Origin of the sequence: Lysinibacillus sp. NPDC056220 (assembly GCF_049315265.1) — a bacterium.
GTDB lineage: Bacteria > Bacillota > Bacilli > Bacillales_A > Planococcaceae > Lysinibacillus > Lysinibacillus pinottii.
In genome coordinates, this window is record NZ_JBMOXD010000007.1 from 57,672 (window position 1) to 150,065 (window position 92,394).

The 92,394-nt window shown below is 37.0% G+C and carries 85 protein-coding genes, 1 tRNA gene, 1 other RNA gene, 5 pseudogenes and 1 other annotated feature (1 of these 93 cut by a window edge); of the genes and pseudogenes, 19 read left to right on the top strand and 73 right to left on the bottom strand.

The window, feature by feature from the left end:
* A protein-coding gene (gene deoC, locus ACOZBY_RS18360) for a deoxyribose-phosphate aldolase (protein ID WP_031417744.1) crosses the window boundary here: on the top strand, window positions 1–481 show its 3' portion. The gene continues 164 nt to the left of window position 1, outside the view; only the last 481 of its 645 coding nucleotides appear in the window; its start codon lies off the left edge, out of view; its stop codon occupies window positions 479–481.
* Window positions 482–635: 154 nt separating this feature from the next.
* Here the strand turns inward: deoC and ACOZBY_RS18365 are convergent, their stop codons facing one another.
* From ACOZBY_RS18365 to ACOZBY_RS18375, 3 genes are all read right to left on the bottom strand, one after another.
* Complete coding sequence (locus ACOZBY_RS18365) at window positions 636–1,577, bottom strand: alpha/beta fold hydrolase (RefSeq protein ID WP_422762604.1); 942 nt, start codon at window positions 1,575–1,577, stop codon at window positions 636–638.
* A gap of 333 nt (window positions 1,578–1,910) precedes the next feature.
* Window positions 1,911–2,060: a hypothetical protein gene (locus ACOZBY_RS18370; protein ID WP_012292280.1), complete on the bottom strand. Its 150-nt coding sequence runs from the start codon at window positions 2,058–2,060 to the stop codon at window positions 1,911–1,913.
* A 141-nt stretch (window positions 2,061–2,201) separates the two neighbouring features.
* Window positions 2,202–3,563, bottom strand: a complete 1,362-nt coding sequence (locus ACOZBY_RS18375; protein ID WP_036164297.1) for an amino acid permease — start codon at window positions 3,561–3,563, stop codon at window positions 2,202–2,204.
* Window positions 3,564–3,645: 82 nt separating this feature from the next.
* Window positions 3,646–3,897 (bottom strand) — a binding site (T-box leader).
* A 402-nt stretch (window positions 3,898–4,299) separates the two neighbouring features.
* Between ACOZBY_RS18375 and ACOZBY_RS18380 the strand changes: the two genes are divergently transcribed.
* Window positions 4,300–6,048: a methyl-accepting chemotaxis protein gene (locus tag ACOZBY_RS18380; protein ID WP_036217833.1), complete on the top strand. Its 1,749-nt coding sequence runs from the start codon at window positions 4,300–4,302 to the stop codon at window positions 6,046–6,048.
* A 645-nt stretch (window positions 6,049–6,693) separates the two neighbouring features.
* On the opposite strand, the pseudogene ACOZBY_RS18385 reads toward ACOZBY_RS18380, so the two are convergent.
* Window positions 6,694–7,229 (bottom strand): annotated as a pseudogene (locus ACOZBY_RS18385) (IS3 family transposase); the annotation flags it as partial.
* A gap of 26 nt (window positions 7,230–7,255) precedes the next feature.
* Here ACOZBY_RS18385 and ACOZBY_RS18390 point away from each other — a divergent pair.
* A pseudogene (locus tag ACOZBY_RS18390) lies at window positions 7,256–7,422 on the top strand (IS3 family transposase); the annotation flags it as partial.
* Here ACOZBY_RS18390 and ACOZBY_RS18395 read toward each other — a convergent pair.
* From ACOZBY_RS18395 to ACOZBY_RS18450, 12 genes and pseudogenes are all read right to left on the bottom strand, one after another.
* A pseudogene (locus tag ACOZBY_RS18395) lies at window positions 7,419–8,011 on the bottom strand (helix-turn-helix domain-containing protein); the annotation flags it as partial. The pseudogenes ACOZBY_RS18390 and ACOZBY_RS18395 overlap by 4 nt on opposite strands.
* A 245-nt stretch (window positions 8,012–8,256) precedes the next feature.
* A complete protein-coding gene (locus ACOZBY_RS18400) occupies window positions 8,257–9,396 on the bottom strand; it encodes a hypothetical protein (RefSeq protein WP_197150272.1) in 1,140 nt (379 codons plus the stop codon).
* A gap of 212 nt (window positions 9,397–9,608) precedes the next feature.
* The gene (locus ACOZBY_RS18405) at window positions 9,609–9,773 is read right to left on the bottom strand and encodes a hypothetical protein (protein WP_197150274.1); all 165 of its coding nucleotides are present in this window, start codon (window positions 9,771–9,773) and stop codon (window positions 9,609–9,611) included.
* Window positions 9,774–10,344: 571 nt separating this feature from the next.
* Window positions 10,345–10,827 carry a hypothetical protein gene (locus ACOZBY_RS18410; protein ID WP_197150279.1) on the bottom strand — a complete coding sequence of 161 codons (483 nt, stop codon included), beginning with the start codon at window positions 10,825–10,827 and terminating at the stop codon, window positions 10,345–10,347.
* A 23-nt stretch (window positions 10,828–10,850) separates the two neighbouring features.
* Window positions 10,851–11,315, bottom strand: coding sequence for a hypothetical protein (locus ACOZBY_RS18415; protein WP_197150281.1), 465 nt, complete (start codon window positions 11,313–11,315; stop codon window positions 10,851–10,853).
* Window positions 11,308–11,661: pseudogene (locus ACOZBY_RS18420) on the bottom strand (SAM-dependent methyltransferase); the annotation flags it as partial. The pseudogene ACOZBY_RS18420 and the gene ACOZBY_RS18415, both read right to left, overlap by 8 nt.
* Window positions 11,662–12,162: 501 nt before the next feature.
* On the bottom strand, window positions 12,163–12,513 hold the full coding sequence (locus ACOZBY_RS18425; RefSeq protein WP_197150282.1) for a hypothetical protein: 351 nt from the start codon (window positions 12,511–12,513) through the stop codon (window positions 12,163–12,165).
* 292 nt (window positions 12,514–12,805) lie between these two features.
* Window positions 12,806–14,032, bottom strand: a complete 1,227-nt coding sequence (locus ACOZBY_RS18430) for a Swt1 family HEPN domain-containing protein (RefSeq protein WP_197150283.1) — start codon at window positions 14,030–14,032, stop codon at window positions 12,806–12,808.
* 98 nt (window positions 14,033–14,130) lie between these two features.
* Window positions 14,131–14,835, bottom strand: coding sequence for a RusA family crossover junction endodeoxyribonuclease (locus ACOZBY_RS18435; protein WP_197150284.1), 705 nt, complete (start codon window positions 14,833–14,835; stop codon window positions 14,131–14,133).
* A 111-nt stretch (window positions 14,836–14,946) separates the two neighbouring features.
* On the bottom strand, window positions 14,947–17,937 hold the full coding sequence (locus tag ACOZBY_RS18440; protein WP_422762596.1) for a type I restriction endonuclease subunit R: 2,991 nt from the start codon (window positions 17,935–17,937) through the stop codon (window positions 14,947–14,949).
* Between the two features lie 15 nt (window positions 17,938–17,952).
* Complete coding sequence (locus ACOZBY_RS18445) at window positions 17,953–19,263, bottom strand: restriction endonuclease subunit S (RefSeq protein WP_197150286.1); 1,311 nt, start codon at window positions 19,261–19,263, stop codon at window positions 17,953–17,955.
* Window positions 19,260–21,272: a type I restriction-modification system subunit M gene (locus ACOZBY_RS18450; RefSeq protein WP_197150288.1), complete on the bottom strand. Its 2,013-nt coding sequence runs from the start codon at window positions 21,270–21,272 to the stop codon at window positions 19,260–19,262. The genes ACOZBY_RS18445 and ACOZBY_RS18450 overlap by 4 nt, the downstream gene beginning before the upstream one ends.
* 331 nt (window positions 21,273–21,603) lie before the next feature.
* Between ACOZBY_RS18450 and ACOZBY_RS18455 the strand changes: the two genes are divergently transcribed.
* The 4 genes from ACOZBY_RS18455 to ACOZBY_RS18470 all read left to right on the top strand — a co-directional run bounded on the left by ACOZBY_RS18455 (window position 21,604) and on the right by ACOZBY_RS18470 (window position 24,244).
* Window positions 21,604–22,446, top strand: coding sequence for a rolling circle replication-associated protein (locus tag ACOZBY_RS18455; RefSeq protein WP_197150289.1), 843 nt, complete (start codon window positions 21,604–21,606; stop codon window positions 22,444–22,446).
* 1 nt (window position 22,447) lies between these two features.
* Window positions 22,448–23,065, top strand: a complete 618-nt coding sequence (locus ACOZBY_RS18460) for a hypothetical protein (RefSeq protein ID WP_197150291.1) — start codon at window positions 22,448–22,450, stop codon at window positions 23,063–23,065.
* Window positions 23,066–23,165: 100 nt separating this feature from the next.
* Window positions 23,166–23,849 (top strand): site-specific integrase, encoded by a 684-nt coding sequence (locus ACOZBY_RS18465; RefSeq protein ID WP_241740699.1) that lies wholly within the window; start codon window positions 23,166–23,168, stop codon window positions 23,847–23,849.
* Between the two features lie 137 nt (window positions 23,850–23,986).
* Window positions 23,987–24,244 (top strand): hypothetical protein, encoded by a 258-nt coding sequence (locus ACOZBY_RS18470; RefSeq protein ID WP_197150292.1) that lies wholly within the window; start codon window positions 23,987–23,989, stop codon window positions 24,242–24,244.
* A gap of 156 nt (window positions 24,245–24,400) precedes the next feature.
* Here ACOZBY_RS18470 and ssrA read toward each other — a convergent pair.
* From ssrA to secG, 5 genes are all read right to left on the bottom strand, one after another.
* Window positions 24,401–24,756, bottom strand: a transfer-messenger RNA (tmRNA) gene (gene ssrA, locus ACOZBY_RS18475).
* 527 nt (window positions 24,757–25,283) lie between these two features.
* The gene (gene smpB / locus ACOZBY_RS18480; RefSeq protein WP_012292260.1) at window positions 25,284–25,751 is read right to left on the bottom strand and encodes an SsrA-binding protein SmpB; all 468 of its coding nucleotides are present in this window, start codon (window positions 25,749–25,751) and stop codon (window positions 25,284–25,286) included.
* Between the two features lie 71 nt (window positions 25,752–25,822).
* Window positions 25,823–28,294 (bottom strand): ribonuclease R, encoded by a 2,472-nt coding sequence (gene rnr, locus ACOZBY_RS18485; RefSeq protein WP_031417774.1) that lies wholly within the window; start codon window positions 28,292–28,294, stop codon window positions 25,823–25,825.
* 39 nt (window positions 28,295–28,333) lie between these two features.
* Complete coding sequence (locus tag ACOZBY_RS18490; RefSeq protein WP_012292258.1) at window positions 28,334–29,080, bottom strand: alpha/beta hydrolase; 747 nt, start codon at window positions 29,078–29,080, stop codon at window positions 28,334–28,336.
* Window positions 29,081–29,268: 188 nt separating this feature from the next.
* Window positions 29,269–29,496, bottom strand: coding sequence for a preprotein translocase subunit SecG (gene secG / locus ACOZBY_RS18495; protein WP_008173196.1), 228 nt, complete (start codon window positions 29,494–29,496; stop codon window positions 29,269–29,271).
* 208 nt (window positions 29,497–29,704) lie between these two features.
* Here secG and ACOZBY_RS18500 point away from each other — a divergent pair, with 208 nt between their 5' ends.
* The 7 genes from ACOZBY_RS18500 (at window position 29,705) to dltD (ending at window position 37,320) form a co-directional block, all read left to right on the top strand.
* Window positions 29,705–30,970 carry a DUF5050 domain-containing protein gene (locus tag ACOZBY_RS18500; RefSeq protein WP_197224388.1) on the top strand — a complete coding sequence of 422 codons (1,266 nt, stop codon included), beginning with the start codon at window positions 29,705–29,707 and terminating at the stop codon, window positions 30,968–30,970.
* Between the two features lie 178 nt (window positions 30,971–31,148).
* Window positions 31,149–32,795, top strand: a complete 1,647-nt coding sequence (locus ACOZBY_RS18505) for an alkaline phosphatase (protein ID WP_422762597.1) — start codon at window positions 31,149–31,151, stop codon at window positions 32,793–32,795.
* A 280-nt stretch (window positions 32,796–33,075) separates the two neighbouring features.
* Window positions 33,076–33,213, top strand: a complete 138-nt coding sequence (locus ACOZBY_RS18510; protein WP_004228095.1) for a teichoic acid D-Ala incorporation-associated protein DltX — start codon at window positions 33,076–33,078, stop codon at window positions 33,211–33,213.
* Window positions 33,214–33,230: 17 nt separating this feature from the next.
* A complete protein-coding gene (gene dltA, locus ACOZBY_RS18515) occupies window positions 33,231–34,706 on the top strand; it encodes a D-alanine--poly(phosphoribitol) ligase subunit DltA (RefSeq protein WP_012292254.1) in 1,476 nt (491 codons plus the stop codon).
* The gene (gene dltB, locus ACOZBY_RS18520) at window positions 34,703–35,866 is read left to right on the top strand and encodes a D-alanyl-lipoteichoic acid biosynthesis protein DltB (RefSeq protein ID WP_031417780.1); all 1,164 of its coding nucleotides are present in this window, start codon (window positions 34,703–34,705) and stop codon (window positions 35,864–35,866) included. The genes dltA and dltB overlap by 4 nt, the downstream gene beginning before the upstream one ends.
* 48 nt (window positions 35,867–35,914) lie before the next feature.
* Window positions 35,915–36,148, top strand: coding sequence for a D-alanine--poly(phosphoribitol) ligase subunit 2 (gene dltC, locus ACOZBY_RS18525; RefSeq protein ID WP_012292252.1), 234 nt, complete (start codon window positions 35,915–35,917; stop codon window positions 36,146–36,148).
* Complete coding sequence (dltD, locus tag ACOZBY_RS18530) at window positions 36,145–37,320, top strand: D-alanyl-lipoteichoic acid biosynthesis protein DltD (RefSeq protein WP_031417781.1); 1,176 nt, start codon at window positions 36,145–36,147, stop codon at window positions 37,318–37,320. The genes dltC and dltD overlap by 4 nt, the downstream gene beginning before the upstream one ends.
* Before the next feature lie 64 nt (window positions 37,321–37,384).
* Here dltD and ACOZBY_RS18535 read toward each other — a convergent pair whose 3' ends face one another.
* The 13 genes from ACOZBY_RS18535 to ACOZBY_RS18595 form a co-directional block, all read right to left on the bottom strand.
* The gene (locus tag ACOZBY_RS18535) at window positions 37,385–37,906 is read right to left on the bottom strand and encodes a GNAT family N-acetyltransferase (protein WP_422762598.1); all 522 of its coding nucleotides are present in this window, start codon (window positions 37,904–37,906) and stop codon (window positions 37,385–37,387) included.
* A 117-nt stretch (window positions 37,907–38,023) separates the two neighbouring features.
* Entirely contained in the window at window positions 38,024–38,560 is a 537-nt protein-coding gene (locus ACOZBY_RS18540; RefSeq protein WP_422762599.1) for a DUF6241 domain-containing protein, read from the bottom strand.
* 665 nt (window positions 38,561–39,225) lie between these two features.
* Window positions 39,226–40,518 (bottom strand): phosphopyruvate hydratase, encoded by a 1,293-nt coding sequence (gene eno, locus ACOZBY_RS18545; RefSeq protein ID WP_012292248.1) that lies wholly within the window; start codon window positions 40,516–40,518, stop codon window positions 39,226–39,228.
* A 2-nt stretch (window positions 40,519–40,520) separates the two neighbouring features.
* On the bottom strand, window positions 40,521–42,062 hold the full coding sequence (gene gpmI / locus ACOZBY_RS18550; RefSeq protein ID WP_207889404.1) for a 2,3-bisphosphoglycerate-independent phosphoglycerate mutase: 1,542 nt from the start codon (window positions 42,060–42,062) through the stop codon (window positions 40,521–40,523).
* Window positions 42,055–42,816, bottom strand: a complete 762-nt coding sequence (tpiA, locus tag ACOZBY_RS18555; RefSeq protein ID WP_012292246.1) for a triose-phosphate isomerase — start codon at window positions 42,814–42,816, stop codon at window positions 42,055–42,057. Before tpiA ends, gpmI begins: the two co-directional genes overlap by 8 nt.
* A gap of 27 nt (window positions 42,817–42,843) precedes the next feature.
* Window positions 42,844–44,028 (bottom strand): phosphoglycerate kinase, encoded by a 1,185-nt coding sequence (locus tag ACOZBY_RS18560; protein WP_012292245.1) that lies wholly within the window; start codon window positions 44,026–44,028, stop codon window positions 42,844–42,846.
* A 548-nt stretch (window positions 44,029–44,576) separates the two neighbouring features.
* Window positions 44,577–45,593, bottom strand: a complete 1,017-nt coding sequence (gene gap / locus ACOZBY_RS18565) for a type I glyceraldehyde-3-phosphate dehydrogenase (RefSeq protein ID WP_031417788.1) — start codon at window positions 45,591–45,593, stop codon at window positions 44,577–44,579.
* A gap of 129 nt (window positions 45,594–45,722) precedes the next feature.
* A complete protein-coding gene (locus tag ACOZBY_RS18570; protein ID WP_031417789.1) occupies window positions 45,723–46,772 on the bottom strand; it encodes a sugar-binding transcriptional regulator in 1,050 nt (349 codons plus the stop codon).
* A 174-nt stretch (window positions 46,773–46,946) separates the two neighbouring features.
* Entirely contained in the window at window positions 46,947–47,069 is a 123-nt protein-coding gene (locus ACOZBY_RS18575) for a hypothetical protein (protein ID WP_255250346.1), read from the bottom strand.
* Window positions 47,070–47,325: 256 nt separating this feature from the next.
* Complete coding sequence (locus tag ACOZBY_RS18580; protein WP_012292241.1) at window positions 47,326–47,559, bottom strand: glutaredoxin family protein; 234 nt, start codon at window positions 47,557–47,559, stop codon at window positions 47,326–47,328.
* Window positions 47,560–47,761: 202 nt separating this feature from the next.
* Window positions 47,762–50,032, bottom strand: a complete 2,271-nt coding sequence (locus ACOZBY_RS18585; protein WP_099806105.1) for a S9 family peptidase — start codon at window positions 50,030–50,032, stop codon at window positions 47,762–47,764.
* A 133-nt stretch (window positions 50,033–50,165) separates the two neighbouring features.
* Window positions 50,166–50,840 (bottom strand): TPM domain-containing protein, encoded by a 675-nt coding sequence (locus tag ACOZBY_RS18590; protein WP_227256889.1) that lies wholly within the window; start codon window positions 50,838–50,840, stop codon window positions 50,166–50,168.
* A gap of 74 nt (window positions 50,841–50,914) precedes the next feature.
* Window positions 50,915–51,496 (bottom strand): LemA family protein, encoded by a 582-nt coding sequence (locus tag ACOZBY_RS18595; protein ID WP_036160514.1) that lies wholly within the window; start codon window positions 51,494–51,496, stop codon window positions 50,915–50,917.
* 138 nt (window positions 51,497–51,634) lie between these two features.
* Here ACOZBY_RS18595 and ACOZBY_RS18600 point away from each other — a divergent pair, with 138 nt between their 5' ends.
* Window positions 51,635–52,249 carry a spore coat protein gene (locus ACOZBY_RS18600; protein ID WP_012292238.1) on the top strand — a complete coding sequence of 205 codons (615 nt, stop codon included), beginning with the start codon at window positions 51,635–51,637 and terminating at the stop codon, window positions 52,247–52,249.
* Window positions 52,250–52,303: 54 nt separating this feature from the next.
* Here the strand turns inward: ACOZBY_RS18600 and ACOZBY_RS18605 are convergent, their stop codons facing one another.
* The 4 genes from ACOZBY_RS18605 to ACOZBY_RS18620 all read right to left on the bottom strand — a co-directional run bounded on the left by ACOZBY_RS18605 (window position 52,304) and on the right by ACOZBY_RS18620 (window position 55,180).
* Window positions 52,304–53,026, bottom strand: a complete 723-nt coding sequence (locus ACOZBY_RS18605) for an amino acid ABC transporter ATP-binding protein (RefSeq protein WP_012292237.1) — start codon at window positions 53,024–53,026, stop codon at window positions 52,304–52,306.
* Window positions 53,023–53,727: an amino acid ABC transporter permease gene (locus tag ACOZBY_RS18610; protein ID WP_031417795.1), complete on the bottom strand. Its 705-nt coding sequence runs from the start codon at window positions 53,725–53,727 to the stop codon at window positions 53,023–53,025. Before ACOZBY_RS18610 ends, ACOZBY_RS18605 begins: the two co-directional genes overlap by 4 nt.
* Window positions 53,728–53,810: 83 nt before the next feature.
* The gene (locus ACOZBY_RS18615; RefSeq protein WP_012292235.1) at window positions 53,811–54,605 is read right to left on the bottom strand and encodes a basic amino acid ABC transporter substrate-binding protein; all 795 of its coding nucleotides are present in this window, start codon (window positions 54,603–54,605) and stop codon (window positions 53,811–53,813) included.
* A 500-nt stretch (window positions 54,606–55,105) separates the two neighbouring features.
* A tRNA-Arg gene (locus tag ACOZBY_RS18620) sits at window positions 55,106–55,180 on the bottom strand.
* Between the two features lie 316 nt (window positions 55,181–55,496).
* Between ACOZBY_RS18620 and clpP the strand changes: the two genes are divergently transcribed.
* Window positions 55,497–56,090: an ATP-dependent Clp endopeptidase proteolytic subunit ClpP gene (gene clpP / locus ACOZBY_RS18625; protein ID WP_008173241.1), complete on the top strand. Its 594-nt coding sequence runs from the start codon at window positions 55,497–55,499 to the stop codon at window positions 56,088–56,090.
* Between the two features lie 50 nt (window positions 56,091–56,140).
* Here clpP and ACOZBY_RS18630 read toward each other — a convergent pair whose 3' ends face one another.
* From ACOZBY_RS18630 to ACOZBY_RS18770, 29 genes are all read right to left on the bottom strand, one after another.
* Window positions 56,141–56,398, bottom strand: coding sequence for an HPr family phosphocarrier protein (locus ACOZBY_RS18630; RefSeq protein WP_004228023.1), 258 nt, complete (start codon window positions 56,396–56,398; stop codon window positions 56,141–56,143).
* A 113-nt stretch (window positions 56,399–56,511) separates the two neighbouring features.
* Window positions 56,512–57,459, bottom strand: coding sequence for a DNA-binding protein WhiA (gene whiA / locus ACOZBY_RS18635; protein WP_008173244.1), 948 nt, complete (start codon window positions 57,457–57,459; stop codon window positions 56,512–56,514).
* 93 nt (window positions 57,460–57,552) lie between these two features.
* Window positions 57,553–58,521, bottom strand: a complete 969-nt coding sequence (locus tag ACOZBY_RS18640) for a gluconeogenesis factor YvcK family protein (RefSeq protein ID WP_012292233.1) — start codon at window positions 58,519–58,521, stop codon at window positions 57,553–57,555.
* Between the two features lie 4 nt (window positions 58,522–58,525).
* Window positions 58,526–59,419 (bottom strand): RNase adapter RapZ, encoded by an 894-nt coding sequence (rapZ, locus tag ACOZBY_RS18645; RefSeq protein ID WP_012292232.1) that lies wholly within the window; start codon window positions 59,417–59,419, stop codon window positions 58,526–58,528.
* A 9-nt stretch (window positions 59,420–59,428) separates the two neighbouring features.
* The gene (locus ACOZBY_RS18650; protein WP_281486900.1) at window positions 59,429–59,896 is read right to left on the bottom strand and encodes an 8-oxo-dGTP diphosphatase; all 468 of its coding nucleotides are present in this window, start codon (window positions 59,894–59,896) and stop codon (window positions 59,429–59,431) included.
* A 328-nt stretch (window positions 59,897–60,224) separates the two neighbouring features.
* Window positions 60,225–61,169, bottom strand: coding sequence for a thioredoxin-disulfide reductase (gene trxB, locus ACOZBY_RS18655; RefSeq protein WP_012292230.1), 945 nt, complete (start codon window positions 61,167–61,169; stop codon window positions 60,225–60,227).
* 231 nt (window positions 61,170–61,400) lie between these two features.
* On the bottom strand, window positions 61,401–62,924 hold the full coding sequence (locus ACOZBY_RS18660; protein WP_422762600.1) for a tetratricopeptide repeat protein: 1,524 nt from the start codon (window positions 62,922–62,924) through the stop codon (window positions 61,401–61,403).
* 90 nt (window positions 62,925–63,014) lie between these two features.
* Window positions 63,015–63,632 carry a bifunctional phosphoribosyl-AMP cyclohydrolase/phosphoribosyl-ATP diphosphatase HisIE gene (gene hisIE / locus ACOZBY_RS18665; RefSeq protein ID WP_031417799.1) on the bottom strand — a complete coding sequence of 206 codons (618 nt, stop codon included), beginning with the start codon at window positions 63,630–63,632 and terminating at the stop codon, window positions 63,015–63,017.
* Window positions 63,629–64,390, bottom strand: coding sequence for an imidazole glycerol phosphate synthase subunit HisF (gene hisF, locus ACOZBY_RS18670; RefSeq protein ID WP_012292227.1), 762 nt, complete (start codon window positions 64,388–64,390; stop codon window positions 63,629–63,631). The genes hisIE and hisF overlap by 4 nt, the downstream gene beginning before the upstream one ends.
* Window positions 64,384–65,016 (bottom strand): imidazole glycerol phosphate synthase subunit HisH, encoded by a 633-nt coding sequence (gene hisH / locus ACOZBY_RS18675; protein ID WP_422762601.1) that lies wholly within the window; start codon window positions 65,014–65,016, stop codon window positions 64,384–64,386. Before hisH ends, hisF begins: the two co-directional genes overlap by 7 nt.
* The gene (gene hisB / locus ACOZBY_RS18680) at window positions 65,013–65,612 is read right to left on the bottom strand and encodes an imidazoleglycerol-phosphate dehydratase HisB (RefSeq protein WP_422762602.1); all 600 of its coding nucleotides are present in this window, start codon (window positions 65,610–65,612) and stop codon (window positions 65,013–65,015) included. Before hisB ends, hisH begins: the two co-directional genes overlap by 4 nt.
* Window positions 65,613–65,616: 4 nt before the next feature.
* The gene (gene hisD / locus ACOZBY_RS18685; RefSeq protein ID WP_422762603.1) at window positions 65,617–66,891 is read right to left on the bottom strand and encodes a histidinol dehydrogenase; all 1,275 of its coding nucleotides are present in this window, start codon (window positions 66,889–66,891) and stop codon (window positions 65,617–65,619) included.
* A gap of 32 nt (window positions 66,892–66,923) precedes the next feature.
* A complete protein-coding gene (gene hisG / locus ACOZBY_RS18690) occupies window positions 66,924–67,568 on the bottom strand; it encodes an ATP phosphoribosyltransferase (RefSeq protein WP_012292223.1) in 645 nt (214 codons plus the stop codon).
* On the bottom strand, window positions 67,561–68,733 hold the full coding sequence (locus ACOZBY_RS18695; RefSeq protein WP_031417804.1) for an ATP phosphoribosyltransferase regulatory subunit: 1,173 nt from the start codon (window positions 68,731–68,733) through the stop codon (window positions 67,561–67,563). Before ACOZBY_RS18695 ends, hisG begins: the two co-directional genes overlap by 8 nt.
* A 250-nt stretch (window positions 68,734–68,983) precedes the next feature.
* Window positions 68,984–69,526, bottom strand: a complete 543-nt coding sequence (locus ACOZBY_RS18700; protein ID WP_012292221.1) for an acyltransferase — start codon at window positions 69,524–69,526, stop codon at window positions 68,984–68,986.
* Window positions 69,527–69,531: 5 nt separating this feature from the next.
* Window positions 69,532–70,173 carry a pyrophosphatase PpaX gene (ppaX, locus tag ACOZBY_RS18705; protein WP_012292220.1) on the bottom strand — a complete coding sequence of 214 codons (642 nt, stop codon included), beginning with the start codon at window positions 70,171–70,173 and terminating at the stop codon, window positions 69,532–69,534.
* A 13-nt stretch (window positions 70,174–70,186) separates the two neighbouring features.
* A complete protein-coding gene (gene lgt / locus ACOZBY_RS18710; protein ID WP_012292219.1) occupies window positions 70,187–71,008 on the bottom strand; it encodes a prolipoprotein diacylglyceryl transferase in 822 nt (273 codons plus the stop codon).
* Window positions 71,009–71,053: 45 nt separating this feature from the next.
* Complete coding sequence (gene hprK, locus ACOZBY_RS18715) at window positions 71,054–71,989, bottom strand: HPr(Ser) kinase/phosphatase (RefSeq protein ID WP_031417807.1); 936 nt, start codon at window positions 71,987–71,989, stop codon at window positions 71,054–71,056.
* A gap of 122 nt (window positions 71,990–72,111) precedes the next feature.
* Window positions 72,112–72,429: a cytochrome c551 gene (gene cccB / locus ACOZBY_RS18720; RefSeq protein WP_031417808.1), complete on the bottom strand. Its 318-nt coding sequence runs from the start codon at window positions 72,427–72,429 to the stop codon at window positions 72,112–72,114.
* 52 nt (window positions 72,430–72,481) lie between these two features.
* On the bottom strand, window positions 72,482–73,324 hold the full coding sequence (locus ACOZBY_RS18725) for a YitT family protein (protein ID WP_031417809.1): 843 nt from the start codon (window positions 73,322–73,324) through the stop codon (window positions 72,482–72,484).
* A gap of 173 nt (window positions 73,325–73,497) precedes the next feature.
* Window positions 73,498–74,727 carry an EAL and HDOD domain-containing protein gene (locus ACOZBY_RS18730; protein ID WP_031417810.1) on the bottom strand — a complete coding sequence of 410 codons (1,230 nt, stop codon included), beginning with the start codon at window positions 74,725–74,727 and terminating at the stop codon, window positions 73,498–73,500.
* Window positions 74,728–74,898: 171 nt separating this feature from the next.
* Window positions 74,899–75,543 carry a VTT domain-containing protein gene (locus ACOZBY_RS18735; protein WP_031417811.1) on the bottom strand — a complete coding sequence of 215 codons (645 nt, stop codon included), beginning with the start codon at window positions 75,541–75,543 and terminating at the stop codon, window positions 74,899–74,901.
* Window positions 75,544–75,798: 255 nt separating this feature from the next.
* Complete coding sequence (locus ACOZBY_RS18740) at window positions 75,799–77,346, bottom strand: fatty acid--CoA ligase family protein (protein WP_012292212.1); 1,548 nt, start codon at window positions 77,344–77,346, stop codon at window positions 75,799–75,801.
* Between the two features lie 142 nt (window positions 77,347–77,488).
* On the bottom strand, window positions 77,489–79,423 hold the full coding sequence (locus ACOZBY_RS18745; protein WP_036160509.1) for an FtsX-like permease family protein: 1,935 nt from the start codon (window positions 79,421–79,423) through the stop codon (window positions 77,489–77,491).
* The gene (locus ACOZBY_RS18750; RefSeq protein ID WP_012292210.1) at window positions 79,395–80,171 is read right to left on the bottom strand and encodes an ABC transporter ATP-binding protein; all 777 of its coding nucleotides are present in this window, start codon (window positions 80,169–80,171) and stop codon (window positions 79,395–79,397) included. The genes ACOZBY_RS18745 and ACOZBY_RS18750 overlap by 29 nt, the downstream gene beginning before the upstream one ends.
* Before the next feature lie 12 nt (window positions 80,172–80,183).
* Window positions 80,184–80,609 (bottom strand): hypothetical protein, encoded by a 426-nt coding sequence (locus tag ACOZBY_RS18755; RefSeq protein WP_012292209.1) that lies wholly within the window; start codon window positions 80,607–80,609, stop codon window positions 80,184–80,186.
* 11 nt (window positions 80,610–80,620) lie between these two features.
* Window positions 80,621–81,604, bottom strand: a complete 984-nt coding sequence (locus ACOZBY_RS18760) for a sensor histidine kinase (protein ID WP_031417815.1) — start codon at window positions 81,602–81,604, stop codon at window positions 80,621–80,623.
* A complete protein-coding gene (locus tag ACOZBY_RS18765; protein WP_012292206.1) occupies window positions 81,604–82,308 on the bottom strand; it encodes a response regulator transcription factor in 705 nt (234 codons plus the stop codon). The genes ACOZBY_RS18760 and ACOZBY_RS18765 overlap by 1 nt, the downstream gene beginning before the upstream one ends.
* A 100-nt stretch (window positions 82,309–82,408) precedes the next feature.
* Entirely contained in the window at window positions 82,409–83,401 is a 993-nt protein-coding gene (locus tag ACOZBY_RS18770) for a lipoate--protein ligase (RefSeq protein WP_036164281.1), read from the bottom strand.
* Between the two features lie 144 nt (window positions 83,402–83,545).
* On the opposite strand from ACOZBY_RS18770, the gene yhfH reads away from it, so the two are divergent.
* Window positions 83,546–83,671: a protein YhfH gene (gene yhfH, locus ACOZBY_RS18775; RefSeq protein ID WP_012292204.1), complete on the top strand. Its 126-nt coding sequence runs from the start codon at window positions 83,546–83,548 to the stop codon at window positions 83,669–83,671.
* A gap of 198 nt (window positions 83,672–83,869) precedes the next feature.
* Here the strand turns inward: yhfH and ACOZBY_RS18780 are convergent, their stop codons facing one another.
* From ACOZBY_RS18780 to ACOZBY_RS18805, 6 genes are all read right to left on the bottom strand, one after another.
* Window positions 83,870–86,059, bottom strand: coding sequence for a YhgE/Pip domain-containing protein (locus ACOZBY_RS18780; protein WP_031417816.1), 2,190 nt, complete (start codon window positions 86,057–86,059; stop codon window positions 83,870–83,872).
* A gap of 129 nt (window positions 86,060–86,188) precedes the next feature.
* On the bottom strand, window positions 86,189–86,761 hold the full coding sequence (locus tag ACOZBY_RS18785) for a TetR/AcrR family transcriptional regulator (RefSeq protein WP_012292202.1): 573 nt from the start codon (window positions 86,759–86,761) through the stop codon (window positions 86,189–86,191).
* 121 nt (window positions 86,762–86,882) lie between these two features.
* The gene (locus ACOZBY_RS18790; RefSeq protein ID WP_012292201.1) at window positions 86,883–87,410 is read right to left on the bottom strand and encodes a FixH family protein; all 528 of its coding nucleotides are present in this window, start codon (window positions 87,408–87,410) and stop codon (window positions 86,883–86,885) included.
* 3 nt (window positions 87,411–87,413) lie between these two features.
* Window positions 87,414–88,802: a sensor histidine kinase gene (locus tag ACOZBY_RS18795; RefSeq protein WP_012292200.1), complete on the bottom strand. Its 1,389-nt coding sequence runs from the start codon at window positions 88,800–88,802 to the stop codon at window positions 87,414–87,416.
* A complete protein-coding gene (locus tag ACOZBY_RS18800) occupies window positions 88,799–89,482 on the bottom strand; it encodes a response regulator transcription factor (RefSeq protein WP_031417817.1) in 684 nt (227 codons plus the stop codon). Before ACOZBY_RS18800 ends, ACOZBY_RS18795 begins: the two co-directional genes overlap by 4 nt.
* Entirely contained in the window at window positions 89,482–90,450 is a 969-nt protein-coding gene (locus tag ACOZBY_RS18805) for a YncE family protein (RefSeq protein ID WP_230586073.1), read from the bottom strand. Before ACOZBY_RS18805 ends, ACOZBY_RS18800 begins: the two co-directional genes overlap by 1 nt.
* A 178-nt stretch (window positions 90,451–90,628) precedes the next feature.
* On the opposite strand from ACOZBY_RS18805, the gene ACOZBY_RS18810 reads away from it, so the two are divergent.
* Entirely contained in the window at window positions 90,629–91,714 is a 1,086-nt protein-coding gene (locus tag ACOZBY_RS18810; protein ID WP_031417821.1) for a glycosyltransferase, read from the top strand.
* Window positions 91,715–91,885: 171 nt separating this feature from the next.
* Window positions 91,886–92,394, top strand: a pseudogene (locus tag ACOZBY_RS18815) (collagen-like protein); the annotation flags it as partial.

Below are 92,394 nucleotides of genomic sequence, written 5' to 3' on the forward strand. Positions count from 1 at the left end.
GAATATATGCACAGTAATAGGATTTCCTTTAGGTGCAAACACAACTGAAACGAAAGTATTCGAGACTTTAAATGCCATTGGTAACGGAGCCACCGAAATAGATGTAGTGATGAATATAGCAGAATTAAAAAATAACAAAAACAACATGCTAGTGGAAAAAGAAATTTCAATGATTGTCAACGCTGTACAAGGAAAAGCGCTAGTAAAAGTGATTATAGAAGCATGTCTCTTAACAGATGAAGAAAAAATTCGTGCATGCCAAATAGCCGTAAAAGCTGGCGCCGATTTTCTTAAAACCTCCACAGGTTTTTCACTGCATGGAGCAACTGCTAAAGACGTTGCGATAATGAGACAAGCAGTCGGACCAAATGTTGGGGTAAAAGCTTCAGGCGGAGTAAGTACCATGGAAGATATAAAATTTATGATAGATGCAGGTGCCTCAAGAATAGGCACTAGCTCTGCTGTAAAAATACTTCGTTAAAAGTGAAAAAAACCGTCCAAATGGGCGGTTTTAAATCACTTAGCCATATGCATAAAGGGAAATTTAAATGAGCGTTTATTTGTAGAACCCATGAGGCTTTTACGCTTAATTGATGACTCACCTAGTTGACTCGACTAGGTTACAGATTAGCTCACTACCTTACCACTTTCATAAATTCTCTTAAGCTATCCACAATTTCTTTTGCTTGTGCACGATACAAATAATGATCCCCGTCAAATGTCACGACCTGACCATACACTGAATTTTTTATTTGCCTTTGATGCTCTGGTACCCATCTATCAGTGACTGGATGATTCGCTTGGATAAAGAAAATAACAGGAAGATCTTTTGGAAATGATAAATTTTCAGCTGCTTTAAAATTTTCATACATAATTTCAGCTTCATTTAACTGAGTGGAATTATACAGGTTTTTATGCTGTAGCATTCTTAATTGTTCTTTTGTTTTTTCATCATATGATAGCTCGGCGTATGGGTCATCACCCAGCTTCACCTGCAATCTTGCTAAACCCGATTGTTTAAGGAATTTTATAGTGGTAATGATGGAAGCACCAATCTTTTTCTCGCTAATCGTCGGTACACTACTATCGAGCCCCACAAATCCACTCACTTCATTAGGATATTTATTCACATAATCCAGTCCATAAAGGCCCGAAATCGAATGACCCATTAGAATATACCGCTCAATATGAAGCTGCTGTAAAGCTTCATGTACTTCACTAACAATATTTTCTGAACTCCGCTCCTTCTCAGTTAAATCACTCAATCCATAACCAAATGGCTCAACGACAACAACCTTGTAAAATGGAGACAATTCATCTACCAATGGTTGAAAATCAAGTCCCGGTGCTGCCGTTCCATAACCAGGTAAAAGTACGACAATTTCCTCGCCCTCTCCCTGAATGAAAACATTCATATTTTTTCCGTCTACTCTTACAGACTGACCATACCTTTCTATTTTCCCCTGCTCCATTTTGCTGCAAATTGTATTGACTAAGAAAACAATCAATAAAAAAAGTAATATAGCTATAACTAAACCCGCTAGTATTTTACCTATAATGGTTATCTTTTTTTTCATTCTCTTTGCACGACGATATAAAACAGCCAGTGAAAGCCTTTTACTATTTTGATCTCGTGCCACTCCTCCCTTTCGTTATCAACTTCGCATCTTCAATCCCGGCCACTTTCGCAAGCCGTTAAGAATACCCTATACAATGAAGATGTCCCCCTCATGACAACCATATGAACAGAGTATGAACAAATAAAAAAATGCTAGGGCGGTTCACGTAATGTCAAAATCTATTAACAAAGAATGGATACCTGATGACGAGTTTTTGTCAAGAATCAAAAACGCTATTATCAAATTGAAAAAACATAGGGAGATATTCATCTTCCTATGTTTTCATTCATATTATTGATCTGTTTGTTCTTGCTTCTTTTTCAAATACTCCGCACGTATTTTCTCAAGTTGCTGCTTTTTATCAAATTTGGCAGGCTTGTGTTTTTCATGATACTTTGCCACAGCAACCTTACCTTTAGTATCTAATTGATATTTCCCCATGTTGGTTCACCTACTTTTCCTGTCTTACAAATATTCTATTCAACAAATATAATATACCTTAATTTGCTGATGTATACATTATAGGCATAGCCAACCGAGTTAACCAAAAGGACTTTTTTGATGTTAAATGAAATGTTGTAACTATTTTTTAATATTGATACCTTTGTATCCAACAAATAAGATTAAAAACCAAATTGGTGCGACATATAGGGCAACACGCATGTCCGGAATAAACGCCATTAACACAATAACCATTAATAAGAAGGCAATGGCAATATACGTAGATAGAGGATAAAGCGGAATTTTAAATTTTAGTTCAGCTACTTCTTCTTTCGTTTTTGCCCTTCTAAATTTCAATTGTGCAAATAAAATAATCATCCAGCTTGTAATGACTGCAACAGTCGCAACAGCAGAAATATAGATGAACACTTTTTCAGGTACTACATAGTTTAAGACAACTGCCATTAATAACACCGCTGAAGAAAATAAAATCCCTCTACGCGGACTACCGTTTTTGCTTACCGTTTTAAAATATTTTGGACCATTTTTTTGTACCGATAAGTTGTGAAGCATGCGTCCTGAGCCATATAAACCACTATTAAATGCAGACATTGCTGCTGTAATGACAACAAAGTTAATAATGTGAGCTGCAGCAGGGATGCCGACGTAATCGAAAATTTGAACGAACGGGCTACCTTCTGAACCAACTTCGTTCCAAGGATAAATAACCATCATAACGCCCAATGCACCAATGTAGAAAATTAAAATACGCCAAACGATGTTGTTAATAGCAGAAGGAATGGACTTGCTAGGATTTTTTGCTTCTCCTGCAGAAATACCAACTAATTCAACCCCACCGAATGAGAACATAACTAATACAAGTGACATTAAAATACCATGGAAACCGTTTGGCATGAAGCCACCGTGTGCCCATAAATTTTCGAAGCCAATTGCTTCACCGTGGTTACCAACACCGAAGAAAATAATGGCTAATCCAAGAACGATCATCCCGATAATCGCAACAACTTTAATCATTGCAAACCAGAATTCAAATTCTCCGTAGGCTTTTACATTTGCTAAGTTTACAAGCGTCATCATAACAAGTACTACAAGAGCAGTTACCCATTGTGGAATATCAGGAAACCAATAGTTAATGTATACACCGACTACTGTTAATTCTGCCATACCAACGACAATCCACATAAACCAATACGTCCAGCCAGATAAGAACCCCGCAAAGCGTCCTAAATATTTATTCGCGTACGTACTGAACGAGCCTGATACAGGTTCCGCTACTGCCATTTCACCTAATGCACGCATAATGGTGAAAATAACTAATCCTCCAATTAAATAAGCTAGTAAAATAGATGGTCCAGCCATTTGAATGGTTGAACTAGAGCCATAAAATAAACCGACCCCAATGGACCCGCCAAGTGCAATTAATTGCATGTGACGAGTACTTAATCCGCGCTTTAGCTGTGAATCTTGATGATTGTCATTCATAATGTCTAACTCCTAATACGTATAGATTTTCAAATACTTTGCTCAAAAAAGGAATAAAAAAAAAACGCCCTTTTGGATTAACCAAAAGGACGATTCAACTCGTGTTACCACCTTTAATTTATAAGCAATTCACATTACTTACCTTAAGAAGTACGGTCATTTGACGATACTCTCGCACATGATTACGGATGCTTACCGGTGTAGCCTACTCAGAATGATCCTTTCGGTACACAGCTCCAAGATGAATTCTCAATCGTTTTACATGCACCTCTCATCAACCGGTAACTTTCTGTTCGTAAAAATAACTGATACTATTTCTTTTCATAGCCTTTGTTCTATACAAATATTTTTGAATTGTTTTTCATTTTACAGAAAAAAAATATTTTGTCAATACCATTTTCTTCATAACCCGCTTAACTTATATATGACATTTTACTAAATACATACAACTCACCAAATTTTATTCAGTAATTTAGCCCTTTTATAAAGAAAGACGTTTTACTTGTTATATTATTTGATTCAAATATTGCCAAATTTTAATGATAGTCTTTAACCAGTTTTTAACTTTCCTTCAGCATACTGGCCAATAATAGAATTAAATTCATCCTTTTAATCATAAGAATTTGCTTCTAGTTTATGATAGAACCTTTAGCCTACTATAAAAATAATTTCCATACTATTGAATTATGTAGATTACTGTCGAAATATACCTATATATAGTTGCGGGAGGAAGCGAATGATGAAGAAAAATTTACGGTTACGAAGCATCTCTGGGAAGTTAATGCTACTAATCACAATTATTATACTTGTAACAGTTGTGATTATCGGCTCAACAAGCTATTGGGTTGCCAAAGATCAGCTCTTAGAATCAGGTCAAAGAGAACTCCAAAGCATTGTCAAAGGGGCCTATACTTCAATAGAATTGATTAATGAAGAAGTGGAAAGTGGCAAAATAACATTAGAAGAAGGAAAAGAACAAGCCAGAATTATTCTAAATGGACCCGTCAATGAAATGGGAGAGTACGATTATCAAAAATCCAATTTTACTTACAAAGAAAATGGATATATATTAGCTTTTGACGAGGATTTAGTGTTACAACTCCATCCTTCTAAAATAGGGGGAGCTCCTGCCGATGACCTGAACAGAAGTAATCGCGAAAAAATCATTGCAGGCGGCAAGTCCAAAAATGAATCAGATCGCTTTGTCATTTATTCTGATAAACAGCCAGATGGTTCTTTTAAAGATAAAACAGCCTATACAGAATATTTTGAGCCTTGGGGCTGGACTATTGGAATTGCTGTCTTTCAAGATGAATTTTATGAAGGATTAAACATTTTACAATATATTATCTTTGGTGCAACAGTCGTACTTATTACTTTAAGCTCACTGGTATTTTATTTAGGTATTCGGAAGAAATTAAACACGTTAAAAGAAGTAGCTGAAGCCGCAACGAAAATTTCTGATGGTCATATAATGGTTACCCATCTACCTGAATCAAATGACGAAATTGGACAACTTGCGACCGCTTTCAATAAAATGTCACAGCAATTATGCACGCTCGTCGAAAAGACTAAAAATACAAGTGAACATTTATTGGATTCAGCAACTAACTTATCTGCCGTTTCAGAAGAAACATCTGCTAGTAGTGACGAAGTTGGTAGAGCCATTACTGAAATTGCTACTGGTACACAGGAACAAGCCCACGATTTGGATACCATAAACCAAACAGTAGAGCTATTATCCAATTCTATAGAAACCACAGAAAAACAAAGTAAAGTTATGTACGACATTACAAAACATGCAGAAAAAATATCATCCGAGGGAATTGAAATAGTACAACAATTACAACAGTCCAATACTATTTCACTAGCAGCCTCACAAGAAGTCAGTGATGAAATTAAAAAATTACATGATCAAATAAATCAAATCACACAGGTGATGGAAACCATTGAAACAATCGCAGAACAAACCAATTTACTAGCTTTAAATGCAAGTATTGAAGCTGCAAGAGCAGGTGAGTATGGTAGAGGATTCTCAGTGGTTGCCGATGAAATAAGAAAACTAGCAGAACAATCGAAAATGGCCACCCACCAAGTACAAGGCGTAGTTTCATCCATTGTTTCAGAAACTACTAAAACAGTTGAAACTGTAGAAGGAACAATGGAAACTGCTAAAAAGTTAAATGATGATGTAGCCCTAACACAAAGCAAATTCAATCAGATGTCTGATTCTGTTAAACAAATTGTAGAATCCATATTAGCCGTTAATAAAGAAATGGACGTGATGACATCCTATAATAAGTTGATGAGTGAAGGAATCGAAAGTGCGTCCAGCGTATCAGAGCAGACGGCCGCTTCAGTACAGGAAATTGCGTCTTCCATTGACGAGCACATTAAAGCAATTACAGATGTAGCTCATGCTGCTGAAAAACTAACGGAACTAAATCGTGAATTAAATACTTTAATGGAGCGATATACTATATAAAAGCTAGCAAACATTTTCGTTATTGCCCTTGATGATTAACATTGATTTTCTAAAAAAAGAGAGAAAGACCTTAACGTCTTTCCCTCTAGGGCATGAGGATATTTAAAGTGAGTTGAAATACCATATATGAATAGCTCACAAATAGGATAGTTAATACATTTTTTTAGCAAAGAAAAAGATTTAAGTAGGAGCGAAATTGGATAATATCTGGCTTTGTTAACAGTAAATGCGCTTCATCAACGAATATGATATCGGCCTTTTTTTCTCTTTTTAACACGTATTAATTGAGAAGTAGGCTTTGCAAAGTTTTTTCCTTTTAAATGTTTCACCTGTTTAGCTATATTTTTATACGTTTTAAATATTTCCTCATGGTTCATAGCTAAATAATTTTTTGTACGATATAAATTTGAAGATCTTCTTATACTCTTTCTTGAACTTACTTGCTTAATATTTTTACGTCCCTTTAAATGAGCTTTCATCCGATTTTTATAAAATAAACAGTTTCACCAATATAAGCTTCTTTATTGCTACTATGATAGCTACCATTTCTTTACTCCTTATCACTTTGTCAACTTTGAAAAACTAATAATTTCGTTATAGCTTTTATCATTTATTCCTGCTTTTGGCATCCACCAATATAGAACCTTAGTTTCCGTATTGGTATTGCACCGGACTGCTTTTTTAATTTTGCCTTAATCCGTTTAGTGTGATAGTAATTTATATATTTTTCTAATTCTATTTTAAAATGCTCTATACTTTCAAATTCCCTCATGTAAAGGAATTCAGATTTCATAATTCCAAAGAAATTCTCCATGACAGATTTGTCGTAACAGTTTCCTTTACGAGACATACTTTGAACAACCCCTCTTGATTCTAAGGCGTGACGATATTGATTCATTTGATAATGCCAGCCTTGATCGGAATGCATGAGTAACTGGTGGTGCTCAGGTAAACGTTCGAGTGCTTTGTCCAACATGTCTGAAACAAGTGAATAGGTTGGTCTAGAGCCAATTGTATACGTGATAATTTCTCCGTTAAATAAATCTAAAACTGGCGATAAATAAAGTTTCTCACCGAATAATTTAAATTCCGTAATATCTGTTACCCATTTTTCATTTGGGGCATCTGCTTTAAAATTGCGGTCTAAAATATTTGGCGCAATTTTGCCAACGTTTCCGGTAATACGTATGAATCGACCAGATCCAGAGAAATAAAGGCGATTTATGAAGAACATGAAGGGCGTTATGGTTATCGCCGTATTCGTGATGAGCTAGCGAATCGTGGGCAAAAAGTGAATCATAAAAAGTGCAACGTATCATGAAAGAACTGGGTTTAATTTGTGTTGTACGTATGGAAAAATATAAATCCTATAAGTACGTACTTCGTGGAATGCCAGCGAGTTTTACAAGTGCTTTCACCGAATATTTATGCCTTAACTCAAAGAATACTTGTGCTTTGTCCTGTTTGGTGATTTTTCCTTGTTTTGAACTAAGGCATTCAACTTTTTTAAATACTCGTTTTCCATTTCCAGTTGTTTAATACGTGCTTCAAGTGCTCCGGTAGAGCCTTTAACTGGTGCTTGTTTCGATTGTTTATTGAATTCTTTTTTCATGAATGGACGCCCCTTTTTCTTTGATTGAAGGGCATCTAATCCTTGAGTTTCATATTGCTTTCTCCAAGCACTAATTGTTGAAGGGGCAGGGATCTTAAAAATCGCTGCCGTTTCGTTTAAGGACATACCATTTTCAATCATAAAAGTTAGTACATCCATTTTAAACTCTAGTGTGTAATTTGTATACGGCTGAATAAAAGCTTCAACTCCATTGTATTCATATTGCTTAACCCATTTAAGGATTGCTTTATTATCAGTCCCCATAGATTTAGCTATATCATAGGAGCTTTCCGTTCCACTTAAGTAGCGCTCGATAGCTTGTAATTTATCTTCGGCAGTATATTTGACCATAAAAAAACTGCACCTCCAATTGTTAGTTGTGTCTAACAATTGGGGAGCAGTTTAGTTAACTACGGTTTTAACTACGATTAAAATATTATTTTATAATTTATTGTAATTAAACAAAAATTTCTAAACCTATACTCAATTTTTAATTTATGTAAAACTTGTTTCAATAATTACTTTCCTCATTACCTAAAAAGACTATTAAGCAAGATATGATTAATTCTACGATATCTCAATCTGTTTCAACTATTTCATCCAATTGAATCATTTCTATCTGATAAATCTGCCTGGTTTAGTTTAAGGCATTCAATTAGTTTTAAATTATGTTTTTCTCCCCCATTATAAATGAACTTCTTTTTTAAGAATTCATCTATATCCCTAATATTTGCAGATTCAATTATAGATTCCAAAGCTTTAGTTGCTTTTCTCTTATATTTCCTTTTTAAAATATCAATAACTAAGTTTGCAATAGTAATACTTAAAATATACGGCAATAGTAAAACATAACCCAAGTTAATTACGTTATTTTTGGAAAATTTCTCAACATAATTTAAAAATTTTTGTTCTTCCTCTTCTATACTTGTATATTCAGAAATATCTATACTCTGAATAACTGTAGATATTTTTTCCCCAGATACATTAGCATAAAAGAAAATACATACACTAATCAATATTATAACTAAATTAGCAATTTTCAATGATTCGCCCAAATCCTCTAATTGATACGGTGGGGTATAGAATATAAATATTAAAAGTAACACAATAGACCCTATAATAAAGAGTATGATTTGTAGAATATATTCCTCTACAATAAAACCTAATAATATTATATCTTCAGTGTTTAAAATACTAAACAAATTTTGTAGATCAGTGTATTTATTTCCATTTAGAAAGCCAGTAATTATTATCAGCACAGTTGTAAGAGTCACTAAAAATACAAACAAGCCATAAAATGTAGTTAATAGTATCGTAATAACCTTTAAAATTTTATTATTTTTAGATATAGATATACTCGCTATTGGTAAAAATACTAATACACAAAACCCCACAAAACTAATAGCACTATTTCCAAACTTAGTTAAAATTTGCGCATTTACATCTAATGCAATAATTATGAACAATACAATTGCAAATATATCACCTATTTGTTCTCCTCTTTGTAGAGAATCGTTTTTATAATTTTTTTCATTTAAATAAAAAAAATCTAACTTATTCAACTTTAATCTTCTATTTAGAACTCTAGTAAAAAACAATAGGCAAATCAAAATTATAGTACCATTAAACATCACCATATTCATTTTAGTAAAAACCATAATAATTAATAAGAAAAAGAACAATACATAAAACAAAATAAAAGCTCTAACACTTAGTATAAATTTCCAATTAATCATAATTTCCCCCTAGCCTAAATGTTAAAAATGTCTACTATTATTTTTACATTCCTCGCAGTGCCGTCTAATCAATACTTTTGTGAATTAAATATCAATGATACTTGTTTTCAAGTACAGTCTCAAATATTTTTATCACTTGTCGAATATAAGGGTCGTTTGCGTCAAAATAATAGTTAATTGACTTTGATAGTACTCTTAAATTTGCAGTAGACTTATTGAACATAGACGATGGTAAGATTCCTACCTTTAGCTAAGCAAAAATCTTCAAAACGTTTATAGTCCCCAGCATACGTTTTTAACTTTTTTTCAATTTGCTTTTGAATAGCAGCTTCTACATTTTTATCTGTCTGTATCTCAAGATTTAACAGCTCACCCATTGTTTCAAAACACCTATTTTGGATTTTTAAGGTAATTAAATTCTATCATTCTCAAGTTATGAAAAGCAATCTTTTCGTAATTTGAATCTATCAAAAAGTCCACTCGACAATTTATCAAGTGGACAATTTTGTTGTCTGACTATATTAATAGAAACAACAATTATAACTTTTCTTTAAGAATTGATTTTAATAATTCAATAGCTGGTTCATCTCTTGGACCATCTGTACCTAATTCACCTTTGAAAGCTTTTGAAAGAATAGATTGTTTAACCGATTCTACTTCTTTATTTGTCGGAATCAATTTAAAAATTAAATTTTTTATCTATTAACGCTTCTAATTTGAAGATAATTTGTTCTTGTTCTTCAAGCGAAGGAATTGGCATAACCAGGTTTCTGCTTTGAGTAATATAAATATTACTTTGACCTACTACACCTCTAGTTGCCTCAATTACCTCTGCTAAGCTTGATTCATATTCATTGCCTCATATCACTCTGGAATAATTGCAAACTTCTTCAATGGAGGACCTACAATATTCATAATTACATCATTTGGCTGTAAACGAGATTTCTTTTATTTCCCTTGATGAACCTCTTTAGGAATATATTGTGGCTGATATTTAAAATCAATTTCGTTATTTACAATATTATAAACTTTTAAAAATAGAATTTCTCCCTCATCACTTAAATCCTTACTTGGTGTTGAACCACAAGTAATATTATGACAAAAAGTGCTTGTTTTTAAATATAGCCAACCATTACTGTCAACTTTAATCTCTTCCTGAAATAAGCTGTCTAACTCACTAAGTTCTTTCTTACTTTCTACCACTTTATATCTTTCTTCTCGAATTTTCATTAATCTTTGTTGTGAGCTATCAAAAGAATTATTATTTCTAAAATCGACTGTTAATTCTTCTGTAAAAACTAATTTCAATATAGCTTCACGTCGAATCTTAAATGTCTCTTTGGCTTCATCTATTTTAGCAAATAAAATTGAAATTTTATTTACTATTTTCTTTTGTTCATTTATAGGTGCTAAAGGAAAAGCATATTGCATTACTTCTTTGGGTCTCGCACGTGTTAAGAGCCACCTACACCACTGACATTAGAACATAACTTACTTCTAAATTCTGGTGACTTAAAATAATATGCTAGGAATTCTGAAGAAATACTTTGATTTTTGATAATTATCCATTCTGTCGATGCTATGATTCTAGAGTTAATATATTTTCCTACAACCCATACTCGATTTATTTTAGGGTTGATTTTACTAATTAATACATCTCCTGTTTCAACGATTTGCTTATTAGATTTTATTTCCCACCCATTAACGACTTCTGGTGAACCACTCTCAAAGCTTGACACACTATATAAAATAAATTTTTCATCTGGAAAATTACTAGGTTCTATATTAGGGTTTATCGCTTCATTAACACTATTTAATACAGTCCAAACCCTCTCATGCGGAATCTCATTTGGCTGGTCATCCTCTGGTACTAATGCTTCTTCCAATAAGTCATCCAACGTCTTTTTCTTCTTACTCACGATCCTTCACCTCAATCGCTTTCAGGTCAGTTACAACTTCACCTAACAATTCCATTGCTTGTTGCAACTTGTTAATTGCTTCTTCTGCTGATTCAATCGGGTCTGGTAAATTGTCATAGGCTGATAATGATTCATCTGCAATTAAGCCAATATCTAAGATATCACCTTTAGCTGCAATCGCTTCACGCGTAAATAGATTCCATCGTTCATCTTGTACTTTTGTGCTGTCTTCTGAATCGTATGCTTCGACAAATCCATTGAAATATTTCTCTGTTAAAGGTGTACGAACTCCGAATGACGGCATATTTGTACGTAAATCATATATCCAAACATCTTTTGTATTATCTGGCTGTTAAACTAGATTGTGACATACTGTGAGAGTAATTCAAATACCTAATTATATAAAAAGAAGGACGAAAATATGGTTAGCGTATATATACAGAGACAACAAAAATGTCCATTCAATAAAAATTCTTAGAGCATATCCAGATAGAAGGGTATGCTTTTTCTGATGCATAAACATAGGACTGTTCATCAATGCGATGCGACGGTGCAATTTATTATATAGTAAGCAAAAATACTTTATGGAAAGCGAATTAATAGGGAGAAATCAATCATTTGGCTTTCTATACTAAAAAGAGCTTAATTTCTTTGTAAATAAAAGCACGTTTAACATTAGGGTGTTATCGCTAAATGTAGGGGGGAGGGTTAAAACCACACAAAATTTGCTATTCAACATAAGCAAGTCCAGCCCGAAACACACACCACGACTAAATTTTCGATACGATAGGCTTCTATGAAATATTTGTTCGTCTATTCTAATAATTTCCATTGTAGTACAATTAGATCAAATACTTAGATGGAACTTGCTTAATACGGCTTTTATTGATTTCAAACGAATTAACTTAGTACGTTGGCTTACATCTAATGCACCCAAGTAATTATAAATACTGTCAATGTTAATCTGCTCTACAAACTCAATACCGTTTATTTGTACAAACTGCTTAAATATATACTCATAACTCTCAATCGTGCGTGGTCTATTCCCCGCTACCTTCATTTGATTAAACACTGTAGCAAGTGCTTCTTCTATCGGTTTACCTGTTAGCTTCTGTTGTTGCATTTCTTCTGTTTGAATCATCTCTACCGCTTCACTAGAAACTGCAAAAATGCCATGCTTACGTTTCCTATTAGACATAGAAAAAACCTCCTAAAATGTATTTAGAAGGTCTTTGAGTCAGTTCAAATATGTCAATTTTTCATAAGAATAAGAAAAGGGATATTGCACAAGAGTTCAACTCCCATTCAATATCCCTAATCTCGAAAAACGTTGATATGACTACGTTTGTAGCCACTTTATGTATGGAGACGGCGGGGCTTCTGGGAGCACAACCACCGTTTGTTGTAATAGCAGTGCATATAATAGCTTTTATGTCTCTACCTAAAAGATTAACTACGAATTTAACTACGATTCATTAAAGGCCATTTTTTTAGACATCCTCTTGATGAGGTACATATTTCCATGTAGCTAATGTTGTCATCGTACCACTTTCATCGACATAGGTTATACGTTGTGCACCTTTTTCTAAAAACAGCTCATCTTTTGAATTACCTAAAATATATCCTAAGTAGGAATTTATCGGTTCTTTGACAGAATAATTTTTATCTGTTAGCTTCTCTACTAATTCTACTAAGGTAAAATATTCTTCTTGCTTTTCTTCTCCAGGCTGTGAAATCGTTTGAATTGCTTCTTTTATTTGATCCATATCTATATTATATTCACTCTTCAACTTAAGTAAATTAGATACTACAATGGTATTTCTCTCCTGTTGTATAGTGCCACGGTAAGCTTCACTTTCTTCTTCTGATACTTCATAGCTTTGAAGTTCAGCAATAGCACTATTTAATACACTTTCTAATTCTCCGCTTAACTCTATAACTTTATCAAGTTGCTTTTTCTCAAACAGCTTATTATGTGCAATTAAATTCCTAATTTCAGCTAGTTCTTCCCACTTATTCTTAAAATTCCCATCGAAAATTCCATCAAAGAATTTTTCTTTATTAGACATTACGGATCTCTTTAAATTATTAAACTCTTCAAGACTCGAACATTCTTTTAAGCGATTTAGGACCTCATTCTTATTTTTAAATGCGGAGAAATTATCATAAATAAATGATAGTAAATCCTTGAAATCAATATGATAAATATCTTGATTAATCAGATTTCCAAAAGCTGCTTTTTCACTCCGCTTTCCTGATTTTTCCTTTTCGGAATCATTTACATTCAACTCCCACCACTCATCACCAACTTTTAAAATCATAAAGTTCATGATATATTGTCGGAGTAAATTTTCCACCTTATTTATATATGGATACCCCTGTTCACAGAGCTTAAGAGAAATTTCATCTTTTATCACATATCGTTTAGTAGCACATTGCTTCATCAGGTTAAAATATGTTCCTCGAAAAGATTCAACAGCATCAAAACTTCCTTCTAATGTTAACTTAACAACATTGTTACCAAAAGTATCATTATTAATATTTACAGTTTGCTTTAACTCTTGATCTAAATATTTAAAACTCAAACATTTCCCATTCAAACTCAACTCTTGAATATCACCATGAGATAATACCAGATGATGAATCTGTTTTTCTTTAATATTTTTGTATAGTGATGTTAGTGATGCTAAAATCATTTCTAAAGAATATATACTCATATTTTCAAACAACCTCTTTTCATCAATACGTCGTTTTTTATTTTTACAACATAACTTTTTATGCGTTGGATTCTAAACTCTAAATTCAAAATCACATATCACTTTAATATTTTAACATTAAATCCAGAATCAAGAATGCGATTTTTATTATACCCTCTCAAAACAGGATGGTATTTCATATATTCATAATAGGCTTCTTGACCTTGCTTTCCTTTTTGATGTAAGTCATGTCTCATGCTACGAACATCTTTTAATAGTACAGTGAGAACTTTTTTAATATCCTCTCTTTCAGTACTTGTAACTACTCTAATGCCATTTAAAGTCCATTGCTTATTACTAATCGGATAATATAATCTATTGGGCATTTCATAAAATTCAATATCCTTCAAGATAAAAGCATCTGGATGTGAAAAAATTCGCACCTCAAAATATTCGTCATTCATTGTGTCAATCCAAGCTATGCTCAAACGTTGAATTTGTATGTCGTCAATTAAAATGCCGTTCTTCCCTTTTAACGCATCACAAATAAGCTTTGCATAATTATCTAAATCACCTGAATCAGGTGTCTCATATCTTCTTTGCTCATTTAGATACAAATTGATTTCCACTCTTACTTCGTCGTAAAAATAATAATGCAGTTTTTTGAAATACTCCTGAACAGTTGCTTTAAAATGCTGGCTATTTTTGTTCCCATAAGGTATTGGTTGAATATAAAACTTTTGATGATATTGACCTAAGAACGGGTTGAAACCTTTTTCATGCTGCTTTTGTTCGTATTCATATGGCATTAATTCATCTTTCAAATAAGATCCCCCTTTGTGTAGAATTGAAGTAATCACCTAATTACCCCTCTTTATTTTACTAAATAAATTCCAAAAATTTTATATTTAAATAGTAAGAAGACAGATTTCAATTTATTGATTCACTTCCCCATAAACCTCATTCATCATATCTTCCATAATGTATGACTTAAACTCGTCGTTCTCTAAAATCTTCATAAAGAACTCCTGATTGCTGCTCATACGGTCGATAACGAAATCCATGAATGTTTTTTCGAAAGCAAATTTGAAATTTTCTTTTGTATTGTTTAATGCTTTTTGGCGGATGTCTTCACTGTTCAACATATCTTCCTTCACTTGCTCACGTGATAAGTAGTCTGTTTCTGTGAAGTTCGTACCAAAGCGGTCATTTAACTTATCAAGTACGCTGGATAATCGCACCTTTTCATCTTCAGCTGCACCACCAGCACCATGTTTTTGCGGATCAAGTTCGTGACCACCTGTTTTCTCAAGCTCGATGCTGCCTTCAAATACTTTTTGATTGCGGTAGTATTCAAGTGCGACATCATCAGCTAAATAAACGTCTTTATCCTCTTTCCCACGTGGTAACTTACGCAACAAGTACGTTAAATAAATATATTGCTTGTGTAAGCCTAAGTCGATGAACGTTACGACTTGTAGTACAAAGCTATACGTACGTGTGAATTTTGTTGCGGCCTGTTTAAAAGCAATTTGCTCTTCTTCTGACAGTTTTTTATAGCGTTCGACACCTTTATCAAGAATCGCATTTAACTCTGTTTGCGCCTTCGTAGACTTTTTCACACCACCTGTTACTTCAAGCTCATTGACCTTTTGTACTTCCTCTTCTGTAAACACCTGATATGGCTCAATTTCAGCTTGCATATCATATAAGATGTTTGGGTCTGTAACTTCAGATAAACTTGTTGATTCATAGTACGGCTGGAAGGAATTTTTGATGTCTTCTGGGTCGTTGATGAAATCGAGTACGAATGTATCTTCTTTACCAGGACACGTACGGTTTAAACGAGATAATGTTTGTACCGCTTTAATGCCACTTAATGGTTTGTCTACATACATTGTGTGTAGCAACGGCTCATCAAAGCCTGTTTGATATTTCTCAGCTACAAGTAACACTTTGTATTCATCTGAATGGAACTTTTCAGGTAGCTCCTTATCTGAGAATTTGTTCATGTCTGGCTCTGTATAGTTGATTTCACCGTCTTTCACGGTACCAGATAAAGCAACAACCGTTTTTAAATCATCATAACCCATTTCATTAATGTATTTATCAAAGGCAATTTTATAACGCACTGCATGTAAACGGCTCGCTGTTACAACCATTGCTTTTGCACGACCACCAATTTTACGTTTTACAAAATTGCGATAATGCTCAATAATGATTTCTGTTTTTTGTGCAATGCTATGTGGGTGCAGTGACACATATTGTGCGAGCTTTTTCGTTGCTTGCTTTTGTGATACTTCTGGATCATCATCTACTGTCTTCGCAATTTTCCAGAACGTTTTATACGTCGTGTAGTTTTCAAGCACATCTAAAATAAAGCCTTCTTCAATCGCTTGGCGCATCGTGTACTGATGGAATGCTACTGGTTTGCCGTCTACACCAACTGTACCGAACTTCTCTAATGTTTTAGGCTTCGGTGTCGCCGTAAATGCAAAAAACGATACGTTATCTTGCTTACCACTCTTCATGATTGCTTCTACGATTTTCTCGTCCACATCATCTAAATTTTCTTCTGCAATTCGGTCTTCCTCGTAAGCTGCTTCTAACGTCTTATCCGATAAAACATTCGTTAATGCAGTAGAAGCTTTACCACCTTGAGATGAGTGCGCTTCGTCAATAATAACAGCATATTTTTTACGCTCTAAGCCCGCTACTTTTTCTAAAATGAACGGGAACTTTTGAAGCGTTGTAATGATAATGCGTGTTTCATTATTAATCGCACGTGCTAATTGATCTGAATCTTTATCAATTGGCTCGACCATCCCTGCCTTATGCTCCAACTGATACACCGCATCTTGTAACTGCTTATCTAAAACTCGACGGTCGGTAATCACGATAACACTACTAAAAATCGATTCATTGTCCTCGTTATGTAGTTTTGCTAAACGGTGAGCAAGCCATGAAATCGAGTTCGTTTTACCCGATCCGGCAGAGTGCTGAATTGAATAGTTATGACCGACTTGTTTTTGTTTTACATCTGCTTCTAATTTACGAACTACATCAAGCTGGTGGAAACGAGGGAAGATTAGCATTTGACGCTCACCAATCGTTTCTCCATTTGAATCTTTAATAGCGTCTTTCTTAATAAAGATGAAACGGTATAAAATATCGAGTAAGCTATCTGGTACTAAAATCTCGTCCCATAAATAATGCGTACGATAATTGCTGCCATATGCTAAAGGATTACCCTTTCCACCATTGTCACCTTTATTAAATGGTAGGAAGTATGTTTTCCCTTTATCTAGCTTTGTCGCCATAAATACTTCATCTGGGTCCACTGCAAAGTAAACCGCTACACGCTCATTAAATTTAAACAGTTGCTCACGTGGATCACGGTCAAACTTTAGCTGCTTCATCGCATGCTCCACTGTTTGATTCGTTAATGGATTTTTCAGCTCCATCACAACAAGCGGTAAGCCGTTCAGAAACAGCACCATATCTAAACTATTGTTATGCTTGTCACTGTAATACACTTGGCGAGCCACATTAAAACGATTTTTCGCATACTGCTCATTTAACGTCTTATTCATATCCGTAGGTGGCTTATTATACGCAAGCTGTAACGTCACACCACGGTCTTTAATACCTTTACGTAAACATTCAACTAAGCCTTGTTTATGCAACTGATCTTTAATACGCTTTAACACTTCTTCTTTATAAGAAGGACCATACGATTTCTCTAACGTACGCATACGTTTTTCCTGCGTAGCTTCTAAAAATGCAAATAGCTCCTCAACGTCAATGGCATGCTGCTTAAAAGTAGCACTCGCATCACCTTCAAGCACACGTTTTTTATAACCATTCGCAATTAATGCAGCTTCAATATTTGTTTCAAAACCTTTTTCTGAAGTATCCACTGCCATCACAACTCACCTCACTTAATCAAGTTCAATCTCACGTACATCAATTTTTCCTGTTACCGCTTCGTAAATTAGGGATTGGCGGTATTCTTTAAGTTTTTCTATTTGTATTAAAGTATTCACTTTAATTTTTTCAATTTCGGTAGATCTATCTTTTAAGTAATCCGTAATTTGTTGAATTTCTTCGAAGCTAGGTAGAGGGATTTTAATATTTTCAATATCAGCAGTAGAAATATTTGGCTGTTGACCTGTTCTATCGATTAAGCTCTCAAACTCTTCAACAAAAGAATGATTTAGCAACAAATAATATAACCAATTTGAAGGAATAAGCTTATTATTTCTAAAATAAGCGTTCCTTTGATTTAATAATATTTCCTCATCTGTATCAACTATAGCAGCTTTAATCCCTGTTGATATTATCGGACGAGTTAACGCTATTACTAAATCGCCTCTCTTTAATTGATATTGTTTAAATCTTTCTAACCAATCATTTGCAACATAAGAAATATCAGACCAATCTAAATTCATGGTTTGAATATTATTTATTTTCATAACTTTAGTGCCATCACTTATAAAAGCGTTACTTGGAAAAGCGTATCCACTTACAAACTTACCTAGATGTTTTAATTTCTTAACTTCCCAATGCTCAGGGATCTCACCAATCCACTGAACACCTGAATCTTTCATTTTCACATTCGGATTCAAACCTTTTGTAACAGCTTCTGTGATGATTGATTGGCGCTGATTATTTAATAAAAGAATTAGTTTTTCTTTCATATCAATTAAATTATCAATCCTAGCTAATTTAACTTCTAAAAACTTAGCTATTTTAATTTGCTCGTTTAATGATGGATATGGAAGTTCCATATCTGAAAAATCTTTATAAGCGATTGGCTTACCGTCTCGTAGACTTTGTGTTGTTGATGCAATAGCATCAATGAAACTTTGCGTATAGAATAAAAACTTATAATATTTAGGGACTAAATCATTTCCGCAAGAAAATACAGTATAAGCAGGACTAACAATTCCTTTATTAGTAGACATTTCAAAACCACTTTGGAAGCTTCTTAAGTGAATAACAAAATCTTCAGGTACAACTAATTTAAAGTTTTCTAAATCTTTAAATGCCATCACCGTTTTATTTTCTAATTCATCCCTCGGTATAACACCTTTACCTTTTGATACAGATAAAAGAGTCTCTTCTGGATAGCCTTTTATAGATTTCTCTTGGAAACCCCATTTAGCTCTCTTTAGTTCCCAATGCAATGGTATTTCTCCTAACCATTCATACCTAGAATCTATATAATCTAAATATCTATTGTTCTTCACACTAACACCTTCTTCAGCTGCTCAGCAATTTCCATTTCTAACACACGAATCTCGTCCATAATTTCTGATGAACTGCGTAATGCTGTGTATTTGTAGAACTGACGAGTGAATGGTATTTCGTAGCCAATTTTCGTTTTCGTTTCATCAATCCATGCATCTGGTACGTGTGGTAAAACTTCACGTGCAAAGTAGTCATGGATACTTTCTTTTAACGGAACATTTTCTGTATCACGTAAATCTGTATCTGGTTCGATGTCTGTTTTATTTTTCATGCATACATCAGCTGTTTCATCTTTTTCAGAAAGACCCGCTAAAATTGCTTTTAATACTGGTGCACCAATTGTAATACCCGCTTGTTTTAACGTATCTTTTACTAATTTCGTGAACTCATCACGATTTCTATATACTTTGTCGCTTTGTAACGTGCGTAACACATATAAAATTTGCGTTTGCAGCTTTTTACCCTCTTCAATTTCAAAATGACCCGCATCACCTTTTTTCTTCGATGTCGCTAAGTTTGCAAATCCTTTTTCACCTACGACACGTGTAAGACGCTCTTCATTTACTTGGAAGTTTAAACGTAATGGACGTTCAACCGTAATTTTTGCGTAACCGAAGTCTTCGTTATCGAAAATCTTCACGTACTCATTTGGCTGTGCATCGCCATATAAGCGTACGATTTCGTTAATCTGCTCCTCTGTAATTTCGTTACGTTTATTTCCCATGCCTCTTTTCATTTTTTGAGAGAAACTTACCGCATTGACTAAACGCACTTTTCCTTTATAAAGAGGGGCTTTATTGTTTGTTAAAATCCAAATGTATGTTGCAATACCTGTGTTATAGAATAAATCGTTTGGTAGTGCCACAATACCTTCTACTAGGTCGTTCTCAAGCACATATTTACGAATTTCGCTTTCACCCGAACCTGCATCGCCTGTAAATAATGGTGAACCGTTCATAATGATAGCTAAACGAGAGCCTTGAGGATTTTCTTCTGTGACTGGCTTCATTTTTGACAGTAAGTGCATTAAGAATAATAGTTGTCCATCACTCGTACGAGGTGTACCGGGACCGAAACGACCATCAAAGCCTTGTTTCTCATGCTCTTCTTTAATCGGCTTCTCATATGATTTCCAGTCCACTCCGTATGGCGGATTTGAAATTAAGTAGTCGAATTTATCACGTGGGAATTGGTCATTTGATAATGTATTCCCTAAACGAATATTTTTCGCATCTTCACCTTTAATCAATAAATCTGCTTTACAAATCGCATATGATTCAGGGTTAATTTCTTGTCCGAAAAACTCTAAATGTGCTGTTGGATTAATTGTTGATAAATACTCTTCTGCAACAGATCCCATACCACCCGTACCAGCTGCACAGTCATATAATGTTTGTGTTAAACCTGGTTTCGTTAAGATGTTCGCATCGTCATGAAGGAATAATAAATGCGTCATTAAACGAATTACTTCTCGTGGTGTGTAGTGATCCCCTGCTTCTGCATTCTCATTGAAACGACGAATTAACTCTTCAAATACATAACCCATCTCAATGTTTGATACGACTTCTGGATGAAGATCTATTTCACTAAAACGTTTAATCGTTAAGTATAATAAGTTGTTTTGATCTAGCTTATCGATTTGGCGGTCAAAGTCGAAGTGATCCATAATATCACGAGCTACTTTTGAGAAACCATTAATATAATCACGTAAGTTATCTGCAATGTTATCTGAATCTGTTAACAGCTTGGTGAAATCATATTTACTTGTATTGTGGAAGTTTTGCTTCGATACACGATTTAAAATCGGCTCACGTGCTTCCTCAGACATACTAGCGAACTTTTCTGCTGACGCTAATACTTCTTCTTTTGTACTTTCTAATACACAGTCAAAACGGCGTAAAACTGCTAATGGTAAAACAATCTTACCGTAATCTTCTGGCTTATATGGTCCACGCAAAATCTCTGCGATTGACCAAATGAAGCTTACTTTATCTTGGAAGTTAATCATCTTATATACCTCATTCAAAAATTTATTCGAATTCTACGTGCGATGGAGGATAATGGAGCTTTCGTGAGATACGTTCCCTATAGCAAGCTCAAATCACTTCATATCAACTTCGTAAAATTTCGTATCACTATTTAAAATTATAACTGTTAGAACAACAAAAAGTAACATCAGCAACTAACATATTTAATCAAGAGTACAGGCCTTACTCATACTTCATTAATAGTAATTTATTTCGGACATTTTTATTTAGACGGAAGAGTGTGATCCCTTATATAGCAAGGGTTAAACAATTATATACTTAAATCAATTTATAACAAGGATGATAATTTAGATGACAAAACTACAAGTAACACTTACGCATACACCTACTATTACAACAGCAGTAGAACGATATGTATCACAAGAATCATATAGTAGAAATGGCGGGCGTAAGAAGAAGGATACTACCTTATATAGTACAGAAGATTGCGAGCAAACTGAAGATGTTAAACGCTGCTCTATCGCCAATAGCAAGCGCATGTTTAAAGGCATCATACATGCTAACTTTCAAAATAACTTTTGTATGCTGACGTTAACGTTTAAACGTACATGTGAGTTTGATACGAAAGACTTCGATGCATGCCGTGATAATTTCAACTCATTTTGGAAGAGCTTAAAGCGTTGTAAAAAGCTTGCTAACGTAGATTTACGTTATGTAGGGGCAATTGAGTTTCAGGATAACGGAAATGTTCACTTTCATATTCTGTGCCGCATCCCAAAAGAGTATAAAGGCTTACTGAAGTCAAAGTGGAAGTATGGTGGCTTACATTATCAGAACGAACAAGGCTCTGCTGAAGACGCACCAAAGATTGCTTCCTACTTAACAAAAGGCATTTATGATGAACGCCTGCCTATGGGCAAAAAACGTTTCCTTGGAGGGCGTGGGCTAGAACGACCTGTTGTCTTGAAATTTAGAAGTCGTAAAATTATCGACTTTCTACTACAACGCAACGGTAAGATTCTAACAAGTTATGAGAGCGACAAATACGCCTTTACATTCACCTCACTGTTAACTGATGCCACGATCGATGAATTAGAGCGATTTGCTGAAACTGAAGACGAAGATGTAGACCTATCTATGCTCGCAAAATTACAAAGCATTCAATTTACCTACGAACATGAAGGAGTTATTTAACATGCACACACTACGAACAAAATTAGTACACTGCGGAGTTATTACATATGTATACAACTATGAAAGCTCTAAAAATATTACAGCCTTTTCATTCGAGGATGAAGCCGTACAATTGCAAAGATCCCTTGCAACAAATTTCATTGATGATTATGCAGTAATGGGATTCACCTTATCAATTAACACCGATGACGTACCTTTTTTGCAAACACGACTAGAAAATTTCTTGTCGCATATCGCAAAAAGAGGCTTGAAATACATCGCTGTATTAGACCTTGCTAAGAAACATCCTTGCGTACATTTAATCACTAATAAGACGGCTAAGCTGGATGATGAACAATTATCTTCTATTTGGGGGAATAAAGTAATCAGAGATTATATCTCTTACGACGAATTATTAATGCGCTATGCAACAGCTGTACGGAAAAGCCAGATGCTTACATCTCAATATATTTTCACATCTGATAAGCTGAAAAAGCCTCGCATCTTACATAACGATTCAGCTGATGATTTCTTTTATGAGCGTGAAATCATGGATGTAGGTACATGTGATGTATATGAAATTTCCGATTCACAACATGGCATAATTACCGTGAGTGAATATATGGGCATTCCTCGTTAACCCACCTTGTATAAATTCAATTTAAATTAAGCAATTGTAAGTAATACTATATCTACTCACACAGTATCACTTACAATTACTTTTATTCAGATGAGAGAGCTTGTTTCGCTGTCTGAGCGAGTTCGCTTTCATTACCACCGCCACCTATACTGATAAAGATAAGTTCTATACGAGAGAACAACTGCTTGAGTTCTTAGATTGCGCAGAAAAGCATCCTAATTATAAAATCTACACTTTCTTTCGCTTATTAGCGTATTCTGGTATGCGAAAAGGAGAAGCACTTGCTTTAACGTGGGAGGATATTGATTTTAAAAATAGGGAAATCGACATCAATAAAGCACTCGGTCAAGGGAAAGAACAAAAACTGTATCTTAAGTCACCTAAAACTGGTACGAAGCGTAGAATTAAAATGGATAAAGCTACAATGGTGATTTTAAAAGAATGGAAGAAAAAGCAGCAGCAAGCGTATTTAATGCTAGGCTATAACACACTTGCGAAAGAACAACTTGTTTTTAGTAATAATCGTAATAGCTTTATTCAACCAGCTAAAACAAATGACTGGATAAAGTCCATCATACGCAATACTGAATTACCCTATATGTCTACACATGGATTTAGACATACACATTGTACCTTATCATTTGAAGCTAAAGCACCGCTAGAATCTGTCCAAGATCGTTTAGGACATTCAGATGTAAAAACAACAATGAATATATATACGCATGTTACTGAGAGTGCGAAAGAGGACACTATTCAGAGATTCGAAAATTATTTAGATAAATAGCATTTAATAAAACACTTTAAATATGTTAACTCATATTTAAGGTGTTTTTACATTTTTATATATTTTACCAATTATATATGTGTTGAATTATTTTTGAGATATATTTATTAGGGAATAAGAATGAAGGGTTGTCCATAATGAGCGTTATATATAAATATAATGGGAATAAAATCGAACTTAGTGAGGAAAAAGGAATTAAACCCGGTTGGCAATTAATAATCAATGGGGTTAAGCAAGATAGTATTATTTTTAATAGCGCATTTATCGGAAATACATTAAAAGGGAAAATTGATTCAGATAATGTTACCGTTACAATTAATAATAAAATAATCTTTTATACTTCAGAGCTATTTATAAATGGGCGTTCAATTGAAAAGAGAAAGTTCCTTTGGTAGAAAATTAACTACGTTTTTAACTACGTTTCAACTAAATTTTATCTGCAACTGAATTAGCGTAGATGAGAATCGATGAAAAAAGAAAAGACCAAAACCTATTCATATCAAGGGTTTTGGCCTTTTACTTTCTTCGATATTATTTCGATATAATCCTATGTATGGAGACGGCGGGAGTCGAACCCGCGTCCAAAGACTCCAATACTTCAGCTTCTACGCGTGTAGTTTGCCTATTTACGATTCGCGTAACATTATGCCGACAAACAGGCGTCCTGTACGCTAACCTGGAAATCTCTTGACGATGACTCAGGTGGCACCATCGACCGTATCCCACTAAAGTTGGGCCCCACGTTCTCTACATGGGCGATAGAGAGGCAGAGCGCTTACGAGCTTACGCTGCGAAAGCTAAGTTTTGTTGTTTGCCAGTTATTATATAACTGTCGTTGATGACGGAGCCGAGCCCTCCGACGCGCGACTAAAGCTTGAACCATCCCTGTCGAATCCGTAACGTCCCCTTGATATATGAATCGAAGCGGTTGAGCCTCGTTCAAACAAAGAGCTAGAATTGCTTCTAGTACGGTGGGAGCTTAAAAGTACGCTTCCATGAAATCTGGCAATCAGTAATTCATATTATAAAACATAATGAGCGATAGTTCAAGTGTCCCGCTTTAGTAGGAAACATAAGGCTTGGACTTAGAGGCTATCCGTGACATTTTAACTTTTATCCGCAACTTTCTCGATTCTATCCGTCACTTTCTCGATTCTATCCATCACTTCCCTCTCCTATCCACTACTTTTTAATTTCTATCCGTCACTTTTCCTGTCCTACCCGCCACACTGTAACTTCTATCCTTCACTTTCCCTGTTCTATCCCCCACCTTTAACTTCTATCCGCCACTTTCTCTACTTTATCCACCCCATTCTTACTTTTATCCATCACTTTCGCGATCCTATCTGTCTCACCCGCACACCTCGCCCTCTAGCACCCTCCTAGCCAAAGTAAAAAGCTCACCAACAACTAGGTGAGCTTTCTCCTAATCTCTTAATATTGATTTTTGGATTTGAAGGTACGTTCCATTTCGCGTTTGGCTTCTTTTTTGCGCATGTCGTTACGTTTATCGTAGTCTTTTTTCCCTTTGCCGACACCGATTAAGAGCTTGGCATAGCCGTCCTTGATGTACATTTTCAATGGCACTATCGTGTAGCCGTCACGTTTGACGGCACCGACTAGCTCGCCGATTTGCTTTTTATGAAGAAGCAATTTGCGGGCGCGCAGTGGGTCGTGATTGAAACGGTTTCCTTGATCGAAGGGGCTGACATGCATATTGCTAATCCATGCTTCGCCATTTGTAATTCGAACGTAAGAATCTTTTAGTTGGGCCTTTCCTGCACGGATGGATTTGATTTCTGTGCCGGTTAGTACCATGCCTGCTTCGATTGTGTCTTCAATAAAGTAATCATGTCCAGCTTTTTTGTTTTGTGCTAATACTTTTCCTGAACCTTTTGCCATTTTGATTCACCCTCTACTTAAAGGTTGAGCTTGAGCGAAAGCATCCTTTCCTAGGACACTTTCGCGCATGCTTATTTACGTTTTGATTTTTTCTTTTTGTTTTTCTTTGCAATGCCTTCATAGAATTTTTGCTTTTGTTTCACGCGTTTTTTAGGACCTGGGCTGCTGGAGTCATCTTTGCGACGTCCACGTGGGTCGCGATCACCTTCACGGCGTTCTCCGCGTTTTGTACTACGACTTCCGCTTTCCTCCTCATGGCGACTGCTTCTACGGCTGCCACCACGCCCTCCTTTTTCGTCATCGCTACGTGTGCTTCTGCTACTGCGTCCACCTTTGTTGTCATTATAATTTTTACGTGCGTGGATAACCGTTGGCGCTGCTTTGCGTGTTCGTCCATATGAAGTTACCATTCCAACGATTTCAAAGTCAATGGATGACTCCTCAATAATGACATTGGCCACACGGACTGTTACTTCATCACCAATACGGAATTGACGATTTGTACGTTCACCGATCATAATCATTTGACGATCATCAAAACGGTAGTAATCATCTGTCATATTGCTAATATGGACAAGTCCTTCAATCGTGTTTGGCAACTCCACGAAAATACCGAAGTTGGTAATGGATGACACGATTCCTTCGAATTCTTCGCCAATTTTATCTGACATATATTGTGCCTTTTTCAAAGCATCTGTATCACGTTCTGCATCAACCGCACGGCGTTCACGCTCTGATGTGTGGTCGGCAATTTCATCCATTGCCATTCCCCACTGAGCGACCGTTTCTCGTGAAGTATCCTTATTAATTAAATACGTACGAATTAAACGGTGTACGATTAAGTCCGGATAACGGCGAATTGGTGATGTGAAGTGTGTATAGAAATCCGTTGATAGACCAAAGTGACCTAGACTTTCCGGATAATATTTTGCCTGTTGCATCGAGCGTAGCAGCATCGTTGAAATAACAGGCTCCTCTGGCATACCTTCAATCGCCTTTAAGACATCCTGTAATGCTTTAGGATGCACCGTATTCCCTGTACCTTTAATTAAAATCCCGAAGTTCGTAACAAACTCAAAGAAGCGTTGAAGCTTTTCTGGCTTTGGATCTTCGTGAATACGGTATAGGAATGGTACATTCATCCAGTGGAAGTGCTCCGCTACTGTTTCATTGGCAGCTAGCATGAAATCCTCAATTAATTTTTCTGCTACTGTACGCTCACGAAGCTCAATATCAACTGGCCAACCTTCCTCATTTACAATCACTTTGGATTCTTTAAAGTCAAAGTCAATGGCCCCTCGCGATTCGCGTTTACGACGTAATATGCCAGACAGCTCTGCCATATTTTTAAACATCGGTACAAGTGGCTCGTAGCGTTTCATTAACGCTTCATCTTGCTCTTCTAGAATTTTGTAGACATCCTTATACGTCATACGTTCAGTTGTTTTAATAACACTTTGGAAAATTTCATGTGCAATAACATTTCCATTCGCGTCAATAATCATTTCACAGGATAGTGTTAAACGATCAACCTGCGGATTTAATGAACAAATGCCGTTTGATAGACGATGCGGGATCATCGGGATAACACGGTCTGTTAAATAAACACTTGTCGCACGGTCATAGGCTTCAAGATCAATGACAGAGCCTTGCGTTACATAATAACTAACGTCTGCAATATGTACGCCAAGCTTATAAGTACCATCTACATTTTTTGTTACGGTTACTGCGTCATCCAAGTCCTTAGCGTCAGCCCCATCAATTGTCACAATCGTTTCATGACGTAAATCACGACGACCTACTAAATCAGCCTCTGTAATGTCATCTGGCACTCGTTGTGCAGCAGCAATGACCTCGTCTGGGAATTCGGGTGGAATATCGTGCTTATATAAGATCGATAAAATATCCACACCTGGATCATTTTTATGTCCTAAAATTTTTGTAATATAACCTGTAGCAGATTTTAAATCTTCTGGCCAAGTTGCTACTTCGACCACAACCTTGTGTCCATCAACCGCGCCTAATGTATCACCTTTTGCGATAAAGATATCCATTGGTAGCTTCTTATCGTCAAGGACAACAAAGCCAAAGCCACGGTTAGCTTGGAATGTGCCAACAAAGCTTGTTTGACCACGTTCAACGACCTTTGTTACGGTCCCTTCACGGCGGTCACCAAATGATTCTTTTAACACACGAATAAGAACGATATCGCCATTTATAGCCCCATTAATTTCATGTGGTGGAATGAATACATCATCCATGCCTTCCATATCAGGCGCTACAAAACCGAAGCCCTTCGCGTGACCGATAAATTTACCTCTTAGTAAATTCATACGTTCTGGTAGGCCATAACGATTGGAACGAGAACGAACAACTAAGCCTTGTCCTTCCATACGGACTAATGTTTTGACAAGCTCCTTAAATTCTTCCGCATCCTCAAAGCCGAATTCATCCTCGATTTCGCCGACAGTTAATGGCTCGTAATCATCTTGGCCGAAAAAAACAAGTAACCGACCTTGTAGTGTATCTTTTTGGTCTTTCATACATATTCCCTCCTTCATGAGAAAATCCTATTTATAATTTTATTGTGCCCAATTTAGGCTTTCTAAAAAGCGATAAATGTCTTCATGTAATTGATCTTTTTCTTGATCTAATGTAATAACATGTTTTGAGTTTTCATACCACTTAATATGCTTATCAAGTGACTCAGTTTGATTATATATAATGTTGGCAGATTCTGTCTCTATTACCTCATCATTTGTAGCTTGAACAACAAAAATTGGGGCATAAATCATGTCAATTTCTTGACGAGTACGCACAATAAATTCACGTAGCTCTTGAAGAGATGGCATGCCTTTTTCAGCAATGAGTGCTACTTCGGTTTCGATTTGTTCCTCCTGTTTACCTTGGAACTTTTTATAGTCTTTAGCATATTTCAAAACACCGTCAAACATGACGTCAGTAGTACGCATAGTCATAGGTGCACACATTGTAACAATTCCTTTAACAGGGTTATTTAAGGCAACGTTTAATGCCATTACACCGCCTAATGAAAGGCCAGCAACAGCAATTTCTTCATAGCCAGCATCCTGTAACTGTTTGTAGGCGGCCACGACATCTTGCCACCAGTCTGCTGGACCTGTTGTGATTAGTTCTTCAGGTTCCACACCGTGACCTTTATAGTGAGGTGCTAAAGTAGTATACCCTTTTTTCTCTAAAAATCTACCAAGCATTCGTACGTCTGCCGAGCTACCTGTAAAGCCATGTAGTAATAAAACGGCACGAGGTCCTGCTTGAAAGAAAAATGGCTGCGATAATGATTTGTTCATGGTAAGCACTCCTTCATCCTAAAACACTCATATATACTATACCCATTATAGCCCTCTCCATTATGCCTCGAGAATAACATTGGCTATAAGTTTACATATCAATTTTTACTCCATCGATAAAATTTCCCATTCGGTTATGATAAAAGAAAACGCCCAACCAATGTGGTTAGGCGATATATCTTCAACTATTAGATTTTTGTAATAGCGATTGCTAAAATAAAGAATAGTATAGCTAACACAATTGTTGCACGGTGAAGGATTAAATCCATACCACGCGCTTTTTGCTTTCCAAATAGTTGCTCAGCTCCACCCGAGATGGCACCTGATAAGCCTGCACTTTTACTAGATTGAAGTAATACCACAACGATCAACGCTAATGATACGATAACTAATGAAACTAATACTACTGTATGCATTCACTGCACCTCCCGAACTTTGAAACATCACAACAGACTATATTATAACAAAAAAAGGGTGCCATGACAAACTTAGCTTTCTGTTTAGTAGGAATTTTTCCTCTTCACGTATTTCTATTTGTCGAATTATACGACTATTTGTGGATAACACCCCCTCTAATTTTAGATTATAATGGAAAAAATGATATTTTATTGGAGGATTTAACGATTGAACAAAAAAATAGTACTGTTGCTTTTATTATGCTGCACCATTCCCTTTCTTACAGCATGCTCAAAGGCAATCGACATCCTATTACAAGAAGAAGAGGATGTCACAATGACAACTTTAGAAGAAACAAGTGAAACAAATGAAACAAGTGCAGAAGTAAAGATGCCAGAAAGCAAAGCATTATCTGATTCATTTTCACCTACCGATTTATTTTCGACCACTTTATTTAAGGATGATCCAGCATTACTACAATTTGCGAAAAAAGTGGAGAAGCAGGTTGCTCAATTTGAAGAGCACTTTGAGATTTCTTATACTGGGAAGCTTGATTTTGAGGATTTTGAAGTACAGTTGAATGACTTAAATAACCTGATTACCTTTGTTGACCCTTATACTGCTGGGTATTTTTTATATTATGAATGGGTAGCTTGGGAAACCGATAATGGCTATTCAGTTGAATTATCCATTCAATATTTAACCGATGCCAAGAAGGAACAAAAGGTAGACCAATATGTAGAGACGTTTGCCAATCAATATATTACCAAAGATATGACAGACTTTGATCGCGCTAAAGTCATTAATGATTATGTTGTACAGTTAGCCACTTATACGGAAAAGGGCTCTACTGAGGGTCAATCGGTTTTCGAATTAATTAATGAAAAAACTGCTGTGTGTCAGGCTTATGCTTTACTAACATACCGCCTATTAACAGCATCTGATCTCGATGCGAAGTATGTTTATGGCTATAGTGAGGATCAGTTACATGCCTGGAATCTAGTCAATGTTGATGGCAATTGGTATCATCTCGATACAACCTGGAATGACGTTGCTCCTACTGAGCCTTTTACAATTTCCTACGAATACTTTTTGGTCAATGATGAAAAACTAAGCCAAGATCATTTATGGGCTAATGAAAACTATTTTGCTGCTACTAGTAATGACTATGATTTTATGCATGATATGTGGTATGCCAACACAGTAGATCATGTGATCTATTATAACAGCATGAGTGATAGTACCGTTTATTCTTACGACTTAACGACAAATGAAAATAAGCAGATTACAGACACTGCCTGCTATTATTTAGTGACTGACCAACAATCTATTTATTGTAGTGACTATGATAATGCTGGCTATTTAACAAAAATAAATGTCCATGACGGGTCCGAGGAAGTATTATTCGAAGACGAGGTACTGAACTTAAACATCCAGGATGGTATTTTGTATTACGAAACGCTTGACGGCTCCAAGCATCAACAAAATTTGTAAGTCTAAGTTGAATCTGTGCGACTGCCTCACAGATTCTCCCCCTCACCTTCAGTTGGCTAATACACCGCTATCTCTTCACATTTACAGTATTACCATATTTTATTAACAAGTTTTTAACAGTAGCTTTACACCCTTCCTTTACACTTACAGTTGATCATTCACCTAAAGGAGGAAATTCATGAAATACGCAAAAAAATGGGCTTCATTGTTTTTAGCAAGTGCAGTGACTTTATCCGCAGTCAGTATTCCACAGCAAGATGTACAAGCAGCTCCAGTAAAGAAACCGACAAATGTCATCATGCTGGTGATGGATGGGAGCAGTAATAATGCTGTAACACTTTCCCGTTGGTATAAAGGTGAGAGCTTAGCAATGGATGAAATTTTATCGGGTGCGATGCGCACATATTCTGCTGAATCAGCCATAACAGACTCTGCCCCTGCCGCTACTGCGTTAGCTACGGGCAATAAATCGAATGATAAATATATAGGTGTACTCCCTTCTGAGATTAATTCACCTGGATTAGCGCAAATAGATAAAAAGGATGCGTTTAGACCCGTAGCTAATGTATTAGAAGGTGCTAAACAACAGGGAAAAGCTACTGGCTTGATTTCTACCTCTGAAATTCAACATGCCACGCCTGCTGGTTTCTCTGCACATGCTAATAATAGGAGCCAATATGGAGATATTGCCGAACAACAGGTTTACCAAAATATTGACGTTGTCCTAGGTGGAGGCTTAGAATCGCTGACACCTGGTACCTCTAAAAATGCCCGCAAGGACGGCGAGGATTTATTGAAGGTATTAAAAGATCATCAATATGATTTAGTGCATACTCGTGATGAGTTATTGAATAGTCCCTCATCAAAAATTTGGGGCAGCTTTGCACCAAGTGCCCTGGCATATGATTTAGATCGTGCCAAAACTAGAAAATCTGAGCCTACACTTGCTGAAATGACGAATAAAGCAATCAACACGCTTAAAAAGGATAAGGACGGCTTCTTCCTTTTTGTTGAAGGTAGTAAGGTAGACTGGGCTGCACATGCCAATGACACAATCGGTATTATTAGTGATATATTGTCGTTTGATGATGCGGTAAAAGAAGCCGTTGATTTTGCGAAGGAAGATGGTAATACATTAGTTATTGCTGTCACAGACCATGGGAATAGCGGAATTACAATGGGGAACGCCAATACGACTAGTACCTATTCAAGCATTCCTGTTTCAGCTTATATTGATCCGCTGAAAAAGGCTTCCATGACCGTTGAAGGGGCTTTAAGCCAACTAAAAGAAGACCGCTCCAACTTAGTGGAGGTAGCTGCTCTGTATGGATTAGATCCATTGACAAAGGACGAGCTTTCAACTTTAAAATCTGCTAAAGATGTAGGCAGTGAAATGGTAAAAATGCTAGCAAACCGTGCAAACATTGGTTATACAACAGGCGGTCATACGGGTGAAGATGTATTTCTTTACTCATTTGGTCCTTCTAAATTAACTGGACTTGTTGAAAATACAGATGTAGCTCATACAATGGCGCAGTTTATGGGCTTCGATCTGAAGTCATTAACAGATGATTTGTATGTGCCAGCTACAAAAGCATTCACAAAGAAAGGTTTTACAACTAAAATAGATCTATCCGATAAAGAAAACCCAACCTTCATTGCTCAAAAGGCGGATGTGACAGTGAAAATTCCTGTCAATAAAAACACCATGATTTATGAACAAGCTTCAAAGAATACAACAAAAACACATACATTCAATACTATAAATGTCTACAATGGCTCTGAATTTTATGTTTCTAAAAAAGTTATTAATGCAGTGAAATAAAGACAAGGGTACGAACATAAGTTGAGATTATTCCCTTATGTTCGTGCCCTTTTTACATAAAAATAGCCATCCAATCGTTTGTAACTTATGTACATTCCCCCAAAACCTTAAATTTACCTTAAATTAATCTTATGATTTACTGAATTCACCTTAATCCAGCAACATTTTTCTCCACATTCCGTCAAATCAGTGTTAAAAACATAAGGTAAGGATTTTTAACTAGTAAATTAGTATTTTTTGAAAGTTTAATCCTATACTTTTTTTCAATGGAGGTGGACAAATGCAATCCATCAAAAATAATGAGTATCTACGCTTTATTGGATTCACGTTATTTTATTTAATCGTTTTGGTACTATTGTTTCTTATACATGGCTTTCATGATATGAACGCTGGACCATTTATATATACGGAATTTTAAATAAAGGAGTTTTACTGATGTTAAGTATTTTAGCAGCTATTGAACGTGTGGCCATCCAACAGCCACAAAAAACTGCTTATCAAACCCATAATGCTTCCTTAACATATGGTGAGCTTTGGCATTTTTCGGATTGTATAGCCGATTATATCATGACCCATCATTTGCAGAGACAGCAACCAATTGTCGTTTATGGACATATGTCCCCTTTACAGATTGTTGCCTTTTTGGGTGCTGTAAAAGCAGGCCATCCATACGTACCAGTTGACTCGTCTACACCCTCTGAAAGATTACAGTTAATTTTAGAGGCATCGAAGGCTGGTTTACTATTCACGACAGAGCCATTACAGATGCTCACAAACATACCTGTAGTTGCAGTGAGCGACGTGTTAGACTCACCCTCCCTCCCAAACAGTCCAGCAACAAGAGACTGGGTGCAGCAGGAGGACATTCATTATATTATTTACACTTCTGGCTCAACTGGGCAGCCAAAAGGTGTCCAAATAACTGCCAATAATCTAGCCCATTTTGTTACTTGGATGCAGGAGCATTTTCCCTTACAGAAATCAGGTGTATTTTTAAATCAAGCACCCTATTCCTTTGACTTATCCGTAATGGATTTGTACCCAGCTCTTGTAGGAGGACACACGCTTTACGCAATTACACAACAAGAAATCGCCAACCCGCGAGCATTATTTGACTCATTAGCTTTGTCCAATACGCGTGTTTGGACGTCTACCCCTTCCTTTGCCAAAATGTGCTTAATGAACAAGGAATGGGAGCAACAGCTCATGCCTGCATTAGATACCTTTTTATTCTGTGGTGAAGTTTTACCAATAGCCGTCATTAAAGAGCTTATGCAACGGTTTCCACAGGCTACTATCTATAATTTATATGGGCCTACAGAAACGACTGTCGCTGTATCCTATGTAAAGGTAACCAAAGCATTATTAGAACAATTTGAGCAATTACCGATTGCACCCATTTCTGAGCCGAACGTGTCTTTATTAGATGATGGAGAAATTGTCATTTCGGGGTCAACGGTTAGTGCAGGTTATTTAGGAGCACCCGAGCTAACAGCTAAAGCCTTTCCGACTGTAGATGGTCATCGCATCTATCAAACTGGAGATATGGGCTATGAGCAGGATGGTTATTTGTTCTTTTTAGGTCGCAAGGATTTCCAAGTAAAACTACATGGTTATCGTTTAGAAATCGAGGAGATTGAGAAACAAATTAGTAACCTACCACCTGTTTCAAGCTGCGTAGTGGTTCCTGTTTATAAGGATAAGGAAATTGTTTCTCTTAATGCTCATATCGTTTTGCGTGAACCATTAGCAGATTCTGCTTTCAAAATGACTAAGCAATTGAAGGCTCTATTATCGGAATATTTACCAGCCTATATGATTCCTAGAACTTTTAAATATATGGACGCTTTACCGCTAAACGCAAATGGTAAAGTTGATCGTAAAGGATTGGCGGTTATGGAAACAGTATGACGCCTTATGGAAATATAGCATTCTTTCTCATTATTGGACTATTATTGCTACCTACCATCCTATTAGGTTTACGTGGTAAGTCTGCGAAGCATTATAATTTATTTGTTTCGTTGATTGTTTTAGCCCTTATCTTCGGACACTCATTGAACGGATCAATTTCGTTAATTTTGTTTACAGTCTTTCAAATAATCCTGATTACAGCCTATCAACGCTATAGGCTACGACAAAATAATGGACCCGTTTTTGTCATGGCCGTGCTCCTGTCGATTTTGCCGCTTGTACTAGTGAAGGTTTTGCCTATCCTTGGACTGCATCATTTATTCGGCTTTCTAGGTGTGTCCTACATTACGTTTAAAGCTGTGCAAATGATTTTAGAAACACGCGATGGCTTAATGAAGGAAAAAATCTCTATCGCAGAATTGGCCTATTTTTTACTGTTCTTTCCTACAGTTTCATCCGGTCCTATCGATCGTTGGCGCCGTTTTACAAAGGATTTTCATTCGGTTCCCACTTCGGAAGACTATCAAAAGCTGTTATTAAGTGGCATTAACTATATCTTTGTAGGCTTTTTATATAAATTTATTTTGGCATACTTAATCTACAACTACACACTTATATATTTGCCAAATCATACGTATAACTATTTGACACCTTTCCAGGGACAACTGGCGTATATGTATATGTATAGCTTTTACTTATTCTTTGATTTTGCAGGCTATAGTGCATTTGCAGTGGGTGTGAGCCGAATAATGGGCATTCAAACACCTATTAACTTTAACCGTCCATTTGCCAGTCGCAATATTAAAGACTTTTGGAATCGTTGGCATATGAGTCTTTCCTTCTGGTTTAGAGATTATGTCTATATGCGCTTTGTACTTTGGATGACGAAGAAAAAATGGTTGAAAAATAAATTCACCATTTCATATATAGGATTCTTTTTACTGTTCTTTTTAATGGGCATTTGGCATGGTCTTGAATGGCATTTTGTCGTTTATGGTCTCTATCATGCTTTATTAATTATTAGCTTTGATAAATTCGAACGCTGGAATAAAAAGCATAAGCTTTGGCCCAAAAATAAATGGACCCATGCCATCGGTGTATTTATCACTTTCAATGCCGTATGTTTTGGCTTCTATATTTTTTCAGGAAAATTATTTTAACCAAAGGCTTTCTACAAATAAAGCCTGTTCAATAAAGGAGAATTATTAATGGATAAACAACAAGTTTTAGAAATGCTAGTGGAGTTATGTGAAGATGAAATTATTGTAGAAAACCCAGATATCGATCTATTCGAGGAAGGTCTTCTCGATTCTTTTGGTACGATTAATTTATTAGTGGAAATTGAGAATCGCTTTAATATTTCTGTACCTATCACTGATTTTAATCGAGAAGAATGGAATACGCCGAATCGTATTGCAGGGAAATTAGCTGAAAGACAATGATAAAAAAAGGCTTTCTATCACTATTTATTGCCTTTGCCCTGTTTACTGGCTTTGTCTTTTTTCCAAACTCATGGATTAAAGCCTGGATATCAGAAGATGATGTGGAGCAAGCCAAAACAAACATGTCCCCACTCGTCTTTCAAGGTACGTATTTACAGGAGCGAATGTTACAGGAACCTACTTCCATGCCTTTATACGGTTCCTCTGAATTAAATCGGTTTGACCCGTTTCATCCTTATAATTATGCGCGAGCAACAGACGCTCCGTATTCGACATTTATGATTGGTCGTGGGGGGATGCAGTCCATTACGCATTTCTTAAATTTTGCTGCGCAAGAGAAAAATTTAGCGGGCAAAAAATTAGTCTTTATTATTTCACCGCAATGGTTTACGGAAAAAGGCATGGGTGAATTCCATTTTTCACCGAATTACTCTATGTTACATGCCTATGACTTAGCGTTTAATGATGACATGGATGCTGATCTTCGTAAACAGGCTATGGAACGCTTGTTAGAATTTGATACCGTTGAGCGAGATCGTCTCTTAAAAACGATGTATCAATATCAAATGTCTAATGGCAAAAAACATCCAGTTACTGGACGTATGGCTATGGTAGCCGGTCGCTTTCATAAGGAATTACTAGAGAAAAAGGACCTCTACTATTCGCTATTTCCTCGGAAGGGGCATCCTTTAAAAAATAATGATAAGCTTGTTACAGACCAAAGCTTTGAACAGCAAATACAGCATGCTGAAGCCTATGGGGAGAAACGAGTCTCCAATGAATATATGATTGAAAATCGAGCTTTTAAACGACTGGTGAACGCTAATTTTTCAAAGTTTAAGGACATGAGAAAGCATGAAGATTATACGGAGTCTCCTGAGTATAAGGATTTTCAGTTAGTTATGGATGTGTTAAAGGATGCTGGTGCTAAGCCATTATTTATCTCTATTCCCGTTAACGGTTATTGGTATGATTATAATGGCTATCCTAAGGAACGACGCCAACAATATTATGAGAAGATGGCACAACTATTAAAGGATGCCGATGTCGACTATGTTGATTTTACAGACCATGAGTATGATCCTTATTTTATTATGGATACGATTCATATTGGCTGGAAGGGCTGGGTTTATTTAGACCAGCATATGGATAAATATTGGGCACAGCAATAATCTATAGTAGCTAATGGAAAGTCAGTCTGAAGTGTTCATTCACTACAGACTGACCTTTTTTGTTTCATTTGCTTTTTTCACCATTTAATGAGAAAAGTCTAAGTTCTTCAGAGTCATTGGAAAATTGGATGACTCTTTCAAACTGTAAGCCTATTCTTTCGAGTAATTTAGCTGACGCATAATTTTCTTGGGTAGTAATAGCCACAATTCGATTAAACCCTAGTGTAACTAAACCATAGGCTAATACGGCAGACGCTGCTTCATAGGCGTATCCTCTTCCCCAATAATCAGGGAGAAACGCGAAACCAATATCTACATCTTCTAACGTTTCTCTTTTGACAAAACCGCATATCCCAATCGGGGTTTGATCTTCTTTTATTTCAACTACATATAAGCAGAATCCAAATTGCTTATACATACGTATTGCCCCATTTTCTATATAACTAGCTGCCTCCTCTATGGTCTTCACACCGCGGTCACCAATAAATTGTATCCACGAGGGATCATTCACTAGCTCAAGAATAAATAGCGCATCTTCCGTTGTTTGTAAGCGCAGGATAAGTCGTTCGGTCTCAAGAATTTTCATATAGAAAACCTCCTCTGATTATTTTTTTATCTTAAGATTGGAGGATTTTAGTCATTACTTTTATGATAACAAATCTAAAATGGCGTATACATAAAAAATGGTGCTCATTATTGGGCGCTATTTATCATATAGGTCATAGGTTAAATTGTTTTCAATATAAGCTTGCTCTTCAGCAGGAGTCAACAAACGAATGGCTTTCCCTGAATTTCCTGACTCGTCACCTCCTTGCATCTCCCAAATTGCGTTATGATCTTCTACAGCATGAGAAAAATCACCTTTTGACCATCTTTCCAATATTTTAATGTAAAGCTCTCTAAATTTATAATTGCTTTCTTTGGAAATTTCCAACAATCGGTCAACTTTAGCCTGTGTTATTTGCGTATGACCCCATTTTGTTTTAGCTTCAACCTTTTGGTGAGACATGCTATGGATAGCCTCGTTCATTTTGTGCTCTATTAAGTTGTCAGGATAAAGTAATTCTTCTTTTGTAACTCTTTTATCATCAAGCGTTACTCCAGCATTTTCAACAATTGCTTTTTCTTTTACTGGCGTAGGTTTCTCCATTGGTTCCGTGAATTTGAAGTAACCAAAAATCCCTCCAAAAATGACCAATACTGCAATAATGACAATAGCCGATTTGGTTTTTCTCTGCATCTTATTAAACCTCACTTATTATTATAATTGGTTTATTTTATGTAATTAGTTTAATAATAACAAAATATTGAAATAGCGTTCAATGGATACTATTTAACGTCCGCTATTCTATGTTGTCAAAATCGACCACGTCCATCATTTGTTTTGTCGTATTTTTCCGAAAAACTTGGAAAAACTCAAGGACTCCCTTACTAGAGAAATTTCCATATACTCAATTTTATGACTAAACATAACCTCAAAGTTGGCAGGTACTCTTGTTGTCTCTTGCATCTAATCCACTTCTAAATTCATGACTTCCGCGGTTAACTATGTGTTAAAATCGTATACTTCTATTAATGTGACATATTCTTCTGCCACCAAATACGTGGAAAACGACCTCAACAATTGAATTATAGTGTTAATGGTTTTTACCAAGTGATATATTTTTTAGAAATGTCTTCACCTCCTGAAACTCGTTCAAATATGTTGTTCTGATTGCTTCATTTTAAAGCTGTAATTCAAATGTAAATTCTTTTAGTAAATCTTTGTTAAGCAACTAAAAAAACCTCCAATCTATAAGTGTTTATCACACTTATAAATCAGAGGTTGTAGCCATACAGTTGTTTCACCTAAATGTACAAAGTTCAAAATGTATAAAAAGGCTGTGTATAACTTAAAACAAATGCTTATTTTAAGTTATAGAATGATTTTAAACCAAGATATTCAGCAGTTGAACCAAGCTGATCTTCGATGCGAAGAAGTTGGTTGTATTTAGCTACGCGGTCTGTACGAGATGGAGCACCCGTTTTAATTTGACCTGCATTTGTTGCTACAGCGATATCAGCAATTGTTGCATCCTCTGATTCACCAGAGCGGTGGGAGATAACTGCTGTGTAGCCTGCACGTTTCGCCATTTCGATCGCTTCAAATGTTTCTGTTAATGTACCGATTTGGTTCACTTTGATAAGGATTGAATTTCCTACACCTTGCTCAATGCCTGCAGCTAATTTTTTTGTATTTGTAACAAATAGGTCATCCCCTACTAATTGAACACGACTACCAATACGTTCAGTTAATAGCTTGTGTCCAGCCCAGTCATTTTCATCTAAGCCGTCTTCAATTGAAATGATTGGGTATTTGTTTGTTAACTCTTCGTACCAATCAACCATCTCTTCTGAAGTTTTGACAACACCTTCACCATCTAAGTGATATTTACCATCTTCTTTATTGAAAAGCTCTGATGAAGCTACATCCATTGCAAGCTTCACTTCTTCACCTGGTTTGTAGCCTGCTTTTTCAATAGCTTCTAAAATAACTGTAATCGCTTCTTCATTAGAACCAAGGTTTGGTGCGAAACCACCTTCGTCACCTACTGCTGTGTTATAGCCTTTATCTTTAAGGACTGCCTTTAAGTTGTGGAAAATTTCAGCACCAATACGTAGTGCATGGCGGAAAGATTCTGCACCAACAGGCATAACCATGAATTCTTGAATATCAACATTGTTATCTGCGTGTGCTCCACCATTTAAAATGTTCATCATTGGTACTGGTAATTGTTTAGAATTAAATCCACCAAGATATTGATAAAGAGGTACATCTAAATAATCTGCCGCAGCATGGGCAACTGCCATGGATACACCTAGAATTGCATTAGCACCTAGCTTACCTTTATTTTCTGTGCCATCTAGCTCTATTAAAGCTTTGTCAATAACAACTTGGTCAAGAACTGAATAGTTACCTTCTAATTCTTGCGCAATAATTGTGTTAACATTTTCAACTGCTTTTAATACACCTTTGCCTAGGTAACGAGATTTGTCACCATCGCGTAATTCTACAGCTTCGTATTCACCTGTTGATGCACCTGATGGTACGATTGAGCGTCCGAAAGCGCCTGACTCTGTAAATACTTCAACCTCTACTGTTGGGTTCCCACGTGAATCTAAAACTTCGCGAGCATAAACTTGTGTAATAAATGGCATAATTAATTCTCCTCTTTTTCAATTAATGATTGACCTGTCATTTCAGTAGGTTGTGACACCTGTAATAATTCTAACATGGTTGGTGCCAAATCGGCTAAAATACCACCATTTCGTAAAACAACATTTGGTTTTGTCACAATCACTGGAACAGGATTTGTTGTATGAGCTGTCATAGGCTGCCCTGCTAGTGTTACCACTTCATCAGAGTTACCATGGTCAGCTGTAATAATAGCTGCTCCACCTTTTGCAAGGAGTGCATCTACTACTTTCCCTAAGCATTCATCTACTGCTTCAATGGCTTTAATTGTTGGTTCAAGCATTCCACTATGACCTACCATATCAGGGTTGGCAAAGTTAAGAATAATACCATCAAATTTTTCAGCCTCAATTTCTGCAAGTAAGGCTTCTGTCACCTCATAAGCAGACATTTCAGGTTTTAAATCGTATGTGGCAACCTTTGGAGATGCGATTAGAATACGTTCTTCACCTAAGAATTTTTCCTCACGTCCACCACTCATAAAGAAAGTGACATGTGGGTATTTTTCGGTTTCGGCAATGCGGAGTTGTGTTTTACCATTCATCGCTAACACTTCACCGATCGTATTTTTCAAGTTGTCATTTTCATAAGCAATCTGTGCATTGACTTCATCACTATAATGAGTAAAGGACACAAATTTTAAGTTTTTTGGATGCTTGACAGATATGGCAAAACCATCAAAGTCTTCATTTGTGAATACTTTTGATAATTGGATAGCTCGGTCAGGACGGAAGTTAAAGAAAATGACCGCATCGTTATCACCAATCGTTGCCACCGGCTCTCCATGCTCTTGAATGCTGAATGGAATGACAAATTCATCTGTCACTTCACGCTCATAGGATGCTGCTACACCGCTTTTTGCACTTTCGGCTGTTTGACCTACGCCATCTACCAGTACATTATACGTAAGAGCGACACGATCCCATCGCTTATCACGGTCCATTGCATAGTAACGACCATGAATAGATGCGAATTGACCTATTCCAATTTCAGACATTTGTTTTTCTGTTTCTTCAATATAGTCTAAAGCTGTTGTAGGTCCAACATCTCGACCATCTAAGAAGCCATGAACGAAAACGTCAGTTACATTTTGCTGCTTTGCAAGCTTTAATAGAGCAAACATGTGCTCATAATGACTATGAACACCACCATCTGATAACAGCCCCATAATATGCAGTTTAGAATTATGAGCTTTCACATGTGCCACCGCATCTAAAAATGCTTGATTTGTAAAGAAGTCACCTTCACGTATCGATTTATTTAAGCGTGTTAAGCTTTGATAAACAATACGACCAGCACCAATGTTTAAGTGACCCACCTCGGAATTACCCATTTGTCCTTCTGGTAGCCCAACGGCTTCTCCAGATGCTGTTAATGTAGCGTGTGGGAATTGGCTCCAATATCGATCAAAATTTGGCTTTTTAGCCTGTGCTACTGCATTTCCGAATGTTTCATCACGAAATGCAAAGCCATCTAAAATAATTAAAGCTACTGGCTTTTTAGGCATTTGCTGCCGCCTCCAATAATGTTAAATAAGATTCTGGTTGTAAGCTTGCTCCACCAACTAAGGCTCCATCTATATGCTCTTTTGATAAAAGCTCATGAACGTTGTCTGGTTTAACGCTGCCACCGTATTGGATGCGAACTGCATTGGCCGTTGCAGCATCAAATAATTCCTCAACGACCGAACGAATCGCTCCGCAAACTTGATTGGCATCATCTGCTGTAGCCGTTTTACCTGTACCGATTGCCCAAATTGGTTCATAGGCAATGACCATATGCTCTACTTGCTGCGCTTCAAATCCAGCAAGTGCGGCTTTTATTTGGCCCGCAACCTTTTGCTCTGTCGTTCCCGCTTCTCGTTCCTCTAGCGTTTCACCACAGCAAATAATCGGTACAATATTATGTGCAAGTGCTGCTGCTACTTTTTTATTAATAGCCTCATCAGTTTCATTGTAATATTCGCGACGTTCTGAGTGACCTAATATAACATAATCCACATCCACACTTGCTAGCTGTGCAGGACTAATTTCACCAGTAAAGGCACCTTCATTCTCATAGTGCATCGTTTGAGCACCAATAGCTAGCTCTGATTCACTAGCAACTTGCACCAGTGTAGGCAGGTAAAGTGCTGGTGCACAAATTACGGCGTCTACTTTCTCATTAGAAGGAAGTTTATCCTGTACGGCATCTACAAATTGTATAGCTTCTTCAAATGTTTTAAACATTTTCCAGTTACCTGCAATAATTGGTTTACGCATCGTCTTGCCTCCGATTTTTTATTTGGCTTATTTATCGTTTAGTGCAACAATCCCTGGAAGCTCTTTACCTTCCATTAGCTCTAGTGATGCACCGCCACCTGTAGAAATGTGATCCATTTTATCAGCTACTTTAAACTTTTCAACTGCCGCTGCAGAGTCACCGCCACCGATTACTGTATAACCGGATGTAGTTGCCATAGCATCAGCCACTGTTTTAGTCCCATTCGCAAATTTATCCATTTCAAAAACACCCATCGGTCCGTTCCAAATGATTAATTTAGAATTGTTAATGACCTCTGCATAGTGAGCAGCTGTTTTAGGCCCAATATCTAGCCCCATCCAATCAGCTGGTATAGCGTCTACATCCACAACCTTTGTTTCCGCATCTTGTGAAAATTCATTAGCCACTACCGCATCAATTGGCATATGTAATTGCACGCCTTTTGCTTTCGCCTTTTCAATAAATGATTTTGCTAGCTCGATTTTATCTTCTTCTAATAAAGATTTCCCAATATCGTAGCCTTGTGCCTTAATGAACGTGAATGATAATCCCCCACCAATAATTAAGTGGTCTACTTTTTCTAATAAACTTTCAATCACACCGATTTTATCTTTAACTTTGGCTCCACCGATAATTGCTGTAAACGGATGTTCAGGATTCGACAGCGCTTTACCTAGTACATCTAATTCCGTTTGCATGAGGAAACCTGATACCGCAGGAATATGCTTGGCGATTCCTTCTGTAGAAGCATGAGCACGGTGAGCTGCACCGAAAGCATCATTGACATAGATGTCAGCTAGCTGTGCAAACTGCTGCGCTAACGCTGGATCATTTTTTTCTTCACCCGCATGGAAACGAACGTTTTCAAGTAGTAAAATGTCTCCATCTTGCATGTTCGCAACAGCTTTTTCAACTGCTTGTCCAATGGATTCATCTAGCTTCGTCACCGGTTTGCTCATTAATTCCGCTAAGCGAATGCCAACTGCTGTTAGGCGCATGTCCTCTTTTACTTCACCTTTTGGACGGCCTAAATGAGAAGCTAAAATGACTTTTGCACCTTGCTCTACTAAATATTCAACTGTTGGAATAGCTGCTCGAATACGTGTTTCATCTGTAATAACACCATCCGCCATTGGAACATTAAAATCAACACGTACAAAAACGCGTTTACCCTTTACATCAATATCTTTCATTGTCTTCTTATTTAACATGAAGAAACCCCCTTCAAAGTTGTTTTAGTCTTACACCCTTGTGTTTTACCCATCTTGGCTCCACACCATGCTTCCTAAATTGAAAAGTCATTTTGGTACTTTTTCGGGGTCACTATCTAGTGTGATTATAATTCTCCAACTTTGGATAATGAACCCTAATACTTGTTTTTATAGTAGCAAAAGTTACCTTCTATGTCTTGCAATCACCATGTATCAATTACGCCTCAGTGTCATAGCGTCTAGATTTATTCGAGCTTACTGTTAAGCTCCTTTTCAAAATCTGTATATCCGCTGGGGTTTTCATCTTGATTCGGTCAGTGGTTGGATACGCACTGAATGAAAGAGAGCCATTTGTGTATTCAGCTCATCACCCTCACCTATTGAGGTGGGCGTTTCCTGCTGAATTTAGCAAAAAAGGAGTAAGGGTTATCCCTTACTCCCAATACCCTTGTATATTATATCTATTCGATATTATAAAGGCTATACTTTTTGTACATAAAAAGCAGTATTATGTCACACTTTTTACTCAAAATGTCGAAATATGATACTTATTTATTGTTTAACCCTTGTTCAGCAATGTATAAAGCTAAGTCCATTAAGCGAGTAGAGTAACCAATTTCGTTATCGTACCAAGCTAGAACCTTCACCATTTTGTTTTCTAATACCATTGTTGAAAGACCATCAACAGTAGAAGAATGGTGGTTACCGTTATAATCAATAGAGACTAATGGTAGTTCATTGTAGTCTAAAATGCCTTTTAATTCATTTTCAGAAGCTTCTTTTAATACCGCATTAATGGCTTCTTTCGTTACATCTGCTTTTAATTCTACAACTAAGTCAACACATGATACGTTAGGTGTTGGTACTCGCATAGAGAAGCCATCTAATTTACCTTTTAATTGTGGTAATACTTTAGAAACGGCTACCGCTGCTCCAGTTGTTGTTGGAATCATAGATACTGCTCCTGCACGTGCACGACGTGGGTCAGAGTGTGGGAAGTCTAAGATTCGTTGATCGTTTGTATAAGAGTGAATGGTTGTCATCATCCCGCGTTCAATACCAAATTTCTCATCCAGTACTTTCGCAACAGGCGCAAGACAGTTTGTTGTACATGAAGCATTTGAAATAACATCATCAGTTGCTGGGTTATAGTCTGTATGGTTGACACCCATAACAAATGTAGGCATTGCTCCTTTTGCTGGTGCAGAAAGAATTGCTTTTTTAGCTCCTGCTTCAATATGCTTACCCACTTCCTCCAATGAACGGAAATGACCAGTACATTCAAGAACTACGTCTACTCCTAATTCACCCCATGGTAATTGTGAAGGATCTTTTTCAGCATATACTTTTATACGTTGTCCATTCACAACGAAAGAATCTTCATCTGCATTGACTTCAGCATCATAGATACCGTGGACTGAATCATATTTCAATAAGTGTGCAAGCTGACCTGCGTCTGTTAAGTCGTTTACAGCCACTACTTCAAATTCACTTTGCTTCATTGCCTCACGAAATACTAAACGTCCAATACGTCCAAATCCATTAATCGCTAATTTTAATGCCATTGTTAATTCCTCCAATAATGTGTAATGTTTGTCTCTTTTTGAAATAGAGACATTGAATTGCTTTTATGCTCATTCAAAAAGTGCTTCAACACTTTTTGAGATAGAGTGACATAGTAATGCTCACACCCATCATTCAAAATGGCTGTTGTCAGAAGGTAAACTAGCAGCAATTGCTTTTGCAGCTGCTTCATCTGTAATAAAAATAGTTTGCTTTGGCGCTACTTTAAAATAAGAAAGCATCGCATTGACCTTTTGTTTTCCAGCTGCCACGGCAATAACTTGCTGGCTATTTTTAACCTGTTCAAGCTGAATGCCAATCGTGCGGATACGATGTACGATTTCACCTTCGGCATTAAAGTAATAGCCAAATGCCTCACTTACCGCACCCTTCTCCTCAAGAATTCGCAAATCCTCGGAGGATGAATTACGTCGAATCGCCATTTCCTCTGCCGATCCAATGCCATGGATTACACAATCTGCTCGATCATAAAACGCCATCATCTCAGTTACCATAGGTTCAGTTAACATAGCTTTGTATGCTTGCTCACTTAAATGCTCAGGCAAAAATAATGTACGATATTGTTCCTCCATCTGCATGGCAAATGTTGCAACAAGCGTATTGGCTTGCATTTGCATTTCATGACCAATTCCTCCACGTGCAGCAACAAAGGTAATATCTTTTTGTCCATCTAACGGATGTAAAAATTGAGCTAGGGAGGCAACTGATTTTCCACCAGTAACCGCTACAACTTGTTCATCAAAAGCAGTAGACATAAATTGCAATGCAGCTTCCTTGCCAAGCAAGGTTAGGACTGTATTGTCTTCACTATAATCACCTGGGACAACAACAACATGTTGTATGCCAAAATGTTTTTCAAGTAATTTCGCAAGCTGGGTTAGACCAGACCATTCATAAACGATGGCTCTTAGTTTTTCAATGACTTCTTCGCCATCATCTGTACATACCATACCCGACTTTTGCGAATCTAATAACCCTTGTTCACGTAAAATGTCAGTTTCTTTGCGTATTTCTCTTTCTGTCATTTTCAATGAATCTGCGAGTGTTCGACGCCCGATAGGTTGCATGAGTTGAACGGCTTGCAAAATACGATATCTAGATTGCAGAAGCGGATACATTTCAGGAAGTAGCCTTTGTTGCGCCTCTGGAATAGTGAACATATTTATCTACTCCCTTGTTAATAGATGTGGGATATTTTCAGTCCCACTATATTATTTTGTGTCCCACTTATGATTTTATTATAATACGCATAGTTGGAAAGTGCAAGTAATTGTATAGTTTTGGATTTAAAAAAGCCCCGCAGCTTTGTAAAAAGCTACGAGACTTTGGTTTGCTTATTTTGTGAAAGATAAAATTGCGTTTTTCTTGAATCCTTCTAAAGCTTTTGTTGCCTCATTTTTATTTGTAAATTCAAAAATACGAACGTCTTTTTTTTCAAATACTGTAATAACCCACATTGTAAAATCTCCCTTCACATCGCTTTTGTAATATAACAACCACTAAAAATTGTGATACTTTTCATTATCTGTTTTATAACAATGTCTTACTTGATACCTATTCTACTCCGATTTTTATAAAAGAAAAGACTAATGTGAAGGTCTTCACAAACTGTTCAAATTCAAACCGCTTTCATTGAACAATTTGTGAATTGTATGAATGACAACTAATAATAAAGCAATTTTCGCCGTTACTATCTTTTTAAAGGCATGCAATTTAACTACCCAGATGCTCCATTAATGTGGCATAGTCCAGATTACCATATTGAATGACGGTCCCATCTTTTTCTACTACAGGTATCATGAACATATATTTTTCGTGTATGTGATCATCCTCTTCAATATTTACTATTTCAATATCGAACGCTACATCTTCTTGTACAAGCTTTAAAGTATGTAGGCCCTCTACACATAATGGACAATTAGCTCGACTAAAAAATTGAACAATCATGGATGTCACCTCCTGTCTCTATTATAAACGAAGATTTTTGCTTTCGTTTTCTTCATGGTTGAGCTTTAACGCTGAAACTGGCAACGGCATTGATAGCCACAACGATTGTAAATCATATCATGGATTCATTCAAAACTTTATTATAAAAATTAAAGGCATTGAGTGCGAATAACAATCACATCAATGCCTTTTTGCTATTATGTTATTTTAAATGATGATCAAGGAACTTCACCATGGCATTATAAAATTCGATTCTATTTTCTTCGTTCGCGAAGCCATGGCCCTCATTATCCTTAAGCATATACTCTACATCTACACCTCTAGCACGTAAAGCTTCTACGATTTGGTCGGATTCTGCTTTGTTGACACGTGGATCATTTGCACCTTGTGCAACAAATAAAGGTGTTTTAATTTTATCAACATGGAATACCGGAGAAACTGCTGTTAGTAATTCTTTATCTTTCTCTGGATGACCTACTCGCTCATAAAACAAGTCCCGCATCGTTTCCCAGTACGGTGGAATTGTGTCTAAGAGTGTGAAAATGTTAGATACACCTACATAATCAACTGCTGCTGCATATAAATCTGGTGTAAACGTAATACCAGCTAACGTAGCATAACCACCAAAGGAAGCACCGTAAATACCAATACGTTTAGAATCAGCGATACCTTGATCAATTGCCCATTGAACGCCATCCGTTATATCATCTTGAATTTTCAAGCCCCATTGCTTATTACCGGCTTGAAGGAATTCCTTCCCATAGCCAGTGGAGGAACGGAAGTTTACTTGTAACACTGCATAGCCACGATTTGCTAATAGCTGTACTTCTGGATTGAAGCCCCACATATCACGCGCCCATGGTCCACCATGCGGGTTTACGATTAGAGGAAGATTTTCGGCCTTTTTATTTTTCGGCAAAGTTAAATAGCCGTTTATCGTTAATCCATCACGGCTCTTATAAGAAATAGGGTGCATTTCTGCAAGATCTGCAGATTTTAACCAAGGGCTCAATGTCGCTAATTCTTTTAATTCATCTGTTGTCGAATCGTAATAATAATATTTCCCATAGATTGTGTCACTCGAAACACTCACAATAAATTTTGTCATCTCTTTATTGTAATCATTTATACCCAATTCGCTTTCATGAACACCAAGCTTGTTTTGAATTTTACGGAATAACTTTTCAAAGTCCTTATCAAAGAATTGATAATGGATTTTATCCGTAGCATACGCACCAAACAATAATTTATCTTTTTCAGCATTATATAATACACCTGAAACATCAACTTCATCATTGGACATTATTACTTCTTCTTTACCTTGTAGGTCATACTTCACTACTTCTACTTTATCTCGACCTTTATTGGATGTTGCATAAATAAACTTATTGTCCTTCGAGAAGGCTAGTGGCATTACTTCATCCCCAGCCCCCATTTTAATAAATGGTCTGAATTCATCCTTTTCTGAATCTCTATATAGGATAGCACCTTTCACTCCATCAGTAGCTACAGCTACACGTACATTGCCGTTACGATCTGCTAACCAGTTCGTAATATTGCCAGGATTTTTGGCAACGTGAGTTGTTTTACCCGTCTTTACATTTAGCTTGTACACATCAAAAACGGTTGCATCCTCTTTGTTCATCATGATCAGAATTTCGTCTTTTACACCCTGTAGGCTATCCAATATCCCTACTGTCACATTAGGGTATGGCGTTAAATCTTTTTCCACAGAACCGTTAAATGTTGTAGAGTAAATATGGAAGTTCTCATCTCCACCTTTATCTTTCAAATAAAGTAAAGAATCGTCCTTCCAAAAAAACCCTGCAATATTCCGATCTTTTGAGCTTGATACACGAACTGGCTCACTATTATCATTCATTTTTTTCACAAATACATTCGAGCGATTCTCCCATGCAGAGGCAAATGTAATGTAGTTCCCATCAGGAGAAAGTTCGTAGCCAAAGTTCCCTGGGTTTTTCACAAAATCCTCCACGGAAATTTCTTTTACTCCTTTATTACTGGAACCATTTTTTATCTTTTTAACATTGTTAAGAAGTTTACTAGCCTCTTGTTTCGAAATAAAATCTGTGCTTGATGATATTCCCTTAAAGAAACCAAGCTTATTCGCTTTCTTTAAATACTCCGCTAGTGTCTTTTCTTTTCCTTCTTTATTGGCAGCTCTAACTAAAATCCGAGCTGCTTGATCACGTTTAATAGTGGCGCTTAAGTCTGTAATCTCTCCAGCCTTTACCCATTGATCCTTGATTTGTTGTCGCATTGAATCGGAGCCATGCTGGAATGTTAAAGCTGTTACTGCTAAATCTAGAAATTCCTGCGCTGAAAGTTGTTGCTCTTGTGCTAATACGATATTTGTTTCATTGGCAGCACGTACTTCTTGCAATGTTGCAGGAATAACCGTAGCAGTTGTTAAAATAATTGCTAATGATGCAGTTAAAAATCTTTTTTTCAAAATGATTCCTCCCTATATCAGTTTACGTTATATCGATAGTCGATATATTATGAATTATACCATTTTATGTATTTTTGTCAATATTTTCATATTTAAAGCGAACTAAACCATTAGCCCGCTGTTGTGACGTATATTAAAATTTTCGGCTTGCCCCGCCTCCTGCTGAAGAACCGCCACCAAACCCTCCAAAACTGCCACCACCTGAGCGTCTCCCACCAAAGCTGCCAGGGTAACCACCATAGCCTCTCCCACGTGGTCCACCTCCACCTTTCGAAAAGAATGAGGAAAAAATGATGACCGCTATAATGATGACAATCATGAGCCAAATGGGTATTTCTTCATCTGCATTTGCGCCAGCTGGTAATTCACCATTCCAGTTATACTCTTCTGCTACAGCACGAAATACCTCAGCATATGTAGCTAGAAAGGCTTGATCATTATCACCTTCACTTGCGAGAGGGTAAAAAGCATTATCTAAAATACGCCCTAATTTACCGTCTGGTAATGCTCCCTCCAAGCCTTGACCAACAGCTATTACCACATCATTTTGTCCTTTACCCTGTCCAAATGTAGCGAGAATCAGGGCACCATTATTTTTCTCTTTGTCCCCAATGCCCCAAGAGCGTATCAGCTTTGTCGCATACATCTTCGCCTCCTGCCCATGAAGGCTATCAACGGTTACAACCATAATTTCAGCACCCGTTCCTTTATCCAACTGCTCTGAATAATGGTTTAATTTCTGTTTTACATCTAAAGATAAGACATTAGCAAAATCATGAATATACGTATTTTTCATTGGCGACGGCATTGCCGCTTCCGTTATATCCCTGCAAAAAAGAAGCACAGAACAAATGATAATCAGCTGTAGTATACAACGTTTCATCACTGTGTACCCGATTGACTAAAATCAATAGCTGGCGCTTGTTCGGCACCCGCAGTAGCTTTAAAGTATTCTTTTTGTTCAAAACCAAACATCCCTGCCATTAAATTTCCAGGAAATCGTTTAACATGTTTATTAAATTGTTGTACTTCATTATTGTAATCCTCACGTGCTACTGCCAAGCGATTCTCTGTGCCTGCAAGCTCATCCATTAACTGCCGAAAATTTGCATCTGCTTTTAAGTTAGGATAGTTCTCCACAACTACCAGTAAACGACTTAGTGCACCAGTTAAGGTATCATTCGCAACAGCTTGCTGCGCAGGAGAATTAGCATTGCCCATTTGAGCTCGTGCGTTGGTAATATCGGCAATGACCTGCTGCTCGTGATTCGTATACCCTTTCACAGATTCAACCAAATTGGGAATTAAATCATAGCGGCGTTGGAGTTGGTTTTCAACCTGTGCCCATTTGGAGTCTACATTTTCCTCAGCTGCGACTAAACTGTTATATTTTGGAATCAGCACTAAGGCAAACACAATAAGCATGAGGACAATCATCCCAATTGGTCCAAACCATTTCTTCATGTTCAAAAACCTCCTTGGCTTGCATTTCCTTTTGTTAGTGTTAGTCTACATTTTTGTCTTTGCATTTATACCGTATGAAATTCATTTGGCTTGACATACTAAATACTGCAACAAAAATTAATTGAGGAGGCGTTTATTTTGTCACAATCGTTTTACAATGAATCATCCAATCAAACAAATTTAAATCAACAACATAGCCTAAATCATGGTGGCCACGAAATGATGGACATGCATGAAGCAATTGGTGAAATTATAGCAGGTATGAACCAAGCTATCATTTTACGTCCACAAGTAAAGGATCAAGAACTACTCAGCATTTTGGATCGTCAATATAATTTTTCATTGGGCATGTATAATACAATTGTTGAGTCCTTTAAAACAGGTCATGATCCATCTGTTCCTACGGGGCGTTACCAAATGGAAACAGGAAATGATTTTAAATACGGTTTAACTCCAGGGCAACCAAAAAAACCGATGCAAAATGCTAATGAAATTAATGATGAAGCCATTTCAGGTTTCTTACTAGGCGCTCAGAAGGGTGTAGCAAAGTGTATGACGGCTGCCGCAACAGAAACGACAAACCCTGTAGTTCGCCGTGTTGTTGCTGATAGTATTCCCAACTGCATTGAAATGGCCTACGAATTATCTATTTACCAAAATAAACATGGCTACTATCAAGTGCCTCAATACTCACAACAGGATATGCAAACGATGCTTAATGCATTCGATACAACCTCTAATCCCCTTCATTAAAAATCAAAAGGCAGTCTATAGTGAGAAATTCTCACCACGGACTGCCTTTACTAATTATAGTACTTTTCCTAAAAATGCTTTAGTACGCTCACTTTGTGGATTTCCGAATAGTTCCTCTGGCAACCCCTCTTCTACTATATAGCCACCATCCATAAAGACTACACGATCACCCACTTCACGAGCAAAACCCATTTCATGTGTGACTACAACCATCGTCATTCCTTCAGCAGCTAGATTTTTCATAACATCTAATACCTCTTTTACCATTTCAGGATCAAGTGCTGAAGTAGGCTCATCAAATAAAATGGCCTTTGGTTTCATCGCTAACGCACGTGCAATGGCTACACGTTGTTGTTGTCCACCTGATAGCTGTTCAGGATAATTATAGGCTTTACTGTCGAGACCTACCTTATTTAACAGCTCATGGCCAAGCGCTTCAGCTTCAGAACGACTCATTTTACGAATTTGCATTGGCGCCATCGTGACATTATCGATAACGTTCATATGAGGGAATAGGTTAAATTGTTGAAATACCATTCCAACCTCAGCTCGAATCGCATTAATGTTCGTTTTAGGATCATTGATCTTCACATCTTCAATATAAATGGCACCATCTGTTACTTCTTCTAGCATATTAATGCAACGTAAAAAAGTACTTTTTCCTGAACCAGAAGGTCCAATGACACAAACAACCTGTTTTTCTTGGATTTCATAATCGATCCCTTTTAATACCTCTAGCTTACCAAAATACTTGTGTAGGTTTTCAATTTTTATCATCTTGCTTCCCGCCCTTCTGCCTTACGAGGGACATAACTATTGCTAAATCGTTTCTCAATAAATGCAACAATCTTCGTTACACCATAAGTTAATATTAAATATAGTAATGCAGCAACCATGTACGGTTCCCAGAAACGGAAGCTTGCACCTGCTACAACTTTACTAGCATATAGAATATCAGGTGCAGCAATGACTGTTACTAGAGAGGAATCCTTTAATAGTGCTATGAATTCATTCCCTAATGGCGGGATCATTCGTCTAAATGCCTGCGGTAAAATAACCTTACGCATCGCCTGGTTATGTGTAAGACCTAGAGAACGAGCGGCCTCCATTTGCCCCTTTGCAATACTTTGAATACCTGCACGAAAAATTTCAGCATTGTAAGCAGCACAGTTTAAAATAAGCGCGGTAATCCCTGAGACCATATATCCTAAAGAATGACCAAAAATGGTTGGAATAACAGCTAAGTGTATTAATAAAATTTGAACAAGCATTGGTGTTCCACGGAATAAATCAATATATAATTTTGATGGCCAGTATATCCATTTTTTACTTGATAATTTCCCTAGTCCTAAAAATAGGCCTAAAAGAATACCGCCAAAATAACCGCTAAGTGTCAAAATAAGTGTTACGCCAATACCTCGTATAAACATATCTCGGTAGTTCCAGACAATGTCCCAGCGTAGGTCAAAGATGTCCATCCGAAAACCCCATTTCCCCTTTAAAGTTACATCCATTAAATGAGTCGCTAGCATACTGCTTTGCGAGTGGCATTACCAGTTTGTTATTCGAAATCAGTACCTGTAATTTCTTTTAATTTGCCGTTTTCTTTAATCTTTTTCAAACCTTCATTTAATTTATCTAATAGCTCTTTATTCCCCTTTTGAACCATAAAGCCATAGTATTCTTTTTCGAATGCATCATCTTGAATAACTTTAATTTTTTGATCTGGATGCGCTTTAATATATTCGTATACTACTGCATTGTCTCCAATAGCTGCGTCAACATTACCATTTAACATCTCTTGAATTGCGATTGGCTGACTTTCAAAAGCCATGATATTTGTACTTGCTTCACCCTGTAGCTTTTTAGCTGCCATATGACCAGTAGCATTAATTTGTACGGACACCTTTTTATCTTTTAATTCATCTAATGATTTAATCTTTGAATCTTCTTTCACAACAATTAATAATTGAGACTCATAGTATGGCTCAGTAAAATCAAATGATTCTTTGCGCTCATCTGTAATGGTAATCCCTGAAGCACCAATATGTGTTTCACCATTTTTAATTGTTTGGAAAACGGGTTCCCAACCAATATTATTCCACTCTACTTCGAAATCCATTTCATCAGCAATTGCTTTTAAAATATCGACATCAATCCCCACAATTTTCCCTTTATCGTCAACAGATTCAAACGGTGCAAAAGTCGCTTCTGTACCTACTTTATAAACTTTCTTGCCATCTCCACCTTCTGAAGGTGTACTACCCGAAGAGGCAGTATCCTTTGTCCCACATCCTGCAAGTGCTAAAGTTAGCGCTGCTAGTATCATAAGTAACATCCAAGCTGTTTTTTTCATTGCATTTCCCCCTATTTCGATAATTTTCCATTCTGCGTATTATTTTTCGCAATTCGGAAATATTAGACTATTAGGTCAATTATATTAATATTATAGTATTTGTACAACAACTTTTCGCATAAAACTAAATATTTTTTCATATTCATTAATAAAGAAATCATTTAAATAGAAAAAAAATGCATTAATAACAAGAATATGAACCTAAAATTAATATATATACAATTGAAAAAATGCTAAATTTCGATAAATTTAAACAAAAAAAAAAGAATCCCCTCAGAAAGGATTCTTTTTTTCGGCTATTACTAGCCTTCACGGTCAGTATGTTCACTAAAAAATAATTTGGAGTTGTTGCTTTTTTGAAGGTTTGAAAGGCATAAATAGGGGAATAATGCCAACTAGGACAGTATTCCCATTACTTTTCCTCTCTATCTCCACTAAGCAGGCTGCTAAACTACTTATTAGGAGATTGAGCTATTACAGTATATCTATATTCAGTAAAATGGCGCCCTCGGAGGGAATCGAACCCCCAGTGCAAGAACCGGAATCTTACGTGTTATCCATTACACCACGAGGGCAAAAAAAACAAAAAAAAAGTACTCACCCTAGGCTTACGAAAAGCATGATGTAGATAATCCTCATTTTGGAGCATACCTGCAAAATAGTGTTCTGTACTTTCAATCTTATAACCTTACCTATTATACAAACGTATCACATATATTTCAACCATATAATACAAAAAGAATTTATTTTTTTTTATTTAATTAATTTCACTTTAGCAGGGTTAATATTTGACCTTCCCTGACTATAATGTGTATGATAAGGTTACAGCTGAAATAACAATGAGATTTCAGCAAAGGTAATCGAATTTAGTTTTTTGAAGGAGGATTTAACATGAATTTAATTCCTACAGTTATTGAACAAACAAGCCGTGGTGAACGTGCATATGACATTTACTCACGTCTACTTAAAGACCGCATTATCCTTTTAGGAAGTGCTATTGACGACAATGTGGCTAATTCAATTGTCGCACAATTACTTTTCCTACAAGCAGAAGATCCAGACAAAGACATTTCTCTTTACATTAATTCACCAGGTGGATCAATTACGGCTGGTATGGCCATTTATGACACAATGCAAATTATTAAGCCAAAAGTTCAAACGATTTGTATCGGTATGGCTGCATCAATGGGTGCATTCCTACTTGCTGCGGGTGAACCTGGTAAACGCTTTGCATTACCAAATGCCGAAGTAATGATTCACCAACCACTAGGTGGGGCACAAGGCCAGGCGACAGAAATTGAAATTGCTGCTAAACGTATTTTATTCTTACGTGAAAAATTAAACGGCATTTTATCTGAACGTACTGGTCAACCACTTGAAGTTATTGCAAGAGACACAGATCGTGATAACTTCATGACAGCTGAACGTGCAAAAGAGTATGGTTTAATTGATCACATTATGCACCGTAGTACTGATAATAAATAGTAATAAAAAACCTCACAGAATTTCCTCTGTGAGGCTTTTTTACTTGTTAGTTAATCTTCATTTTCAATAATTGTTGCTAATGCTGTAACCGCTTGCTCAGCATCATTGCCTTCACTACTTAAAGTTACCTCCGTACCTTTAGCAACTGCTAAGCTCATGACACCCATTATCGACTTGGCATTAACTTTTTTTTCATCTTTTTCTAGAAAGATATCCGCACTGAAACGATTTGCTTCCTGCACAAATAGTGCCGCTTGTCTTGCTTGTAGTCCTAATTTTAATTTAACCTGGACTCTTCTCTCGATCATTCTCAAAACTCCCCTTCACTACCGTTCATCTATTAGTTTTATCTTACCTTACTTACTAGCAAAAGAACAATAAGCGATTACGCATGACATTCATACCTGAAAAGTATGAAAACTTAACCACCTATTTTTTCACCGCGTCTTAATGCATCTGCTATTTCATCGATTTTTCTTAAACGATGGTTGACACCTGATTTGCTGACAGTGCCACTGGATACCATTTCGCCAAGCTCTTTTAACGTAACATCTTGATACTCTACTCGTAATCGTGCAATTTCACGAAGCTTTTCGGGTAGTTGATCAAGACCAATTGAATTTTCAATAAATCGAATATTCTCTACCTGTCGTAATGCTGCTCCAATTGTTTTATTTAGATTGGCCGTTTCACAGTTCACAATACGATTGACACTATTGCGCATGTCTCGTAATATCCGAACATCCTCAAATTTCATCATTGCCTGATGGGCACCCACAATATTGAGAAAATCAGAAATTTTTTCTGCTTCCTTTAAATAAGTAACAAAGCCTTTTTTGCGTTCGATTGTTTTGGCATTGAGTTCAAATTCATTCATTAAATCCATCAATGCCTCGCCATGTTCTTTATATAAAGAATAAATTTCTAAATGGTAGGCGGATGTTTCTGGGTTATTGACAGAGCCTCCTGCTAAAAATGCGCCTCTTAAATAGGCTCTTTTTTGGCCATTTTTTTTAATGAGCTTTCTTGAGATCGTATGATTAAATTGAAAGTCGTCTGAGATGATTTCTAAATCAATTAACAGCTCGCGTGCTCCTTCTCTTACACGGCAAATATATACGTTATTTTTTTTCAATCGCATTTTCTTACGAACTAGCAATTCTACATTGTATGGATACAACTTTTTCATAATCGTATATAGTCTTCTGGCAATTGCAGCGTTTTCAGTTTGCACGTCCAAGCTTAGTTGTTTATTCGCAAAGGATAATGAACCATTCATACGAATTAGGGCAGAAACTTCTGCTTTCATACAATGATTGTCCGCTTCTATTTGGGTTAATTCCTTTTTCGTTTCTGAAGCAAAAGACATATCACGCCCCCCTTTCAATCATAATTTCTATGTATATGTTCATCTTACCATATACAACAAACACTTTATGTTTCTATTATCCGGTTGGTTCTCTTAGCGGTCATAAATACCGGCATAATCCACCAACCACTCTGCAACATTCGTAGCATTATGTCGAACCGTTCCATCTGGACGAATTGTAGCAATATCGCGCCTTATAACCTCTAATCCCATACTTTCAAGCTTTGCCACATCAAATGTCACTGGCTCTGCTCTTTCCTCTTTATATAATTCTTTTACAGGATTTGGTAGTTCTTCGTCATTCACTAAAATCGAATCAATAAAGGAAGCGCCAACATGCTTATGTATGGCAGATACATGGTCACCTGCTGTATAAGAAATGGTTTCACCTTTTTGTGTCATTAAATTACATACATACATTTTCCTTCCTTTTGCTTTTACAACAGATTCCCCAATCTCTTTGACAAGTAGATTTGGAATGATACTTGTGTATAAGCTTCCAGGACCAATTAATATATAGTCTGCACGCTGAATTGCTCGAATAGCTTCTGGTAACGGTTGCACGTTTTCGGGTACTAAAAAAACGCGATCAATGCGTTTTGTCGCTGTTGGGATTTTGGATTCACCTTCAATGATTGAACCATCCTCTAAGACAGCATGTAAGTTGATTTTTTTATTGGCTGCTGGTATTACACGGCCATGTACTTTTAAAACCTTTCCCATCTCACTTATAGCATGGTTAAAATCACCTGTAATATCAGTAAGTGCTGTTAACATTAAGTTCCCTAAGGAATGGCCACGTAAATCCTCTGATGCAGAAAAACGGTATTGAAACATTTGCTCCACTAGCGGTTCAATATCTGATAATGCCGCAATGACATTACGAACATCACCTGGTGGCGGGATATCATAATCATCTCGTAAACGTCCTGAAGAGCCGCCATCATCCGCTACCGTCACAATAGCAGTAATATCAAATGGATGGTGCTTGAGCCCACGAAGTAATGTAGATAGTCCTGTTCCACCACCAATTACCACAAGCTTTGTTTGCTTTTTCCCCATTCACTCATTCCTTTCTACGATTAATATCACGATGCGTAATAACCGTATTCTCTTTGCTGGCTAAATAAGCCCCAAAAAACTCCGCTAAAGTTACTGAACGATGCTGACCACCTGTACAGCCAAAAGCGATGACAAGTTGTGATTTACCTTCTTGGCGATAAAGAGGAATCATAAAGTCGAACAAATCTGTTAGTTTTTGTATAAGTATTTGCGTATCTTCCAAGGCTAAAACATAGGAGGAAACTTCTGTTTGAAGACCCGTCTTCGGACGTAGTTCTTCCACATAATAAGGATTTTTAAGGAAGCGAACATCAAACACTAGGTCTGCATCTATTGGCATACCATGCTTGAAGCCAAAAGACATGATGTTGACGGTAAAAATAGTATCTGCCTCACTGGCAAATTCTTTGACTATCTTTTCTCGCAATTGCTTAGGCTTCATGTTGGATGTGTTATAAACAAAATTAGCACGACCCTTTACTTCCGATAAAAGCGCTCGCTCTTGCTTAATACCATCTAAAGGTAAGCCGCTTACTGCCAATGGATGGGCCCTCCTTGTTTCTTTATAGCGTCTTACTAATGTGGCATCATCCGCATCTAAAAATAAAATACGTGCTACAATGTCGCCTTCTTTTAGTATATGGTCTAACGCCCCAATAAGCGCATCAAAAAAGTTGCCTCCCCGCATATCCATCACTGCCGCAATACGTGTACTATTTTTTCCAGAATCTCTTAACAGAGTTAAAAAAGTTGTAAGTAACGCAGGTGGTAAATTATCAATACAGTAATACCCTAAATCTTCAAAGCTTTGAATAGCTACGGTCTTCCCAGCTCCAGACATTCCTGTAATAATAACCAATTCATGTGTTCTTTGTTGGCCTTCAACCACCACTGTCATGCAACTCCTTTATTGTTCTTTTGATATTTGTATTTTCTGATGAAGTAATTCAAAATTCGTTGTATAGTCAAACGTGCCATACTGAATACCAGATTGCGAAACAGCAAATTGTAAATTAGTGCGATCTCCTTCAGCCATTGGCAAATGTGCTAAATCCTCTACTGGGTGCCATGCAAGTTTACCTTCTCTAGTTTCTACAAACGGTACACCTTCTACATCCCTAGCAACGAATGTATAAAGCATCCATTCATCTACGACTTCATTATTTTCTTTAATGACCATCGTATAAACACCCTTTAGGTGTACATGTAAAGGTATAACATTTGTCTCTTCTTGAAATTCACGAATAGCAGCCTCAAAGATGGACTCACCGCTTTCCATTTTTCCACCTGGAGCAACGTACCAACCTCGTCTTGGTTTCTGAAGTAATAATACTTTACCGTCTTTTACGGCAATTAAATTTGCAATTCTTTGCATCGGCACACCTCTAATCACTTTTGCATTCTACTCTCCATTATAGCAAGACACTGCAGGATTTGTCCTCATTTACAACTCTCATACCTAGACATTTAACAATTTAGTTTTAACTAAGAAATTAATGAAAAAAAGCGCATGCTCTTTTCATACTCTATACAAATAAAAAAGTAGGTTGTTCCCACCTAATTGAGGCGGAAACAACCTACTAAACAAAATAAAAGGGGGATTGCTAATTACAATTTAAATCATACACCTTTTATATGTCATTCAAGTTACAACAATATTAAAACCACATTAAAATTGTATTTTTTTCCTTAAAATAGCCATGTTATGCATTAATTTTCTCTAATAGTTCTTCTACATAATGCTGTACAGCTTGTGCAGCAATACTGCCATCACCAGTCGCTGTAACAATTTGACGAAGTGATTTTTCACGTACATCTCCCGCTGCAAAGATACCTGGAATTGTCGTTTCCATATTATCATTTGTCAGGATATAACCAGCATCATTTAAAATACCTAAAGATTCGAATGGCTTTGTTAAAGGTAGCATACCGATATACACAAACACACCATCTGTTGTAAACTCTGACTCAGTTCCATCCACAGTTGATTGCAATGTAACACTGCCCACTTTACCATTTGCTTCATTAATTTCTTTTACTGTAGCATTCCAAATGAAATCAATTTTGTCATTGGCAAAGGCACGATCTTGGAGGATTTTTTGTGCACGTAATTTATCACGACGGTGGACAATTGTTACTTTATCAGCAAAGCGTGTTAAATATACGCCCTCTTCTACAGCTGAATCTCCGCCGCCAACAACTACCAGATTTTTTTGTTTAAAGAACGCACCATCACAAACTGCACAGTAGCTGACACCACGGCCGCCAAGTTCTTTTTCACCAGGCACACCCATTTTTTTATACTCTGCACCAGTTGTAATAATAATGGCACGTGTTTTATATTCTTTTGTACCTGATTTAATTGTTTTAAATTCTTCCCCATCGATGATTTCTGTGACATCACCATAGGCATATTCTGCACCAAATTTTTTAGCATGGTCAAACATTTTGGTAGACAGCTCAGGCCCTAAAATAGTATCGAAACCAGGATAGTTTTCTACTTCTTCAGTGTTGGCCATTTGTCCACCTGGGATTCCTCGTTCAATCATAAGCGTTGACAAATTAGCACGTGATGTATAAACAGCAGCAGTCATCCCAGCAGGGCCTGCACCAATAATGACTACATCATAAATTTTTTCTTCCGACATAAATACTTCCCCCTAAACAGAATACTTTTTATCTTCATTCAACAAATAGTAGTGAAAGTGTAACGTCACCTACATATGATCCCAACTTACAATAGAGGGGATGAAGATAAACCATTGGCAACTAGCAAGGAATAACAATCGAACGCAATGTTGCCAGGGCAAATTAATGATAACGTTAGTATGTTCATCGTATGTGAAAGTATAAAGTTATTCAACTATGTTGCTCACACACTAATTATGACTGCTTGGTAAAAAAGCTAAAATTTCATCAATATACTTCGATAAAGTGGCAACAGATACTCCATATTGTTGAGCTATTTCTTTTTTTGTTACTTTGAGCATTTGAGAGGATCTAAATAGATAATCATTTGCTCCTGCAATTGCAACAGGATTTGTAAAACGGTAATTTTGAATTAAAGCTTGTTCACACAGGACAAACCACATTTGAAACATAGGTACAATCAATGTTGATAATTTGCCGTACTGCATTAATAAAATTTCTGGCACATTTACAGCACGTAGAAAGCTTGCCTCTACTTTATTTTTCTTATCAAATTCATGTCCAAGTGCATATGCTAAAAATAATTTCTCAAAAGCACCGAATTGCTCAATATTAACCCATTTAGGATGGGCGATTATTTCTTGCTTATGAGCCGTAGCTTTTAATAAAAACAGACCAAAGATGCGCTCACTTAAATAGCTACTTTCTAATTTTTCAACGATGAAATTCCGATCATGTTCCAACGCGTCTAGCGCAAATTCGTTATCATGTTGGCGCCAAGGCTCAAAGCCTTCTTTATCTGGATCTACCTCTAGCAGTTGACCCCAAGCACTTTTGGAAACCTCCTCATGCCCTGAAAAATAAGCGGCATGAGATAACCAAAAGTAAAAGCCCGCGTCGCCTACATAGCCTCTTTTTTGCATACTGCGCAACCATTTATAAGCTAATTCATATTGCCCTATTAAAGCTAATGTAGCACCTAGTTTATAACGATGCTCCCATGTATATGGCTGAATTTTAACAAGCACATTTAATAGCTCTTGCAAATCCTCTTCATTCTTTTCGTAATACGCAATCACTGTTAAGTTACAAAGTGCATGTAAGTTTCCCTTATTTTCACGTAATACGGTATGTAAGAGAGCCTTCGCCTGTTCCTCTTCTCCCACATAAAAATAAGCAAGTGCAAGATTATTATACGCCGACCAAAAGGCTGGGCGATCTTCAATTAAATCTTCTAAAATAGTAATAGCTTCAGGAAAGTCGCCTTTTTCCATATGACGGCGAGCCTGTTCCTGACGATATAAATCTTCACCAGATCCTTCAAGCTCCTCAAACTCATCTTGCTCAAATGCAACAAATTCTAAAATTTCTGCTGCTTCATCTGCATAAGCACCTTCAGGCTCTAACTGCAAATACTCCTCAGCAAAGCGTTTTGCATCCTGCATGATTCCTACACAACCTGATACTTCCGCCATGTAAAAAATAATTTCTGGATTATCGGGATCAATTTGATAGGCACGACGAAGCAAATCATACGCTTCTTCAAAACGTTGACCTTCTAACTCTATAATAGCAAGCTGCAAGATTATCATAGGATCATCAGGGCTAAGATCAACTGCACGCTGCAAATATTTATAGGCTTTATTCATTTGTCCACTGTTCATAGCTTGAATTGATTTTTTATAATAATAGTCGCCTGTTGGAATGAACGACACTATATTTGATTGGTTCTTATTTTGACGTTTCTTTTCCAATACATTTCCTCCGAAACAAGAAATAAGGAACGTATTAAACGTTCCTTTACACAGTAAACCCTATTATACCACACAATTTATAATATGCTGTTATTTCTCCTCGTGACGTTTTTTCAACACATCTAGGACATCATATATACTTACTTTTTGTTCTTGTAGTAATACTAGAAGGTGATAAATTAAATCAGCTGCCTCCCACTTTACTTCTTCGGCATCGCGATTTTTTGCCCCAATAACCACCTCTGTTGCTTCCTCACCTACTTTTTTACAGATTTTATCGATGCCCTTCTCAAATAAATATGTAGTATAAGCTCCCACAGGCATTTCCTGTTCTCGCTTTTCAATTACACGGACAAGTTTTGCAATTATTTCTACAGAACCTACCTCAGTATTTTGCTGTACAACCTCCGTAAAGCAAGAAGCTGTACCGTTATGACAAGCTGGACCTTCTGGTAATACTTCCACAACTATTGCATCATAATCGCAGTCTGTTTTAATTGCTACAACCTTTTGCGTATGACCACTTGTGGCACCTTTATGCCAAAGCTCCTGACGTGAACGAGAATAAAACCAAGTTTCACCTGATTCCATTGTTTTAACGAATGACTCTTTATTCATATAAGCCACCGTTAATACTTCTTTCGTATTGGCATCCTGTACTACTGCCGTTACAAGACCTTTCTCATCAAATCGAATTCGCTCTATCATCTCACTGCCACTCCTTTTGCACGTAAGTATTCTTTCACTTGGGCTACGCTTGTTTCTTTATAATGGAAGATAGAAGCTGCAAGTGCTGCATCTGCATCAACTTCTTCGGCTAATACTTCGTAAAAATGTTCGGCATAACCTGCCCCACCACTTGCAATAACTGGGACTGACACAGCCTCTCGTACCGCTTTTGTTAATCCCAAATCAAAGCCAGATTTTTCTCCATCTTGATTCATACTAGTTAATAAAATCTCACCAGCTCCTAAACGCACCGCTTCCTTTGCCCAGTCTATAGCTGACCAAGTAGTTTTATTGCGCCCACCATGTGTATAAACCATCCATGTACCGTCCTCTTCACTATAGCGAGCATCGATTGCTACCACGATGCATTGGGCACCAAAGAAATCAGAGCCTTCTTGAATAAGGGAAGGGCGCTCTAAAGCAGAAGTATTGACAGAAACTTTATCCGCACCAGCGCGTAAAATACGCTTCATATCATCCAACGTTCGAATACCACCACCAACTGTAAACGGAATCGCTAGAGTAGCTGCTGTTTGTTGGACAACCTCTATCATTGTTTCGCGGCCTTCATGTGAAGCAGATATATCTAAAAATACAAGCTCATCCGCGCCTTGTTCATCATAAAATTTTGCTAGCTCCACTGGGTCACCAGCATCACGAATGGATACAAATTGTATCCCTTTTACAACGCGTCCCTCCTTGACATCGAGGCAAGGAATAATTCGTTTCGTTAGCATGATTTCACTCCTTTCAGCCATTGCTCTAATAAATATACGCCCAGCTCACCTGATTTTTCAGGGTGAAATTGCATACCTGTCACAGAACCTTTCGCTACAATACCTGGAACTTGTATACCACAATAGTCTGCATAAGCAACAAGTTCAGACTTCTCAATATTAGTGGCATAAAATGAATGAACGAAATAGACATGCTTTGCAGGAGCACTATTTTCTAACCAAGCAGGACGATTCGCCATAACTAATTCGTTCCAGCCCATATGTGGCACCCGATATGCTCGCCCCTCATTTGTGCCACTAAATCGCTTAATATGCCCTTTAAAGAAACTTAAGCCATTTGTTGGTGTGACCTCATCACTTTTTTCAAATAATAATTGCATCCCTAAACAAATGCCTAAAAGAGGGCGATGCTGGCTTTGGGCATTTTTTAGATAACAATCTAATTTTGTCTCTGCTAAACGCTTTCTAGCATCTGGGAATGCACCAACTCCTGGTAATATGAGTGCATCTGTAGTATCTAGCAATTGTTGATTGGCTGTCACTATGACCTCACAGCCAAGTCGATTCAAAGCTTGTACCACACTAAATAAATTTCCCATACCATAATCAACCACACCTATTTTCACGTTAACAGCCCCTTAGTCGATGGTACTCCTTTAACACGTGGATCAATTTCTACGGCAGCATCAATCGCCCTAGCTAATGCTTTAAAAATTGCCTCAATAATATGGTGCGTATTATGCCCATAGGGTACAATCACATGTACATTCATTCGTGCCTCTAAGGCAAATTTCCACAAAAATTCATGCACTAATTCTGTATCAAAAGTTCCCACCTTTTCTTTTAAAGGGGGCACACGGTATTCTAAATGGGGGCGATTCGAGCAATCAACCACCACCTGCGCAAGTGCATCATCCATAGGTACAAATGCCGTTCCATAGCGTTTAATGCCCTTTTTATCACCAAGTGCTTCTCGAATAGCTTGCCCTAACACAATGCCTAGATCCTCCGATGTATGATGATCATCAATATAGGTATCCCCATTCGCTTGGATGGTCCCATTAAAAAGACCATGCTTGATAAATAAATCCAGCATATGATCCATAAAACCTACGCCCGTTTTAATATCTGCCTTCCCTTCACCATCTAAATCGATGGCTACCGAAATTTGCGTTTCATTGGTTGTTCGCTCTACTTGTGCATATCGTTTCTTTTCCGTCATTGTACTATTCCTTCTTCCATCCGCGAGATTCCACTGCACGTGCATGGCCCTCTAAACCTTCCATACGTGCGAGACGGGCAATTTTTGGTGCATTGACTTGCCAAGTTTTTTCACTGTAATAAACAACACTTGATTTTTTCACAAAATCATCTACGTTTAAGCCACTAGCAAAACGTGCTGTGCTATTAGTTGGTAACACATGATTGGTCCCCGCAAAATAGTCACCAACAGGCTCTGAACTAAAACGACCAATAAAAATACCACCTGCATGCCTTATTTGTTCAGCGATCGCCTCAGCATTATTTGTCATAATTTCTAAATGCTCCGGTGCTAATGAATTAATCGCTTCCACTGCATCTGATACCGTTTCAGCTATATAAATGACCCCAAAATTTTCGATTGAAGCACGCGCTACTTCTTGACGTGGTAAAATCTCCAATTGCTTTTCAACTTCTTCAGCTACCTTTTTGGCCAATTCCTCTGAGGTCGTGACGAGAACAGCACAAGCTAATCGGTCATGTTCTGCTTGAGATAACAGATCTGCAGCAATTTCGTCTGGAAATGCAGTGTCATCAGCTAGTACTGCAATTTCGCTAGGTCCCGCAATCATATCAATGGCAACTTCCCCAAATACCTCCCGTTTAGCAAGGGCTACAAAAATATTTCCTGGGCCTGTAATTTTATCGACTGGTGCGATGGTCTCTGTGCCATAAGCAAGAGCAGCAATTGCTTGTGCCCCACCTATTTTATAAATTTCTTCGATTCCTAAAAGCTGAGCCGCCACTAGGACACCTGCTGGCATTTTTCCATCAAGGCCTGCTGGAGAAGCAATCACAATACGCTTCACACCTGCTACCTGTGCTGGAATCACATTCATTAGCACCGATGAGGGATAGGCAGCTGTACCGCCAGGAACATATAATCCTACTGCATCTAGAGCTGTTACTCGTTGACCTAGCCAAGAACCGTCACCTAGCTCTAAGCGATAACCCTGTCGTGACTGTTGTTCATGATAAAGTCGAATATTTTGAGCTGCTTCCACCAAATCCTGATAGAGTTGTTGGTCAAGAGCATTTACAGCTTCTTGTATTTCCTCCTTCGTGACACGCAGGCTTGTAGGCATATACCCGTCCCAACGTTCTGTATAGGCACGTAACGCTACGTCTCCCTGTGTCCTCACATCTGTTAACACCTGTCTTACAACTTTTAACTGTTCCTCATTTCCACCTTCAAGTGGTCTTTTTAAGGAAATACCCTTTGCTAGTTTAGTTATTTTCATTGAATTAAACCCCTTCAGTTACTCATATGTAGCTAGATATGATTACTTTTTTGTTCATTCACACATTTCTTTAATCGTCTAACAAGGTCAATAATGCGCTCACCCTTCATACGATAGCTAACCGGATTAGCAATTAACCGAGACGACACAGTCGAAATAAATTCATATTCAACTAAGCCGTTCTCTTTTAATGTACGTCCTGTAGAAACAATATCGACAATTCGGTCAGCTAAACCAATCATAGGTGCTAATTCAATAGATCCATTAAGCTCAATGATTTCGACTTGCTCCCCGATACCTTTATAGTATTTCATCGCAATATTCGGATATTTCGTCGCAATTCTAGGAGCAATTTCATTCATATCTGTATTTGGTAAACCAGCTGACGCGATATAGCAATTACTAATATTCAAATCCAGTAATTCATGTACCTCTCTCTGTTGCTCTAACAAAACATCCTTGCCAGCAATACCGATATCCGCTACGCCATGCTCAACGTAGACAGGCACATCCATTGGTTTAGATAAAATAAAGCGAATTTTCTCTTCTGGTATTTCAATCATTAATTTACGCGACATTTCGACCTCTTCTGGTAAATGAAAACCTGCCTTCAATAACATCTGATAGGCCTCTTCAAAGATTCGCCCCTTTGGCATTGCAATTGTTAATTCATTCACTACCAATTTCCTCCTGTCCAACTACAACTACTTCCGTAAAGTGAGCTAAAAAGGCTTCTTCATCGACTAGGCTACTACGCAACTGTAAAGTAGCTAATTTCCCTGCTGCCCGCAATGTGTTTACCTTTATTAAAGCTGCCTCAAATTGTTCTTCATCAAAAAGCACAACAGTTGCTTCTTGTTGCATCTCTGATTGCCCATGTAATGTTTCCAATAAACGATCGACACGAATGCTAAATCCCGTCGCACCAGCCTTTGATCCAAACACCTCTAACAATCCATCGTAACGGCCACCATTTCCTAATGGAAAACCACTACCTAAGGCAAATACTTCAAAAAGCATACCTGTGTAGTAACTCATATGACTTGAGAGTGTAAAATCAAACGTAACATAAGCAGCTAAGTCGGCCATTTCCAATAATTGAGCAAGCTGTTGCATATATACTAATGCATCATTTTTACGAACATATTTTTCAATATCGCGGATATCCTTCACATCCATTGCTTCTTCAATAAACTGGAGGAGGGCATCTGCTTTAGCTTTAGGTAAATTAAATGAATCTACCGCTTCTTCAAATCCAACATAATTTCGGTGGACAAGTAATGTTCTAAGGGTAGTTTGCTGTTCAATACTCTCTGTGTAATCTTGTAAAATGCAGTTTAGTATGCCTGCATGTCCAATCGTTACTTTAAACGCTTCTAGTTTTAAGTGCTTTAAAAGCTCCATTGCTGTCACAATCACTTCTGCATCAGCAAATACAGATTGGTCCCCTATTAATTCAATACCCATTTGATCGAATTCTGCTGGTCTCCCCCCTTCTGCTTCTTGTGCACGAAAAACACTTGCGAAGTAAGCTAAACGTTGAGGAATCATTTCTTTCAATAATTTCGAGGTGGCCACCCGAGCAATCGGGGTTGTCATATCTGGTCGGAGCACTAATGTATTTCCCTGACTATCTACAAGTTTAAATAAATGGGTATCAGCGATCGCAGAAGCTTTTCCAACTGTATCAAAATATTCAACAGCAGGTGTTTTAATAAACTCATATCCCCTTTTAGTTAAAAAATCTCTACCTGTTTGTCTTACCGCTTCAACTTTTTCAAAGATTTGTGGAAAGGTATCACGCATTCCAAGTGGCTTTTCAAACATTTTTATTGACGACATATGAACACTTCCTCACATTCACTTTAATTCACTAGAGTATTAGAGAATTAGATTATGAAAGAATTTTAACTTATTTCTGTTAAACAGTCAACGTATTCCCTCTAATTATCTAAATCTTTAAATTACTTTATGAAGAAGGTTGCAACTACCTGAAAATCTAAAATTAAAAGATTTGACGAGTAAATACCAACAAATAAAAGCTACTCCCAATTTTGGGAGTAGCTTTAGCTTTTTAGATATATGAATTTGATTATTTTTTAGGTGTACACCATTGCACAACTTCATGACGCTTACGCTCTGCCATTTGTTCTGCTGTATAAATAATTTGCATCGGATTTCCTCCTGCTAGACAGCCAGCCGGCACATCCTTATGTACAAGAGTTGCGGCAGAAACAATGGCACCATCTCCAATTGTCACACCTGGTAAAATTGTAGAATTCGCACCAATCATTACTTCATGGCCAATACGGACATCCCCTAAACGATATTCCTCTATTAAATATTCATGGGCTAAGATGGTCGTATTAAAGCCAATTACTGTATTATCTCCAATAAAAATACGCTCAGGATACATAGTATCTGGCATAACCATTAACGCTAGTGAAGTTTTTTCACCTATGGTCATTTTTAAAAATGTTCGATAAAGCCAGTTTTTCACACGTAAAAATGGTGTGAAGCGTCCAATTTGAATGACAATGAAACACTTCATCACCTTCCAAAAGGACACCGTGTCGTAGATTTTCCACAGTGAATTTGCTCCTTCGACACGGTAACGTTCTGTTTTACGCGCCATCTAACTTACCCCTCTTTCACAATATCCAATAAATCCGTCATATGATGCAATATATACTCTGGTTGGAACTGCTGTAAGTATGCCTCGCCTTTAATTGCCCAAGCGACACCAGCTGCTCTGACTCCTGCACGATGTCCTGCTTCAATATCATGCGAGTTATCTCCAATCATAATTGCATCATCTTTGTTGATCCCTAAACGTTCCAATGCAAGTAAAACTGGTTCTGGATCTGGCTTCACATTATGCACATCATCTGTTCCAATACGCACATCAAATAGGTGTGTAGCCCCAAGAATAGATAGCCCACGATCAATCGTATCATTCCGTTTTGTCGAAACAATCGCCAAACGAATCCCTTGTGCTTTTAATTGCTCTAATGTTGAGACAACGTCTGGGTATTGACTAACAAGTTCATCATGATGCTCTATATTCCAAGCTCGATATTTGGCTATCAAAGCTTCCTCTTCACCTGGTGCAATGTCATTAAATGTCTGCTTAAGTGAGGGACCAATGAATTTCAAGCAATCTTTTGGCGAAAATTGCCCGGGAAATCTCTCATTTAAAACATGCATAAATGTTTGAATGATTAATTCATTTGTATTCAGTAAAGTTCCATCAAAATCAAATAGTAGTGCCTTTACAGCCATATGTTACATCTCCTTATTTATTATCTAAGTATTTCATGGCTGGTTTAACCTTTATTCTACGATAAATAATGGCTCCAAGACCTACTACAATACCTATAATAGATACAATTTGAGCTGAGCGTAAATCACCGACTAGGTAAAGACTATCTGTACGCATTCCTTCAATGTAGAAACGACCAATGGAATACCAAATTAAATAACTGAAGAAAATTTCCCCACGATTTAAATTTACTTTTCGTAATATCAGTAAAATAATCAGCCCTATTAGATTCCAGACGGATTCATATAAAAATGTAGGATGTACATAAGTACCTAATTCTTCAATATACATTTGATTGATAATCCAATCTGGTAACATTAAATTTTCTAAAAATTCCTTTGAAACAGGCCCACCATAAGCCTCTTGGTTCATAAAGTTACCCCAGCGACCTATAATTTGTCCAATTAAAATACTAGGTGCTGCAATATCTGCTACTCGTAAGAAGCTTACATTTTTAATACGAGTAAATATGTAAGCCGTCACAAATGCTCCAATTAACGCACCGTGTATGGCAATACCACCATTCCATATCTCAATGATTTTACCTGGATTTTCACTATAGTAATCCCATCTCATTGACACATAATAAATGCGCGCACAAATGATGGATATCGGAACAGCCCACAATAATAAGTCTGCAAGAAAATCTTCAGGCAATCCTCGCTTTACGGCCTCTCGTTGGCCTACTACATACGCTAAAATAATACCCGATACGATGAGCAATCCATACCAACGAACTGGAATTGGCCCCAAATGAAAGGCAATCGGGTTAATTTGTAAAAGTAATAAATCCATCTTTTGCTCCTCTCCAATTATCTGTTACCAAAGATCGGTAAACTTTTAATCATCTAATACATCGTTCGACGAAATAACTTCATCTAAACGTCTTGAAAATTCTTCTGCCGCATTTACACCCATTTTCTTTAATCGATAATTCATCGCTGCTACTTCGATAATTACAGATACATTTCGTCCTGGTCTTACCGGAATTGTTAATTTCGTCAATTCTGTATCAATGATCTTCATCTTTTCTTCTTCTAAGCCTAATCGATCATATACTTTTTGTGGGTCCCAAATTTCTAGCTCAATAATGAGTGTAATACGTTTATATGGGCGGACTGCACTTGCACCAAATAGTGTCATAATATCAATAATGCCGATGCCTCGTATTTCCAATAGATGCTCTAAAAGAGGAGGTGGACTACCAATTAATAAATTTTCTGATTCTTGTCTAATCTCGACACAATCGTCAGCTACTAAACGGTGACCTTTTTTGACAAGCTCAAGTGCTGTTTCACTTTTACCCACGCCACTTTTACCAATAATTAGTATGCCGATGCCATACACATCCACAAGTACACCATGTGCAGCTGTCATTGGTGCTAATCGGCCCTCTAAATAGTTGGTCAATCTACTTGAAAATTTGGTTGTTGTCATATGTGTTTTAAAAACAGGAACATGCTTTTCGTTGGAAGCTTGAATCAGCTCCTCAGGTACTTCTAAATCCCGAGAAATTATAATTGCAGGTGTATCTTGGGAACAAAGTAAGCGCATCCGTTCAAGCTTAACATCTGTTGGTAACATTTCAAAAAAGGATAGCTCCGTTTTGCCAAGCAATTGTACCCGATTGGCTGGATAATGCGTAAAATACCCGGCCATTTCAAGTCCTGGCCTTGAAATGTCACTTGTCACAATCGTTCTGCCGATTCCTTCCTCGCCTGCTAATAACTCTAACTTAAATTTCTCCATAACATCTCTCGTTAATACTACAACCAATGAAAAAGCCTCCAATCAATGGATAAAGTTCTCCTTATTTTAGCATGTCTATGTATAAAAGAAATGTATTTACTCTTAATGAAAAAAACTAGCGGCTCTCCAGTCCGCTAGTTTTTGAATTATTATTTTTTAGTAGCTAACCATTTAGCAACTGCTTCAGCATCTGCGCCTTTTACAATTCCTCCAGGCATGCCACCTTTACCATTATTAATAATATCTAAAATTTCCGATTCCGATAAACGAGAACCTACATCGTTTAATGCTGGTCCATTGGCACCTTGTAGCTCGCCACCATGACATGTAACACATGATTTCATTGCGATAGCTTCTCCATCTGGAGCAGTGGCACCTTCATTGTTAGTTGCCTCTTTATTTCCGCCTCCACAAGCTGCTAAGAAAATTGCTGAACCGAACACTAATGTTAACATTGCCTTTTTCATTAGTACCCCTCCTCATAATCGATAATTACCTTACGCCGCCATTATACCAAAATTATGCACGTTTGAAACCTTCTCCTAATACCTCATAGGCATCCGAAACAATGACAAACGCTGATGGGTCAACGCTTTTAATGAGTTGTTTCAGCTTTGTGAATTCTGTCTGATAAACAACAACCATAAGAACTGGTCGCGCTTCTCCTGTATAGCCCCCAAATGCTTGTAACTTAGTGACACCCCGATTAATTTCAGCATAAATGGCTTCACGTACTTCATCTTGTTTCAACGTAATAATATAGACCATTTTTGATTGGCTAAAACCTAGCTGAATAATATCAATCGTTTTGGTTGTTACATAAAGTCCAATCAGGGCATACAAACCTTTCTCTAAATCAAAAACAACTGCTGCACTAATCGCTATGATTCCATCTATTAACAGTACACTTGTACCAAGCGTTAATCCTGTATACTTCGTAATGATTTGCGCTAGTAAATCAGTGCCACCAGTAGAAGCATTCCCTTTAAAGACTAGTCCTATTCCTAAACCAACTACAATTCCCCCAAAAAGAGCTCCAAGCAAAGGATTATCCGTCCAAGGCTCCCAACTATTTGTTAGCAAGACAATAAACGGTAAAGTAATCGTCCCAATAAATGATTTTATGCCAAATTTTTTGCCGAGTAATAAAACACCAGCAATAAATAGTGGAATATTAAAGGCATATTGCACAATACCTGGATTCCAGCCAAATAAACCATGCAAAATTGTACTAATTCCACTTACCCCTCCGGAAGCAACCTGATTTGGTAATAAAAAGACATTAAAACCAATAGCAATCACTGCCGCTCCTACAATAACATACACATAGTCCACAATGTTTTCCCTAACATCATGTTTCATTTCCCCACGCCCACTTCAACTATCAGAATTTTTTAAAGACGAAATGATTATAGCAAATACTTTACACATTGAGAACTTCATCTTGATGAAGGGATTAGCTATTGTGGAGGATAAAAAATAAGCTATCTTAAACGGACGTAAGATAGCTTATTGTAGGAGTAATAGGTATTTATTTAAAATGATTTTTCTGCCCATTCCATTGCCTCATAATATAGATGATCCATATCGTTGAGCTGGATATTTAATTGAGCACTTAGTTCCTCTAATCGTGCCCAATCTAATTTTCCTAGAGCGATACTGAATTCTAGAAATGGCGTCATATCTGTTTCATGCCCTAAGATTGTATTGGTAATATCCTCTGAAAATGGTAGCTGATGCAATATGACACTCATGGGTCTTTGCAGTAATGTATCAATAAGTGAGAACATACCTACTAGAAAATATTCCGAAAAATTCTTTTTATAGGATAGCTTGGCTAACTTCTCACAAACTTTTGCTCGAAACAAGGACATACACATTACTTCTTTAAAAAGGTCTGAGTCCGCATCAATATCAATTTCTCGCATCGCTAATAGATAAATCCATTTACGTAAATTGGATATTCCTAATAACACAATCGCTTGTTTTATAGAGCGTACTTTAGATTTTGAACGCTTAGAAGAATTATTAATCATTTGTAATAATTTATACGTCAAAGAAATATCTCGTTCGATATTTTCTGCTAATAATTGAATATTTGGTTCTTCTTCTTTTAACAACGAGATAATATGAATATATTGTATCGTATTAGCAGGGATATCTGTTGCTTTTATGATTTGAGGCTGTTCAAAGAAATAGCCTTGAAATAATACGTACCCAGAAGATTTAGCCACTTCAAATTGATGACGAGTCTCTACTTTTTCTGCAAGCAATTGAATATGTGGGTAATTTCCCTTAACTTTATTTTCAATTTCCATTCTTTTGACCATTGATGTTGCTAGAAAATCAACCTTTATAAAATCAACTTGTTCAAATAATTCATCATAGATGTCAACCTGTTCATCCATAATAAAATCATCTAATGCAATTTGAAATCCATAATTTTTTAGCTCCACCACACGTTTCACTAATTGAGATGTCAGTGGAACATCCTCTAAAATTTCAATGACAACTTGTGAAGGATTTAAAAATTCATGAATGGAGCTCATTAATAAGTTATCAGTAAAGTTAACAAAACCCGGCTTACCTTTCGTTACTTCTTCAAAACCAATTGAAAGAAATGAGTTCACCAGTACATCAATAGTTGCTGCATCTGAATCAACCATTGGAAAGGCATTAACGTTTTTTCCACGATATAACAATTCATACGCAACGACCTGTTCGTGAAGATTAAAAATAGGTTGCCTGCCAATAAATACTTCCATTTCGTTGCCCCCATTTCTCCACATTCTAGTTATTAATAGTATAACATTTTTTACGACCTGATGCTTATACTTCAATATAATTTATCATCACCATTGAAGATTTTCTATATCTTTTTTCTACCTAAAAAAAGACAGTCCCAGTGATGTTGTATCACGTTAGGACTGTCCAAACTATTTGCCAACCTTGGCTTTTATCGCACCTATTACCGCAGGAACGACAGAGATAAAAATAATCAATATAAGCACAACTGAGAAGTTATCTTTAATAATAGGGATATTACCGAAGAAATAACCTAGTAATGTACAGCTGAATACCCATAAAATAGCACCTAAAATATTATAAAGTAAGAAGTAGCTATAATTCATTTTACTTGCTCCCGCTACGAATGGGATAAATGTACGAATAAATGGCATAAAACGAGCTATAACAATTGTTTTTCCACCATGTGTATTGAAGAATTTTTCAGCTGCTTCCATACGTTCTTTTTTAACAACTCTTCCGAGAAGACTCTTTGGAGGAATCGACGTCCCAACTTTATGACCAATATGGTAATTCATTGTATCACCTAAAATGGCCGCTGCTAAAAATACTGGTATTAATATCCACATATCAAAGGCTCCCATTGCAGCAGCCAATGTACCACTAGCGAAAAGCAATGAATCGCCCGGTAAGAATGGGAAAATAACGACGCCTGTTTCTACAAAAACAATGGCAAATAAAATAAGATAACTCCAATTGCCAAAATCACGAATGATTTCTTCTAAATGCACATCTATATGCACAATAAAGCTTATTAACTCTTTAATGAGTTCTATCATGTTTTTGTATGCTCTCTTTCAATAGTATTTTTACCTAAAAGCTTTGACGTAGCCTTACATCAAAGGGTTCCAGTTTTGTACATCTTTTTACATTACTTCCTCACTATATGACAAGCTATTGAAAAGTATGTAGAAGATTTCACAAGTTTGATTTTATCACTTACAGATAACTACTCTCAACTCATTTTACTATTATACGAATAATGTACACAAAAAAAGAGCTACCATTTTTTAATAGTAGCTTTTTTCGTTTTAAACTTTTTCTTTTAAGGAGCGGCGAAGTATTTTTCCAGTCGTATTTTTAGGTAATTCATCCATAATTTCAATTACCTTTGGTACCTTATATTTCACCATATGCTTACCACAATATGATAGAAGATCTTCTGTCGTAGTGGCGGCAACCTCTTTTAAAACAACATATGCATGAACTGCCTCTCCTAAATTAGGATCAGGGAATCCTACTACTGCTGCCTCTACAATATTATTATGGGCAAACAATACTTCCTCGACCTCTCTAGGATAGACATTAAACCCTCCTACAATGATCATATCCTTTTTACGATCGACAATGTAAAAATAGCCTTCGTCATCCACTTTCGCTAAATCTCCTGTATAGAGCCAACCATCACGTATCGCCATAGCTGTTTCCTCTGGCATTTTATAATACCCCTTCATCACGTTAGGTCCGCGTACGATTAACTCCCCAACCTCGCCAACAGGTACTTCCTGACCGTTCACATCGACCACTCTATTTTCCACATTGCTAATCGATGTCCCGATAGACCCAGCTTTACGGTCACGATCCAGAGGATTAAAGCATGTAACAGGTGAAGCCTCTGATAAGCCGTATCCTTCTGATACACGCACATTAAATTTCTGCTCGAAATTATGTAATAGTGCAACAGGTAAAGAAGCTCCTCCTGAAATAGCCAAACGAATTGTCGAGAAATCTTCCGGGTTGCCTTCAGGTAATTGGTATAAGAAATTATACATAGTTGGTACCCCAGCAAAGACTGTTGCTTTTTGCTCTCGTGCTAAAGCAAAAATTTCTGTAGGACTAAATTTAGGTGCTAGTAGCACTGTTGCTCCACTTAATAATGGTGCGTTTACGACAACTGTTAAAGCAAAGACATGAAATACAGGCAATGTGGCAATGACACGGTCTTTTTCTTGAATGTCTAAATAATGGGCAACATCTCGAGCATTTGAATACACATTCTCATGCGTGAGCATAGCCCCTTTTGGAGTGCCGGTAGTGCCCGAAGTATATAAAATAATAGCATTGTCATCATCTGCCACTTCAACAGGCTGTAAAGATTGAGAAGTATTCTTGACGATTTGTGTAAATAAATGTGTTTTTTCTTGCGCTTTTAGTGATAAAGCTGCCACTTTTTCCGCTATATCTGCCGTTGTTTCACATACTACAAATGCTTTTACTTGTGGAAATGCTTGTACACCTTTTTCTACCAATGGCAGTAAAAGATCTAGCGCAATGACCGCTTTTACATCACCATTATGCAAAATATAGGAAATTTCATCTGGTGTATAGATTGGGTTAACAGGGATTGCCGTTGCCCCTATACGCATGGTTGCATACAATGCAATTAAATAATGTGGTGTATTGCCGAGTAAAAACGCCACATGATCCCCTTTTTCAATACCTAAATCTTGTAACCCCTTTGCAAAACGACCAACTGTTTGCTCGAACTCTCCGTATGTCGTATCTTTCCCCATAAAATGATACGCAACTTTATCCGGCTGTTCTGTTGCCTGTTGGCGAACACGTGAAACTAAATTCAATTACACCATCCCCTTATCGTATAAAATGAATCGTTATTCAGTAATATTATATAAGAAATATATCTAAAAAACAATGAGTCTTTTTATTTCATGTCATAAATTACGTTAATTAATTCATTTTTTTCTCTTTTAAACCATTACATCACGAACGAATATGAGAAATGTACCGCCAACGAATTAAATAAAAATACACTACTTGTATTAATACAAAAAAGCCAAAAGCAAAGAATACTTCTTTTACAATAGAAATATTCGCGATATCTTTTAGTATGCCCTGAACCATTAGAAAAGCAAAGGCACTGTGCATCATAGCAACGCCCCACGGTAAGAAAAACTGAGGAAATAAATGACGGTTAACAAGCTTCTTTAACTCTATATCCGTTAAACCCATGCGCTTTAACACATCGAATTTACGCTTTTCTCTTTCTAATGACGTATGCAATTTAAAATAAATAAAGCTACCTGCGGCCAGTAAGAAAACGGTAGCTACTAAAACACCCACTAATGTAAATAATGAGTAGGTAGCTAGTATATAAGAATAATTTAAACCAGCATTTTCAAAGTAAAAAGGACTAAATTTATCCTTTTTAAGAAAATATAAATTGGATTCTAAATAATCTATGTCCTTACCGACTTCTTTTGTTTCCATCCATTGTGGAATAACAAATGTAAATAAATGATAGCTTGGTTGAATAAGGTTTTTCTCAGAAATAGGATGAATAAGCTTTGCAAAATCTTCATCGCTAATAACGATCGAATTAACGCTTACAATTGAACCAGGAAACACAATCTTTGGATAGACACTATCAATCGTAATAGGTATTGAATTCTCTTCAAGCACTGTATGCACAACTCTATTTTTTAATTTTTTTAGAGAATCCTCTGAATAAGGAATAAATACCGCTTCACCAGAGCCAAGATCTAGTAGTGGATAACTATAGGAAGATAGCAAGACATTCATATCAGACTCACGAAAAACCTCTACTTCATTTTGCGTAAAAGAAGATGTTTGCTTAATCACAACAAAGCGGGACAGCTGATAGGATAAACCCTTCTCTTCTAACTGCAGGCGCAATGAATTAATATGCTCCCGCTCATAAGGATTATCAATGTCGCCCTTATAAACTAGACCCAATGGATTTAAACGATCGTATTGGGTTGTGTAGGAAGACATTGTTGCTAATACACCTACAGATAAAAATGCGAGGGTGGACACCATAGTAACGACAAAAAACATCTTCACATTATCCATCATAATATGAGTTTGCTCAGCAAGTGAGAGCAGACGATAACGTTGCCAATGAAATTTACGTTTGCCACGTGCTAAGTCTAAAAAACACGGCACAGAGTCACTGAAAAAATAATAAGTACCAAATGTTGCTGAAAATGGTATTAATAGCGTTAGCCCAATCAAAGAAGTATGCCCCACAACAAACGCTAGAATATAAGTCCCTAAAATTAAAGCAATACCATAAACAGCCCGAATTTTGGAATAGGTTGTTAAACTATTTAAATAATCGCTACCTTTAATAAGATCACGTAATTTCCTCTCTCGTGTAAAATATACACTAATAAAAGAAATCACCACAAAAGCACTTGTGAAAACACCTATTGTCAGTAGAAATGGCTGCCACGAAACATACAATGGTAATTCATCCAAATGCAAAATCTCCCGCACAATCATGAAAAAGAATTTTGAAAATGAAAAACCAAAAACAATTCCCACAATGATGGAGCCCGCTCCAATAATCATTGTCTCAAGAAAGACAAGTTTATTCATCTGACGCTTTTCCATTCCTAGATGCAATAAAATCGCAAATTCATGTGATCTAGCCTCTAAAAAAGCACTCATAGAGTAATATAAAAAGAACAAAGTAAAAAGTACGAGTACAATTTCAGCACCCACCATGCCAATAAGGGACACTTCTCCTAATATCCCACGTTCAATATCGGGATGAAACATTAGCATGGAATAGATAAAAAATACAGCCACAGAAAAAAAGCTCGCCATGAAAAAGGCACCATATATCCGGCTGTTCCGTACGACATTACGGTAAGCGAATTGTCGAAAGGTCACCTACTTGCCCTCCTCCTAGTAAGCTCAAAACATTTAATATACGTTGAAAAAACATTTGACGACGGTCATCTCGATAAATTTCATTGAAAAATTCGCCATCCTTTATAAAGAGCACTCGATCACAGTAACTTGCTGCGATTGGATCATGTGTTACCATCACAATCGTCGTGCGTTTATCCTTATTTACTTTCGTTAAAAGTTCAAGTACATCCCGTGAAGAATTGGAATCTAAATTACCTGTTGGTTCATCTGCTAAAATGAGACTCGGATTATGAATAAGTGCTCGACCAATGGCTGTTCTCTGTGCTTGTCCACCTGAAATTTCATTTGGGCGCTTGTGCAAGAAGGGTGTCAAATCTAACTTTTCGACAATATTAGCCAAACGTTCCTCCATGACCTCTAATGGTTGCTGGTCCAATGTTAACGGCAACACAATATTCTCCTCAACTGTTAGCATATGCAGGAGATTGAAGTCCTGAAAGACAAAGCCAAGCTGCCTTCTTCTAAAATAGGCTAGCTCCGTTGCATTAAGCGTATGTGGATTCATGCCATCTAAAATTATTTCACCACTCGTTGGTTCATCAATAGTAGAAATAATATTCAATAATGTTGTTTTGCCACTCCCGGAAGGGCCCATAACTGCTAAAAATTCGCCTTCTTCCACCTCAAAGCTCAATTGATTTAATGCACGATGTGTGACCTTGCCTTCATAAACTTTTGTCACATCTTTAATTTGTAATATAGGCATGCTAAATTCACCTTATTTCTTCATTAATTCTAATGATTGCGGTAAAAGCCACTGTAATACAACCTCAAAGCCGATTTGAAAATGGGGCTCTGTTAATCCTAAAACGGACTCTTCCGCTACCAAACTAAAACAATGCTCTCCTATAATGACATCCCAGGCATCCATTTCTCCCTCTAGAATTTCACCATATACAGTGTAATGTCCACTATACATAATCTGTTGACCATCGACAGGAAACGCCTGTAATAATGTTGGTTGTTGTAAGTTTAACCCAAGGATATTTGAAAAATGCAGTAGTTCTTCATTTAGCACTTCATTTGCCATGACGAAATTTTGATAAGATACTTGATCACCCTCTTGCAAATGGGTCATATACAGTGCCTTTGTTTTTTCCTTATTTATATTTAATAACCAGCCTTCAATGCTTACTTCTGTCATCCTAGCTCCCCCTAATTTGTAAATGTCACTGTAACAATCGTCCCTTTTCCTACCTCTGATGAAATAGCCAAATCATGTCCAAGCTTTTCGCAAATTTCCTTCGCTAAATAAAGGCCCATCCCAGTAGATTCCCCTGTTTTTCGCCCATTTTCACCAGTGAAAAACGCCTTCGTAACACGTGAAAGGTCGGAAGCTGGAATACCAATTCCCTCGTCGCAAATGGCTAGCTGCACATAATCGTCCTTTTTAATGGCAGAAATGACTATTTTTTTATTGGCTTCAAAAGTGTATTTCACAGCATTGGTTACAAACTGACCGAGAATAAAGCGAAGCCATTTTGAATCACTCGCCACGATAAGATCATCTTCAATATGAATTTCAGGGAATACTCTTTTCGTAATAAATAAACGTTTATTCTCATTAACAGTTGCAGTCACTATTGTCTTTAATGCAACCTGTTCTACTTGCATATCATCTTCAAAGTTTTCTAAACGTGCATTTACAAGCACCATGTCTAAGCCTCTACGTAAACGGTCAATTTCCTCCTGCACATTTTTCTTATCAAGAGGACGGTCATCCTGTAAAAGTAACTCAATGACAGAAATGGGTGTTTTCATCTGATGCACCCACTGATTCATAAATTGATCATGACGCTTTTGACTTGCGTATAATGAATGCAGCTCATGTTGATAAAGTCGATACAACTCATGCATATATTTCTCTGCTTGCATTGCTTCTGGCGTTTTGGCGTTTTTTTGTAGCACATCCTCCATAGCTGTTGGAAGCTGAGATATTTTCAACAAATAACGTTGTCGCATTAAATAGCGAACTAGTAAAAATGAACATAGCAGCACAAGACTAATACAGAAGGAATATATAGCTGTATCGATATTCCTAAACCCGTCTAGTCCATATAAGACCATGATGAAGCCAACTAATAAGAGCTGAAAGACAATAAATGATGCGTAATCTCGTAAAAATAATTTCCAGCCCACTATAGCTCACCCGCACTCAATATGAATCGGTAACCTGCTCCACGCACAGTTTCAATGGTTGATGAAATATGATAATCCGCTAATTTTTTACGGACACGAGTCATATTAACATTCAATGTATTTTCATCGACAAATGCCTGATCATCCCAGAGTTCCTCTAAAAGTTGCTCACGTGTTACTACTTTCGGGGCATTCCCCATAAGCAGTTCCAAAATAATACACTCTTTTTTCTGTAGAGGAATTTCTAATTCATTTTTATGCAGCTCCATCCTCTCTAAATGAAGAATTAGCTGCCCTTGCTTAATTGTCCGCTCCTCTTGCCTTGTAGCATACTCACCATATGTACGACGCAAATGACTACGAATTTTAGCCAAGACAATTTCATAATTAAAGGGCTTTGTAATAAAATCATCGCCCCCATTTTCAAGTGCAAAAATTTGGTCCATTTCACCTGAGCGGGCAGAAATAAAAATAATCGGACACGTTGTATGTTGACGTAATTGACGGCACCAATAGTAGCCGTCATATGAAGGTAAATTTATATCGAGCAGCACCATATGTGGATTAAATGCTGTGAATTCTTCTATAAGATGATCAAACTCTTGAATCGTTTCAACTTCGTATTGATATTTTCTAAGCGTTTCCGCTAGTAATGATGCAATCTTTACATCATCTTCAACTATGAATATTCGATGCTTTTCCATATCAACACTCCTTTCTAACTATATTGTATCAAAAAAAGGTTCGACGACATAATTGTCAGCGAACCTTTAGGCTAAATCATTACACGAAATCGAATTTTTCTTAATAAATTAATTGTAAAAAGTCCTCAGTTGAAATTCCACCAAAATATGTAGGAATATCAATATCCACTAATGCATTAGCAATAGCTGTTCTATCGTGGTTTGTCCCAACTAAACGTTGTTCTATATCAGTCATATCACCTACACCAAAGAAATCTCCAAAAATATGTGCCTCTTCGATGACACCATGATTAACTTCAAGGCGAATATCAATGCCACCTGTTGGGAAACGGTGCGTCTTTTGAATATTAAAGCGTGGTGATTTACCATAATTCCATTCCCATGTTTGATAACGTTCTGCAGAAAGCTTATGAATGTTTACCCAATCTTCATCCGTCAGTTCATAATAACGAATGTTTGTTTCTCCACCGAAAATAGATTTTAAAATTTCAAGACGGAATTCTTCTATTGTCATCTTCTCTTTTAAAAACTCCGAAATGTTTGCTACTCGGGAACGAATAGATTTAATTCCTTTAGATTCAATTTTATCCTTTTTGACTTTTAAGGCGGACACAACAGCGTCTATTTCCGTATTAAACATCAACGTACCATGACTGAACATACGGCCTCGTGTCGAAAATTGAGCATTTCCAGAAACTTTACGCCCCTCTGCAAGAATATCATTACGTCCTGAAAGCTCTGCATTGACCCCCATTTTTGCCAAAGCATCTACTACGGGCTGCGTGAATTTTTTATAATTCATAAAGCTATCGCCATCATCGTTTGTAATAAAACTGAAATTAAGATTTCCTAAATCATGGTATACTGCTCCACCACCTGACAAACGACGGACAACAATAATGCCATTATCCTCTACGTAATCCGTATTAATCTCTTCAATGGTATTTTGATTTTTACCAATAATGATGGATGGCTGGTTAATATAAAAAAGTAGCACTGGCTCCTTTTCCACATCCATCGTTTTAAGCAAATACTCCTCAATAGCAAGGTTAACACGCGGATCATGGATCCCTTTATTATCAACGAAAATCATAGTTTACGTTTCCTCCTTCACAAAATATCCATATTTATTTTAACGTAAATTAGGCATTTTGTGTTGACGAAAAGCATCTGTTATAATACACTAGGAAATATCAAAACAGTAATAGTACAGATGAACTTAAAGGAGGAGTCCACAATGTTAGAAAACGTAGTTGAATTTTTCAAGAATTTACCTGCTAAGCAATGTACAGAGTGCGGTGAAAAAATTGAAGAACAAAGTGAATGCTACAGCAACACTTGTGAAAAATGTAACCACCTGTAAGCATTTGCCTATTCTGTAATTGTCATTTACGTGCCCCACACGTAGCAATCATGACACTCTTCATCATATTTTGATGAACCTTTAATTAAATCTCTTACACTTACAAAACAACAGCTGATACGCTCATATCAGCTGTTGTTTTTTTGTGGTAATTACACAAGAAAGCACCCACCTTAGATGGTGAGTGCTTCAAATACTTTAATTTTCTTCAGCTATTTTTGAGTAACGTTTGTTATGCAACAGCATGAAATAACCGAATGTGATAGCTAAGAATGCTACTAAGAAGCCGGCTAAAACTCCATAGTTTTGCATTAAGAATGATGTATCCCCAGTAGAAATACTTGATTTAAATGCTTGAACCGTATAAGTCATCGGTAATAGTTTGTTAAATACTTGTAATGGTGATGGAATTAATTCAAGTGGGAAAGTACCTGCACTTGTTGTTAATTGTAAAATTAATACCACAATGGCCATGAAACGACCTGGATCACCAAAGATAGAAACAAGCATTTGGATTAAAGCTAAAAATACATAGCTTGTTAATAATGCTGTTACGATAAAGTAGCCCATGTTATTGACTTCAAGTCCTAGACCCCATTTAACAATAACTACTGTTAGTACCGTTTGTACTAAACCTACGACTGCTAAAACAGTCACTTTACTTGTGAACCAAGATGCTCCATTTTTTGGACGGATAGCAGGTTCAACAAGTGGGAATACAATTGAAATTAATAATGCACCTACGAATAAACCTAGAGAGATAAAGTATGGTGCAAAACCTGTACCATAGTTAGGAACATGGTTGACTGACTCTTTTTCAACTTCAACTGGACTACCTACCATATCATAAGTGTCTTGATTAGCTTTTACTTCATTCGCTTTTTCGCTAGCCTCACCTAATTTACCTGATAATGTAGATGTACCGTCAGCAAGCTCAGTAGAACCATCTGCAAGTGTTGCTGAACCTTGTGCTAGTTCACCTGATTTTGAAGCAAGCGTAGATGTACCTTGATTTAATGTCGTTGTACCATTTGCTAATTCATTTAAACCAGATGCCAATGTTTTAGAACCTGTTACAGCTGTAGTTACACCCGCATTTAGCTCACCTAATTTTGCAGCTAATGTTGCATTACCTGCTTGTAGACCTTTAGCACCTTCTACTAAAGCATTACTTTTTGCTGTTAGAGCATTTGCACCCGCTAGCACCTCTGCTTGCCCTGCTGCTATTTGACCTGCACCTGAGCTTACTTGATTAGCACCAGCTTGTAATTTTTCTGTACCTGCAGATAATGTCGTTAAACCGTTATGCACACTAGCACTTCCTGCTTGTAGCTCCGCTAATGTTTGCTTTAATGCCGCTGCTTGTTCCTCTGGCATTGAAGTCATCATTGTTTGTAACTGGTTGGATAAGGCTGTAATGCCTGCTTCCACCTTTGCAGAACCAGCAGTTAATTGGTTAGCTGCACCATTTAATGCACCTGCATTTTCTGCAATAGATGCTGCCCCTGCACTAATTTGTTGCTGTTTATCGTTTAAAGTGTTTAAACCAGCCCCAACTTTTGCAACACCTTGTGTATATTGTGATATTCCTTGTTCAAGGCTAGTTGCACCATTAGCTGCCTGCTGTGCACCTTGTTGTAATTGTACAGTTCCATCTTGAAGTTTAACTAAACCACTAGATAAATCATTCGCACCTTTTGCAGCATCTCCAGCACCTTTTGTAAGTTTATCTGTACCATTAGACAGTTCAACTGTACTTGATGCTAGTTGTTCAAGATAACCTTTTAAATCTTTTGCACCATTTGCAACCTTTTGTGCACCTTCATCAAGCTTATTAGAGCCATCAGCTGCCTCTGTAAAGCCATCTCCAAGTGTTGCAATAGAATCAAATAATTTTTCTGCGTATGTTGCTGAAACTTGTGAATTTACTTCTGCACGGACACGATCCATTGCAGTCTCACCAATTTGTGCACCAAGGAAGTTAAGTCCTTCGTTTGGAATGTAGTTCATAACCAATTTTGATGGTTTGTCATCTAATAATGTTGTAGCATGTTCAGAGAAATTTGTTGGGATTTCTAGAATCATATAATAATCACGGCTATTTAAGCCTTTTTCTGCTTCTTCCTTTGAGACCTCTATAAAGTTAAACTGCTCACTATCTATTAACTTATCAACTAAGGTGTCCCCTAAGTCTAATTTAACGTCATCCATCTCAGCACCAGTATCTTCATTAACAACAGCTACTGGAAGATTAGGAAGTCCTGCATAAGGATCCCAAAACGCCCATAAAAACATACCTGCATACATTACTGGAATAAATAATACAGCAATGATTGAGACAAGCATTTTTCTTGTTTTAAAGATCTTCAGCCACTCAGCTTTAATCATATAATATCCTCACTCCTAAACTATTTGACCGAAAACGTCATTTGGTCATTTTCATTCAAAAAAATATAAACCCTTCAACCTTTGCAAAATAACACTTGATTCGACACTTTATGGAGTAACGAAATCGAATCAAGTTAGAATTAAACCTCGAAAGATTGTCTCTTTGAAAAGATTAAGAATCTTCTCTTCAGGGATCGCATCACCGTGTAACTCATGCCAATCGACAACAAATGCAAGATAGGCTTTTAACAGTAAGTAACTAACCAGCTCTGCATCACAATCTCTAATTTCACCTTTATTAATACGTCGCTGAATTAATTCTGCAACATACGATAAAATTTCTGTCTCGATGCGTAGGAGCACCTGTTTAACAGCTGGTGTACGTAGTTCTTTTTCTTCCTCTATCAACTTCGCAAATAAAAGATGTTTTTCACGGAACTGTAGCATTTTCATTAAAGCATTATGTGCATTATCCATAAAGCTTGCTGATGCATCCAACACTGCATCTGCTTCACCCTTCATCTCTCGAACAAGTGACATAGCGATTTCCTGAAATAAAATCTCTTTATTTGCAAAGAATGTATAAATCGTACCTTTACCAACATTAGCTATCTTTGCCACTTGCTCCATTGTTGTCGCTTTGTAGCCAAACAATGTAAAAGATTTTGCAGCTGCTTCAAGAATTTCCTGCCTACGATCCATTAGTAACACCCTTTCTTGTTAGGTTATGTACATCTAAAGTACACATTCATAAAAATGACCAGAAAACCATTTCGGTCATCTGGTCATTATCATATTCCTATTTTAAAAAAATTGCAAGTCTTTAATGATGATTTTTTTCATCTTTTTTTTCTTCGTTCTGATCAGTATCGTCAGATGTGCCATTACCATGGTTCATCATATTATTATCCATACTGTTATTGCTCTTTTCATCTTCAGGTAAAACTTGTGTCATATCAGGGCTTCCCGCAATAATTTGTTGCTTCGGCATATTATGAACACCATTTGCTGTTGTATGGGCATACATATAATAGACCCCATCATGATCAAATGTAGTTGTCGCTTTATATACGCCATCTTTCTCTAATTTCCCATCAACCATTTGACCTTCATCACGTTTCCCTGATTCCCACACTTCAAACTCTACTACTGCGTCATCGACATTTTTACCACCCTGCTCAACATGGGCTGCAAGCTCAATTGTTTCATGAAGTGCTACTTCTTTGGGTGTTAAAATTTCAACTTCTGGTATTTGTGGCACTTCTGGCTCTGGTAAAGTCTCCTCCTTGTTTTCTCCACAGCCTACCAACAAGGCAGGAACCGCAATTAGTGCAAATAACCATTTTTTCATTTTTTAATCCTCCATTAATGGCAATGTAATCTTAACGATTGTGCCTTTTTCAATAATACTTTTTATTTCTAATCTTCCCTGTAGCTGTTTTAATAGTTGCTCTACAATGGATAAACCTAATCCACTTCCACCATCTGCTCGGCTCCGTGCCTTATTAACACGGTAGAATCGCTCTGTTACGTGTGATATATCCTCTTGTGGGATTCCGATTCCATAATCTTTGATGGTAATTTGGGCACTGCCATTCTTTTCAATAGCAACCATTTCAACCTTCGAATTTTCATACGAGTAATTAATAGCATTTTCAATAATATTTATAAAAATTTGTTTAAGCTTTACCTCATCTGCCTGAATAATGAGGGCATCGTCCACATCTAAATGTAAGGTTATGTTCTTTTTATCAGCTTGATGTGTTAAGATTTTTTGAACCTCTCGTAAAGTCTCTCCCAGAGGAATTGGATATACTACAATCTCTGTTTGTTCATTTTCAGTTCTGGCAAGTTGAAGTAATTCGTTCGTCAATCTTTCCATACGATTTGCCTCACGAACAATTAGCTGAATCGTTTCCTCTTTTTGATTTTCTGTTATGATGCCGTTTTGCATTGCTTCACTATAGCCTTTTACATAGCTAATTGGAGTTCGTAGCTCATGAGAAACAGTGGCTAAAAATGTTTTTTGTGCTTCATCCTCCTGCTGGATTGCTTCTGCCATTTTATTAAAAGTGCTTGATAATTTACCAATTTCATCTCGTGAATTTACAGGTACCCGTGTCTCATAATTCCCGAAGGACATCTGTTCCACAGCACGTTGCAAATCGTTTAATGGTCGCATAATATGTCGAATCCCTTTATAAATTAAATAGCTTACAACCATTAAAAATATAAAGGCACTAATAAATAACAGAATCACCCCGCTATTAGCTAATTCACTAATTTTGGCTAGAGGGAAATAAATGTAGATAATTCCTTCTAATCTATTTTGATCGACAAGAGGCAAGACTACAGAAATTAGCTGTCGATCAAAACGAGGCTCATAGCCGATTTTTTGCACATAACTACCAGAAAGTAATTTTTGTCTTTCTTCAGGACCAATTAATGTTTCATAATCTATATCAAATGGAACACAGGCACTTAGTTCACGTGGATTCCTTACTGCAAATATATTTAAATTTGAATAATCGTTAAAACGTTCAATATCAGCAATAAATTCATCCGTTACCTTTCCATTGTTATACATAGTCTGTAGCTTTAGGCCAACCTCAACCATTGTATCTTCCGTATCCTGTACATATAAACGTTGGTACAAAAAATTTGTGAGGACATACATAAAAACAACAGTAATAATTAGAAATGCGAAAATTAACAACCAAATACGAGTGGCTATCTTTTTCATTCGCCAGGATCAAAGCGGTAGCCGACTCCCCAGACCGTTTGAATATGTGCAGCCGCTTCCTTTCCAAGCTTTATGCGTAAGGTTTTTATATGAGTGTCGACAGTTCGAGTCCCACCTACATAATCAATATCCCAAATGCGTTCTAATAATTGCTCTCGTGTATAAGCATTTCCTGGATTTTTCATAAATAAATGGAGTAGTTCAAATTCTTTTAAAGTAAGGGGGATACTTTTTCCATGTACTGATACTTTACGTGCAATTTCATCTATTTTAATGGGACCAAATACAACATACTTTTGCTGTAGCTCAGCAATATTTGCACCACTTCTTCTTAATACTGCGTAGATTCTAGCAGCTAGTTCATCATGTGTAAATGGTTTAACAATATAATCATCTCCACCAAGTGTAAGACCCTTCACTTTGTCCTCATTAGCATCACGAGCTGTAAGGAATATTATCGGGACATTTGACATTGCGCGTATACTTTGACAAACAACAAAGCCATCCTCGTGTGGCATCATTACATCAAGCAGCACTAAATCAATTTTCTCACGTACAATTATATCGTATGCCTCAGTCCCACTCGCAGCAGTATATGTTTCAATATCAGAGTTATTAAGCATCATTTCGATTAGGTTCCGCATATCTTGCTCATCATCAACTATTAATACAGTTGTCATCATTTTTCCTCCCTTACTAACAGCTGAAAAGCACCTTTCCCCACATCAACTGTTTTTTCTGTCTGGCCATCTTTTATAAAGTGCAATTTGTGATCGTCGTAGCCAGCGACCACAATATAGTCTTTAAATTGATTGACCACAAAAGGGTTTGCTCCTACTTCCTGCTGCCATTTTATATGACCATCAAAGTCAGCGACATATAACTCATTATGACCATGACTGACAACAAGTACAGCATCCTTTGTCTTTTTTAACCCTACTGGCATTAATGGCATGTTTATTTCACCATGTAATTGACCACTGTTCAAATCGTATTTTTTAACCGAACTATTTGGCTTACTCCCTTCTCCATGACCACCTATCCAGAGTTCGTCTATCTCGTCTATAATGGCTATCCCATGTGAGGATTTTTGGATCGGCCACTCCTGTTCAATCTGTAAATCTTTCATATTGAGAACAGATAATTTTGTATCTTTAAAATTTATTACATACAGCTTATCCTTATACGATGCCATTGACATAGGATAATTACCTATTCGTTGTGAGGCCAACATGTTTCCTTCATGATCAAAGCTTGTCACTGTATTAGTTTTACTATTCGTTATAAAAAATTGCTTGATATTGTTATCATAATACACATTTGTTGTACCTACCTCTACCTTTTGGGAATAGAGCTTTTCTCCAGTTGATAATGTATAGACATCAATGGTATTTAATTGGTGTCCGTATAAGAGGACTTGATCATCCCCCAGTAATGTTGCTCCTGAGTAAGCTTTATCAAATAACCATTTTGCTAATACATGACCATTTTCATCAATAAAGTCCAAGGATGGCTCTTGAATATTTAATGAAGCTATAAAATTCCGATCACGCTCAATCGATTCATACGATTTTTCAGTACAACCAGCTAACCAAATTATTTGTAGTAAAGAAAAAATGAAGAATGCCCATTTTTTCAACGTTATCACCTCTGCCCCTTTACTATACTTCACAATTGTGAAATCCGGGTGAAACTTGAAAGGTAAATTTATGACAAACCATAAAAAGACATTTCACAATTTAAACGAAGTATTTCAGTTGTATTCATCCAGCCAATATTTCCTTCTATACATATACTACTAGGATAATCGTAAGGAGGAATAAAATGTGGTTTCCATCAGCTTATGTATGATTGTGAAAAATGAAGAGGAAGTCATTGGAAGATGTCTTGAATCTGTTAAAGGGTTAGTAGATGAAATCAATATTGTGGATACAGGATCAACAGATCGTACAAAACAAATTGTTGCTCAATTTACTGATAGAATTTTTGATTTCGAATGGATCCATCATTTTGCCGCTGCCAGAAACTATTCCTTTCAGCAAGCAACGATGGATTACATTCTTTGGTTAGATGCAGACGATGTATTTTTAGAAGAAGATCAAGAAAAATTTAAGGCGCTAAAGAATTCTCTTTCCGCTACTATTGATGCCGTTTCAATGAATTACAATCTTAGTTTTGATAGTGAGGGAAATGTAGATGCTTTAATAAGAAGAAACAGACTCGTAAAGAAAGATAAAAATTTCCAATGGATTGGTGCTGTCCACGAATATTTAGAAGTGGGTGGAACACTGTTGGATAGCGATATAGCCGTAAGTCACTTGCCACTAACGCATGACCATTCACGTAATATAACGATTTATAAAACATTAGTGGAATCTGGTAAAACATTATCACCAAGAGATACCTTTTATTTTGCCAATGAATTACTAGATCACGGTCAATTTGAAGAAGCCATTTACTATTACGAATTATTTTTAACCTCAAAACTAGGCTGGGTGGAGGATAATATTCGTGCTTGCTTTAAATTAGCGGATTGCTATTCAAATTTAAATGACCCGGAAAACAATTTTAGTTCTATATTAAGAAGCTTTGAATACGATGTCCCCCGCCCTGAAGCATGCTGTCGCCTAGGTTATTATTTCATGGAGCAATATAAGAATTATCAAGCTATTTTCTGGTACGAACAAGCACTTATCATTAAACAAAATCCTAACGCTCCTTTTCAAAATAAAAGCTTCTCAACTTGGCTTCCTCACTTACAGCTTTGTGTTCTATTTGACCGACTTCAAGAATACGAACTCGCAAACGCACACAATGAATTAGCTGGCTCCTTTATCCCTAACGACGCAAAAGTTTTACACAATAAAAAGTATTTTCAGCAAATCTTAAAGTCTAATCAGACGGATTCCTAGAAGTTCTAATTGCTAGTTTAAACAGGACAAAAAATTACGTATTAGTATTTAGTAGAACATTAAAAATCCTTAAACAATGTAACAAACTTCTATTTACTATTATTTAATAGTTATGTGTCTACCTCTTCTATCAATTCTCAGAATACGATATTTGAGAGGGGAGGTGAGACTTTGCATTTTGGAAATTATTTAAAACAAGTATGTAGTAAATGTAATTCTTTTCCTTGCTGTTGTAGAACTGGACCTATTCCAAGTTGTCCAGTTTGGCCTGTAAAACCTACCGGACCTACTGGGGGCATTACTGGGGCAACGGGAAGTACTGGGGCTACTGGAACTACCGGGGCTACTGGCGTTACTGGTGCTACTGGTGCTACTGGGGTTACTGGCGTTACTGGTGCTACTGGCGCTACTGGCGCTACTGGCGCTACTGGGGTTACTGGCGTTACTGGTGCTACTGGTGCTACTGGGGTTACTGGCTCTACCGGGGCTACTGGAACTACCGGGGCTACTGGGGCTACTGGTGCTACTGGTGCTACTGGTGCTACTGGCGCTACTGGCGCTACTGGGGTTACTGGCGTTACTGGTGCTACTGGCGCTACTGGCGCTACTGGGGTTACTGGCGTTACTGGTGCTACTGGTGCTACTGGGGTTACTGGCTCTACCGGGGCTACTGGAACTAC

Excerpts from the sequence above, each read along its gene's own strand:
- ACOZBY_RS18450 (WP_197150288.1), bottom strand. The coding sequence starts at position 21,272 with ATGATTAACTTCCAAGATAAAGTAAGCTTCATTTGGTCAATCGCAGAG.
- ACOZBY_RS18430 (WP_197150283.1), bottom strand. The coding sequence starts at position 14,032 with ATGAGTATATATTCTTTAGAAATGATTTTAGCATCACTAACATCACTA.
- whiA (WP_008173244.1), bottom strand. The coding sequence starts at position 57,459 with ATGTCTTTTGCTTCAGAAACGAAAAAGGAATTAACCCAAATAGAAGCG.
- rnr (WP_031417774.1), bottom strand. The coding sequence starts at position 28,294 with ATGAAAGACCAAAAAGATACACTACAAGGTCGGTTACTTGTTTTTTTC.
- ACOZBY_RS18405 (WP_197150274.1), bottom strand. The coding sequence starts at position 9,773 with ATGGGTGAGCTGTTAAATCTTGAGATACAGACAGATAAAAATGTAGAA.
- ppaX (WP_012292220.1), bottom strand. The coding sequence starts at position 70,173 with ATGGCTGTAAAGGCACTACTATTTGATTTTGATGGAACTTTACTGAAT.
- clpP (WP_008173241.1), top strand. The coding sequence starts at position 55,497 with ATGAATTTAATTCCTACAGTTATTGAACAAACAAGCCGTGGTGAACGT.
- ACOZBY_RS18570 (WP_031417789.1), bottom strand. The coding sequence starts at position 46,772 with ATGTTCACTATTCCAGAGGCGCAACAAAGGCTACTTCCTGAAATGTAT.
- ACOZBY_RS18595 (WP_036160514.1), bottom strand. The coding sequence starts at position 51,496 with ATGAAGAAATGGTTTGGACCAATTGGGATGATTGTCCTCATGCTTATT.
- hisIE (WP_031417799.1), bottom strand. The coding sequence starts at position 63,632 with ATGATAGAGCGAATTCGATTTGATGAGAAAGGTCTTGTAACGGCAGTA.
- ACOZBY_RS18790 (WP_012292201.1), bottom strand. The coding sequence starts at position 87,410 with ATGAAAAAATGGTTATTTGCACTAATTGCGGTTCCTGCCTTGTTGGTA.
- rapZ (WP_012292232.1), bottom strand. The coding sequence starts at position 59,419 with ATGACAGTGGTGGTTGAAGGCCAACAAAGAACACATGAATTGGTTATT.
- cccB (WP_031417808.1), bottom strand. The coding sequence starts at position 72,429 with ATGAAAAAGGCAATGTTAACATTAGTGTTCGGTTCAGCAATTTTCTTA.
- hisB (WP_422762602.1), bottom strand. The coding sequence starts at position 65,612 with ATGACGGAAAAGAAACGATATGCACAAGTAGAGCGAACAACCAATGAA.
- hisD (WP_422762603.1), bottom strand. The coding sequence starts at position 66,891 with ATGAAAATAACTAAACTAGCAAAGGGTATTTCCTTAAAAAGACCACTT.
- ACOZBY_RS18730 (WP_031417810.1), bottom strand. The coding sequence starts at position 74,727 with ATGGAAGTATTTATTGGCAGGCAACCTATTTTTAATCTTCACGAACAG.
- ACOZBY_RS18505 (WP_422762597.1), top strand. The coding sequence starts at position 31,149 with ATGAAATACGCAAAAAAATGGGCTTCATTGTTTTTAGCAAGTGCAGTG.
- gpmI (WP_207889404.1), bottom strand. The coding sequence starts at position 42,062 with ATGCCTAAAAAGCCAGTAGCTTTAATTATTTTAGATGGCTTTGCATTT.
- ACOZBY_RS18700 (WP_012292221.1), bottom strand. The coding sequence starts at position 69,526 with ATGGCGCGTAAAACAGAACGTTACCGTGTCGAAGGAGCAAATTCACTG.
- ACOZBY_RS18410 (WP_197150279.1), bottom strand. The coding sequence starts at position 10,827 with ATGCAATATGCTTTTCCTTTAGCACCTATAAATGAACAAAAGAAAATA.
- ACOZBY_RS18560 (WP_012292245.1), bottom strand. The coding sequence starts at position 44,028 with ATGTTAAATAAGAAGACAATGAAAGATATTGATGTAAAGGGTAAACGC.
- ACOZBY_RS18755 (WP_012292209.1), bottom strand. The coding sequence starts at position 80,609 with ATGACAGAAGTAAGCATTGAAGGCTGGTTATTAAATATAAATAAGGAA.
- dltB (WP_031417780.1), top strand. The coding sequence starts at position 34,703 with ATGACGCCTTATGGAAATATAGCATTCTTTCTCATTATTGGACTATTA.
- eno (WP_012292248.1), bottom strand. The coding sequence starts at position 40,518 with ATGCCATTTATTACACAAGTTTATGCTCGCGAAGTTTTAGATTCACGT.
- ACOZBY_RS18490 (WP_012292258.1), bottom strand. The coding sequence starts at position 29,080 with ATGAACAAATCATTATCGCAGCCATTTTTCTTTCAAGCAGGACCTCGT.
- ACOZBY_RS18650 (WP_281486900.1), bottom strand. The coding sequence starts at position 59,896 with ATGCAAAGAATTGCAAATTTAATTGCCGTAAAAGACGGTAAAGTATTA.
- ACOZBY_RS18610 (WP_031417795.1), bottom strand. The coding sequence starts at position 53,727 with ATGGACATCTTTGACCTACGCTGGGACATTGTCTGGAACTACCGAGAT.
- ACOZBY_RS18765 (WP_012292206.1), bottom strand. The coding sequence starts at position 82,308 with ATGGAAAAGCATCGAATATTCATAGTTGAAGATGATGTAAAGATTGCA.
- ACOZBY_RS18605 (WP_012292237.1), bottom strand. The coding sequence starts at position 53,026 with ATGATAAAAATTGAAAACCTACACAAGTATTTTGGTAAGCTAGAGGTA.
- ACOZBY_RS18440 (WP_422762596.1), bottom strand. The coding sequence starts at position 17,937 with ATGGCAGTGGATACTTCAGAAAAAGGTTTTGAAACAAATATTGAAGCT.
- ACOZBY_RS18535 (WP_422762598.1), bottom strand. The coding sequence starts at position 37,906 with ATGAAAATTCTTGAGACCGAACGACTTATCCTGCGCTTACAAACAACG.
- ACOZBY_RS18375 (WP_036164297.1), bottom strand. The coding sequence starts at position 3,563 with ATGAATGACAATCATCAAGATTCACAGCTAAAGCGCGGATTAAGTACT.
- ACOZBY_RS18540 (WP_422762599.1), bottom strand. The coding sequence starts at position 38,560 with ATGCAGAGAAAAACCAAATCGGCTATTGTCATTATTGCAGTATTGGTC.
- dltC (WP_012292252.1), top strand. The coding sequence starts at position 35,915 with ATGGATAAACAACAAGTTTTAGAAATGCTAGTGGAGTTATGTGAAGAT.
- ACOZBY_RS18365 (WP_422762604.1), bottom strand. The coding sequence starts at position 1,577 with ATGAAAAAAAAGATAACCATTATAGGTAAAATACTAGCGGGTTTAGTT.
- ACOZBY_RS18630 (WP_004228023.1), bottom strand. The coding sequence starts at position 56,398 with ATGATCGAGAGAAGAGTCCAGGTTAAATTAAAATTAGGACTACAAGCA.
- tpiA (WP_012292246.1), bottom strand. The coding sequence starts at position 42,816 with ATGCGTAAACCAATTATTGCAGGTAACTGGAAAATGTTTAAAACATTT.
- ACOZBY_RS18800 (WP_031417817.1), bottom strand. The coding sequence starts at position 89,482 with ATGACAACTGTATTAATAGTTGATGATGAGCAAGATATGCGGAACCTA.
- ACOZBY_RS18580 (WP_012292241.1), bottom strand. The coding sequence starts at position 47,559 with ATGATTGTTCAATTTTTTAGTCGAGCTAATTGTCCATTATGTGTAGAG.
- ACOZBY_RS18470 (WP_197150292.1), top strand. The coding sequence starts at position 23,987 with ATGAGCGTTATATATAAATATAATGGGAATAAAATCGAACTTAGTGAG.
- ACOZBY_RS18370 (WP_012292280.1), bottom strand. The coding sequence starts at position 2,060 with ATGGGGAAATATCAATTAGATACTAAAGGTAAGGTTGCTGTGGCAAAG.
- yhfH (WP_012292204.1), top strand. The coding sequence starts at position 83,546 with ATGTTAGAAAACGTAGTTGAATTTTTCAAGAATTTACCTGCTAAGCAA.
- ACOZBY_RS18460 (WP_197150291.1), top strand. The coding sequence starts at position 22,448 with ATGCACACACTACGAACAAAATTAGTACACTGCGGAGTTATTACATAT.
- hisF (WP_012292227.1), bottom strand. The coding sequence starts at position 64,390 with ATGCTAACGAAACGAATTATTCCTTGCCTCGATGTCAAGGAGGGACGC.
- smpB (WP_012292260.1), bottom strand. The coding sequence starts at position 25,751 with ATGGCAAAAGGTTCAGGAAAAGTATTAGCACAAAACAAAAAAGCTGGA.
- ACOZBY_RS18590 (WP_227256889.1), bottom strand. The coding sequence starts at position 50,840 with ATGCCGTCGCCAATGAAAAATACGTATATTCATGATTTTGCTAATGTC.
- ACOZBY_RS18615 (WP_012292235.1), bottom strand. The coding sequence starts at position 54,605 with ATGAAAAAAACAGCTTGGATGTTACTTATGATACTAGCAGCGCTAACT.
- trxB (WP_012292230.1), bottom strand. The coding sequence starts at position 61,169 with ATGTCGGAAGAAAAAATTTATGATGTAGTCATTATTGGTGCAGGCCCT.
- ACOZBY_RS18770 (WP_036164281.1), bottom strand. The coding sequence starts at position 83,401 with ATGATTTTCGTTGATAATAAAGGGATCCATGATCCGCGTGTTAACCTT.
- ACOZBY_RS18725 (WP_031417809.1), bottom strand. The coding sequence starts at position 73,324 with ATGAAACATGATGTTAGGGAAAACATTGTGGACTATGTGTATGTTATT.
- ACOZBY_RS18785 (WP_012292202.1), bottom strand. The coding sequence starts at position 86,761 with ATGGATCGTAGGCAGGAAATTCTTGAAGCAGCTGCAAAATCTTTTACA.
- ACOZBY_RS18640 (WP_012292233.1), bottom strand. The coding sequence starts at position 58,521 with ATGGGGAAAAAGCAAACAAAGCTTGTGGTAATTGGTGGTGGAACAGGA.
- ACOZBY_RS18575 (WP_255250346.1), bottom strand. The coding sequence starts at position 47,069 with ATGTGGGTTATTACAGTATTTGAAAAAAAAGACGTTCGTATTTTTGAA.
- secG (WP_008173196.1), bottom strand. The coding sequence starts at position 29,496 with ATGCATACAGTAGTATTAGTTTCATTAGTTATCGTATCATTAGCGTTG.
- ACOZBY_RS18455 (WP_197150289.1), top strand. The coding sequence starts at position 21,604 with ATGACAAAACTACAAGTAACACTTACGCATACACCTACTATTACAACA.
- gap (WP_031417788.1), bottom strand. The coding sequence starts at position 45,593 with ATGGCATTAAAATTAGCGATTAATGGATTTGGACGTATTGGACGTTTA.
- lgt (WP_012292219.1), bottom strand. The coding sequence starts at position 71,008 with ATGGATTTATTACTTTTACAAATTAACCCGATTGCCTTTCATTTGGGG.
- ACOZBY_RS18795 (WP_012292200.1), bottom strand. The coding sequence starts at position 88,802 with ATGAAAAAGATAGCCACTCGTATTTGGTTGTTAATTTTCGCATTTCTA.
- ACOZBY_RS18695 (WP_031417804.1), bottom strand. The coding sequence starts at position 68,733 with ATGTCGTCAATAAAAATGTTTGAAAAGCCACTTGGAATGCGTGATACC.
- dltD (WP_031417781.1), top strand. The coding sequence starts at position 36,145 with ATGATAAAAAAAGGCTTTCTATCACTATTTATTGCCTTTGCCCTGTTT.
- ACOZBY_RS18400 (WP_197150272.1), bottom strand. The coding sequence starts at position 9,396 with ATGATTAATTGGAAATTTATACTAAGTGTTAGAGCTTTTATTTTGTTT.
- ACOZBY_RS18425 (WP_197150282.1), bottom strand. The coding sequence starts at position 12,513 with ATGTCTAATAGGAAACGTAAGCATGGCATTTTTGCAGTTTCTAGTGAA.
- ACOZBY_RS18780 (WP_031417816.1), bottom strand. The coding sequence starts at position 86,059 with ATGATTAAAGCTGAGTGGCTGAAGATCTTTAAAACAAGAAAAATGCTT.
- ACOZBY_RS18750 (WP_012292210.1), bottom strand. The coding sequence starts at position 80,171 with ATGCCTATATTACAAATTAAAGATGTGACAAAAGTTTATGAAGGCAAG.
- ACOZBY_RS18510 (WP_004228095.1), top strand. The coding sequence starts at position 33,076 with ATGCAATCCATCAAAAATAATGAGTATCTACGCTTTATTGGATTCACG.
- dltA (WP_012292254.1), top strand. The coding sequence starts at position 33,231 with ATGTTAAGTATTTTAGCAGCTATTGAACGTGTGGCCATCCAACAGCCA.
- ACOZBY_RS18380 (WP_036217833.1), top strand. The coding sequence starts at position 4,300 with ATGATGAAGAAAAATTTACGGTTACGAAGCATCTCTGGGAAGTTAATG.